Origin of the sequence: Tissierella sp. P1 (assembly GCF_002266425.1) — a bacterium.
GTDB lineage: Bacteria > Bacillota > Clostridia > Tissierellales > Tissierellaceae > Tissierella > Tissierella carlieri.
The window spans coordinates 1-82,270 of the sequence record NZ_NPMN01000021.1 but is presented as its reverse complement, the minus strand read 5'-3'; the positions used below and the strand labels follow the sequence as shown (position 1 = coordinate 82,270).

Genomic DNA, 82,270 nt, shown 5'->3' with positions numbered 1-82,270 from the left:
CCAAAGTCAATACTTATTTTAAAAAAGTTTTCAAGTTTTTCAAAATAAATGAATAAAGGCGAGCACAGCTCACCTTACATCCTTATATAAACTATTTATTTTCTTATTTAACGTTATACATTCCATGGGTATGCATATAATTGAAAAGCTCTTCACCATGTCTTTGTTCTTCCTTTTGAATATGCTGTAATGCTTCCCTTACCTCCTTATTTGCAGACTCAAACACTCCAATATCATAAAATCCAGATACATATTTTTCAGTGGCTAATAGGTCACTACAAAGTAAAGCATCTTCAGGATTGTTAAAAGACATATTATTAGCGGTAAATATAGCAGGGGTCTGGTCATTACTCATGCTTTGATCACTATGTGTTAAGTTTGGCTTCTTGCCTTGCAACAACTCATTAATAATATTATAGTGATGTTGCTCCTCTGAAGCTAATTTATTTAGTAATTGCTTTAGATTAGGATCTTTTGCTTGATTGGCAAAGCTTTGATATTTTTTAACACAGACATCTTCTTGATGTTTTCCATCCTCTAAAATCATTCTTTCTTTTTGACTCAAATTTATTTGCATAATATACCTCCCATTTGTTCTATTTAATGGTAGTTTTTACTTTGAGCCATGTTTTATTCATTGATTGGTGTTAGAAAATAAAAAAGCTTCTATCAAAGTGTTAATGAATTAAAGAAACCTTTTTTTGAACTACATTTGGGTTAAGTTCATATTAAAGCAAGTAATATTTTCTTATAAGTTATAATAAAGGCTTTATATAAATAAGGACTAAAAATATTTTTCTATTCTATCAAATATACTATCCCAAGACATTTTCTTTATCTCTTTTTCAATGCTATAATCTATAATATATCCTCTATATATCTTTTGAATTTGCTTTTCAATTGCAATTTGAAGTCTATGTTCAAATAATGGTAACTCTTCTTCTAATGGTTTATCCACTTGAATCATTCTAGGTAATCCAACATATTCTATTGCTCCACTATTATTAATAATATTCCCTAAGTTAGATATTAACCCCGGAATTTCCGTTACAACTATTAACAATCCACTAGCTAAAGCTTCTATTGTGACTAGAGATAGACCTTCATAGAAGGAAGGTAATACAAATATGTCCGCCTCTCTAAAAATTCTCCCTAAATCTTCTTGGCTCAATTCACCTAGAAAATTTATATTTCCCTTCAGCCTAAATCCTAACTCTTTAATATACCGCTCTTCTTCTCCTGTACCTGATCCCACTAACAAAAGTTTAATATTATATTTTTCACTTATATTCTTAAATACCTTAAGTAAGGATACTACACCTTTAGCGTAACTTAATTTACCTGCATATACTATTTTTATATTTTCATCATATACTTTATTTAATGGAGGGAAGAATATATCTCCTTTATACCCTCCTCCCATAACTATTATTTTGTCATTAGAAATACCATATACCTTGTTAATGAGCTGTCTTTGTTCTTCGCTTAAGGATAAGATCAAATCAAGCTTTCTACAACCATTTAATACTTCTTTTCTATATTGAGGGCATTTTTCAAGTTGTCTAATATCTGTACCATGGCATATACCTATTACCTTAATATCCTCAGCAATTTCCTTTACTAAAGAGGTAGATAGCCATAGATGATGAGATAATATAATATCAGGCTTTAAATTCTCTATAGCATTAGTTATTGCTTTTATAAAACCTTCTTTCCATCTATTTAACATATCCTCAGTTAAATCACAATACTTAGTACTTTCATAAGGCATGATATCACTCATGCCTACTATTGGGAATGGAATCTCTTTTGTATTAAAGGTTACGGGATAGAAGTTGTCTATATTTTTCAAATTAATAATATCTCCATTATGTATTCCTGAAACAAGGCCTTGAATATGTCCTTTTTTCTTTCCCTCAGATATTAATGCCTGTAAATATGTTCCACTTCCTGTCTTTCCAGGATATTGAGATATAATATGCAAAATCTTCTTCATTTGTATTCCTCCTTATTTAAGGCAAGAGATTCATATAATATGCTCAGATATAGTTAAAAAAATAAGGCAGGAATTTTTTATCCTGCCACATAGTTCAATGACTTATTATTCATCTAAAAATTTCATAGTTGTCCTACGACGCTCCTATCTTATGGACTATTCGTCCAAAGGCTTCATGGTTGGAAATAACAATATATCTCTAATGCTTGGTTGATCTGTAAGTAGTATTATCATTCTATCTATACCAATACCAAGCCCTCCTGTAGGTGGAAGCCCTACCTCTATTGCATTTAGGAAATCTGTATCCATAGGATGTGCTTCATCATCTCCTAGATCCTTTTGTTTAACTTGATCTTCAAATCTTTGTCTTTGATCAATTGGATCATTTAACTCTGAGAAAGCATTAGCTAGCTCCCAAGTATTGATAAATGCTTCAAACCTATTGGTCTTTCTCGGATCTTCTGGATTTCTCTTAGCAAGAGGTGATATCTCTACTGGATGTCCTGTAATAAACGTAGGCTGAATTAAATGTGCTTCACAAAATTCTTCAAACATCTCTGATATTATATGACCTCTAGTCATACCAGGTTTAACCTCAAGTCCCTTTGCCTTAGCAATAGCAATAGCTTCTTCATCAGTATTAATTGTAGAGAAGTCTACACCAGTAAATTCTTTTACTGCATCTTCCATATCTAATCTTCTCCATGGCGGAGATAATTCTATTTCAGTACCTTGGTAATTTATTTTAGTCGTTCCTAAAGCCTTCTCTGCTACATAAGCAAAAAGGTTTTCGGTTAATCTCATCATTTCTTCATAATCAACATATGCCTGATAAAGCTCTATATTCGTAAACTCAGGATTATGTTTTGGACTCATACCTTCATTTCTGAACATTCTACCCATTTCATAAACTTTTTCAAACCCACCAACTATAAGTCTTTTTAGGTATAGTTCATTTGCTATTCTTAAGTACATGTCGATATCTAATGCATTATGATGTGTAGCAAAAGGTCTTGCATTTGCTCCGCCTGCTATTGGACTTAAAATTGGAGTCTCTACTTCCAAAAATCCTTTTTCATCTAAATATTCTCTTACTGCCTTAATAATCTTTGTTCTAATAATAAAGGTTTCTTTAACCTCAGGATTTACTATTAAATCTACATATCTTTGTCTATATCTTAAGTCTTGATCTTTTAGTCCATGGAATTTTTCTGGTAGGATTTGTAAGGATTTGCTCATTATAATTATTTCTTCAGCCCTTATAGATATCTCACCAGCGTTTGTTTTAAATACTTCTCCATTTACTCCTATAATATCTCCAAGATCTAAAAGACTTAAATCTTTGTAAGCTTCTTCACCTAATACATCTTGTTTTGCAAAGATTTGAATACGTCCTTCGCTATCTTGTAAATCTATAAAACTAACCTTTCCATGTCCACGTCTAGACATAACTCTTCCTGCAACTGCTACCTTCTTCCCGTCTAACTCTTCGAATTTGTCCTTAATAGTAGAGCTATGATGTGTATAATCAAATTTTTCAACTAGGAAAGGATTCTTGCCCTTTTGAATTAATTCTTTAAGCTTTTCCCTTCTCATCATCAGCATTTCATTTAAGTTTAATTCCGTTTCTCCCATTACTCTACCTCCTTAGTTTGTTAATACTTTTTATCTAGTAATAGTTAGTATTTGATATTCTATTTTCCCGTCTGGAACTACTACTTCCACAATGTCATTAGACATATGTCCTAAAAGTGCAGACCCTACAGGAGACTCATTTGATATTTTACCATTATAGGGATCAGCCTCTGCGGACCCTACTATAATAAATTCCATTTCTTCATCATATTCTAAATCTTTTACTAAAACTTTAGAACCAATACCTACAACATCAGTTGTAATATCATCTTCATCTATTATTTTTGCATTTCTCAGCATCATCTCTAATTTTGCAATTCTTTCTTCCAATTGAGCTTGATCATTTTTCGCTTGGTCATATTCTGAATTTTCACTTATATCTCCAAAGCTTAAAGCTTGCTTTATCTTTTCAGCAATTTCCTTTCTTCTAACAGTCTTTAGATCATCTAATTCATCTTCTAGCCTTTTTAATCCATCTTCTGTTAAGAATACATCTCTTTCTGGCATTTCACTCTCTCCTTTAACTAATAAATATTAGTGCTTTTTAAACTTACTTATAATATTATTTATCTATACAAAACTATTAACATTAATAGAAATAAAGTACATTTCCTACTTGTATGCAAGATATTATAATCAAGTAGAACCATAATGTCAAGTACTTAGAACTTTCCTTTGACTTTTATAAACAAATTTACATAATCTTTTATTGAATAGTAGTTTCCTTCTGAATATAAATATTTTATATCTTTTTTTCTATCCTCTACTAAAGCCTCAAATAAATTAGAAAGAACCCTATTTTGCATCAATCTATTTTTATTAATGCCTAGATCATTTAAATTAAATGCAAAATCTTGGATAAAAGGAGGTCTTTTATTATTATGCAAGGAGTTACCCTGCCCAAAGTCAAAGACTATACAATTTCTCCTCACCTTAGAAAAATCTAGACTCAAATCATCCATTAAGTTAATTATCATACTATAATTTTCTAAGATTCTATCAATATTCACTGGATAAAATAGAGATAGTCCTGTTTCCTCCAAAATATATTCATAAATTTCATCATTATGTTCTTCACAGCCTATGGCAGTTACAAACCTAACATCCTTTGAAATTTCTTTGATTGTGCGTTTTGTTTTTTCTTTGTCATCACATATAACTAAAATCTCCTTTTCAGCTATATCCTCTTTCATTAAATTACATATATCTTTCATTACTAAAGAAAGATTATTTATTCTAGTTTCTTCTCCATCTAGTATTTTCATATTTGTAAATTCTTGAATATGATATATAGTTTCCTTATTTAACTTCTCATATCCTTCAATAAATAATTTTGTACAATCTTCATCCTTAAGTTTCATTATAGCATCTAAATATTCTTTAAGTTTATATTCATCATCAAAATCAATGGATTTTAAATTTATTCCAGCCATCCTACCTATTATATCATTTTCTCCCATAATATTATCTATTATTTTAGGCTTAATTCTAGGTAAAATAAACTCTGGAATATATTTTATAAATCCTTCTTTATAGTGCTCTAAATATTTCTCACTATCTAATATATATAAAAGTCCTATAATAACCCTCCTCTCTAATTTTAACTCTATTATATGAGAAAGGTATTATATTCATTACATATTGCTATGAATAAAGACCAATATACTCAAGCAATATCCTTTCCATCTCTTCTTTATTATCAATTGTATATATAAGATTTTTTACCTCATTTGAATTCCTCAACCCTTTTAAATACCAAGCAGTATGTTTTCTCATTTCTCTTACTCCAACTCCCTCGCCTTTTATAGAACAAACAAGATTTAAATGTTTTATACACATACGAACAATTTCTTCAGGGGAAGGTAATATATCTTCTTTTCCTGTCATCAAATTAATTATCCTTTTAAATATCCATGGATTTCCTTGAGAACCTCTGCCTATGGCTATAGCATCACAATTAGTAAACTCAAACATTCTAACTCCATCCTCTGGTTCAAAAATATCGCCATTTCCTATGACAGGTATAGTAACACTTTCTTTAACTTTCTTGATAAAATTCCAATCAGCTTCTCCAGAATAAAACATATCTCGAGTTCTTGCATGAACAGTTAATGCAGAAATTCCTTCTTCCTCTGCTATCTTTGCTAAATCTACCCCATTAATATTATCATGATCCCATCCCATTCGTATCTTTAGGGTGACGGCTTATTGGACACCTTCACCACCTCTCTTAATATTTTTCTAGCTAATATAATATCTTTCATTAAAGCACTACCATCGCCATTTTTAACTATCTTAGGTGCAGGACAGCCCATATTTATATCTATAATATCTATATCTTCTCTAGGATTTAAATATTCTTCTACAATATTTGCCATTATTTCTGGATCAGATCCAAATATTTGAATTGCTATCGGTCTTTCTTTAGGATTTACTTGTAATAAAGTCTTAGTTCCAGGATCCTTATAATATATACCCTTGCTACTAACCATCTCAGAAACTACTAATCCTGCTCCCATTTCCTTACATAGTATTCTAAAGGCTAAGTCTGTGACTCCTGCCATAGGAGCTAAGAATACATTATTCTCCAATTTTACATTTCCTATTCTCATACATTCACCTCGAATATTAGAAAAGTAAGTAGCTATTTAGCTACTTACTTATTTCTTTCAAATACTATCCTCAAGCCTTCTAAAGTCAGTAATTTATCTATCTTCTTAATATATTTACTTTCTGCTGCGATAAGGTTTGAAAATCCTCCAGTTGCTATGATATTTACTGTTCTTTCATTTTCTCCCATTTCCTTAATCATCTTTTCTATTATATAGTCAACCATTCCTATATATCCAAATACTAATCCTGACTGAATACTATTTATTGTATTCTTTGCTATTACTCTATCTGGCTTTGCGATTTCTACCTTAGGAAGTTTTGCTGTTCTCATAAATAATGCTTCAGAAGAAATTTTAATTCCTGGAGTAATAGCACCTCCTAGATAATCTCCTTCTTTAGATACTGCACAAAATGTAATCGCCGTACCAAAATCTACGATTATTAAAGGACCACCATATTTCTCATAAGCAGCTACGGCATTTACTATTCTATCAGCCTACTTCTCTTGGGTTATCATATTTTATATTCATTCCAGTTTTAACTCCAGGACCTACTACAATAGGATCTATACCAAAGTATTTTATACTCATAGCTGGTAAAGTATGCATCAATGGTGGTACTACAGAAGAAATAATAACATCTTTTACTTCTTTTGGGTCTAATCCATGATATCTAAAAATTTGCTCAAATAAAAGTCCATATTCATCAGATGTCCTATCCTTTTCTGTTGCAATCCTCCAATCGTATAATAATTGTTTATCTTTATATACTCCGAATACTACATTAGTGTTACCAACATCTATTACTAATAACAATAATTTCACACCCCGTTTCTTATCCCTTACTCTTTAAAGCTCCTACTACAGAAGTCACTATTATAATCCCTATAATAGCCTCAGGTATACCATTAGTTATACCTATCCCAAAAATAATTTTTCTTGCAGTGGAAACATCTCCCCCTATAGCTTCTACAAATCTTTCAGCATAAAACAAATATATCATGGAAAGAACTCCCATAGTATTGGTTAATGTTCCTATAGCAGAAGCTATTACAACATCTAATGCTTTATCCTTAAACTTAATCTGAGTAAAATAAGCTATTACTAAAGTCAATATTATAAGAACCATATTCATTAAAGTCATCCACATGCTCTGTGAATTTATAATATTTATATATATTCCATAAGATAAATATCCTATTATTCCTACCCACATCAAATATAATATTGCCATAGTCTTATTCTTACCTAAATTACTTAGAGCATTATATACATAGTATGACACTATTCCTATTAATACTCTTGGTAATACTGAAACCAATGGATTTAAAAATACAAATGATACTGGTGTTGGATTAGTTAGAGCTTGAAAAATACTAAATAATCCAAATATCAAACCTACAAATCCACCCACTATCGGACCTTCCATTACTGCCCCAATAATAACAGGTATATGCATTATTGTTGCCCTTGTAGGCCCTACAGGTATAAAGCCTAATGGAGTCATACCTAATACTGCCGAAATAGCACCTAACACTCCAATAATGGCCATCTTTCTTACATTAAATCCTTTTTCTTTTACCATTAAAATCCCTCCCGCTCTAGTTCCTTTTATTTTTGGATACCAGTCGATAAAATATTCAACTTTAAAATCCATTCAGTCCAACTCTAGTTGATGTTGGCCTTCTGACAAAAACATTATAATTCTATTTTTATATTAATGCAATATTATTTTTATGACCTAACCCGATTTATGGTGAATTTCCATAAATTGATGGTAGGTCAAACGGAGCGTAGGTCCTATCGGACACCACTGAATTATACCCTACGGGGTAGATAGAGGCAGCAAGTAAATAGATTGGAGTTGCGAGACTGCGAAATTGTTCATTATTGATTATCAATTCTCAACTTTTAATATCTCTATATGCATTTAATCCGTGACTACCTTCTGCAAACAATACTCCATTTATTATAGCCTTACTCATAACTTCAGCTGCTAATGTTCCTATAAGGCTAATGTCTGCCTTTATTTCATTAGTGGCCATAGTAAATATAGTATCGCCATCTAACATGGTATGTATTGGATCTATAGATCTTGCATAACCATTATGAGCCATTTCAGAAATTTTATTTGCTTCTGCCTTAGTTAGAATTGCATTTGTTCCTATTACACCTATAGTTGTATTCTGTACATTAAATCCTAAATCTTTATTCATATCTTTCATAATTTCTACAGTGTTTAATAGGCTATTATTTTTATAATCATATACTCCTGCAATTTGCCTATTCAATCTAAAATCATATATATCACCAAAACTATTTACAGAAACTATAGCTGATACCATCAAATCCCCTACTTTTACAGTTGCTGAACCTAGTCCCGATTTCATAGCCCCCTGTGGTCCTAGAATCTTTCCTATTGTAGCTCCCATGCCACATCCTATATTCCCTTGCCTATTTTCATAAGAGGTTGCAATTTCAGCAGCCTTATATCCCATATTAAAATCAGGTCTAATCTTATAATTTCCGATATTTAAATCAAATATAACAGCAGAAGCCACTATGGGAACTTTAGTCACTCCCACGTCAAGTCCAATATTTTGTTCTTCTAGATATTTCATAACACCAGATGCAGCCTCCAAACCAAATGCAGACCCACCGGATAAAACTATAGCATGAACCTTATCTACCATCTTTTCTGCCTTAAATAAATCTGTCTCTCTAGTCCCCGGAGCCGATCCCCTTACATCTACTCCACCTGTTGCCCCTTGCTCACATATAATCACAGTACATCCAGTCATGCCTTCCTCTGACTGTACATGGCCTACTTTAATACCTTGAACATCAGTTATATAACCTTGATACATAATTTCACCCCTTTATTCAATTAACAATTCACAGTTCACAATTCACAATTAAAAGATAAAACCTTAAATAATACACATATACAAAATATTGATAACAAATAATAAATAGGATTACAATAGATGTTTTTTCTATTGTAATCCATAATTTATCATCTTTTAATAATTGTGCACTATGCATTGTGCATTGTGAATTGTCTTTAGCCTCCGAAGAAATTCAATAGCAGACCTGCCGCTATAGCTGAACCTATTACTCCTGCTACGTTTGGTCCCATAGCATGCATCAACAAGAAGTTTCTTGGATTAGCTTCCTGCCCAACTTTTTGAGATACTCTAGCTGCCATTGGCACCGCTGATACTCCAGCAGATCCTATAAGTGGATTAACCTTACCACCTGAAACCTTATACATAATTTTACCAAATAATACTCCTGCTGCTGTACCTATACAAAACGCTATAAGTCCTAACCCTATTATTTTTAAAGTCTCCAATTTTAAGAATGTCTCAGCATTAGCTGTAGCTCCTACTGTTGTTCCTAAAAATATTGTAACTATGTTTATCAATTCATTTTGTGCTGTTTTTGACAATCTATCAGTTAGTAAAGATTCTCTAAATAAATTACCCAACATTAGCATACCTACTAAAGATGCTGCTGATGGCAATAGTAAAGAAACTATTATTGTAACCATAATAGGAAAAATTACCTTCTCCTTTTTTGATACTGGTCTTAGCTGATCCATTACTACTTCTCTTTCAGCTTTAGTAGTCAAAGCCTTCATAATTGGTGGCTGAATAATAGGAACTAAAGCCATATATGAATAAGCCGCAACTGCTATTGGCCCTAATAAATGTGGTGCTAGCTTAGATGTTAAATATAATGCTGTTGGTCCATCTGCACCACCAATGATACCAATACTAGCTGCTTCTGGGCCTGTAAACCCTAATAAAATTGCACCTACGAAAGTAACAAAAATACCAAATTGCGCTGCTGCTCCAAGTAATATACTTTTTGGGTTTGCAATAAGTGGTCCAAAATCTGTCATAGCTCCTACACCTAAGAATATAAGCGGTGGATATATACCTAGTTTAACACCTTGGTATAAGTAATATAAAAGTCCTCCATTTTCCACAGTTTTGGAGACTAACTCTCCAGTTACTGGGTCTGGAACTATTTGTACAACTGGCGGTGCCATTAGACCTGCTTCAGGTAGGTTAGCTAACAGCATACCAAATGCAATTGGAATAAGTAACAGTGGTTCAAATCCTTTAGCGATTGCTAAATATAGCAATACACAGGATACCAAGATCATTAAAGCCTGTCCCCAAGTTAAGGCAGCAATTCCTGTGCTCTGGAAAAAATCCAGCAATATATCTCCTAAGTTCATGAAATTTACCTTCCTTTCTTAGTGGAATTAGTCTAATACTACTAATCTATCACCTGTGTTAACAGTAGCCCCTTGTGTAGTATTGATACTAGCAACAACCCCATCTCTAGGAGCTAGTATTTCATTTTCCATCTTCATAGCTTCTAGGATTAATAAAATATCTCCAGCCTTAACCTTATCTCCTTCTTTTACTTCTATCTTCCAAATATTACCTGGCATCGGAGCTTCTACTACTTCTTGTCCATCTGATACTACTACTTCCTTTTTCTCTTCCTTCGGAGCTGGTGCTGGCGTAGCTTTTGGTGCTGGTGCCGCTACTGGTGCTGGCGCCACTGGAGCTGCTGGTCTTTTTGACTCTCCCCCTGCTATCTCTTCAACTTCTACTTCATAAGAATTACCGTTAACACTTATTATAAACTTTCTCATTGCTATGCCTCCTTAGAAATTTTTATTATAACGAATAGGAAAATTCTACTTTTTTATTTATATCTAGGAATTTTCCGTCAATGAGTTTTAAGCAGATTACCCAAATCTTTGATTTTGTGCAAGTCGCTTATGCAATAGCCAATAAAAGCTTCCTTAGTTATACTTCCAATGAAGCTTCTATTATAGTTTACCGTATATCTGTTCTTGTCTGCCAGCTGTTGCCCAAGCAGGAGAATTTTGAGGTATTCTTCTAATACTTTTTATATTTACCTCTGGTGCACTAACTCCTAAACTTGCCGCTATAGCCGCAGCAATAACCGCTACCAATTCCTCATCATTTGTAGTAGCTTCTTGTCTCTTCTCCTTCACTGGCTCTTTAGCTTTAATCGGTGTTTCTGGTTTCTTAGTATCTTCAGCTTTATTTTTCCCACCTATACTCTTCAGCACAGATATAAACATTGCCAGTACTATTAAACCTACAAACACTACTACCATACTAAATACCGTGATTATTAAACTATCTCCAAAACTAATAATATCACCCAATTATTTCACCTCTTTATACTGGCATATTGCCATGTTTTTTTGCAGGTCTATTTTCTCTCTTAGACTCTAACATATCAAAAGCAGAAATTAATCTAGGTCTTGTAATGCTTGGAACTAATATATCATCTACGAATCCCCTTTGAGCTGCAATATATGGATTAGCTACAGTATCTCTGTATTCGGCAATCTTTTCTTGTCTAGTTTCTATTGGATTATCAGAGTTCTCAATATCCTTTTTAAATATGATATTTGCAGCACCATCAGGTCCCATAACTGCTATCTCAGCATTTGGCCATGCAAATACTTGATCTGCTCCTAAATCCTTAGAACACATTGCAAGGTAAGCTCCGCCATAAGCTTTTCTAACTATTAAAGTAACCTTTGGTACAGTTGCTTCACTATAGGCATATAGCATTTTAGCACCATGTCTAATGATTCCACCATATTCTTGCTCAGTACCCGGTAAGAATCCTGGAACATCTACTAAATTAAGTAGTGGAATATTAAAAGCATCACAAGTCCTAATAAATCTTCCTGCCTTATCTGATGCGTTGATATCTAAACATCCAGCTAATATCTTAGGTTGATTAGCAATAACTCCTATGGTCTTGCCGTTTAATCTAATATATCCAGTTATTATATTTTGTGCATAATATGGCTGAATTTCAAAGAAATCTCCACTGTCAGCTAAAAGTTTTATAATTTCTTTCATATCATAGGGTTTATTAGGATTAACAGGAACTATTTCATTTAATTTTTCTTCTACTCTATTTATTTCATCTTCTATAGCATAGATTGGTGCTTGTTCTAAATTATTTGAAGGTAGGAAAGATAATAACTCTTTAATTCTTTCAATACATTCAGCTTCTGTTTTGTCCACAAAATGTGCAACTCCAGATATTTTGTTGTGAGTATTTGCACCGCCCAGTTCTTCCTGTGTAACCTCTTCACCTGTTACAGATTTAATTACTTGAGGTCCAGTAATAAACATCATACTAGTCTTATCTACCATAAATATAAAGTCTGTTAAAGCTGGCGAATAAACTGCACCACCTGCTGAAGGCCCCATTATAACTGAAATTTGAGGTATAACTCCAGATGCAATAGTATTTCTATAGAATATCTTTCCATATCCTGATAAAGCATCTACCCCCTCTTGGATTCTAGCTCCACCCGAATCATTAAATCCTACAATTGGTGCTCCCATTTTCAATGCCATATCTTGTACCTTACAAATCTTAGCAGCATGCATCTCACCTAAAGATCCACCTACTACCGTAAAGTCTTGGGCATAAGTAAATACAAGTCTTCCATCTACTGTACCATAACCAGTAACTACCCCATCTGCAGGAGCCTCTACCTTTGCCATATCAAAGTTTGTACATCTATGTTCTACAAACTTGTCAACTTCTACAAAACTACCTTCATCAAATAGAAGGTTAATTCTCTCTCTTGCAGTAAGCTTTCCTGACTTATGATGCTTTTCAATTCTTTGCTCCCCACCACCAAGCTCAATTTTCTTAGCAGTTTCTAGAAGCCTTTCAATTTTTTCCTTCATATTTACCCTCCTTTTTTTGTTAAGTACTTAATCCCTTTGACAAAGCTCTATAAGCACTCCAAATGTTGACTTTGGATGTAAAAAGGCAATTTTTGCACCGCCAGCACCATATCTTGGTTTCTCATCAATCATCTTAATTCCTTTTTCCTTTAGTTCTTCTATAGCCTTTTCAATATCATCTACTCTATAAGCAATATGTTGGATTCCTTCACCCTTTTTCTCGATAAACTTAGCTATGGGACCATCTTCTTCAGTAGATTCAAGTAATTCTACTTCCGTATCTCCTATAGGCAAAAAAGCCACCTTAACTTTTTGCTCTTCAACTACTTCCTTATCTACACATTTCATACCTAGGATATCTTCATAAAATTTTAATGTTTCATCTAAATTTTTTACAGCAATACCTATATGATCAACCTTACCAACCATTTGATTACCTCCCTTTCTTCAATTATCAATTAATAATTAACGATTAACAATGTTTAAGCAATAGTCAATTAACTGTTAATTGTTCTTTATTAATTGTTAATTAATTTTATTATCTCATCTCTGGCAGTATAAGGATCTGTTTCTCTTAAAGTAACTTCCCTTGCTAGGTTTTCAATTAGATCTTCCTTAACTGCCTTATCTAATATCAATTTCATTAAATCTTCTTCAACCATCTTCAAAATTTCTAATTTATTATTTCTTATTCTTATCTTTTCTAGCTCATTATTTTTTTCTAGATATTCTCTGTGCTCTAAAATCTTTTCTAGAAGAATATCTATATCTTTATTTTGTCCTGCTGATACTTTAATCACTGGTGGTCTATAATCACTATATTCATTTAAGTCTAAATTCATCTCTATTTCTACCTTAGTTTTATCTGCACCATCTAAGTCAGATTTATTAATTGCAAACACATCTGCTATCTCCATTATTCCTGCTTTTATAGCTTGAATATCATCACCTAAATTGGGAACCATAACCATAAGTACAGTATCTGCAGTCTTTACTATATCTACTTCTGATTGTCCAACTCCCACTGTTTCTATGAAAATGTAATCACAACCAAAAATATCTAGTACCTTTATAGCACCCCAAGTAGCTTTTGACATACCTCCTAAAGAACCACGGTACCCATGCTTCTTATAAATACATCTTTATCTAGGGCAAGATCACTCATTCTAATTCTATCCCCTAATATAGCCCCGCCGCTAAAGGGACTGGTAGGGTCCACAGCTATTATACCTACCTTTTTACCTTGTTTTCTAAGTTCCTTAGTCAACTTATCAGTTAAAGTAGATTTACCAGCTCCAGGAGGTCCTGTTATTCCGATCACATAGGCCTTACCTGATTCCTTATATAGTTTCTTTAATATATCTATTGCTTCCTTTTCATTGTTTTCCAACATAGTAATAAGTCTTCCACATGCTCTCTTACTACCTTGTAATAAACGTTCGCTTATATTCAAATAAGACACCACCTATTTTCTTTTAAGGTTATTTGTAATAAACTCTATTACATCCTTTGTTGGTGTACCTGGAGTAAAAATAGCCTCTATACCTGATTCTATTAGATAAGGAATATCATCTTCTGGGATAACTCCTCCTCCAATTACAAGCATATCATCTACTCCCTCTTCTCTTAATAAATTAACTACCTTTGGAAATAAGTGATTATGAGCTCCTGACAATATACTCATAGCTACTACATCAACATCCTCTTGAACAGCAGCAGCTACTATTTGTTCAGGTGTCTGTCTTAGCCCTGTGTATATAACTTCCATACCTGCATCTCTTAATGATCTTGCAATTACCTTTGCACCTCTATCATGTCCATCAAGTCCAGGCTTAGCTACTAAAACTCTGATTGGTCTATCCATATTTTTATATACCTCCCGATTTATTCAGTTCACAATTCACAATTGTTGTGGGTCTAGCTGTAGGTCCCTTCTCAGCAGCCTGTGGTCGTTGTTTTAATTGTGAATTGTGCATTACTCATTATTATAATATTACTGATTGCTGATATTCACCGAATACTTGGCGTAAAACATTACAAATTTCTCCAAGGGTTGCGTATGCTTTTACAGCATTCAATATAAATGGCATTAAGTTTTCTTCCGTATTAGCCTTTTCCTTTAGTGTACTTAATGCTCTTTCTACTTCTTCATTATTTCTTTCTGATCTTAAAGTTTTTAGTTTCTCTCTTTGATTTATTTCAACCGTCCTATCTACTTTTAACAATTCCTTCTTGTCCGTTTCTTCAATTTGGAATTTGTTTACTCCTACAACTATTCTATCAAGAGATTCTACTTCCATTTGATATCTATACGCCGCATTTTGAATCTCTTTTTGAATATATCCTTTTTCTATAGCCTTAGGTGCTCCACCTAATTCATCTATTGTTTCTATATATTTAGTTGCTTCTTCTTCAATCTTATTAGTTAAATTCTCTATATAGTAGGAGCCGGCTAATGGATCTATTGTCTCAGTTACTCCAGATTCATGAGCTACAATTTGCTGAGTTCTAAGTGCTATTCTAACGGAGTCCTCCGTAGGTAGTGCCAAAGCCTCATCCCTTGAATTTGTATGAAGTGATTGAGTTCCACCAAGAACTGCCGCTAATGTTTGAATAGTAACTCTTATTATGTTATTATCAGGTTGTTGAGCCGTTAGTGTAGATCCTGCTGTTTGAGTATGGAATTTAAGTTGCATTGATTTTGGATTTTTTGCGTTAAATCTTTCCTTCATTATTTTCGCCCAAAGTCTTCTAGCTGCCCTATATTTAGCTACTTCCTCTAGTAAATCATTGTGAGCATTAAAGAAGAAGGATAATCTTGGTGCAAAATCATCTACGTCAAGCCCAGCATCAATAGCTGCTTCAACATATGCTATACCATCTGCTAATGTAAATGCAACTTCTTGTGATGCAGTAGAACCTGCTTCTCTTATATGATATCCACTAATACTTATTGTGTTCCAAGCTGGAACTTCCTTTGAACAATATTCAAAAATATTAGTAATTAATCTCATAGATGGTTCTGGTGGGAATATATAAGTTCCTCTTGCTATGTATTCTTTCAAAATATCATTTTGTATTGTTCCTCTTAATTTCTCCTTTGAAACACCTTGCTTTTCTGCAACAGCAATATACATTGCTAACAAAACAGATGCTGGTGCATTTATAGTCATAGAAGTACTGACTTTGTCTAAAGGTATGCCATCAAACAATACCTCCATATCCTTTAATGAATCTATAGCTACCCCAACTTTACCAACTTCACCTTCAGATAATCCATCATCTGAATCATATCCTATTTGTGTAGGCAAATCGAAAGCAACACTTAATCCAGTTTGGCCTTGTTCTAGCAAATATTTATATCTCTGATTTGATTCTTCAGCAGATGCAAACCCTGCATATTGTCTCATAGTCCAAAGTCTACCTCTATACATCGTAGATTGAACGCCTCTTGTAAATGGGTATTCTCCCGGAAGTCCTAGATCCTCATTATAATCCATATCTTCTATGTCTATAGGAGTATATAGTCTATCTACTTCAATATTGGAACCTGTAGTAAACTTCTGTTTCCTTTCAGGAAATCTTGATAAAGACTTCTGAACTACCTCTTTATCCCATTGCTCAACTGATGCTTTAACTTCTTCAATCTTATTATCATCAAACAACTCATTTACCTCCTTATTATGGTGATTTTGTAAATTTCCTCAAAAGTTATCTTCATAGTCTATTATAGTAATAAGTAGTAGAATTTTGCAACATATATTTCAATATATTTTAAAAATGAATGGAATATTGCATTTTTATATATGAGTATGTATAGATTCCTTCAGAAATGCATAAAAGAAATGCATAGAAAATAATACTAATGATATTTATCTTTCATTAGTATTAAACTTCAAATCGTTAGCAAAATATTTTTTATTTAATAAACTTTTTTATTTGTTTGCTTCCATTGTAAATATCTAGCATGTACTCCTTTAACACATACCATAATTGCTTTTTGAGAATATCCAAAAAAACGTTTATCAATCTTGTCAACAATTTCATCTACACCATCTTTATCAATATTATGTCCAACTATTAAATATGCTAAAAATTCCTTACACAAGTCAGAAATTAATGTTACCATGATATCTTCTATAATTCCTGTTTCTGTGTTAATTAAAAACCCAACCCCTACTACTTTATGTACATAGGTGGCAGAAATATCATCTGGAAGTTTAGAATAATGAACAAAATATACAGTTTCTTGACCAAAATCTTTTACTTCTCTCATTAGATACATCCTTTCTATATATTTATTTAGAAGGCTGCACTAAAATGCGCAGCCTTCTCTTCATTATTGTATACCCAATGTTTTCCTTGCTTCATCTGGAGTTGCAATTTCTCTCCCTAGTTCCTTTGCTATTCGTACTACCCTCTCTACTAGCATTTGATTAGTTGCTAATAATCCTCTATCATATAATATTGTATCTTCAAGTCCTGTTCGTGTATGTCCTCCTAACAATATGGACATAGTCAGCATAGGTATTTGACTATATCCAATTCCTGATACTGTAAATGTGGAGCCTTCTGGTAGAGACTCAATCATATGCAAAAGATTCCTAGGGGTGCCCTTTACTGATCCTCTTACATTCATTACTAGGTTAAATTGCAATGGTTCCTTAAGTACTCCTTCCTTTAATAACAATGCTGCATTATCGATCATACCTAAATCAAAAGCTTCTATCTCTGGCTTTATATTATTAGCATACATTTTAGCCGCTAATTCTTTTATTAGCTCAAAGGAATTAGCATTTACTTGTGAAGCAAAATTAGATGATCCAGTAGATAAGCTTGCCATTTCAGCATTTAGATCCAACATTTGCCCACGCCACTCAGCAGTATTGCCTCCACCCCTTGCACCAGTAGATAATTGAGTTATAATATTACAATCTCTTTCCTTCAATTTATTTAATACTTCATTATATAAATTTTTATCACAAGTAGGTTCTCCTTTTTCATCTCTTACATGAATATGAGCTACAGATGCTCCCGCTTGTCTGCATTTAATAATATCTTCCACTATCTCATCTACAGTTATAGGCGTATATGGATTCATTTCTTTAGTTGGAACATTTCCTGTTAGTGCTATAGTTATTATTAACTTTTCCTTTCTATAGGTCATACTATTACCCCCTGCAATTCCTCAGATGTCTTTTTTATTGCATTTTCTAATTTTTCATATAGTAAATCTATTTCTTCCTTAGTTATATTTATTGGAGGAGCTAACAATATATGATCACCTCTTACTCCATCAACTGATCCTCCACCTGGATATGGAACTAAACCTTCCTTTAAACAATTATTAGTAATTTTACCTCTCACATTGCCGGATACATCAAATGGCTCTTTTGTTTCTTGGTCTTTAACAAACTCAACACCTATCATAAGACCTTTTCCTCTAATGTCTCCTACTATAGGATAATTATATAAATCTTCTAATTTCTTCATTAGATAATTTCCTTGTACAGCACAATTTTCAATAAAATTATCTCTTTCAATGATTTCCATTACCTTATCAGCAATTCCACAGGACAATGGATTACCTGCGTAAGTATGACCATGAATAAAATTACCTGAACCTCTAACCATAATTGTTTCAAAGACTTCAGAACTACATACTGCTGCACCTATTGGAGTATATCCACTACTTAAACCTTTGGCAACTACTATGATGTCTGGCTTAACATCGAAATGATTTGATGCCATTTTCTTTCCTGTTCTACCTGAGACTGCCATGACCTCATCCATTATAAATAGAATGTCATATTTATCACAGATTTCTCTTACCATATCAAAATAGATTTTTTCAGGATAGGAACCCGGTGCTGCCGATCCTACTACTGGCTCAGAAATAAATGCAGCAATATTATCTGATCCATGACGCTGAATTTCTATTTCCAATTCTTTGGCAGCAAGTATACTGGTTTCTTCTAAAGTTTTTGCTCCCCAAGGGTTTCTATAATGATAGAATTGGCTGATCTTAGGGAAATTAGTTAACAAAGGATCATAAATTTTTCTTCTTCCTATGGTTCCTGTCATTGATAGAGATCCTAATGTCGCACCATGATAAGAATTCCATTTGGATATAATCTTCCACTTACTCGATTTGTTCCCATCTCTTTCAACATAATATTGCCTTGCCATCTTCATTGCAGTTTCTGTTGCTTCAGAACCACCAGATACAAAATATACATGATTTAATCCCTTGGGACACCAAGACACAATTCTTTCTGCACATTTTTCAATTGAGTCAACTGTCCATCTAGATAAGTGAGTAAAAGCAATTCTTTCAATATGTTCCTTTGCAAACTCAGCAATCTCCTTATTGCCATGACCTATATTCGCTACTGCAGACCCAGAACATCCATCTATATATTTTTTTCCATCTTCCCCAATTAAATATATTCCTTCTCCCTTTTCAATCCTAGGATAAATCCAATTTTGATTTCTATAAAATACACAGTTCTTTGGTGCCTTGTTTGAACTCATTGTAATTCCCCCTTCTTAAGATATACAGTTAATATTTATTTCTAACTAACTTCTTTTGCCGTGAGAATGCCTCCATATTTAAATATTTCTCTATTCAAGTCTTTTTCTAGTGATGCTACAGAAACCGCCACTACTAAATCACCAACAGAGTTAGTAGAAGTATGAATTTGATCAACAATTCTATAAACTCCAGCTATTAATGCTATACCATCTAATGGAATTCCTAGATTGGTTAATAATGCTATTGAAATAATAAGCCCCGTCTGAGGTGCAGCAGCACACCCGATAGCCAGCATTGTGGCTGTTAAAACTAACATTATCTGTTGACTCAAAGAAATATCTATGCCATAAAGCTGAGCAGCAAACATTACAACAACTCCAAAATATATACCAGTTCCGTTCATATTTGCAGTCGCACCTAGAGGTAAAACAAAACTTGCAGTCTCCTTTGGAATTCCCATTTCATTAGTACCTATCTTCATGGCCACTGGCAGAGCAGCAGCACTACTACACGTACTAAATGCTATGGCCCAAGACTGAAATGCTTTTTTAAAGAACTTAATAGGATCTACCTTTCCTATAAAATATAGTATTAATGAATAATACACTGCAATTGTAAATATATTTGCACCATAATCAACTAATATAAACTTAAATACAGGGCCAAATATTCCTACACCAAATGCTGTAACTGCTTTTGCCATAAGTCCAAATACTCCAATTGGAGTAAACTCTATAACAATATCAACTACTTTATACATCATTTCAGAACATCTATCTACCAAATCAATAATAGGTCTTCCCCTTTCACCCATTAGTAATAACCCCGCACCACAGAAAATACCAAATGAAATTATATGAAGCATCTCACCTTGTGCTAATGATTCAAAAATGTTCGCAGGGAATAATCCTAATATTGATTCGAATACTGTTGGAAGTTCTCTAATAACAACTTCACCAGCATTCAACTCTGTAATATTTAGTCCAGCACCTGGTTTAAATATATTAGCCATTACAACATCAGTTCCTATGGATAAAAAACCTGTTAACATAAAGAAAAATAGTGTTTTTATACCAACTGATCTAAGTTTTCTAATTTCACTTAAATTTGCAACTCCGCTAATTATTGAGAAAAGCACTAAGGGAACAACTATCATACGAATAAGCCTCAAGAAAATATCTCCTAAAAGTCCCAGCCACGGTACCAAATAAGTGACAAAAGGCTCATCTTTACCTATTGCTGATAATATAGCTCCTGCCATAATACCTAAAAATAAACCGATGAAAATTTTATGAAACAATTTCAGTTTTTTTGGTTTTGACATTAATATACCTCCTCTTTTCTCCTATCAGTAATTAATCTACTACCCTCCTTTCACAAAAATAAAAAACCCAGTATTAATGGAAATGGCAAACCATTAATACTGGGTTTTATTTGCTTCGCAAACTGGGGATACCATTTTGCTACAAATAAAGCAGTATTGCTCTATTATTTAAAATTATCTAATAACATTATATAGCATTCTGTTAAAGGTGTAAAGTGTTTTTCAGAAAATTGTATAAATTTTGTCACAAATTAATATTTAGTAAATTTGTATATAAAAAATGGGCTCCTCCTAACTGAGGATTGCCCAATTTTTATGCCCCAACAAATAGCTCTTCGAATTCCTTACCATCTATGGTTTCTTTTTCTAGTAAAGTTTCTGCTACTTTATGAAGTTTATGAATATTATCTTTTAATAATTGTTCTGCTTTATTATATGCAGTATCAATTAGTTGTCTCATTTCTTTGTCTATGGCAGCTGCCACATCTTCACTATAATTTCTAGTTCTACCAAAGTCTCTCCCTACAAATACCTCTTCATCATCAGTACCGTAAGTCATAGGTCCAAGTTTATCACTCATACCATAATGAGTAACCATAGATCTAGCAATCTTAGTAGCTCTTTCAATATCATTTTGAGCACCTGTACTTATATCTCCTAGAACTAAAGCCTCTGCTACCCTACCGCCAAGAAGAGTTACAAGTCTTCCTTCCATTTGTTTTTTCGTTAAAAAGCTTCTGTCTTCTTCTGGTATATAGGCAGTAAACCCTCCAGCCATTCCTCTTGGTATAATCGTTACCATATGAACTGGGTCCGTATCAGGAGTAAGCCTAGAGGTAAGCGCATGACCTGCTTCATGATAAGCTGTAAGTTTTCTTTCTTTTTCACTAACAACTTTAGATTTCTTTTCAGGTCCTGCTTGAACTTTTATAGATGCTTCTTCTATCAAATGCATAGGTATAGTTCTTAGCCCAAACCTTGCTGTAAGTAATGCTGCCTCATTTACTAAGTTCTCTAAGTCTGCAGGAGTAAATCCTACTGTTCTCTTAGCAACTACTTGTAAGTCTACATCACTATCTAATGGTTTGTTCTTTGTATGAACCTTTAATATTTCCTCCCTACCTCTTACATCAGGTAATCCTACATAAATTGTTCTATCAAATCTACCTGGACGAAGAAGTGCTGGGTCAAGTATATCAGCTCTATTAGTTGCTGCCATTACAATTATTCCTTCATTAGTCGCAAATCCATCCATCTCAACTAATAGTTGGTTTAGTGTTTGCTCCCTTTCATCATGACCTCCACCAAGTCCTGCTCCTCTTCTTCTACCTACAGCATCAATCTCATCAATAAACACTATACAAGGAGCATTTTTCTTTGCCTGCTCAAATAAATCTCTAACACGACTGGCACCAACACCTACAAACATCTCTACAAAATCAGAACCTGATATAGTAAAGAAAGGCACTCCCGCTTCACCTGCTACAGCTTTAGATAAATAGGTCTTACCTGTTCCAGGAGGTCCAACTAATAATACTCCAGTTGGAATTCTAGCACCAATTTCAATATATTTTCTAGGCGTTCTTAAGAAATCTACTATTTCTTTTAGTTCTTCTTTTTCTTCTTCCAATCCTGCTACATCAGAAAATGTAATTATTTTTCCATCTTCTTCCTTGACCATCCTAGCTCTGGATTTTCCAAAGGACATTACTTTTCCTCCACCACCCTGAGACTGCCTGCATAAATACAAACCAAAATACTGCAAAAACAAGAAGCATTAATATAGTTGGAATCGCACTTACAAACCAAGGAGTTGTAGGTTCTAACTCAGAACTTAGGGTAATTTGTTTACTATCTACTAAGTCCTTTAAATAATCGGAATAAAACGTATATCTCATTTCATCAGGTAATATGGTGGTAAACTGGGTATTATCCTTTAGTTTACCTTGTACTTCTTTACCTATTATCTTGATACTTTCAACTCTACCATTATGCAAATGTCCTACCAATTCAGTTACGTCGATTTTCTTGACCTGTTCTACATCATTTCCAAACGTTGTTACTAGAAACATTATTACAATTACTATTAGTAGGTACACACTAATACCTTTGAAAAATCTTCTCAATACAAGTCCTCCCTCCTCTTATGAGTAGATAATATCTTTTTATTATACCATCATTATATAGTTTTTTCAACCTTGGCCTAACTATATACTTCTTCCTTAAGTGCTGCTACATAAGGTAGATTTCTCCCTATTTCAGAATAATCTAGTCCATATCCTACTACAAATTCATCTGGAATAGCAAAGCCTAAATAATCTACAGATACATCAACTTTTCTTCTCTCTGGTTTATCCAAAAGAGTACAAACTTTAACAGATGCAGCTCCTCTTTTCTTTAAATTGTCTGTTAAATAAGCTAATGTATAGCCAGTATCTATTATGTCCTCTACAATTAGTACATCCTTATTCTCTACACTAAAATCTAAATCCTTTATTATTCTAACTTCACCAGTAGAAGTTGATGATCTTCCATAGCTTGACACAGCCATAAAATCCATACCTATTGGCATCTTTATATTTCTAGCTAAATCTGACATGAAAATAACAGCACCCTTCAATATCCCTACCAAAATTAAATCTTTACCCTTATAGTCCTCCATAATTTGTTTTCCTAGTTCTTTTACCTTCTCTTCAATTTCATCTTCTGTTACTAATACGCTCTTGATTATATTTTCCATTATAATCCTCCTTCTTATGTATTGTTAATTAATTATTAAAAAGGCTTCTATCGAAACATTATAAGGTTGCCTTTTGGGAATCTATGTAGGTCAAGTTCATATTAACATAAATTATAGAGTAAGAACTTTCCTATAGATTATAAGATATAGATAAAATTCTTTTTGTTTTCTTAGTAATTTTATATAAATCATTAATCCTATATCCTACTACCCATAAAATATTTTCATCATCTACTATTAAAGGAATCTTATCTCTTATTTCCTTCGGAACTTTTTCGTCAATAAAATAATCTTTAAGCTTTTTTGTACCTCTCATACCAAATGGCATCAATCTGTCTCCATCTAATCTATTTCTTACAGCTAAGCTCCCTCTAATCATATCAAAATCAAAATATTTAATATTTGTACCCTTATTCATAGTAAAACCATCATTCATAGGAAGAATTTCAATATTAAATGAATACCCTATATCCTCAAGATCATTAAACCCTGGAAATTTTAACCTATATAGATATTTCTTTACCTCTTTTTCAATATCGTTTTTAATTATCAAATCCCCATAACTAATCTTACCAACTATATTATTTGACAAATGAACTTCTTTTCCTGTATCGGAGTTCATAAAAAGATTTATAACTGAAGATATTTGAGTTTCTGTAATTCCCTGTAAAGAACCATTGATTTTTAATATAGAATGCCTTATAACCCTTTGCTGAATACTTCTATGCTCCTGTAATAATTTCTCACCATCTAAAATTATACTATGTTTATCCTGACTTTTCACTATAATATTATATCTTCCCTCAGAAAATTCTTCTAAAAACCTACTATCCATAGAAGAAATTCTAGACATCCTCCAAAGAGTATTTACTATATTAGGATTGAAATTTTCTTCTATATAAGGCATCAACTCTAATCTAATCTTATTTCTACTATAAATAGGTTCTAAATTTGTTTTGTCCAATACGGTTTCTATCTTATTATTATCTATATATGCTTCAATTTCCTTTCTATCTATACCCAGTATTGGTCTAATTATATCTTGAGTTATAAAATCCATACCCTTTAATCCATCAATTCCTGTTCCTCTCAAAAACCTCATAAATAAAGTTTCTGCTTGATCATTCATATTATGAGCTACGGCTATCTTTCCACCGCCTGATTCGGAAAGGATTTCTCTGAAAAATCCATATCGTAATTCTCTTCCAGCTTCTTCAGCTGATATTCCTTCTTCTTTCCCATACTCAATCATATTTACATTCTTAGTATAATAAGGTAAATTAAGTTTTTTGGCAATCTTTTCAACAAATAGTTGATCTGATCTAGCATCCTCACCTCTTACACCATGATTTACATGAGCAACATGTATATTAAAGTTAATTAAACTTCTAATCTCCAGTAAAACATATAGCAGGGCCATAGAATCTGGTCCCCCAGAAACTCCCACCACTATATTATCATTTTCTTCAATCAAATTATACTCCCTAATAGTAAATAATACTTTATTTTTCAAAATAACCACCCTTAATTATAGAACTTAATATGAACTATACCTTTATTATAACCTAATTGTCAACAGAATTTAAGGTTGCATGAATAATATTTATTCTTTGCAACCTTATTTTATAAACCAAAGATATTACCTACTATTTTATATTTACTATTTTATACGTTTTTCCAAACTTTTGTTACTAAAACTGTCATATCATCTCTAGTGTTAGATGCCGTCAATTGAGCTCTTTTTAATATTTCATTGGCTATAGTCTGAGGATTGATACTATTTATATTTATTATGATATCTTTCATCCAAGCTTCTGCATTCTCTATATCTCTATTTGCATCTAATACTCCATCTGACATCATAATAATAATATCTCCATCTTCAACATACTCCTCATAAAGATTGAAATCAATATCTTTTAATATCCCTACAGGTAAAGTCCCAGAATTAATTATTTCAACTCTATCCTTCTTTTTTATAAAAGTTGCAGGTGCCCCTGTTTTTATCATCTGTAATTTACCTAGATACAAGTCTATAAAAGAAATATCTAAAGTGGCAAACATTTCTTCGTTAGATTTTGCTCTTAGAACAGAATTTATTGTCTTCAGTATTATATCTTTATCTACATTTGCTTCCATCAACCTTTCTAAAAGGGAAATCGCCACTTTACTTTCTTCATTGGCTCTTCTTCCAATACCCATTCCATCACTTAATGCTGAATAATGAGTGTTTTCAATTTCTCCAAAAGTAAAGCTATCTCCCGATATTTTATTCTCTGAATTAGACAAAACTGCCATTTTAGTCATAGCACTAAATCTATTAGATCTTAAAAGTTTAAACCTTTGCCTTCTGTTAGATATACTATTAAAACTAGAATCACTTATCACTGGAAAATCCAAGCTTTGAGATATCATCGCTTTTAATTTATTATCATTTCTTACTGGTGTATTTAAATCTATAAATATCTCGAAATCTTCTTCTCCTATTTGTACTACAGATACATCTTTAATATCTATCCTATTATTTTTTAAGTCTTTATATAAATTCTCTTCTATTTCTTTATTAAATGTAGGATTTGTATAAATATCTGTAGTTATATTTTGTATTACCTTACCAACCCCATCTAATTGCTCTGATAATAAAATCCTGTTTTCCCTTAATTTCAATTCCCAGTTATGGTTTAGTTTAAGTCTTTCTACAGCTCTATCTACAGCCTCTATTATTTCTCCATGTCTGATACAAAACTTCCTTGTTTCTGAATCAACAGCTTCATTGTCAGTACTTTTTATTTCTGCAAGGGCTACTAGGTTAAAAAAATTCTGATAAGTACTGTAATAATTTCTCTCCCAACAACTTTCATATTTGGAACAGCCTGTACATATACAATTCGCTATGCCGTCCACCATGCTATATACCTCTCCTGTAGAGTGAAACTCTCTTTCCTCTGCAGATTCTTTAAATGTAGCACTTAAGTTATTAAATAATTCAATCATTCTATTCAGCTTTTTAACTACAATTTCATCTCTCTTCTGAGCATAATCTTTCTTAAACTCTAAATCCATATTAAATATCTCTGATACTTTTATGCCTATTTTATCTACACTCATTAAAAAGAATAATGTTGCTATTATTATTTCCTTAAAATTAAGAAAAGACGTTCCTAATCCGTTTATATAAAAAGAAATAATTCCATTTCCAAGTAAAAATCCTAATGCTGACCCAAAACTTCCTAGGTCTTTAAATATGCCTGATAATAATCCTGCAATTCCAAATATTCCTATAATAAAAGGCATTTCTGGATGGGATATATAGGCTACCATACCCAGAATTATTCCTGTAGTTCCGCCAAAAAATGCTCCATAGCTATAGGATAAATATAATATTATGACTATACTAACTAAGTTTTTGATTGCAATGCCTAATATCATAGTATTTTTAATTCCTGCTAATGCTAGTGCCAATGTTATAAAGGAACAAATTGTTTTTTCATTATTTAAAATTGCTCCACCAGTTCTTTCTATAGGAAGACTAAAAGAAAAAATATAGGTCATAGTAAAGACAATTATTCCTTCAAACAAGGCTAAAAATAGATCATAAATAAAAATTGTATTCCCTAATACAACCCCAAGAACTCTGCAACTAGTAAATATTAAAGCTGCCACCAAGGATGCTTTTAATAAGGAATAGGATTTTTCTTCCTTTAACAGAGCAAAAAAGATATAAATCAAAAGGTAAGCCAATATATAACTTACTCCTTTTGCTCCCTGTATCGTTAAGGTTCCAACTAGCACTGATAGTAATATGTGAATATTCAAGCTCTTCATTATTATATAAGCAGATAAAAATGCAAATCCAAAAGGAGTAAGCTTATTAAGTATATTTGCTCGAGCTAGAAAAAATCCCATAATCATTGTTATGATTATACCTTTATCCATCCTAAGTCCTAAATCGTACCAAGATCTTTTAGCAGTTAAAGAATCAGTCCTCATCATAAAAATCACTCCCGTTATTTGTATTTAATTCAATACTAGCAAAATAAGTATTAATAATTTGTCAAATCACAGTATGTACTTTTAAGAAATTTCAGACATAAAACATGGCTATATCCTATAACCTTAAGTTTCCTAAGTAAATCTTAATATTATTTACTTTAACTCCTAAGTATTGTATTTTCAATGTTTATAACTGTAAGCACCTGCTTTTATATTAAATGTATAATTTTGTAGTTTTATTGTAGTAAAGAGCAAATCAAAAAATAAAAAAACCGGATTTAACCGGTTTTATGAATCTATTCCACTCATTTTCTTTTGTTTAATACTACTTCTTCTATTATCTCTTGTTTTTAATTGATCTTGTTTCTCATTACTATCTTTCAAAAATTTACTAATCTTGTCTTCGAAAGACATATACTTTTGTTTGTCATCTGGTTTATTCCACTCAATCTCAACTGGCTTTGTAGTTTTAGGCTTTGCTTGTCTTATGGAAAGGCTAATTTTGCCTTCATTTGAAATTGACAGAATCTTAACCTTAACTTTTTGATCTTTTTTTAAATGATCACTTACTTTTTCCACGTAATCTTGTGATATCTCTGAAATATGAACAAGTCCACTTTTCCCTTCTGGTAGTTGAATAAAGGCTCCAAAGTTTGTTATCCCTGTTACAGTGCCATCAACTACTTCTCCTACGGATACCGGCATAAATTAATGATTCCTCCTTAAAAATAATTTTCTTAGTTTAGTATATATTAGAAATCTTTCAATGTCAATTAGTTCTGGTTCTTTATAACACTTAAGAAAGGATTTTTCTTTTTATTTTTATCAATATAAATTATTTCCCTTGGTTTTACCATTCCTAAATCGTCTCTTGCTACCTTTTCCACAAATTGCAAGCTATCACTATTTTCAATTTCTTTATTTAAATTCTCTATATCTTTTTCTAAAGCTTGAACTTCAGATGCAATCTCTTGTTTTTTAAATTCTAAATTCTTCATCAAATTCCTTTGATTCCAAAATATAACTCCCACATATATAAATAAAAACCAAACTGCTATATGCATTAGTTTTATTTTTTTCTTCTTTCGATTTTTTTTCACACTATCACCACCTATATATACTATTCTACAAAAATTTAAAAAATCCTCTATTTTTTTGTAGAAATTATTTTTTTATATTTTTTTGTTTGTCTTATGATTTCTATCGGAACTTTTTTTATTTTTTTTAGAACTGGAGACGACTTACTTTTCAAAAATTTAAAAGGATATAAGATTAAAGATATAATTCCCATTGTAGTTTTTTTTATGACTCCTCCTATCTTAATACAAATTGTATAAATAAACTTACTAAATATCTTGTAATATACAAAAATACCTAAAATAAATCCAAGTATAATATATCCCCTAATCTCTCCCCAGTTAATTTTTATAAGAACATAAAAAGATACGGAAGCAATTACTGTCCAAAGTAAAAGATCACCTAGGTAAGTAATAAATTTACTAGGCTTAGAAAAATACCTGATTGTCCTATATATATCATAAATAAACCCAGCTATCAATCCTCCGTAAATAGCAGTAAAGAACATATGTATTTCTAATATTAATGAAGTATCCATTTTCTTCTCCTTAAATAGATTTATTTGAATATCTTACCCATTATATTCTTTGGTGTTGCATCCTTAGTCATATAGTTTACTCCATTAATTTTTCCCTCTATTTTCACACTGCCATCATCCAAATTTAGTTTAGATATATTTAGACCCTCTCCCTTTATGGTCATTCCTCCCTTTACAGTTGTTAATACGATCGTATTATCATTAAAACTTTCCACCTGCTCTACACCTGTTACTGTCATCCTATCCCTATCTTCAATTACTATATTTTGATTTCTAAATTTAATTTTGTTTTCAGTCATTCTTATCCCCTCCATTTTCTTGACTACTAATATTTATGAAAAAAAAAGACTTTTATTACAAAGTCTTTATCCTATCTTCTTATATAATTCTAATGCATTATCTTTTCTTACATTATCTGATATATCTAAAACTTGAATCTTCATAGATTCATTCCCAAAGGTAATATTAATTATATCACCAACCTTAACTTCATCTCCAGGTTTAGCCTGTTTTTCATTTATGGATACTCTACCTGTTCACATGCTTCCTTGGCTATAGTTCTTCTTTTTATAATTCTTGCATTCTTTAGAAATTTATCAATTCTCATATTAATCCTCCTGATAAAAAATCAGGTCAGAGACCTGATTTTATTATTTATTTACTATTTCTTTTAAAGCCTTTCCTGCTTTAAATACTGGTGCTTTTGAAGCTGCTATTTTAATTACTTCTTCTGGATTTCTAGGGTTTCTACCTTCTCTAGCTTTTCTTTCTCTTACTTCAAAAGTACCAAAACCAACAAGTTGTACTTTTTCTCCTTTTGCTAATGTTTCTTCTACTGCTTTCATAAATGCGTTTAATGCACCTTCTGCATCCTTTTTAGTTAAGTTACTTTTCTCTGCTATACTCGCCACTAATTCAGCTTTGTTCATAATAATTTCCTCCTCATAGTTTTATTGTTTAATTAGTAATTCTATATAAATTTAAAAAATCCTTCTTTTATTATATAATTGTTAGCATTTTAATGGATTTTATGTATTTTTGCTTGATTCCATAATTCATCCATTTCATCTAAGGTCATTTCTTCGAATTTTTTGCCAAGTTCTCCTAGTTTTTCCTCCATAAATTCAAATCGCTTAATAAACTTATTTATAGTTCTATTTAAAGCCACTTCTGGATTTACTTTTAAAAATCTAGAAAGATTAACTATTGCAAAAAGTAAATCTCCTAACTCCTCCTCTGTTCTTTCATCACCCCCTCCAAATTTTTCCATAGCTTCTAAGACCTCTTGATACTCTTCAATTACTTTATTTAATGGTCCATCTATATTGTCCCAATCAAATCCAATTTCTGCTGCCTTTTCTTGAATTTTAAAACTGGTCATGAGAGCTGGTAGCTTTGGTATATCTTTTAGTTTATCTGTGAAACTATGGATATCCCTTTTAGCATATTTTAGCATATTCCAATTATATACTACTTCTTCAGAGTTTTCCACACTTTTTTGAGAAAAAACGTGTGGATGTCTATAAATTAATTTATTTGCAAGTGATGATGTTACATCATATAGACTAAACTCCCCTTCTTCAAATGCAATTTGCGAATGAAATATAACTTGAAGCAGTAAATCACCTAATTCTTCCATAAGTCCATCAATATCATTTTTATCAATTGCATCAACTACTTCATAAGCTTCTTCAATTACCGATTGGCGTATAGATTCATGAGTTTGCTCCATATCCCAAGGGCAGCCATTTTCAGATCTCAATATTTTCATTATACCCAATAAATCATTGAAATCAAATACTTTCTTATGCTTTTTGTCTATTTTTGGGACGAATATACTAGTTAGAGGCCCAACTTCTTCAAATCTATCCAATTCATAGATAGGTACAAGATGCTTTTTCTCTTTTTCCTTCACTCCAGCACTATTGACTAAATAGACTTTATACTCATCACCATAAATCTCTGATAGTATAATCTTAACTTCAGATATTATTCTATAATTATACACTTGTGTGATTATCATGTCTACATTAATATCTACTATTAATCCATTAAATTCTGCACCATCTACTATTTTAAGACCATTGATTGGATCCCTTCCTACTAACTCAATCATAGGTTCAATAAAGCTCATGCCAGATATTACTTCTATATCTACCTCTCTCTCCATTAAAAGCTCTACAGTTTTCTCTGCAACTAAAGGATTCCCAGGTACCAAGTAATTTATACTTGAATTTTTCTTGGATTCTTCAATTAAATCTTCAGCTATCCTCTCATATACCTGTCCAAAACTATCTTTAGTATCATATAAAAAATCATATGATTGATAAGGAATATTTTTATCTACAAAATATTTAACAGTAGGATGTTTTTCTGTTCTTAAAAAATTTTTATCTCCTGCATTTATTCTATCTACTGCTCCTAACGTAAGAGAGTCAATGCTTCCAGGCCCTAAGCCTATTATATATATTTTACCCATAACTCTTCTCCTTTGTATATGCCTTAACTATTTAATTAATTTAAATTTTTCTAATTTTTTTCCTATTTTATCACCTTTAGGTAATAAACTCCAGTCCTCTTCAGTAATAGAACCTGTTAGAACTAAGAGTACCACATAAACTATAACACCAACTAAGACTGCACCTAGTGTAGAAAGTTTCTCTAGTCTGGTTATCATTTCATTTGCAACATTTATTTTAGCTACAATATTAATTAATCCCATATAAGAGATAAATGCTGCTATTGCCATTCCTAATGATGCAATAAATGGCTTAATGAATATATCCTTAATATTTAATCTTATCTTAGCATATTTTACTACACTAATTAAATCTAAAATAGCTGCAATCCCAAAAGCCACAACAGTAGAGATAGCTGCACCATAAATATTTATGCTCGGTATAACAGTTAAAGTATATGAAAGAAAGATTTTAACCACTGCTCCAACAAATAAATTAATTGCTGGTACACCAGGCCTGCCTAGACCTTGTAATATAGCAGATAGTGCTTGAACCATTGTCAGAAATATTACACTAAAAGCTAAAATAGATAAAGAATTACTAACATTAATTATAGTTGCCACATCATTCTTATAATATAACAATTCTATTATAGGTCTTGCTAGTACAAATAATCCTAATGTACATGGCAATCCTATTAATAGAGTAATCCTTATCCCTGAAGCAATGGTAGATTCCATCTCCTTCTTATTTTTTCTGGCATTTGCATCAGATACAGCAGGTACTAAGCTCATTGATATGGCTATAGAAAATACTTGAGGTAGATTGATTAATGTCTGTGCCATTCCCTTTAAGTTTCCATATAAACCATTTGCTTCTGCCTCTGTATATCCGATAATTTGAAGTCTTGTAAGTACTAGTTCTAAATCTATATAATCCATAATAGGCACAATAGAAGCACCTATTGTAATTGGAATAGCTATTATAAGAAGGTCCTTTATAATTTGATTTATCTCATACTCATCAGTATCTATGCTGCTCTTTAATTCTTTTTTAATTTCTTTTCTTCCATAAAAATAAATAAGTGCCATAGTAGCAGCTCCTGCTATAGCTCCTGCAGATCCTCCAAATGATGCTCCACCTGCTGCCATGGGAATTCCTTTATCTAATAACAAATATGTTAATGTTAATCCTGCCCCTACTCTAAATAACTGCTCAACTATTTGAGATAAGGCCGTTGGTACCATTAGTTGTCTTCCTTGAAAAAATCCTCTGAAAGCCGACATAATTGGTACGAAAAATAAAGCTGGTACTAGTGCAATTAAGGCATAATAGGCATTTTTATTTCCAAGTCTATCTACTATACTTTCTGCTCTAAAAAACAAGAATAAAGAAGTCAATAATCCTCCTATTGTTAATCCTAAGAGGGTTACCTTAAAAACCTTATATGCGGCCTTAAAATCTCCTACTGCTCTTTTCTCTGATACTAATTTAGCTATGGCTATAGGGAATCCTGCTGTAGATATAGTAAGCAATAGTGTGTACAAAGGATAGGCTGTTTGATAATATCCCATACCCTCTGACTTTATTATATTTGATAATGGTATTCTATAAACTGCACCTAAAATCTTTACAATTACTCCAGCTATACTTAAAATAGCCGCTCCCCTCAAGAAGTTATTTTTCTTAGTCATGAAATTTCCCCCTAAAACATAATCTTTTATATTATATCATTTAATTTAATAAAATAACACAAGTAAAAAAGGCTTCTATCAACTGTTATTAAGATAGCCTTTTTTGAAATTCATTTAAAGTAAAATTTTTCTATTCGATATAAAAAATAAACCTACCCCTATGGGTAGGTCTACTAATTTTCCATTTGCTTAGATAAAAATCCTGCTGCTGTTTCTGTCAACTTTATTTCTAGTTCACCCATAACTGCATTTGATTCTTTCGATATTAATATCACAGAGCCAATAGGATCACCTTGCATAATTATAGGTGCAATAACTTGTGATGTGTACTTATCCTGATTAGGGTCCTCATATGTTATTTTCATAGGTTTATTATCATCATTAGTTGAATAAGTACTTCTGTTTTCTGTTAACTTCTCTAACTCTGGGCTAATTCTTTTCTCTAAGTATTCTCTTTTAGAGCCTCCAGATATAGCTATTATAAAATCCCTATCTGATATCATAGCCGTATGATTTGTACTTTCATGAAGAGAATCACAATACTCTTGAGCAAACTCATTTAATTCTCCAATAGGAGAATATTTCTTAAGTATAACCTGACCTTCTCTATCGGTGAATATCTCTAGAGGATCTCCTTCTCTGATTCTCAAGGTTCTTCTTATTTCTTTCGGAATTACAACTCTACCTAATTCATCTATTCTTCTAACAATTCCTGTAGCCTTCATTAGTTAACCTCCTATAACAATAATTGTGTAGTGAGATTATTATTTAACTAAAAGGAAATTTTTATACATCTTTGTAAGATTAGGTTAAAGTATTTACATTAATTAACTTAAAGTTAAAAATATAGACCTGACATAATGTCAGGTCCTTTGATATTAATATCTCTTTTATTATTTAGTTTTAATATCTAAATAAATCTTAATCTTAGCATTATCTCTCAATTTTTGAATTTTTTCTAGATATTTATTATCTTTTAATAATCCAATTATATCATCCTTTAATGCTTCATAAGTATCCTTTTTATCTTCAACATGAATAATATGATAACCTACTTCAGTATGAACTAAATCACTGGTTTCTCCAGGATTTAAAGCAAAAGCAGCTTCTTCAAATTCAGCAATCATATCTCCCTTACCAAAGTAGTTTAGACTTCCACCTTCTAAAGCAGATGCCTTATCAATAGATACCTCTTCTGCGAGTTTCCCAAAATCTTCTCCTGCTTTAAGTTTCTCTAATACTTTCTTACCCTCATCTTCAGTCTTAACTAAAATATGAGATGCTTTTACTACAACTAAATTTTCTTTATTATCATCAAAATACTTTTTAGCTTCTTTTTCATCTATAGAAGTACTATCTATAAAAGCTTCTCTATGTTTATTAAATAGTAACTCTTTTCTTAGATTTTCTTCAAAAAATTCTTTTGATAACTGATTGCTTTTTAAAAATTCATCAAACTTTTCTTGTCCTTCCATAAGGGTAATATATTCTTCCATTTGCTTCTGAATTTCCTCTGAAGTAACTTCTATATCCATATCCTTGGCTTCTTTTGCCACAAGTCTTTCCATTATTAATTTTTCAATTATATTTTCTTTAAGGCTTTCCCCTAAGGTCCTACCATCTTCTCCAACCTGAGTCATAGCATCTTCACCAAGCTGTTGCTCATATATCCTTTTAAATACTTGAAAATCACTTTCAAATTCTTCTACTGTGATTCCTTCTCCATCTACTCTTGCAACAAGACCTTCTTCTTTACTATTACATCCACTTACAGTTAAAATAAGTGCTAATAATAATCCTATTATTAAAAATCTTTTACTTCTCGTTTTGTTCAATACTAACATCCTTTCTAAGTCTATTTATTAAATCTGCATCCATTATCTATTATATATTATTTTTTCCATGATTAAAACCATTAATTTTTTCAACCAAAGATTTTAGCTCATCTAAAATTTTATCCTTTGACCTGAATTTAAAGGATGGTTCAGTAGATAAATCAAATGATAATCTTCTTCCATATTCAGTAGATAAGAGGTGCAACAGCTCAACTGATATATTTTCTGTAGAACTAAACTCTAAGATAACCTCTTTATCTATTTGGATTATATTTCTAATATTATTTTTACTTCCTAAATATCTAATGTAAGAAATATCCATCAGATTTTCAACTTCCTTAGGTAAATCTCCAAATCTATCAATTAGCTCATCCAGTAATTCCCTATAGTCATCCATATTAGAAATAGAAGCAATTTTTTTGTACACTTCTATCTTCTGTTCTTCATCTTCAATATACCTAGACTTAATATACCCATCTACTTTTATATCAACTGTAGTATCTATATGTTCTTCGACTTTCTCACCCTTCAGTCTTCTAATAGCCTCATTTAAGAACTTTACATATAAATCATATCCTATGGCCTCAATATGACCATGCTGTTCTAAACCTAGAAGATTTCCTGCACCTCTTATTTCCAAGTCTCTCATAGCTATTTTGAAACCTGAACCAAATTCTGTAAATTCCTTTATAGCTCTAAGTCTTTTTTCTGCTACCTCTGATAACACTTTATTTTTCTCATAGGTAAAATATCCATAGGCTATCCTGTTAGACCTTCCTACCCTTCCTCTAAGTTGGTATAATTGAGATAGTCCCATCTTATCAGCATCATGGATTATTATAGTATTTACATTTGGAATATCTAATCCTGTTTCAATAATAGTAGTACATACTAGAACGTCCACTTCTTTTTCTAAAAAGTCGACCATTACCTTCTCTAATTCTCGCTCACTCATTTGACCATGCCCTATGGAGAATTTTGCTTCTGGTACTAATTTTCTAAGCATAGAAGTAATCTTATCTATAGTCTCAACCCTATTATACACAAAATAAACCTGTCCTCCACGACCAACTTCCTTTAGTATCGCATCTCTAATCATTTGTTCATTAAATTCAACAACATAGGTTTGTACGGGATACCTTTCCTCTGGAGGATCTTCAATAACAGACATATCTCTAATGCCTGACAAGGACATATGTAATGTCCTAGGTATAGGTGTAGCTGTAAGAGTAAGTACATCCACTGTTTCTTTAAATTTTTTAAGCGCCTCTTTATGCTTTACGCCAAATCTCTGTTCTTCATCTATTATTAATAAACCTAAATCACTAAAAGAAACATCTTTAGATAATAATCTATGAGTACCTACTACAATATCAACAACACCTCTTCTAATGCTATCAATTGCAAGTTTTTGTTCTGCTTTAGTCCTGAACCTGCTAAGGGTAGCTATTTTAACGGGAAAATTGGCAAATCTCTCCATTATTGTATTATAATGCTGTTGTGCAAGAATAGTAGTAGGTACTAGAAAAGCTACTTGTTTTCCATCCATGACAGCTTTAAATGCTGCTCTTAAAGCCACTTCCGTTTTCCCATATCCAACATCACCACAAAGAAGTCTATCCATTGGTTTTGGTCTTTCCATATCCTTCTTGATTTCTATAATACTCCTAGACTGTCCTTCTGTCTCTTCATAAGGGAATAAATCTTCAAATTGTCGTTGCCATTCACCATCTTTAGAAAAAACAAATCCCCTATAACTTTCTCTCTTTGCATATAACTCTAATAAATCATGAGCCATATCTTCTACAGCCTTCTTAGCTTTTTCCTTAGTCCTAGCCCATTCTGAACTAGATAATTTATTCACTTTTGGTTTTATGCTATCCGATCCGATATACTTCTGGATTAAATGCATTTGATCTATAGGTACATATAGCTTATCTTCGCCTTTATATCTTATAGTAAGATAATCTTTCTTTATTCCTTGTATATTTAACTGCTCTACACCTTCATATCTGCCTATCCCATGGTTTTCATGTACTACATAATCGCCAACATTCAAATCAGAAAAGCTAATAGATTTGCTAGGATCTTTTTTCCTCAATTTCCCTGTCTTTTTCTTTCCCGCACCAAATATTTCTTTATCACTAATAACAATAAGCTTTAAAGCTGGATATTGGAATCCTCCATGAATACTACCAGGTGTAATAAAAACTTGTGAGGACTTAATCTCAGCATTTTTATCTATCATAAAGTTTGATTCTATACCCAGTTCCAATAATGTTTTATAAAGCCTTCTACCTCTTTCTTCTGTTCCTGAAAGTATAATGATTTTATATCCTCTATATTTAAAATGATCTATATCCTCTTTTAAAATATCCATCTTATTATGATAAGATTGCATTCCTTTCACTGAGAAATTATGAATTACTTTAGGTTTAAAACTATTATCTCCACTTAAAAGTGCACTATTTGTGATACATGTTCTTTTCTTTATTTCTTCTAATAGTTCATTATAACTATAAAGAATATTGGCATGTGAAGGTAAGACCTCTCCAACTTCATAGAGGTCTGTAAACTTTAGATTAAAATCACTTCCAGCACTTTTTACACTTTCTTCTATTCTTTTAGGCTCGTCTATATAAATTATTGCGTCTTCTTTTAAATAACTAATTATAGATGACAGATATTCTTTTGGTATATAAGGAATTATCATATCCATATTAGATATAAATAACTTTTCAGTTAAATGCTCCTTATACTTATTAAACTTACTTTCTAAGTTTTCCTTTTCTATTACACTAATCTTTGACTTAGATAAAGATTTAATTAAATCTTTATCTAAATTGTTAATTATATTCTCCCTATATTCATCTAATATCAAAGTTTCTTTTACTGGAAATATGAAGGTATAATCGAGGACTTCAATAGATCTTTGATTAGTAATATCAAAGGTTCTTATAGAATCAATTTCCTCATCAAACAATTCAATTCTAATAGGGTTCCCGCTATATGGCGGAAAGAAATCCATAATTCCCCCCCTTAGGCTAAACTGTCCTATACCTTCCACCATATTTACTCTTTCATATCCACCATCTGTCAACAGCTTAATTAAATCATCTAAGTTTATTTCTTCTCCTAATCTCAGCTCCTGAGAATAGGACTTCAAAACATCTCTAGACATAAGCTTATGAAATATAGCTTCTATAGAGGTAACTAATAATAAATCTTCACCTTTTACAAGTCTAGATACAATCCCAAGCCTTTCATTGGTACTTTCATAGCTGAAGGCATCTACTTCATAGAAAACTAATTCCCTTTTTGGAAGCAGAAATACATTATTATTTCCTAAATTTCTTATATCTTCATAAATCTTTCTACTTCTTACCTCATTGTAAGTTACCAATAGTGTTTGCCTTTTAGTATGCTCCATTAGGGCATAGAGAATATGTCCTATACTTTCATCAATAATACCATAAGTAGCTATAGGACTATTCTTCTTTTCTATATCTGTCTTCAGCTTATTATAAACATCTAAGTTATTTAGCGGATCTACTAAAAAATTCAGCATACCTTCACTCCTTCGGAAAAGACCATAGCCCAGGTCTAATCCTGGGCTCTATTTCCTTTAGTATTGAATTCATTCATTGCTTGCTCTATACCATGTTTTATAATTGCTTCTACTGATTCGGCTCCAGTTAAAATAGATATTTCAATAACTTCCCTTTCTTCTTTTGGAAATCTACTTAAAACGAAATTTGCTAAATCTTGATTTTCATGTTTCTTCCCAATGCCTATTTTGACCCTAGGAAAATCATCTCTTTGAAGTAGGTATATTATAGATTTTAATCCATTATGAGATCCAGCACTTCCCCTTCTCTTTATTCTTACTGCAGCAAAATCAATATCAATATCATCAACTATAACTATAATATTATCAATAGGAACTTTATAAAAATTATATATATCTCTAACAGTAATTCCACTATTATTCATATAAGTTTGTGGCTTTACAAGAAGAACCTTTTCACTACCAATTATTCCTTCTCCATAAACTGATTTAAATTTTATTTTATTAATTTTAATATTATTCCTCTCTGCTAATAAATCTATTGTATCAAACCCTATGTTATGTCTTGTATTAGTATATTCCTTTCCAGGATTTCCTAAACCTACTACAACAAACAAAAAATCATCTCCTGTTTATTCTATTCAAATAATTTGCTTACAGATTCATTATCATGAATTCTTCTTATAGCTTCAGCAAATAATGGTGCAACAGATACCACTTCGATTTTTTCAATCCTCTTTTCTCCTGGAATAGGTATTGTATCTGTAATAATAAATTTCTCTAATTCAGAATCTCTTATTCTTTCTATAGCTGGACCTGATAATACACCATGAGTAGCACAACCATAAACCTTCTTTGCTCCAAAGTTTTTAAGTACACTGGCTGCCTTAGCTATAGTTCCTGCCGTATCAATAATATCATCAATTAATATAACATTCTTACCATTGATATCTCCTATAACATTCATAACCTCTGAAACATTTGCTTTAGGTCTTCTTTTTTCTATTATAGCTATTGGAAGATCTAATAAATTAGCAAAAGCCCTAGCTCTAGTTACACCACCTAAGTCAGGAGAAACTACAACTGTTTCTTCATCCACAATATCCTTAAAATATTCTGCTAGTATGGATACGCCTGAAAGGTGATCAACTGGAATATCAAAATATCCTTGAATCTGTGCAGCATGTAAATCCATGCTTATTACTCTGTCTGCACCAGCTGTAGTAAATAAATTTGCTACTAGCTTTGCTGTTATTGGTTCTCTAGCCTTAGTCTTTCTATCTTGTCTAGCATATCCATAATATGGAATTACAGCATTTACCCTACCTGCAGATGCTCTTTTTACCGCATCTATAAGTATTAAAGTTTCCATTAAGTTATCATTCACAGGAGTACAAGTTGGCTGTACTATAAAAACATCTATCCCTCTAACAGTCTCACTGATGTTTACATTTATTTCTCCATCACTAAATTGACTAACATCACATGTTCCAAGTGGTATGCCCAGTTCTTTACAGATTTTTTCTGCTAGCTCTCTGTTTGCATTACCTGAAAAAACTTTCATTCCGCCCATACATAAATTCATTTTTATATATTCCTCCTAAGTTTATTTATTATTTTTTATATCCTTTTTTTTCTTATCCAACCATCTATATTTTTTTGCTCTGCTCTAGCAATAGACAAAGCTCCTTCTGGCACTTCTTTAGTTATAGTAGATCCTGCTGCTACAAATCCCCATGGTTCTACATTAACTGGAGCAACTAAATTAGCATTACTACCTATAAAAGCATTATCTCCTACTGTTGTCCTAAACTTTTCCTTACCATTATAATTTACAAATACAACACCACATCCGATATTTACATTATAGCCAACATCTGCATCTCCTATATAAGATAAATGACTGGCTTTTGTATTATCCTTGAGAGTTGAATTTTTAACTTCAACGAAATTGCCAATTTTTACATTCTTACCAATATTGCTATTAGGTCTAAGATGAGCATGAGGCCCTATATGTGTATTTTCTCCAACAATACTATCCTCTATAGTTGAAGATTCAATACTAACTTCATTATTGATTATACTATTTATAATCCTGGAATTGTTCCTAATGATGCAGTCTTCACCTATTTCAGTATTTCCTTCTAAACTTACTCCAGGATAAATAACTGTGTCTCTTCCAATTTGAACTCCATCTTCAATATATGTGTTCTCAGGATTTATTATAGTGACCCCATTTACCATATGATATTCATTTATCCTTTTTCTCATTATTTCCTCAGTAAACGCCAATTGAATTCTTGAATTGACACCATGTATTTCAATGGAATCTTCAATAACATAAGCTCCAACCCTATATCCTTCTTTCTTTAATATACCTATAACATCTGTAGCATAGTATTCATTCTGAGCATTATTGTTATCAATTTTACTTAAAGCATCCTTTAACAGTTTACCATTAAAACAATATATACCAGAGTTGATCTCTTTTACTTTCTTTTCTTCATCTAAGGCATCTTTTTCTTCTACTATTTTAAGTATATCCCAGCATCCTCCCTAATGATTCTACCATATCCTGTAGGATTATCTAAAATAGCAGTAAGTACTGTTGCCTGAAACTCATTTTCTTTGTGATAGTTAATTAACTTATTTATAGTCAACTCCGTAATAAGTGGTGTGTCCCCATAAAGAATGATTACAGTACTATTATCTTCTATATGATCTACTGCTTGCATTAAAGCAAAACCAGTGCCATAGGGAACATCTTCGCCAATAGGCTGGTCCTTAAATACTATAGGATCATCCTTAAAATATTCTTTAACCATATCACCACCATGACCTACAACAACTACATTTTTTTCTGTACCTGCACCTCTACTAGCCTTTATTACATATTCTAATATAGGTTTTCCACAAACCTTATGTAATACCTTAGAAAGCTTTGATTTCATTCTTGTGCCTTCACCCGCTGCTAATATAATAGAAATATTCATTTTTTTACACCTCGATTTAAATTATCTATCAAGTAATATTTTAACCCATTTCTTATATAAGTCTACACTAAAATCTATAAAATTTATATAATTTCCTTGACATATATATAAAAGTTTCTCATTGAAGTATTAATAAGCTCAGTAAGTTTTTGTAAAACTTATTTATTTTTACCATTAAAGAGAGCTTTCATATGGTTATAAGAAAGGCTTCTATACGAAGCATTATAAGGAAGCCTTTTTTGGTCACTGCATAAGCGACTTGTACAAAATCAAAGATTTTAGAAATCTGCTTAAAAATCATTTAAGTCAGATTCTTAATACCAAAAATAAAAATAATCTTTCCTATTCGTTATAAAAAAGAGCCCTGCGGCTCTTTTTTATTCTGTAGCTAAACTCTTTTCATATTCTCTAAAAATTGCTTCCTGAATCTTTTGCCTAGTTTCAGCATTAATAGGATGAGCTATATCCCTGAACTCACCATCTGCCATTTTTCTACTTGGCATAGCAACAAATAATCCATTTTGACCTTCGATTATTTTGATATCATGGACTACAAATTCCTCATCAAAAGTAACGGATACTATTGCTTTCATTTTCCCCTCTTCTGATATTTTTCTTAATCTCACATCTGTAATCTTCATTACGTTTTAGCCCCCTTTATTTAAGTCACAAAAACTATTGAATATTCTCTATATTCTATAAAAGTTTTAAAAATCCTTCTTTTTTAAAAATTTTTTTTATTTTTTTATTAATTTATGGGAAAATTCTAATTTATTTTTCACTTTATAAAAGAACTTGAATTCAATTAGTTCCAAAAAACTACCTATAATATTTAAATAGGAACTTTTTTTACTTTTTTATACTAATATGTTATAAACTTTACATAATCTCAAGATTTATCTTTAATTTTTTTTTTATTATGATATAATCTATCAGTGACAATTTAATACTATTAGAATAAAATAATATTAATATATAAGATGGCAATAATAAATATAGAAAGTAATTTTTTTATTTAGGAGGAAAGCTTATGTTTGAATTTTGCATAACTGATAATAAATATCCTAGGGTTCACTTTATTGGAATTGGCGGCATATCTATGAGTGGTTTAGCTGAAATTTTATTGTCTGAAGGATATATTGTGACTGGTTCTGACGCAAAGGACAGTTTAATAATTGAAAGATTAAAAAATTTAGGAGCCAATATTTACATAAGTCATAAGGAAAGTAATGTAAATGGTGCCGATCTAATAATATACACAGATGCTATATCAAAAGATAATGAAGAACTTGTAAAAGCACATTCTCTTGGAGTACCTGTAATAGATAGGGCTACCTTCTTAGGTGCCTTAATGAAAAACTATAAAAACTCAATTGCAGTATCTGGCACTCATGGGAAAACTACTACTACTAGTATGTTATCTACTATATTAAATCGTTCCACACTAAACCCTACCATTCTTTTAGGTGGACAATTAGATGAAATAGGAGGCAATGTAAAATTAGGATCTAAAGAGTATATTCTTACTGAAGCCTGCGAATATAAAGGAAATATATTAAAGTATTTTCCTACAATGGCTATTATATTAAATGTTGATGCTGATCATTTAGACTTCTTTAAAAATATGGATCATGTTTTAAGTACCTTCGTTGAATATGGTAAGAATCTCAATGAAGATAGCTATTTATTAATTAACATAGATGATGCAAGCTATAAAAAAATAATGGATAATACAAAGGCTAAAGTAATTACCTTTGGAATAGATAAAGATGCAGATTATACTGCAGAGAATATTAGTTTTTCTGAGGAAGGTTTTCCTTCTTATACTCTAAAAGTTAAGGATGAAGGATTATATCCTATTAAGTTAAGTGTCATTGGTAAACATAATATATATAACTCCCTGGCTAGCATTGCTGCTGCTCATATTTATGGTATTCCAATGGAGGATATTCAGAAAAATATTTCCATCTATACAGGAGTTCATAGAAGACAGGAGTTAAAAGGATATTATAATGGTATTAAAATTATTGATGATTATGCACATCATCCTACTGAGATTAGAGTCACTTTAAATGCATTGAAAAACTCTGCTGTCGGTAATATTTACTGTGTATTTCAACCTCATACCTATACTAGAACAAAGATTTTATTAAATAGCTTTGCGGAGGCCTTCATTGATGCTGATAAAGTCATAATTACAGATATTTATGCCGCAAGGGAGAAAGATGATGGATCAATCCACTCAAGGGATTTAGCAAATGCCATATCTGACAAAGGTTCAGATACTGTTTATCTAGGGACTTTTGATGAGGTGGAAGCTTATCTATTAAGTCATGTTAAGGAAAATGATATTATTCTCACTATGGGTGCTGGAAATGTTTACCTCATAGGTGATTCAATAATAGCACAAGATAAAGATAAAGAAAAAGCAGCAGTATAGGCTAGTAGAAATTTCGGATTGCGATTGTTGATTTTTAGATTTGAAATATTAATGAAATATATAAAAAGCCCCTCCCTATAAATTTAAGGGTTCGGGCTTTTTACATTATATATTTTTTCAAGTAATTTTGTGGTTTCCTTTTTATCATAAATAAAATAAGATAATACTTTTTTCTGTATTTTTCTAAATTCTGCTTTACCCGGCAATGTAAGTGTTTCAAAATCTTCATTGGTAATTCCGATTGTTTTCCTGCCATAGGAAAGTGTATCCACTAAGTTAAGATCTGTTTTAACATGGCTAAATCCCTTTGTAAGGACTGTTAAAATATTATCTGATGCTTTTCCTATAAAAGATTGTATAAATCCTTGCTGTGCCTTTATTCTACCTAAATCACCATCAATATATCCTCCCTTATTATTGTTCCCTTTTCTATACCTTAGAAATTCTATCGATTTTTTTCCATCTAATGTCTGCTTCCCAGGCGAAATATCTATATGCAATGGAGGCTTGGCTGTAGGATCCTTATATTTCATATGAAATGGCACATCTACTTCAATCCCTCCCAATCCATCTACAATTTTTTCTACACCCTTATAGTCTAGCATAACATAATGATGAATTGGTATATCCTCTAATATATGAGATATAGTTTTTTTAACTCCTTCTACTCCGTGGTCTCCATATATACTGTTGATTTTTCTTTGCTCTGCTGTATTATATCCTTTTCTATGGATATAGGTGTCCCTTGGTATATTCACTAAACTAACCTTTTTTGTATCAGGCAAAAGGAGGCAAATATAATTGTATCCGTCCTTACATCCTCCATGCCTAACACTATAAAATTCACTCTATTACTCTTTTCTATAGCTTCCTTCAAGTTAGAATATATCTCTGGTTCCTTTGGTGCTATTTCCAGCTTTTTAACAATTGTCTTACCTATATCCATTTTTTCTGCTATAGGATAACTTTGCTCACTTTCAAGTTTTATATCCTTTTCTTTTACATAAGAATAAGAGCCAATAAATATTGCAATCAAAAAACAAATGAACGATACAATAAAAACCTTAGAAAAAGTTCTCATGGGAAACCACCCTTCTTGAGTAAAATCTTTCTAATATATTGTAACCAAAAAGATAATTTTTAATTGTTAATTTTAAATTTCAAATTTATATAAAAAAGGCTTCCATCAAATCATAAATAAATTAGAGAATCCTTTTTTGAAACCCATCTAAGCCAAATTTTACCTACTAATGAAATTAAACTTTCCTATTAATTATAGTGAAAGACCCTTCTGTATAATATTGAAGGGTCTTTCACTATAATTAATCTTAATATTCAAAGAATCCTTTTTTAGTCTTTCTACCTAATAAACCACCTCTAACCATCTTTCTTAGTAGAGGATGAGCTCTATATTTTGAATCACCAAATTCTTCATATAAAACATCCATAATAGCTAAGCAAACATCAAGACCTACTAAATCTCCTAATGCCAAAGGTCCCATTGGATGATTTGCACCTAATTTCATAGCTTCATCTATATCTGATGCACTAGCTACTCCATCTGCAAGAATTCCAACTGCTTCATTTATCATTGGTATAAGTATTCTATTTACTACAAATCCTGGAGCTTCTTCTACTTCTACTGGAGTTTTTCCTAACCCTTGTGATAATTCTACTATTGTATTTTTAGTTTCTTCTGAAGTAGCAATTCCCTTTATAACTTCTACTAATTTCATCATTGGTACTGGATTAAAGAAGTGCATTCCAATAACCTTATCTGGTCTATTAGTTGAATTAGCGATTTCAGTAATAGATAATGAAGAAGTATTTGTAGCAAGAATTGAATCTTCTTTGCATAATTTATCTAACTTACCAAATATCTCTTTCTTTAAATCCATGTCTTCAGCTATAGCTTCAATAACTAAATCACAGTCCTTTAAATCTTCATAGGATGTAGTTATGGAAATATTATTTAATGTATTATCCATAAGTTCTTTCGTAATCTTTTCTTTCTCAACAAGTCTACTTAAACCTTTTTCTATAGATTTAATGCTCCCCCTCGGATTAGCCTCGTCAATAGATCTAACCCACATAATTACATCATAATCCTTCTGTGCAAAAATCTGTACTATGCCACAAGCCATAGTTCCTCTACCTAGTATACCTATTTTTTCATGATGCACCTCCAAATTATTTTAATTTATAGTTAGGTGTACGTTTTTCTAAAAACGCTCCCATCCCTTCTTTTTGATCTTCCGTTGCAAAACATAAACCGAATAAATCTTTTTCAATAGCCATTCCAGTATCTAAATCCGTTTCTATGCCTCTATTTATAGCAGTATTCGCATATCTTATAGCTAACTGGCTCTTTGACAATATTTTATTTGCCATTTCAATAGCAGAAGTCATTAGTTCTTGGCCTGATACAACTTTATTAACTAAACCAATTCTATATGCTTCTTCCGCACTAATTATATCACAAGTAAAAATAAGTTCCTTTGCTCTACCTATTCCCACAAGCCTGGATAATCTTTGAGTACCTGCAAATCCTGGAGTTATACCAAGACCAACTTCTGGTTGTCCAAACTTAGCCTTTTCTGATGCTATCCTAATATCACAACTCATAGAAAGTTCACATCCACCACCTAAAGCAAAACCATTTACGGCAGCTATAACTGGCTTTTCTAAAAGTTCTATCTTTCTAAATAATGATAATCCCTTTTCAGCAAAAGCCCTAGCTTCTATAGGATTCATATTCTTCATTTCTCCTATATCTGCTCCAGCTACAAAAGCTCTTCCTTCTCCAGTTAATATAATTACATGGACATCTTCGTCATTATTAATTACATCCATAGCTTCATTTAATTCATCTAATACTATTGAATTTAGCGCATTCAGTGCATCTGGTCTGTTGATAGATAAAATTCCAATATTTCCCTCTTTCTTAAATAACAAATTGCTCCAGCTCAAAGCATCAGCCCCCTTTTGTTAATATTATATCAAACTCTTTATTGGGAATCAATTCCTATTTCAGATATATTATACCATAAAAATAGACTGAAGAATTCAGTCTATTTTATTTAATAACTTCCATTAATACTAAAGCGAAATCATCATGCTGCTCACCCCAGCTATGAGTTACAATATTGTTGTTTATCTCGTTTAAAATATTTTCTTCGTGATTGTTTATAATTTGCATTACACTTTCTATGCCAAACTCTTCTCCTGATTTATCCTTCGCTTCTGTAATTCCATCTGTATAAAATAATATCTTATCACCTTTACTTAATTTAATAACCTTTTCCTCATAGAATATTTCATCAAATAGCAAAGTCATAGGATATCCCTTTATCTCTAGCATCTCCATATTATCTTTATTATACTTAATAGGTATTGCATTGTGTCCAGCATTAGAATATTTAAATTCATACGTTGATTTATTAAAAACACCATAAAATATTGTAAAATACTTATCTACATCTAAATTTAATGTACTAAATCTTCGATATAATTCTGATAATGCAGCCGATGGGCCCGATATATCATCTTTTATAGATCTCATGGTCTGCCTAATAAACATAGTCATCATAGCTGCTGCCACACCATGACCTGAAACATCTGATATATATATTCCTATATTTTCATCATCAATATAAAAAACATCAAACATATCTCCGCTTAACATTTCAGAAGGTCTATAAATATAATCGATACTTATGTTTCCTAATATTTCTTTATTGGGTAGGATTCTCTCTTGAATCCTCTTAGCAAATCCGAGATCCTTACTCATTTTCTTATTTTTCTCAATTAATTCTAACTCCAATTTTCTTTCTCTCGTTACATCTCTAAAAACTTCTACAGCTGCAAATACTTTACCATCTGAATTAGTAACAGGAGAAGATTTCACAGAAAAATATCTTCCGTTTATTTTCTCCTCTTTCTGCACAATTTCACCAGTATTTATACTCCTATCTGTAATACAGAAGCTACATGGCATTTCCTTACCATGGGATTTATAGCATTTCATACCTACAATATTATGTCCTAAAGCTTCTTTCATCGTCTTATTTGCATATATAATAGTCCCCTCTTTATCCACAACACGAACCCAATCTGCCATCCCCTCAAGTACGTGGTAGTTTAGCATACCGTATTCTTCTATTTTCTTTTCTACATAATTCAAATCTTCTTTTCTTAGCATGCTTATCACCCATATAGAATATTTAATGATGTTAAATATTTTGTAAACTAATTCTTGTATTTATTTTATACCATTTAATAAATTAATTCTACATATTTTTGCAATTTAATACTTTAGTACCTAACAGTTACTTCTTTATCTTCGGAATACCTTGCCATTGCATATAACGCATCTGACAGCCTATTTACATATTTCATAACTAGTGGATCTATTTCTGCAATTTTCGATAAGGTAATAATTCTTCTTTCTGCTCTTCTACATATAGTCCTAGCCACATGAAGATGTGCTGATTTCTTACCAGAGCCTGGTATAATAAATCCTGTAGGATTATTGAGTCTGCCCATATAAAGGTCTATTATCTTCTCTAGATCGTCTATATCTTTCTCTACTATATGATATTTAACCTTTGTGCTATCCTCTGTAGCTAAATTTGTAGCTACAGTAAATAACTTGTTTTGTATGTTTTGAATTTTCTCATACATTTCCTCATCATCAACATAGTTCTTGGCTAATCCCATAAATGATCCTAGTTCATCAACTGTTCCATAGCTCTCCACTCTTATATCATCCTTTGAAACCCTCTTGTTATCAAAGAGGCTAGTCGTTCCCTTATCCCCTGTTTTAGTATAAATTGTCATTTTTATCCCTCCATTTGTTTAATGTTCAACTAACAATTAACAGTTACAATGTTTCAACAATGCACAATTTACAATTAACGATTGAAAAACACTAAAACATATAAAGTTGTTAAAATAATATATTAATTTTTGTTCTTTAATCCTTTATCTTTTCATTGTTCTTTACTAATTGTTCTTCGTTAATTATCGTGGGTTTTGGTCCAAAATATTGGTAATAATCTACTTTAATCCTTCCATTATATAGTTTTCTTTTTCTATCTGCTGTTTTTCCATAGTCTTTTTCAAAATTTTCGTTAGATGTAATTACATAAACTGACCAAGTATCTAGTTCTTTAAATTTAATACCCAAATCTTTATGAAGTCTTTCAACCTCTCTCTTTTCACTTATACGTTCACCATAAGGTGGATTAGTAATAACTACACCATATTCATTTTTCAATTCTGCATCTCTAAAATCCTTTATGAAAAATGCAATGTCATCTTCTAATCCAAAATTAGCAGCATTATCTCTTGCACGAAGAATTGATTTTCTATCTATATCGCATCCTAATATGTGTAATTTAGTTTTATTGTCTATAGCTTGAAAAGCTTCTTTTTTAGCATCACGCCAATATTCACTATTAACCCTAGGCCATTCTTCTGCTGCAAAACTCCTATCAAGACCAGGAGCCATATTTCTACCTATCATAGCCGCTTCTATTGGAATAGTACCTGATCCACAAAATGGGTCAAATAATACTCTGTCTTTATTCCAATAGCTAAGCAATATCATAGCTGCAGCCAAAGTTTCTTTTATAGGTGCATCACCTTGTCTATCCCTATATCCTCTCTTATGAAGTCCTTCTCCTGAAGTATCTATCGTCAAAGTCGCTATATCTTTTAATAGAGAAACCTCTATAGTATACTTTGGTCCAGTCTTCTCAAACCACTCTACATTATATTTAGTTTTTAGCTTTTCTACTACTGCTTTCTCCACTATTCTCTGGCAATCAGATATACTAAATAATTTCGAGTCTATACTTTTGCCTTCCACAACAAAATTTCCATCTTCTGTTATCCACTCTTCCCATGGAAGCTTTTTTGTTTGCTGGAATAACTCATCAAAGGTTAGAGCTTTAAATTCACCCATTTTTAAAAGAACTCTATCTGCTGTCCTAAGCCATAAATTAGTCTTTGGTATATCCTTTTCTGTCCCTGTAAATGTGACCTTACCGTTCTCCACTTTTAAATCATTATATCCTAAATTCATTAGTTCTCTCTTAACTACAGCCTCCAAACCAAAAGTTGCAGTGGCTATCAATTCAATGTTTCCCATATCATCTCTCCTTAAAGAATATCTAACTCTATTATACTCTATATCATAATTATTTAGTTAATAATATTGATTATTTTTTTCGATATTTGGGTATAACAACTATTGAATGTAAAACAATAATTAATATGGAGGGATTTATATATGAAAAATTTAAGTAGCTTATATCAAAGCGGAGATTGGAAAGGTGAAAAACACGTACCCGTAATTCATGTACCTGAAACAGTTAAAAAAGGTGACTTAGTAGATGTTAAAGTTCTTGTTGGAGAAGAAATAGCACATCCTAATACATTCGAGCATTACATATCTTGGATAAAGGTATATTTCCAACCAGAAGGACATAAATTCCCAATTGAAATTGGTTCTTGTAATTTTACTTCTCACGGAGAAAGTGGATTACTCACTGAGCCAAATGTTTCTCTTAGATTTAAAGCTGAAAAATCAGGTACATTATATGCGTCATCCTATTGTAATATTCATGGACTATGGGAAAATAGCGTAGAACTTAAAGTGGAAGAATAAAATCATCTAAATGATTAGCTAAAATTTAAGTCCAGAATCTTTCTGGACTCTTTTCACCTCTTGACATTATTCTTATATTATATTAATATATAGTAAAATTATATAATAAACTATGAAAGATTCTAGTAGCTAATTAAAGGTAAATCCACAGAGAATAGACTATTGGTGAGAAGTCTATATCCTTAAGTTAGTGAATTACAGTTCTGGAGTTTCAATATTTTATTGCGTTTCCCACACGTTACGTGGTTGAGGCTTTATGCGAATTAAGGTGGTACCACGGGTTTCCTCTCGTCCTTTAGATGAGATGAAGCCCTTTTTATGACCTAACACAACGAACGATAGTGAGTTGATGTAGGTCAAACGCAATGAGAACCAAATTCATATGAGCGTAGCGAGTAAATGAATTTGAGTTGCGAAACTGCGGGAAATGATAATTATTAATTTAGGAGGGATATTTATGCAAAATGTATTTGATGTCCTAAAAGAAAGAGGATATATAGATCAAGCTACTTATGAAGAAGATTTAAGAGAACTACTAGGCAAAGAATCTGTTCCATTCTATATTGGATTCGATGCTACCGCCGATAGCTTAACTTTAGGACATTTCCTACAAATCATGGTTATGATGCATATGCAGAAACATGGCCATAAACCTATAGCCCTACTTGGTGGAGGAACAACGATGATAGGTGATCCTTCAGGTAAAGCTGATATGAGAAAGGTAATGACTAAGGAAATCATCGACTACAACGCAAGCAGATTTAGAGAACAATTAGGTCATTTCCTTGATTTTAGTGAAGGAAAGGCTATAATAGTAAACAATGCAGATTGGTTATTAGATCTAAACTTTGTTAATTTTATGAGAGAAATAGGTGTTCACTTCTCAGTTAATAGAATGCTTACATTTGATTGTTATAAAAATAGAATGGAGCAGGGTCTAACTTTCTTTGAATTTGGATATATGCTTATGCAATCCTATGACTTTTTACATCTATACAGAAACTACAAATGCAAGCTGCAATTAGGCGGAAGTGACCAGTGGTCTAATATGCTTGGAGGATATGAATTAGTTAGGAAATTAGAGCAAGATAAAGTATATTCCATGACATTTAAGTTGTTAACTACAGCAGCTGGAATAAAAATGGGTAAAACTGAGGCTGGTACTATCTGGCTTGATCCAGAGAAAACACCACCATATGAGTTATATCAATACATGAGAAATGTAGATGATAGAGATGTGGAAAAATTCTTGGCACTTCTTACTTTCTTACCAATGGATGAAGTAAGAAGGCTGGGAGCTTTAGAAGGATCAGAGATCAATAAAGCTAAGGAAGTATTGGCATTTGAAGTAACTAAAATGATTCATGGAGAAGAAGAAGCTAGTAAAGCTCAACAAGCAGCTCGAGCATTATTTGCAGGAGGAATGGAAGAAGGATCCATTCCATTTACAGAAATGGATAAGGCTATATTTGAAAAAGGCATTGGAATACTTGACCTATTGAAGGAACTAGAACTTACTAAATCTAACGGTGAAGGAAGAAGGCTTGTAGAGCAAGGTGGTATCACCATTGATGATGTAAAAGTAGACTCCATAGACAAGCAAGTTACCTTACATGATTTCAAAGATGGAAAAATAATGATTAGAAAAGGTAAGAAAGTATACCATCAAGTAAGAATATAAATATCGACATTTTATAAAGAATAAGTAACAAAAACGGTGCCAGGCACCGTTTTTGTTACTTATTTATTAAGTCATTAGAATTCTTTTTTTCGCTGCTTTTTTCAATTCAATCATATCATATAGCTTAGAAAGCTGACTACAACTATAAGTTAGTTTTAGAGTATGAACATCTGTTGATTCTCTTCCCATGCTAATTATATTATTCCATGAAAAATCTATAATCCTATCTTTTTTGCTAATGAACGACAAATCATCTTGTGTTAACAAATGAGTAATGATACAAGTAGTTAGAATATCTAGGGCATTCTCAAAATCATCATAGTATTCTTTAAGTACTATTAGAGCATGTAAACCTGTTATACAATGTAATATAACTATGCTTCCAGATTTAATGAAGGATGGTAATAGTATATGAAGCAAACCTCTTACTTTTTCCTCTTCCTTCCCATCAATAATGAAGCCTAATTTTAGATACTCCTCATCATCGTAGAGTGCCCTTATCTTTTGCCCCATTGTGTTTTTAAATTCTAATAACTCTCTTATATGTGAATTATTCATTATGACATTCATTTCTTCCATAATTTTTAAACCGCTGATTTTCCTTCTAAATAAGTCTGCCTCTCTATAAGTAGTAATATAATAAGCTAGAGATCTGGCAACCTCATCAACTAAATCTTCTTCAATCTTTAACCCTTCTACTGCATAAGCTACTCTAATTAATGCATGAAAAAGACCAGATGACATACCTAAAGAATAGGTGTTAAGTACATATCTTATAACCTCATTTATGTTCTTCTCTTGTATTTCTTTCTTTACAAGTTCTAAACAGGATTCATATAGTTCTCTTTTCCCAAGACATTCTTCAAAGGAATTACACTGTGAATATTCTGTTTTGATTGGATCAATATTAACTATTTTCACATATGATTCAGTATAGGATTTTACCTTTTCTAAATCTTTAGTCATTTGATATAGAGCTAACTGTGCCATAGGTAAATGATTTACCAATCCTCTCATATATGGAGAAAATTCTTTTCCATATTCATTGATTAGTTTCCCAATACTCATACAAAGTCCCCCTTTTATATATTACAGTAATATAGTGATACCCTGTTTTTGGCATTATAAGCTAATTACTTTTTTGACAATCCTATCTTACTCATACTAGCAAAATTTTTATTTCTCAAATATATGAATTAAAAAATCTTCTTATGTTTCATAAGAAGATTTTTATATCAATTTTTCATAATTCTTATTTTTGATTGTGAACTTTTACAAGGGATTCTAATGCTAAAATAATCTCTCTTTTTTCTCCTTCTATTGGTCCTACACCTTCCATAGCATAATCTACGATTCCTTCTTTTATATTTGATTTATATTCCACTACATTATTTAATATACTAGCAGTTTTTACACCTCTAAGTTGTCCTACTACAAATAAAGATGCCGTTTCCATATCTGATGCCAATATATTTCTGCTACTCCACTTTTCCATTATTTCATCTTCTTCATCAATATAGAAGGAATCATGGGATCTAACTAGGCCATAATGATAATTATATTTTAATTCTTCACATGTATTTATAATTAAATTCGTAAGTTTAATATCTGACACCGCTGGATAGTTTGGCGAAATATACATGTTCGTAGTTCCATCTTCTCTCACTGCCGCGGAGCAAATAACCAAATCTCCTAGTTTGATATTTGATTGAACTGCTCCTGCTGAGCCAATTCTAATAAGATACTTTGCCCCACAAGATATTAGCTCTTCTATAGCGATTGCAGCAGATGGCCCACCTATTCCAGTAGAAGTAACAGTTATAGGTACACCCTTATAATATCCCCTTATAGTTCTAAATTCTCTATTATAGGCTATTTCCTCATATGAGTCTAAAAATTCCCCAACCTTCAGCACCCTCGCTGGATCTCCCGGCAGTATTACATATTCTGATATATCCTTATCTTCGCATAATATATGAGGTTGCTTCATTTTATCACCTTCTTATCTTTTGATTGGAGCAAAGCTTCTAATATGGATTCTGTCAAACTAGGATGAATGACTAAATTAGATAATATTTCCTCTGCTGTTTTTTCTTCTTTTATCAAATATCCCATTAATCCAATGTATTCAGATACATTTTCGCCTACCATCCATATGCCTAAAATTTTGTTATTTTCATCTAGTATGATTTTCACAAAGCCTTCTTCTATGTTTCTTGCCCAACCTCTCCAGCTATCTTTAAATGAGTAAGTTCCTAGTTTATATGGAATATTACCTCTTTTTAGTTCCCACTCCTGTCTGCCTACTCCAGCCATTTCTGGTAATGTGAATACTGCTCTAGGCAAAATTTCATATGATATATTTACTGGGATGTTTTTTAAAATATAATCTGCTACTTTTAAACCCTGTTGAATAGCTACATGAGCCATTCCTAAAATCCCATTAATATCACCTATAGCAAAAATATTTTTTTCATCAGTTAATAAATTCTCATTCACTATAATTCTATTTTCACTGATCTTAATATTGGTATTCTCTATCCCTCTCGGAAAATTTGCTTTTCTCATAAATGTGACTAATGCCTTTTCACTTGAAATTATTCTTCCATCATCAAGTAATACTTTTACACCTGTCTCATCTACTTCTGCATTTTTAGCACCTGTTCCTTTCAGTATCCTTACACCTCTTGACTTAAGATGTTCTTCTATGGGATACACCAAATCTACATCGTTCTCAAATAGAATATTGTTTTCTTTTTCTATGATGGTAACCTCTACTCCCATTTCAGCATATAAAGCTGCAAATTCTATGCCTTCCACATTTCCACCTAAGACAGTTATACTCTTAGGCATATTTCTTAAATCTATAGCCTCTCTGTGAGTTATTATATTTGTCCCATCAATTACAATATCTTTTATACTAGCAGGTTCACTTCCTGTAGCAATGATAAAATATTCAGTTTCTATTACATCCTCTTTCAATTTAAAGGTTTCTGAGTCTAGAAATTCACCGTCTCCATAGTATATGTCGATCTTATCTTCCAATAGATTATCTTTTATTTTACTCTCTAATCTCCTTAAATCTTCGTCCCATTTTCTTATAAGATATTCCCTAGTTTTCTTTACCTCAGTATGGTTATGTTTTTTTATACCTTTAAATGAGTCCAATACCTTTTTTACAGGTAATGCTCCCCATCTGAGAGCAGTACCTCCAAATGAATCCTTCTCTATTATAGCCACAGTCTTTCCTTCTCTTTTCAAAGCTCTAGCACTATAATATCCTCCTATTCCTCCACCTATAACAACTACGTCATATTTTTTAGCTTTCAATACTCTTTACCCCTTCACTATCTTTCTTCATTTTCGCCATTTGTCTCCTAGTTACAATAACTAATGCAAATATAGTTGCTAAATAAGGAATCATTTGAGTAAATTGAGAAGGAATTCCTATTACTTGTAATCTAGTACCTAAAGCATCAAAAAAACCAAATAATAAAGCTGCAAAAAAAGTGCCTATTGGATTAGCCTTACCAAATATTATTGCCGCTAAGGCGATAAACCCTCTATTCGCACTCATATTTTCTGTAAATAGGGTTAAATATCCTAAAGAAAGGTGAGCACCAGCTAAGCCACATAATATTCCACAAGCCATTGAGCTAATATATTTCATTTTTCTTGGACTAATTCCAGCTGTCTCCAGTGCTTTTGGATATTCTCCAGAGGCACGTAACCAGATACCTTGTGGAGTCTTATATAGATATATATAAGTCAGTATTACAAAAATCCAGCTAATATAAATAAATATAGTATGATTGTTAAATATAGTATTTAATAAGGGAATATTTGCTATAAATGGAAAGCTCAATCTTGGTAAAGGTATTATATCTGGTGAAGAAAAAGCTCCTTTAACTCCAAATATGCTTCTTAATAAAAATACTGTTAGTCCTCCTGCGAAAATATTGATAGCTATACCTATTACAAATTCATCTGATTTTAGATCTATAACAAATAATGCAAATATCAAGCCTATCAATAGACCTATAAAGGCTGCTAAAGCTACTCCAGCAAAGGCACTACCAAAGAAATAACTTCCTACTACACCAAAAAATGCTCCTAGGAGAATCATCCCCTCCATACCTATATTAAGTATTCCTGCTTGTTGAGTAAGTAATCCTCCTAATGCAGCTAGAATAAGTGGTGTAGCAGTTCTTATAGTATGTTGCACTAATGCTAGATTGAAAAGTTCCTTAAACATTTTCTTCACCTACCTTCCTCCGAGCAACTTTCTTCAATCTCCAATTTTTATAGATATTTTTGAATCCTGATTCTCCAGCAATAAATAGAATTATTATAGATTGAATCACTAGAACTAATTCTGATGGTATTCCTGTAGCATTCTCCATAGAAATGGAACCTGTTTTTAAACCGCCAAAGAATATGGACATTAATATTACTCCTATAGGATTGTTTCTTACTATTAGAGCTATTAGCATACCATCAAATGCATATCCTGGAGATATATGCTGTAAAAACCTATAGTGAACTCCAACAACCTCAAATACTCCAGCAATGCCACATAGCCCTCCTGATATTACCATGGCTATTACCATTTGTTTCTTATCTTTTATTCCTCCATATCTTCCAAATAAGCTGTTTTGTCCCACCATTTTGGAATCATATCCAAAGGAAGTTTTCTCCATTAAATAATAGATAACTATGGCGATGATACCCATATAAAATATACTGGTATTTAATTTAGATAGTTTCACTAATCGAGATAGTTGAAATTGCTCTGCTATGATTTCTGTCCCTCCCATTTTACCTTGGGATGCAGCAAATGGATAATTAACCAAATATGCAGTAAATAATGTAGCCACTGTATTTAACATTATTGTGGTAATAACCTCGTCCACCTTATACTTTACCTTTAATAGAGCAGGAAAAAATGCATAAATTCCTCCTACAACAGCTCCTGCAAGAATTGCTAAGATTATGCCAATAGGCCCTGGAAGCTTGGTAAAGGTTATACCCACATAAGCTGCAGCAAATGCACCTAAATAAAGTTGCCCCTCCCCACCAATGTTTGATATGCCCGACCTAAAGGATATGGCAGTTGCCAATCCAGTCAATATTAATGGAACCGTTTTAGCAAAGGTTGTGGCTATATTATACTTTGAACCAAATGCTCCTTGTAATAAAGCACTATAACCCACTAAGGGACTTCTTCCATTTGCTATCATAATTAAAGCACCTATTAATAATGAAGCAAATATAGATATAAAAAGTGAAGTTATATATTCTAAGTTTTCTTTTCCAAATATCTTTTTCATCCTATACACCTTCTCTCGAGCTACTCATATTTTTTCCCGTCATATAAAGGCCTATTTCTTGCTTTGATACCTCTCCCTCATTGAATTCACCAGTAATACTTCCCTCATAAATGGTCATAATCCTATCTGACAATCTAAATATTTCATCTAACTCTGCTGAAATCAATAAAATAGCACAACCTTCATTCCTCTTTTCAATTATCTGGCTATGAATAAATTCAATTGCTCCAATATCTACTCCTCTTGTAGGTTGGGATATAATTAATACAGGAGTATTAAAAGAAAATTCTCTAGCAATAATCATTTTTTGCATATTTCCCCCAGATAAATTCCCTGCAAAAATTTCCTCTGAAGGAGTTCTTATATCAAATTTCTTTATTAATTCTTTACTTTTTTCTCTAATCTTTGATTTATTTAAATGTAATCCTTTGACTGCATAAGGTTCTTTATACTGGTTCCCCATAAGTATGTTTTCTGAAATAGTTGCGTCCTTAGACATTCCCATAGCCAATCTATCTTCAGGTACATGAGCAATTCCTAGATTTCTTATATCTCTAGGAGATTTATCTGAATACTCTATTCCGTTGATAAAAATTTGTCCACAATCTTTCTCTCTAAGTCCAGTCAATACTTCCACTAGTTCAGATTGCCCATTTCCTTCTATTCCTGCTATTCCAAGTATTTCACCAGATTTCAAGCTAAGATTAATATCTTTTACAGCTAAAAGACCTCTGTTGTCTCTAGCTCTTAATCCCTCTGCTATCAATACTTCTTTCTTTTCAATATGTTTTTTATCTAATTTATCAAATAATATCTCTCTACCTACCATCATCTCTGCTAATATTTGTTCATTGGCATCTTTAGTATCTACAGTGCCTATCATCTTTCCTTGTCGCATAACACTTACCCTATTAGATATGGATAACACCTCTTGAAGTTTATGGGTAATTATTATTATTGTCTTGCCTAGTTCATCTACTAATTTTCTTATAACCTTAAATAATTCCTCTGTTTCTTGTGGGGTTAAAACTGCTGTAGGTTCATCTAAAATTAATATATCTGCTCCCTTATAAAGTGCTTTCAATATCTCAACCCTCTGCTGAATTCCAACAGATAAGGACTCTACCTTAAGCATGGGGTCAACCATTAGACCATAAGTCTTAGATAATTCTCTTGTAACTTCGATTGCTTTTTCCTTATTTACAAACACTTTACTCTTTCTAGCTCTATACCTAATACTATATTTTCTGCCACAGTGAATGAGGGTACCAACATAAAATGCTGATGTACCATACCAATTCCTAGTCCTATTGCATCTAAAGGACTAGTTAACTTTACAGCATTACCATTGAAATAAATTTCTCCTGTAGTTGGTTGATGAAGTCCATATAATATGTTCATCAATGTGGACTTTCCAGCACCATTTTCTCCAATAATAGCATGAATTTCCCCTTTTCTTATGTCAAGATTTATATTATCATTGGCTAATACTCCTGGAAATTGCTTCGATACATTTCTTAACCTTAAAAGTTTTTCATCCACTTAAATTGTCACCTCTCTATCTTATATAACTATTGTAAAATGGAGAAGTAGATAGCCACTTCTCCATTTTACATTATTTACCTGTCGGTACTTTAATTTCTCCACTGATGATTTTAGCTTTAATATCTTCAAGCTTTGCCTTCATATCCTCTGTTGCAAATTGAACCATATCGTCTGTACCATATCCCATTTCTACACCATCTTGGGATAAACCATAATAAACTACCTTACCTTTTTCTATCTTATCATTTTGTATATTTTCTATGGTTTCATAAATTGATTTTCCTACCTTTTTAACCATAGAAGCAACTATAACATCAGGATTTATATGGCGTTGATCAGTATCTACTCCTATGGCATATTTTCCCATTTCTTTAGCAGCTTCAAACACACCTTCACCAGTTTTTCCTGCTACTTGAAATACGATATCTGCTCCCATTGAATAAAGAGTTGTTGCATTTTCTTTACCTTTTGCTGGGTCTTCAAAGTCTTCAGCAAATAAAGTCTTAACTTCTACCTCTGGATCAATATACTTTACACCAGCTTCATAGCCAGCTTGGAAATTTCTGATTACAGGAATATCCCTTCCTCCAACCATACCTACTAATTTATTCTCATCTATACCTTCTATAGAAGTTTCTGTTGTAAGCATAGCTGCTAAAGCACCTGCTAAAAATGATCCTTCATTTTCTGCATAAGATACAGTGATTAGATTGTCAATTCCTTCAATTTCATTATCTACATATATATAAGAAACCTCTGGAAACTCCCCTGCAATTTCTTGCACAGCATCATAGAACTCATGTCCCACTACTGCTACGATGGAAGCATATTGTGAAGCTTGTACTAATTGATCATTTAATAATGATGCATCATTTCTACATTCATATACTTTGTATTCAATGCCTAAATCTTTTTTAGCTTGTTCTACACCTTCATGGGATGAATCATAGAATGAACGGTCACCTAAACCACCTGCTAATACTAATCCCACTTTTGTTGCATTATCAACAGCTGGCGTATCATTAGCAGCTGGTACATCCTTCGCACCTGAATCATCAGTTTTCTTGCATCCAATTAATGCTCCAGATACCATTAGCATTACTGCTAGTAGAATTATAAATTTCTTTTTCAAGGAAAACTCCCCCTCATTAATTTTATTATATAAAATCGACTTCCTTCGATTTTACTAACATAGTTATTCTTTTCTACTTAAAATTTCTTCTTTCTTTAGCCCTTCTATATCAATAATATTAATAGAATTACTTGATACATCTATAATCTTACTTTCTTTTAGCTGTTGAAGTACCCTATTTATACTCCTAGATGTAACTGCAAACCGTTCACTTAGCTGCTCTTTATCTACTTCAATTTCTATCCCAACACTAGATTTAACTCCTGAATCTAATCTATATAGCAGGTAATTACATATTCTATATTTTAAGGAGTACAACGTATTTTCTCCTGCTAATCTTGATAGCTTATAAAAGCTGTCACATAATGTTCTAGTTATATGCAGAGAAAAATGTCTATCTTTATCAATCCATTTTAAAAAATGTTCTCTGCTTATACAAATTACTTGAATATCAGTTAAAGCCTCAATAGAACAAATATAGGGTTTATTATCAAAAATTTCTAACTCTCCAAAATAATCTCCTTTTTTATAAATAGCTTGAGAATACTTCTTACCATTTTCTGCAGTTAGAGATATATTAGCATAACCTTTAACTATAATATAAAAGTATTCATATTGCATATCCTGATAACAGATTATCTGTCCCTTAGAATATTCCTTGAATTCCCATCTACTTAAGATTTCATATGGACAATCTCTTAACATCTTTTTTATAGCCCTATTAGACTCAATAATTTCAATTATATGCAAAAGTCCCACTCCTTAAAGTATATAATAAAGTTCATATTATAATGAAGGACATCTGTCCTAAAAAGATATAAATTTCTTATAAATTATATCATATTTAAAAAAAAGTAGGAATTGTGTCCTACTAATTATTGAAATAAAAAAGATCTGCCTAACTTTTCCTTTAGGCTGATCTTTTTTGAAGTATCATTATTATCTGAAAACTATCTCTCCATTATTTATTGATTCAACAATAGCTAAGGATTCTAGCTTTATTCCCTGCTTTCTTATCTTATCTCCACCTTTTTGAAATCCCTTTTCTATTACAATGCCTACACCTACAGTATTACATTTTGCTCTATCTATTATATCTATTAAACCTTCAGCAGCCTTTCCATTAGCGAGAAAATCATCTATTATCAATATATTTTCTCCTTCATTTAAATATCTTTTAGATACTCTTATAGTGTAAGTTTTATCTTTTGTATATGAATATACAGAACTTTCATATGTATTCTCATCTAAGTTCTTTGACTCTGTTTTCTTTGCAAAGACTACAGGTACTCTAAAATGTTGGGCTGCAATAACGGCTACTGCTATACCTGATGCTTCTATAGTAAGTATTTTATCTATTTTTTCCGATGCAAATCTGGCTTTAAATTCCTTGCCTATTTCATTTAATAAATCTATATCTATTTGATGATTGAGAAAGCTATCTACCTTTATAACATTACCCTCTCTAAGTGTGCCATCTTTAACTATTCTTTGTTTTAGTAATTCCATTTCTTCACCTCAAGGATTATTTTATATTATCCTATAATAATTACTGAATTTATGCAAGAAATTTTATATTATCATCATGCTCTTTTGTGATATAATATACGATAAAAAATATAAGGAGTGGGTATATTGGCTAGATTAATCGGTGAGAGAATTATGTTAAGAGAGTATAGAAAAGAAGATTTAACTTGTATAAGAAAATGGGTGAATGATATTGAAATCACAAAATATTTAAGTAATATATTTCTATATCCACACACTTTAAATGAAACTGAAAGTTTCTTAAATTCTATGTTACAAGGTAATTCTAATATCAAAGGTTTTATTATAGCAGAAAAAGAAACTGAAGAATATATTGGACAGATTGACTTAATAAAAATCGACTGGATTAATAGAATCGGTACTTTAGGTATTGTAATAGGTACTAAGGATAATTTAAGTAAAGGTTATGGAACTGAAGCTATTAAATTGATACAAGAATTTGCATTTAATAGGCTAAACCTTCATAAATTAGATTTAGAAGTAAGAGCTTATAATGAAAGAGCTATTCGCTGCTATGAGAAATGTGGGTTTAAGGAGGAAGGCAGAATAAGGGAAAATTTCTTTACAGATGGAAAGTATACAGATACTCTGTTTATGGGAATATTAAAAAGAGAATATAAAAATATTTAAATATATTAATTACTAGGAAATGGAGATAATATTAGATGAATAAACTTATTATGATTCTACTAGTATCCATGACAATGGGTGTTCTCTATAGCTATGTTGCTACAAAATTTACTATGAACAAATTAATATTATATTTGCCATCATATATTGGAATAATACTGATTGTATATATGTTTACCTTTTACAGTCCTGAAAACACTGGATTTGCAGACTTGGCTAGAATTATTTCAGCAATGCTTCTATTGTCAATGGTTATAGGTAATACCTTCTCTGGATTTATTATAGATAGAAAAAGAAATAGACAAAATTAAATGAGTCATTTTTCATGACTCATTCTTTATTTTTTCTATTTTTGATCTTTATATCCTTCCCTAATTAATCGATACTCCCCAGTATCTTCATTCAAATCATAAATGTTAAAGTTTGTTCTTATATCAAATCCTTCAAGATGAGTTGCTAAGTTTATGGAGGCTGATCCATCTTCTCCACTTATTATCCTATGAAATACATTTGTTGTCCAAGTAATTAATCCACCGCCTTCCACTATAAGTTCACCATTGTGTTCTATATAATCTGGAGTAATTATAAACTTTTCTATCCTTCCATGCTCTTTCGTATATAACTCTACATACCTTTTTCCATGAAGTACAAATAAGTTATCTTCTTGATGTGGATGCATATACCAAGGTCTTGCTACTTCTCCAACTGTTCCAGGTGAAATGGCTCCTCTCCTATGTAATACCCTATCTATGGCATCAACCTTTGGAACCATAGATTTTCCCATTACATCGAAAGCAACCCCCTCTGTCTTTCTAAATTCCTTTAGCTTAATAACTTTAAAAAAATTCTCTACCTCTTTTACAATATAACTCATAAAATCCCCCTTATAATAAAATCTATATTCTAGCCATACCTGTTTCTTTAGCTGCCTTAGAAACAGCTTTGGCAATTTTATCTACGACTGTTTTATCGAAAATATTTGGAAGAATATTTTCTTCATTTAACTCTTCTTCTTTAATGGCACTAGAAATAGCATAAGCTGCCGCTAACTTCATTTCTTCATTAATATCTCTTGCACGTACACTTAATGCACCTTTAAATATCCCAGGGAAAGCTAGAACATTGTTTACTTGATTTGGATAATCAGATCTCCCTGTACCTATGATTCTTGCACCAGCTATTTTTGCATCTTCTGGCATTATTTCAGGATTAGGATTTGCCATAGCAAGTATTATTGGGTCCTTATTCATATTTTCAATATCCTCTTTCACTAATATATTTGAGGTTGACACTCCAATGAAAATATCAGCATTCCTTAAAGCTTTTTTCAAGCCTCCTTTCACCTTTTTAGGATTAGTTATTTTAGCTATTTCTTTTTTATATCTGTCTAAAGAAGAATCATCATATTCCAATATACCTTTTCTATTACATATAATTATGTCTTTGAATCCATCCTCCATTAGCAGCTTAGCTATGCTAATCCCAGCAGCGCCAGCTCCATTTATTACGATGGATATATTATCCTTCTTTTTATCTACTATTTTTAAAGAATTTATTACAGCGGCTAAAACTACAACTGCCGTGCCATGTTGGTCATCATGAAATACTGGTATATCTAGTTCTTTTTTAAGCCTTTCTTCTATTTCGAAACATCTAGGAGCAGAGATATCTTCTAAATTTATTCCACCAAAGGTAGGAGATATATTTTTTACCGTAGAGATAATATCTTCAATCTCTTGGCTTTTCAAACATATAGGAATTGCATCTATATCTGCAAAGGTCTTAAACAAAATAGCCTTTCCTTCCATTACAGGTAATCCTGCTTGGGCCCCTATATTTCCTAACCCTAATACAGCAGAACCATCAGTCACTACTGCCACCATATTCCCTTTATTAGTATATTCATATACTAATTCTAAATTCCCCTTTATTTCAGTACATGGCGCTGCCACTCCCGGGGAATATGTAATACTTAAATCTCTATAATCTTTTATTTGAACTTTACTTTTGATTTCTAGTTTACCTCTATTATCCCTATGTAATGCTAAAGATTCTTTCTTTAAATCCATTTAATCTCTCCTCCCTACAAGATTATTCTATGATATTCCTATACCCAAAATTCTCATATATTAGTATTTTAGTAAATAAAAAGGATGGAATTAAATCCATCCTTTTTATACAATTATATTTTAGTTATAAATCTAATTTATTTAATATGTCTCTAAGCTTCTTTAGCTCTTCTGCGGAAAAAGTGACTCCCTTTCCCATCTTTAGATGATCAGGGTCCCATTCCCTTATATCATATTTTGCAGGATAATCGTTCCATGATACTAAATTGATTTCCTTTGTCCAGCCTTTTGCTGATTCTGATAATATTCCTAAGTTTTCTTTTATTTCATATTTTACTTCAGCCACTATATTCCTCCTTATTATTTTCTCAATATATTTTCATTGTATTTTTATCTAGTTTATCTCTATTATAGCAGCTACGTCAATATCAATTTTCTTTAATAGGCTACAATATATTCTTTTTCATTATATCCTTCTTTTATTCTATATCTTCATTAATTTTATGGGTATAATATAAGATAACATTATAAAATAGAAAAGTTAGGTGATGTTATGTGCGGTAGATTTTCTTTAGATGTTAGTATAGATGTATTAATAGAAAGATATAAAGCTATAAAAAGCATGGAGGAATTTAAATTACCAGATGAAATATTCCCCACAAATACAGTTCCTATTGTAATAAATAAAGATAATATTCAATTATCAATGATGAAATGGGGATTTATGCCTGAGTTTACTAAAAAACCTATAATAAATGCAAGAGCTGAAACAGCAGATATCAAACCATTGTTTAGAAATTCCTTTTATAACAAGAGATGCCTAGTCCCTGCAACTAGTTTCTTTGAATGGGAAAATTTAGATGGAAAGAAGATTAAAAGAAGAATCTCCGTTAAAGAAGAAAATATCTTTTCCTTAGCTGGCTTATATAATATTTTTAGAGATAAAAATGGTCAAGAACAAGAATCTTTTACAATAATAACTACAGATGCTAATGAGGATATGAAAAAAATCCACCATAGAATGCCTGTAATTTTACCTAAGGAAATGGAAGAATATTGGCTAGATATAAATTTTAGAAATTTAGATACTCTAAAATCTATGATGAAACCTTATGATGGAGAGATAATAATAGTCTAATAGTTTTGTATAATATACAACTATTAGACTATTATTCATTTATCTAATATATGTTCTTAAAACACAAATACCAATCAACACAATAATATCCTTCTTCGCCACTTACCCTTCTAAGAAGTTCTTCATAGGTTGTAGGTGCTGGTACTACTACTGGCTGTCCCGGAAGCCAATCTGCTGGAGTTGCTACTCCATACATATCAGTTGTCTGTAAAGCTATTAAAAGCCTTATTATCTCAGGTATATATCTTCCATTGGTCAATGGGTATACGAGTATTGCTCTGATAATCTGTTTATCATCTATTATAAATACATTTCTTACTGTAGTGTTTGTGCTTACACTTGGAGCAATCATTCCATACATTTTAGAGATACTCATATCTTTATCTGCTATTATTGGAAAAGGAATCTGAATTCCCGTATTTTGATAAATATTATAAACCCATGCAAGATGTGATGGATTTCCATCTAAGCTAATTCCTAGAAGCTGCGTATTTCTCTCCACGAAAGAATCATATTGCCTTGCAAAAGCAATAAATTCTGTGGTTCACACAGGAGTAAAATCTCCTGGATGAGAAAATAGCACTATCCATTTATCTGCATAGTTAGATAATTTTATAGGGCCAAAGGTTGACATTGCAGTAAAATCTGGAGCTTCATCCCTAGAGTTAAACATCCATTTTCACTCATCTTCTCACCACCATTTTTTTATTATTCCATATATAATATGAGTCCTGTACTATAGTGGTGAGTGAAGAGGTTCTTCGTTTTACTTATATATTTTCTTTATCTCCTATAGTTTAATATCAATCCCTTTAGTCTTTTCTTTATCTGTGCCCAATTTGGTAATATCATCATTGTCTTTTATATTCTTTTTACTATAATCTTCTTCAATCTTATTTACTGCTTCCATAAAGTATTCACCGTAGACTTTATCAATTTTGTCAAAGGCAATCTTTGCTTCTACCCTAGCCTGTAATATTATTTCCCTAGCTTCCTTTTTAGTTTTAGCAGTTTTTATTCTGCTCTCTATTTCTTTTCGCCTTTTACTTGCTTGCATCGCCTTTTCAAGCTTATCAGGTGCCATTTCCATAAGCATCGCTCTTTCTTCTGCTGTAATATTTTCACCTCTTGCAATCTTTTTAGCAATTTTATCTGCAATTATATCATCTCTAATCTTCTTACTCATCATATCTCCTATATTTCCACCATTATCTACTTTTTTATCCTTATTCTGTTTTATATTAAATCCAAATATATTTTGTCCCGATATAATTGTCTTACTATTCCAAGGTTTAAATCCTATATTTCGTTTGTTATCTTGCATAAAATTGTTAAATTTAAATTGACTCCCTGTTATTCTCATATGGTCAACCCCCTTCTCCTATCCTATAAATTATATATCGGCAGGAAAAGAATATAGGTTAAATTTGAACACTAGTTGATTTTAAGAAGTCTATAGAACTTTTATAGAAAATGAAATATTATGAAATCTATACTGTTTCTAAAGCAAATAAATAAAGCCTATCCCTTATTATAAAGAATAGACTTTATTACATCAATATTAGTTTTACATTCTTTTAGATATAATCTACATCTAAGTTAAACACTATAGCCTTTTGTCCTAATAATCCTTTATCTTGAGACTTTCCGACAAAATCATCACCAAACATTGAATATAGTTCACCTGATATAGTAAGTTCAGGAAGTCGTCCTAATAGTTTTTCCCCATCAGTTAAGAATGCTAATTGAACAGGTGTCCCAAATACTCCTTCTTGGGTAAAATCTCCACCGGAAGCTATTAGAACTGCTATCCCCTGCTGTCCATTTAGTAATTCCTTTAAAGTTTTATCGCTAGATTTTACAACAAGATTTCTAGGTGCCAAAGAGGGAACCTTATCATATTCTGCCGATGCACTTCCTGTAAGCGGTAAGTTAAATTGTGATGCAGTTTTTTTATCTGTATATGGGGTTATTATTCTTCCATTTTCAATTAAAGTATATTTATAGTCAGGATTTACTACACCCTCTGCATCAAAAAACTCAACTCCAGATAACTCTTCTTCCTCTGCACTTTGATATAATGTAAATTTATCGCTGAATTTTTTCTCTCCTATGAAATCCTTAAACAATGAAGCACCTGTGCCCACCTTATATCCGTTCATTTCCTCTACTATCTTCATCAAAGTAAGTCCATCATCTGCTATAAAGACTACAGGCTGTTTTCCTTTAGAAGGTAGCTCAATCTTGTTTTTATAAGCTGTTAGCATTTCCCTTATATTGTTTAAAATCTTATCTCTGCTATATTCCCTATCTATATAGGTTGAAAGAGCATCAAATACATTCACCGAATTCTTTTCTTTTATTACAATTGATGCCACAACTACTCTATCTACATGAGTTAAATCAATTCCCTTATTATTTATCAATTTAGTTTCAAAATCTTTGATATAGATATTATTTGAAAAAATGAAGTCTGGAAATTCTTTCTTTAATATTTCAAGTAACTCTTCTACTTCTTTTACAAATTCCTCATGGGACAATGTTTCTTTTCTATAGTCTACTTTTTTCACAAGATTAGTGGATGGCTCGTAAGGGTAAGGTATTTCAAGCCTTAAATTCTCAATTGCTCTTTTTTCCAGCTCAAGTTCATCTACCTTTCCCACAGCTCCTGCGATACCAACAAATCCATTTTCATATACTCTAAATCCTGTTTTAGTAATATCTTTTTTCCTTACAGATTTTATATTTGATTGAAGAATATTTATACTTATTTCCTTTAAATTCTTAATATATTTTTCTTTAATCATAGAAATCCCTCCTCACTGTACTGTAATATTTTTTACTCTAATATAAGGACCTCCCATACCTACTGGAAGTGGCCATTGTTCAAATTTTCCGCAACCTCCCAATGAGAAAGAAAGAATTTCTATTTCTTTTGAGATGCCATCTATTTCATATAAGGTCTCCATTACATTTCCACTAATAACTGCAACATTTACAGGCTCTGCAATCTTTCCGTCTCTTATCATATAAGCGATACTAGGTGCCATGGTAAATGTAGACATACCTGAACCATGTTTTATATCTTCAACTAATATACCTTCTTCTACCTCTGAGATAAGTTCTTCTTTAGTTTTATCTCCAGCTTCAATATAAGTGGTAGTCATTCTCACTATAGGTTCAAACTCAAAATTCAATGCTCTTGCATTACCTGTTGTATTCTCTTTAAGAGATTCAGCTGTTACACTGCTATGAAGCCTGCCTGAAAGAATTCCATCTTTAATTAAATAAGTTGTATTATGCTTAGTACCTTCATCATCAAAAGGAACAAATCCACTTCCTGGAATATCTCCCCTATCAACTATAGATAGATTATCTACTCCTACTTTTTTACCAATAGTCCATTCTTTCATCATGGTTTCATCTCCAACCATAAAATCTGCTTCAGATTTATGTCCAAAGCTTTCATGAGTGAATACTCCTGTTGCAATAGGTGAGAATATAACAGTGTATTTACCTGGATTAATAGGCTTAGCATCTTTAGTATAAATAATATCTTTATCTATCTTATCTTTAAGTTTCTCATGCAATGCTTTAAGTTCATTAAAATCTATAGTAGTCTTATCATAGCTACTATCTAGAGTCTTGCCATCTACATTTAGAGAATATCTGAATGCAACAGCACATGTCTGATAATCAAATTTTAAATCCGCACCTTTGCTTGAAAAAAACTGTTTTGTAGTCTTATGGTCAATATATATTGCCCTCCACATTTTTATTTCTTGTATATCCTTTATAATTGAAAAATATGACTTCAAAAGATTAAGTTTTTCCTCTTGGCTTATATTTAATATATCATTTTCTTTAAATTGTAGAAATTCTCCCGTATTAATCTCAAATTTTTCAACTACAGGATTTTCATTAATTTTTTTATTTTCCTTAGCCATAAGTGCAAGTTTATTTATTTCTTCCTGAATATTATCTGTATCTGTAGTTGAACTGTAGTACCACCTTTGTCCATCAAATATTCTAATGAATCCCCCTTTATGATTTCTTCTTAGATTTTGTCTTAGCTCCCCATTTTGGTAGGTAATTTCACTGATAGAAGTATCTTCTAATCTTACATCTGTATAAAGATTCTCTGGAAAAATATACATCTAATCCCTCCCTAAAGTCTATAGTTGATTAAATATTACCAATATTACAAAATATTGTCAATGTACATTCTCTATGATCCTAGTTGTTGATATCATACCTTGACGCCTTATAAATTATATATCAATAGAAAATAGAATATGCTATATCAATTATATATTATTGATACTCTTTCCCATAAGATATATAATAATCTTGAAAGGAGCGTGTTTCTTATGCTTACAATTAGTTGTGAAGAAATGAAGGCTATGGACTCCTACGCCATAGAGAAAATTGGAATTCCCAGCATAGTTCTAATGGAGAATGCTGCTCTCAGAGTAATAGATAATATTGATTTAGATAGGATGAACAGTATTACCCTAATATGCGGAGTTGGGAATAACGGTGGAGATGGTCTGGCTATAGCTCGTCATCTTATAATAAATAGAAAAAATGTGGATTTATTTATTGTTGGTAATTTAGACAAGGGAACCAAGGATTTTAACATTAATTTAAATATACTTAAAAACATGGAACTAAAATTTATTCATATAACTGGAGAAAAAGAGCTAGAAATTCTTAAAAAATCCTTAGTAAAAAATGATTTAACTATAGATTCAATATTCGGAATTGGACTAACTAGAGATATTGAAGGTATTTATAGAGAGGTAATTTCTTTAATCAATCATTATTCAAATAATATTCTTTCAGTTGATATTCCTTCAGGGCTAGATGGAGATACAGGAAAAATCCTTGGCATTTCTGTCAAATCAAATAAGACTATTACCTTCCACCTAATTAAAAAAGGATTATTAGAATCTAAAGAATATACTGGAGAAATAATAGTGGAACTTATTGGAATACCTGAAAAGGCTACTAAGGTTATATTAGAAAGGATGGAGTAATCCATCCTTTCAATCTGTAATCTCAATTTGACACATCTTCATTGCATTTAAGGCATTTTGGTGGCTTTCGGGAGTCACTCCTGCACAGCACTTTGCATCTACTGATATTTTCACCTCTGGTAGAAATGCCTTGATTAGAAGTGCATTGGAAATTACACAAATGTCAGTACAAAGACCTATTAGTTCTATTCCTTCTATTTTCTCTTTTTTATCTATTTCTATTAGTTCTTGGACTAGTTCCTTTGAACCAAAGGTATCTTTATTATAAATATTAGTCTGAGCATCTTCGATTAATTCTTGAATATTTTTATGTAATTCCCATCCAGGTGTACCCTCTATACAATGCTCTACAGGCAATTTTTTTCCTTCTTGAGTAGATAAATAATCCTTGTTGTGAGTATCCTTTGTATATATTACCTTACCTTTAAATTTCTTTATTTTTTGAATTACATTTGGGACAATATTAACTGCCTCTTTTGTACCTAATGCCCCATCTATAAAATCATTTTGCATATCGACAACAATTAATACCTTTTTCATTTTATTTTCCTTCCTTTCTATCTATTTTTATCTTTTAGATATATGAACATCCACCAATTAACATACCAAATGCAATTGTAATAGCAGCTATTATTAAAGTTGCCCTGCAAAAATTTTGTAAGTTTTTATTTGTTCCACTGCTAAATGCCCATAAAACATACATTAATATATTTAGGATGGGAACAGCAAGTATAATTAGTATCCCTATCCATTCTCCAATAGTCATTACATTATCATTATTCTTAGACTCTGGACTCTTCCAAGGTTTATTATAATCCTGAGACAAATTCTTCTCCCCCTTACCCCATTTTATTAAGCCTATTTAATCTATTCTATATAAATTTAAAAATTCCTTCTTTTTTCCTATATTTTTTGCATATAAAAAGGATGGAGTAATCCATCCTTCTATATACCTATCTTATCTAATTCATCTAATTTATATTGTTTTATTATATTCATTAACTTTATAGGATACCCAGAATCTGTTGCATATCCTGCCCTTCTCAATGCCCAAGCTCCTTGAGTACTATTATGCATCACTTCTCTAAAAATACCATATCTCTCAGCTTTGAGAAGCAACTCTTTATGGTTTGCCCAACTTTCATTGATATTGTTATAAGCTCTAAATTCAGCATCAATTCTAAATTTAGTTCCGTTATATTCTTCCCATGTATTGGATATAACAGATCCCGCTGTTCCTTTTCCTTTAATTCCAAAGAGATTATTAGAAGATTTACCAGTATACTTATCTACAGGTACAGATTGTCCCCATCCTGTTTCTAGTATAGCTTGTGCTGTTTGTAACGAAGCAGACATTCCTGTATTCTTCCAAGATTCTTTTGCTAAATTAGATGCCACTCCTAAAAACTTATCTTTAGCAATAATTGGTTTTGGTCCATAAACTTTTCCCAAGTAAATTTTGATTGGAATTTCTTCGCTCTCAATAGCTTTACCATTATACACACCTATGGCTTTAATATGACTATAACCTAGAATTTCTTTAGTAGGTACAAATTTATATTCTACAGAAGGATTTTGCCCAGATCCTAAGACCTTTTTTGTTCCTTTAGCTGGGTTTATTAAGATATAATCCACACTAGCTATTCCAACATTACTCAATGCTTTTAATTTTACTTCTGATGTAATTACTTGTTTTGGTCCCACGCCCTCTAGAATTAAATTAGGCTTTCCAGATAATTTAACCGTAATACCTTGTGTCTGATGAATTATTCCTAAAGTATCTTTTACTCTAACTAGAAGTTCCTTAGTACCTGAATACTCTGGACCTGGAAACCATTTATAACTTCCATAACCTTGCTTTTTAAGGACTTCTTCTACCCCAGTATTTGGATCTCTTAGGATATATTCTGTTTCAGTAACATTAAAATTCCTAGTGGCAGATAGATTAACTGGTTTATTTATGGTCATATCCTTTGTAACCCCTGAGAATCCTAATTTATATGGAACTTCGACTTTAACATTAATGTATTCGCTAGAATAACCTTTATTATTCTCATCATACGCAATGACTTTAATTGAATAATTTCCACTTTCATCTACCATAGGTGACCAATTATACGGTCCCCATGGATCTAACTCCGTTGTTAAATTGGTTTTATTTTTATTCAAATTAATTATTTCATATTTCACATAAGATGCTAAAAAATTAATACTAGCGGATAAAGATATATTGCCATCTATCACTTGTCCATTTTTTACTCCATTTAAGGATACACTAGGTAATGTATCAATATTTACAATTATAGAATCACCTGAAAGAAAATTCCCTTTATTATCATAAATAGCAGCTACAAGAATCTTCTTTCCATTATCATCTAAACTTGGTAACCATGTATATTTTCCTGTCAAATTACTTCCTCTAGCTATAACCTTTCCCTTAGCAGTTTTAGGATCTAATAGCAAATATTTTATTTCTACACCATTTTTAGGTATACTATTAGATGCTTTAATTTGTAAATCCATTTTTCCCTTGACAGCTTGTCTGAATTAACTGTCGAAATCTTTTCTTGAAAAAAAGTCTGAAAACTGGATTTGATTTTAGAATTTACTTTGACAGCACTGTTAGTACCATCCCATTCGATACCAACACCTAAGGCAGTACCTACCAAGCGTAGTGGTGCATAGGTGCTACCATTTATTATTATAGGGGGAGTATCCGATAAAAAATATCTTTCATCTCCATCCATATATTGTACTAAATAACTATCTATCCTCAAAACTATTGTTTTATTATCTTTTTCAATTTTAACAGTCTTATCATCATTGTTCCAAGTAACCTTTGCCCCTAATTCTTCTGATATAAAACGTACAGGCACTAAAGTTCTGCCGTTTCTCACTGCTGGAGCTGCTGAAGAAGATATATCTCTCCCGTCTATTATTAATTTAATAGTGCTTGCAGCTAATGACCTATTATCTACAGCTCCCAATATCAATAGTATCATTAGAATAACAACCATTTTTATATTAAATATGCCTTTTCTTATTTTCATTTTTTCTCCCTTCTTCCTTAATCATATATAGCCTATTTTATTTCTTCAAAAGCCATTTTAGGTTGATTGCAAGTAGGACATTTCCAATCCTCTGGCAAATCTTCAAAAGCAGTATTAGGCACTATATCATGTAACTTATCTCCTCTTTCAGATCTATAGGTATAACCACATACTGTACATTTATAATCATTCATATTATCATCTCCATTATTATTCTTATATCTATTATTACATATATTTAAGTATTACATATCCTATTCTAATAAGGTCATTCTATGAAGCCCTTTTCTTTCATCTTATGAGCATTATTAAACAGTGCCATTCCCGTCTTCATTTTCTTAAAATTGAATTTTTCGTAAAAAGATTCTTTCCCAGGTGAAGCATATAAAATACAATTGCAATTGGAAACTCCTTCTAAAATCTTATTCATAATAATTCTTCCTATACTTTTTCCTTGATATTCAAGGGATACTGCTATATCATAAATTGCAGCTTGATAGACTCCATCGGAAATTGTACGGCCAAATCCAATTAACTTCTCTTCATCAAAGACGAATACAACTCTATAGCTATTTTCAAAAGCCTTCTTATGAATATCTCTATCATAATTAGCCATTCCAACTGTTTTCAATATCTCAACTACATTTTCCCACTCTATATTTGAGCAATCATACTGAAATCTGAATTTCATTCACTTTGCCTCCTGGAAACCTTAAATTAATAATATTTTAATGATAAAATTAACATTTGGAATATTGCTCACACCATATCATATGATCATTAACCATACCTATGGCTTGCATGAAAGCATAGCAAATTGTTGATCCTACAAATTTAAATCCATGAGCATATAAATCTTTACTTATAGCATCAGAAAGCTCTGTTGTCGTAGGTACTTGGGATAATTCTGTCCATGTATTTGTTATTGGACGATTATTGATGAATCTCCAAATATAACTATCAAAGGAACCATACTCTTCTTGAATACGCAAAAATGCTTGTGCATTACTTACTAGGCATTTATCTTAGCCTTATTACGAATAATACCTGGGTTGAGCAATAGCTGCTCCTTTTTCTCTATACTATATTCAGCAATTATTTTAGGATTGAAACCATCGAAGGCTATACGCATTGATTCTCTTTTGTTCAGAACTGTAGTCCAACTTAATCCTGCTTGCATACCTTCTAAAATAATCATTTCAAACAATAGATTATCATCATGAACTGGTTTACCCCATTCTTTATCGTGATATTCAATGTCTGAATCTTTTGTTGCCCATAGGCATCTCTTGAACTCCATATAAATTCTCCTTATATTAAATTATTCTTAATCATTATCATACTAAGACGCTCTTCCATTCATCTTCCTTAAATCCAACCAAAACATCATCTTCGCATATAACAATAGGTCTTTTAACAAGCATGCCATCTGTTGCTAAAAGTATAATCTTTTCATCCTCGGACATATCCAACAGCTTATCCTTTAAGCCTAGTTCCTTATAGAGATTGCCACTTGTATTAAAAAATTTCTTAATAGGATATTTACTTTTAAATATCCACTCTCTTAACTCATTTTCAGTGGGACTGTTCTCCTTGATATTTCTTTCTTCATGCTCTATATTATTTTCATCTAACCATTTTTTAGCCTTTTTACAGGTACTGCATTTTGGATAACATATAAATAAATATTTCATAAGATCCTCCTTATTGCATACTTTTTCGTCCTTCAAATATTTCCTACTAATTAAACAATTTAATATTAATCTTATAATAACATATTTATATTTCTACATCAATTTGTACCTTAATTTATCAAAGAATGGACAAAAACCCCTTATCTTTTTAATCAGATATTTCTTATGTTCAGAATTTCCATTATCCTAGTCTTTTCCTATGAAAAATCATTTTGTACTAATTCATCTAAGTTTTTTTATTATAATATATAAATAATAAATACAGTTTTTATTTTGTTATAGAGATAATAGTTGGAAATTTAAAAAAAGATGGATTAATCCATCCTTTTCTAGATTTTCTTTTTTATCCCTTTGAAGGTACAAAGGGTATTATCCTTGCAGCTAGATTTGATATAGGCATAGATTGAAGAATTATTTTACCAGGACCTATCAATCTTACAAGGAATAAACCTTCACCGCCAAATAAGATATTTTTGGCTCCTTTAATCGTTTCTATTTCATATCTTACACTTTCCTCGAATAAAAATACATGTCCTTGGTCTACTAGCATTGTTTCTCCTGATCTTAAATTATATTCAATCAATGAACCATCAGCCTCTAAAAATAACTCCCCATGTCCAGAGAATTTTTGTAATATAAAACCTTCTCCACCTAATAATCCTGATGAAAATTTCTTGGTAAATACGGTTTGAAATTCAACACCTGTTTCTGATGCAAGATAGGCAGATTTCTGTCCAATTAAGGTTTGACCTTCCATCTTTATGTTTTTTATTGTTCCTGGTAATGATGAAGCAAATACAATTTCTTGATTATCAGTTTTCGCTGTATAAAAATTCAAAAACATACTTTCACCTGAAAACATTCTAGCTATACCTTTCATTATACACCTGATGTTACCTCTACATCAAAACCATCTGTCATCCATGACATTGATCCTGCACTGGTTTTAATAGTCTCTCCTCTATTTAATATACATCTAAGTATTGGATAATCTCCTTCTATTGAATACTTCATGTCTACACCTCCATTAATAATTTTTATTAATTTATACCCTCGATTGTAAATTAATTATAATAACTTAATCGACTTTTATTTTTTATCTAGTCACTATTCATTTTACTTCTACTCTATATTACCATTTTTAAATTCATCATGCTATAATATATTTATGAAAGCAAAAATAAGGAGGGCTATTATGTTAGATTTATTGATGAATAGAAGAAGCATTAGAAAATATAAGAATCAAGAACTAGAGAAAGAAATCTTAGATAAAATATTGCAAGGTGCTTTAACTTCTCCTTCCGGGAAAAATAAAAAACCTTGGGAATTAGTTGTCGTAAATAATAAAGAAATCCTTGATAAGTTAGGTGCTTCTAGGGGTGGAGCTTCGCACCCTATATCAAATGCAGAATTAGCAATTGTAGTTTTAGTAGATCCTAATATTACAGATACTTGGATAGAAGATGCTTCTATTATTGCTACTGTGATACAGCTAACATCAGAATCTTTAGGACTTGGCTCATGCTGGATACAAGTAAGAAATAGATTGACTGAAGATGATCAAAATGTAGAAGATTATGTAAAAAAACTTTTAAATATCCCCGAGAAATATAATGTAGAAACTATGATTGCACTAGGCTATCCAGATGAAGAAAAAAAGCCTCATGATACTGAGACTTTACCTTATGATAAAATTCATTATAATGGATTCAATAAAGCAAAATAAATTCCAAAAATCTCCTTATCCATAGGTAAGGAGATTTTTTAGTAAAATTAAAACTAAGTAATGATTTAACTTATTTATTACTTTTCTATTTCCATTTCCAGAAGGGCCATTCCAAGAGATTTTCCATGCTTATCTACAGCAAGACTTCTTGTAACCCCTCCACCCAAAGATTCTTCGAGTACAAAATTAAATGCACAAATATTATCAAGTTCATACCTTCTTACTCCACCAAAACAAATTTCAGAAAAAAATTCTTCTACTCTTTTTGCAGTTAAAAATTCTTTAAGCATAGGGTAATCTTTTTCGTCATATGGAATAACAGCAATATTTGACATATTGCCTTTATCTCCAGTTCTAGTGTGAGCTATTTCTTTAAGCTTCATGTCTATACCTCCCAATAGATAGTTTCAGTAATTATATCTTCTTTAGGAATAATAATTGCACCAACGGATAATACCTGCCTCACTCTAGATTCGACTCCTGAAGAACCTGCAGGTCCATTTGTATAAAGATAGTCTAACTCTTGGGCTATAAGCATTGCATCCTCAAAGGTCTTTGTTCTACCACTTATCCTAAGCCTTATTTCACTATGTTCCTTAGATCCGAAACTATCTGAAATATTTGTTTTATATAAGGAATTGTAGCCTATATAATCAGTTCTGTACTCATCTATATTAGCTCCCACAATTTTCAAGCGTTTTTCAATTATATCAGCACACATTTTTGCACGAGGAAGAGAATTTAATCCTCCGAAGCTTACCTCCCCCTCCCCAATATAACAATCACAATATCCAACATTTACCTTATAGGTATTAGGTACTCCCCTAGACATGGCTCCTGTTACAAGTACAACATCCTTTTCCATCTCCTTGAAGAAAACATTTGTGAAATCAACTATAGCATTAGGAGTAATATAGCAGGATGGATCTGTAATTTCGTATAATAGTTGTTCTTTACAAGTTCGAAGAGATACTTCCCCCCCTGAACCCTTTACCTTTGTAACGATAAAATCTCCATTTTCATCTATTTCAGCAATTGGATGACCCAAAATATGTAGATTCTCCACATCTTTATATCCAGGATCTGCAAAATATCCTCCTGTAATTTGTCCACCACATTCTAAGAGGTGTCCTAATAAAGTTGCTTGACCTATTTCATACAAATCATTTTCCGTCCAGCCAAATTCATGCATCATAGGTCCTACGAATAGTGCTACATCTGCAACCCGCCCTGTAACTACGATATCAGCTCCATTGTCAAGAGCTTCTTTTATCGACTCAGCTCCTAGATATACATTTGCTGATATTATCTTGGCATCAAGTTCACCTAATGTCTTGGTACTTTGCCACATAACTGCATCCTTATATTTGTCTAAATCATTAGTTATATTATCTCCAGAAACCATAGCTATTTTAATATTATTAATATTCAACTCTTCTGCGATTTTTATGATATGTTCAACTGCTGCATTAGGATTTGCTGCACCCATATTAGTTACTATTTTTACACCCTTTTCCTTTGCTTGCTTTAAAATACCCCTCATCCTTGATTCAAGCATAGGAGTATATCCTTTTGATGGGTCCTTTAGTTTTTGTTGTTGATTATTTGCAATTGTCCTTTCTGCAAGGCATTCAAATACAATGTAATCAATATTTCCTTTTTCCACCAGCTCTATTGCTGGTTCCAATCTATCATAGGAGCATCCTGCTCCACAGCCAATTCTGACTTTTTTCATACATAAGCTCCTTTCTTTAAAAGCAGCCACAGTAGAATAAATTAACTGTGGCTGTTTTCATATTTTTATTTATTTTCGTTAAGAGTCCAAAATAATATCTTCTTCTTTAATTTTTCAAAGGAAAGCATAACGATTACAATAAAACATCCCATAAATAATAGCCCAGCAATTACTCTAGCATAATCCGAAAAATCGGCATAATACTGAATAAAATATCCAAGTCCAGAATTTGTTGCAAACATTTCAGCTATGGCGAGTAAAATAAATGCAAAGTTTAGTGCTGTACCTGCACCAGCTAAAATAGATGGAGCAGCAGCAGGCAAAATTACATTTAGTAATTTTTTAAAACCTTTTAGTTCCAGAACCTTAGAATTATCCAAGTATTTTTGATCAATCAAAACAATTCCATTTATAGTGCCATTTAGAAAGGGCCAAAAGCATCCTATAAAGATAACTGCCACAGATGATAAATAAAAAGTAGGCATAATCGCAATAAGATAAGGCGTCATCATAGATGGTGGAATTGGATTAAGAGCAAATATAATCGGTCTCAAAGTTTTATTTAATCTCGGATTAGTACCTATTAAAATTCCTAGTAAGATACCAGAAAATGCAGCACCAAAATATCCTGGTATCAAAAGCTTTAAAGAGCTAATAAGACTTTTCCACAGCTTAGGCATTGAGTCATAGAATTTAGGTCCAATTTTTGAAAAGCCTGGAAACAGCACTGGATCAAGCACTTTAAAAACATCAGTAGCACATAAATAAACTAAAAATGCTACAATCAGAATTATGATAGTTCCTATATAATTTTTAATATTTTTATTGTCTTTTAACATTTATGCTCACCTACTATAGTAAATACATTTCTAAATCTCTCCGAAACTAATTTAATGCTTCTGAATTATAATTTATAAATTTTTCTTGAAGTTCTTTATAGAAAGAATCTCCTGGATTTTCAGCTGTAAGTTCATCTAAAGCTTCTTTGTATATTTTAATATTAATATGATCATTTACATCTATATCAGCTGGATCAATGTATTTCATATCAATCAAACGATCCCACATATAACGAACTCCATCACTCTTAGGATCTGTATCAAAAATTTGATTCGTTTCAAGAAGCATTGTTCTTGCATTTTCCTCGTCAAGTTCAAGGTATTTCATATTTAGCTGAACTGCGTACTCTGGATCTTCACTTAATACTTTTTCTGCACGTATATATGAACGTAAAAATGCTTTTACAGCATCTCTATTCTCATTGATCCATGTTGTATTTGCAACCGGTCGACAACAAACATGCACTGGATCCCAGAAATCATTACTCCAAGCAATTGTCTTAAGACCTGCCTCAAGTGATTGTAGATATGTTGAGTTCGTACCAATACCAATATCTGCATTACCTGATTTAACAGCTTCTAGAACTTCACTTGGCTTTTTAAATTCTAGTATTGTTACATCTTTTTCAAGGTCGTATCCTGCTTCCATCATGCACCACGCCATACGATATCAGGAGTATACATTCTTGCCGTAGCAACTTTTTTACCAACAAACGATTCTAATCCTTTATACTCTAAATCAGATACAGCGTAAACAGGCATACCACCAGACAAATATCCACCAAAGACGGTAAAATCTGCACCATTTGTAACATATGTAAGAGGTGCAGCAGTTCCAAAAGAAACAGCTACATCAATCTTTTTTGATTGTAGAGCTGTCAGTGCATCTGTTGAATTAGAAAATGGAACAAGCTCAATTTCAATACCTTCCTCTGTCGCAATACCTTTATCAATAGCAATAAATCCTAAAATATTTCCTGTTCCCGGATTATATGCAACATTTATTTTATGTAGCTCTTTTTTATCAGGTTTCTCAGGTGTTCCCGTTACTTGAACATCATCTTTTATTTCATCTGTTTCTTTACTGCTACAACCAACCATAACTCCCGCTAATATAAAAATAACAAGTGTCAATGTAATAAAACGTATTTTTTTCTGTCTCATCTTATTATCTCTCCTCAATTAATTTTTCTTCGATATCTCTATTTATAATATGGATAAGCTTATTTCGCAATTCTAAAGCTTCCTCATTTTTAAACAAAGAATCTCGGTCAACCTTTTCTTCGTCTTTAAAAGAATGTGTATAAATAATTTTGCTAGGACTTGAACCGAAAACAAATATTTTTGTAGATAAAAGCAAGGCCTCATCAACATCATGGGTAACAAATAAGATAGTCTTTCTGTTTTCTTTGTCCTTCCGCCAAAGATCTAATACCATGTCCTGCAATTTAGCACGCGTAACAGCATCTAATGCACCAAATGGCTCGTCCATAAGTAAAATAGGAGGATCTAAGGCAAAAGATCGGCATATAGCAGAACGTTGACGCATACCTCCAGAAAGTTCATTTGGATATTTATCAAATGTGGATTCCTCCAATCCTACCTTTTTTAGATAATATAGAGCACGTTTTTTTAAGTCCTTTTTACTCTCATTCTTAAATTTTTGCTGCAAAGAAAGTACAATATTCTTTCCTGTAGTTAACCATGGAAACAGACTATAATCCTGAAAAACCACACCTCTATCTAGACTTGCTCCTTGCAATGGATTGTCTCCAACAAAAATAGTACCTGAATCTGGTTCTGATAATCCTGCCATCAATCTAAGGAAGGTGCTTTTACCACAACCTGATTGACCTAACAGACAGACAAAATCTCCAGCCTCTATTTTCATATTTATATTTTCAAGGATAGGTTCCTTGTCATATGAAAACATAATATTTTCAACTTTAATGTCATGCATAATCAACTCTCCTCGTGCACCTATATAATACTACTCTTCTAAATCACCATATAATTTTATTGTATTTATGAGCTCAAATCAAATTGAGAATAATTATACCAATGGTTGTGGTTATAGATTATTTCTATAACGAGTAAATAAGTAAATAAGGATAATATTTCTGTATATCACTAATAATTATTCCATAAAAAAATCTCCTTATCTTTAGATAAGAAGATTTTTATCTTATTTCATTAAATGAGTTTCCAATATCTGCTCCATTC

General features: G+C 31.7%; 83 protein-coding genes and 6 pseudogenes. 8 read left to right on the top strand and 81 right to left on the bottom strand.

Annotation, left to right across the window (positions count from 1 at the left end; all coding sequences use genetic code 11):
* Window positions 1–103: 103 nt before the first annotated feature.
* The 41 genes and pseudogenes from CIW83_RS15075 to spoVG form a co-directional block, all read right to left on the bottom strand.
* Complete coding sequence (locus CIW83_RS15075) at window positions 104–577, bottom strand: spore coat protein (RefSeq protein ID WP_094902694.1); 474 nt, start codon at window positions 575–577, stop codon at window positions 104–106.
* Window positions 578–784: 207 nt separating this feature from the next.
* Window positions 785–1,996, bottom strand: coding sequence for a glycosyltransferase family 4 protein (locus CIW83_RS15070; protein ID WP_094902692.1), 1,212 nt, complete (start codon window positions 1,994–1,996; stop codon window positions 785–787).
* A 156-nt stretch (window positions 1,997–2,152) separates the two neighbouring features.
* Window positions 2,153–3,631: a lysine--tRNA ligase gene (lysS, locus tag CIW83_RS15065; RefSeq protein WP_094902690.1), complete on the bottom strand. Its 1,479-nt coding sequence runs from the start codon at window positions 3,629–3,631 to the stop codon at window positions 2,153–2,155.
* 30 nt (window positions 3,632–3,661) lie between these two features.
* A complete protein-coding gene (greA, locus tag CIW83_RS15060; RefSeq protein ID WP_094902688.1) occupies window positions 3,662–4,138 on the bottom strand; it encodes a transcription elongation factor GreA in 477 nt (158 codons plus the stop codon).
* 155 nt (window positions 4,139–4,293) lie between these two features.
* Complete coding sequence (locus CIW83_RS15055; protein ID WP_094902686.1) at window positions 4,294–5,091, bottom strand: hypothetical protein; 798 nt, start codon at window positions 5,089–5,091, stop codon at window positions 4,294–4,296.
* 184 nt (window positions 5,092–5,275) lie between these two features.
* Window positions 5,276–6,150: pseudogene (gene dusB, locus CIW83_RS15050) on the bottom strand (tRNA dihydrouridine synthase DusB).
* Between the two features lie 137 nt (window positions 6,151–6,287).
* Window positions 6,288–7,059: pseudogene (locus tag CIW83_RS15045) on the bottom strand (type III pantothenate kinase).
* 19 nt (window positions 7,060–7,078) lie between these two features.
* Complete coding sequence (locus tag CIW83_RS15040; protein ID WP_235601355.1) at window positions 7,079–7,900, bottom strand: ECF transporter S component; 822 nt, start codon at window positions 7,898–7,900, stop codon at window positions 7,079–7,081.
* A 247-nt stretch (window positions 7,901–8,147) separates the two neighbouring features.
* Entirely contained in the window at window positions 8,148–9,110 is a 963-nt protein-coding gene (locus tag CIW83_RS15035) for a P1 family peptidase (RefSeq protein WP_094902682.1), read from the bottom strand.
* Between the two features lie 197 nt (window positions 9,111–9,307).
* Window positions 9,308–10,492, bottom strand: coding sequence for a sodium ion-translocating decarboxylase subunit beta (locus CIW83_RS15030; RefSeq protein ID WP_094902680.1), 1,185 nt, complete (start codon window positions 10,490–10,492; stop codon window positions 9,308–9,310).
* A 27-nt stretch (window positions 10,493–10,519) separates the two neighbouring features.
* Complete coding sequence (locus tag CIW83_RS15025; RefSeq protein WP_094902678.1) at window positions 10,520–10,918, bottom strand: DUF2118 domain-containing protein; 399 nt, start codon at window positions 10,916–10,918, stop codon at window positions 10,520–10,522.
* A gap of 180 nt (window positions 10,919–11,098) precedes the next feature.
* Window positions 11,099–11,464: an OadG family protein gene (locus CIW83_RS15020; protein ID WP_094902676.1), complete on the bottom strand. Its 366-nt coding sequence runs from the start codon at window positions 11,462–11,464 to the stop codon at window positions 11,099–11,101.
* Between the two features lie 13 nt (window positions 11,465–11,477).
* On the bottom strand, window positions 11,478–13,022 hold the full coding sequence (locus tag CIW83_RS15015; RefSeq protein WP_094902674.1) for an acyl-CoA carboxylase subunit beta: 1,545 nt from the start codon (window positions 13,020–13,022) through the stop codon (window positions 11,478–11,480).
* A gap of 27 nt (window positions 13,023–13,049) precedes the next feature.
* Entirely contained in the window at window positions 13,050–13,451 is a 402-nt protein-coding gene (gene mce, locus CIW83_RS15010) for a methylmalonyl-CoA epimerase (protein ID WP_094902672.1), read from the bottom strand.
* A gap of 89 nt (window positions 13,452–13,540) precedes the next feature.
* Window positions 13,541–14,415: pseudogene (gene meaB, locus CIW83_RS23100) on the bottom strand (methylmalonyl Co-A mutase-associated GTPase MeaB).
* A gap of 72 nt (window positions 14,416–14,487) precedes the next feature.
* On the bottom strand, window positions 14,488–14,886 hold the full coding sequence (locus CIW83_RS15000; protein ID WP_094902670.1) for a cobalamin B12-binding domain-containing protein: 399 nt from the start codon (window positions 14,884–14,886) through the stop codon (window positions 14,488–14,490).
* Window positions 14,887–15,007: 121 nt separating this feature from the next.
* On the bottom strand, window positions 15,008–16,687 hold the full coding sequence (locus tag CIW83_RS14995; protein WP_094902668.1) for a methylmalonyl-CoA mutase: 1,680 nt from the start codon (window positions 16,685–16,687) through the stop codon (window positions 15,008–15,010).
* 257 nt (window positions 16,688–16,944) lie between these two features.
* Window positions 16,945–17,298, bottom strand: a complete 354-nt coding sequence (locus CIW83_RS14990; RefSeq protein WP_158220142.1) for a DUF3870 domain-containing protein — start codon at window positions 17,296–17,298, stop codon at window positions 16,945–16,947.
* A gap of 63 nt (window positions 17,299–17,361) precedes the next feature.
* The gene (locus CIW83_RS14985) at window positions 17,362–18,189 is read right to left on the bottom strand and encodes a 3-keto-5-aminohexanoate cleavage protein (protein WP_094902664.1); all 828 of its coding nucleotides are present in this window, start codon (window positions 18,187–18,189) and stop codon (window positions 17,362–17,364) included.
* Window positions 18,186–19,556 carry an aspartate aminotransferase family protein gene (locus CIW83_RS14980; protein ID WP_094902662.1) on the bottom strand — a complete coding sequence of 457 codons (1,371 nt, stop codon included), beginning with the start codon at window positions 19,554–19,556 and terminating at the stop codon, window positions 18,186–18,188. The genes CIW83_RS14985 and CIW83_RS14980 overlap by 4 nt, the downstream gene beginning before the upstream one ends.
* Window positions 19,557–19,597: 41 nt before the next feature.
* Window positions 19,598–20,881 (bottom strand): dicarboxylate/amino acid:cation symporter, encoded by a 1,284-nt coding sequence (locus tag CIW83_RS14975; RefSeq protein ID WP_094902660.1) that lies wholly within the window; start codon window positions 20,879–20,881, stop codon window positions 19,598–19,600.
* A 313-nt stretch (window positions 20,882–21,194) separates the two neighbouring features.
* Window positions 21,195–23,007: pseudogene (gene ftsH / locus CIW83_RS14970) on the bottom strand (ATP-dependent zinc metalloprotease FtsH).
* Window positions 23,008–23,084: 77 nt separating this feature from the next.
* The gene (gene hpt / locus CIW83_RS14965; protein WP_094902658.1) at window positions 23,085–23,621 is read right to left on the bottom strand and encodes a hypoxanthine phosphoribosyltransferase; all 537 of its coding nucleotides are present in this window, start codon (window positions 23,619–23,621) and stop codon (window positions 23,085–23,087) included.
* 130 nt (window positions 23,622–23,751) lie between these two features.
* A complete protein-coding gene (gene tilS / locus CIW83_RS14960) occupies window positions 23,752–25,134 on the bottom strand; it encodes a tRNA lysidine(34) synthetase TilS (RefSeq protein ID WP_094902656.1) in 1,383 nt (460 codons plus the stop codon).
* Between the two features lie 152 nt (window positions 25,135–25,286).
* Window positions 25,287–27,614 (bottom strand): stage II sporulation protein E, encoded by a 2,328-nt coding sequence (gene spoIIE, locus CIW83_RS14955; protein WP_094902654.1) that lies wholly within the window; start codon window positions 27,612–27,614, stop codon window positions 25,287–25,289.
* Window positions 27,615–27,902: 288 nt separating this feature from the next.
* Entirely contained in the window at window positions 27,903–28,319 is a 417-nt protein-coding gene (locus CIW83_RS14950; RefSeq protein WP_094902652.1) for a S1 RNA-binding domain-containing protein, read from the bottom strand.
* 68 nt (window positions 28,320–28,387) lie between these two features.
* Entirely contained in the window at window positions 28,388–28,714 is a 327-nt protein-coding gene (locus CIW83_RS14945; RefSeq protein WP_235601354.1) for a septum formation initiator family protein, read from the bottom strand.
* Window positions 28,715–28,761: 47 nt separating this feature from the next.
* Window positions 28,762–29,229, bottom strand: coding sequence for a spore cortex biosynthesis protein YabQ (yabQ, locus tag CIW83_RS14940; RefSeq protein WP_094902650.1), 468 nt, complete (start codon window positions 29,227–29,229; stop codon window positions 28,762–28,764).
* Between the two features lie 20 nt (window positions 29,230–29,249).
* On the bottom strand, window positions 29,250–29,528 hold the full coding sequence (gene yabP / locus CIW83_RS14935; protein ID WP_094902648.1) for a sporulation protein YabP: 279 nt from the start codon (window positions 29,526–29,528) through the stop codon (window positions 29,250–29,252).
* A 66-nt stretch (window positions 29,529–29,594) separates the two neighbouring features.
* Window positions 29,595–29,836 (bottom strand): annotated as a pseudogene (locus CIW83_RS14930) (RNA-binding S4 domain-containing protein).
* Window positions 29,837–29,879: 43 nt separating this feature from the next.
* Window positions 29,880–30,158 carry an HU family DNA-binding protein gene (locus tag CIW83_RS14925; protein WP_094902646.1) on the bottom strand — a complete coding sequence of 93 codons (279 nt, stop codon included), beginning with the start codon at window positions 30,156–30,158 and terminating at the stop codon, window positions 29,880–29,882.
* An 89-nt stretch (window positions 30,159–30,247) separates the two neighbouring features.
* Entirely contained in the window at window positions 30,248–31,708 is a 1,461-nt protein-coding gene (gene mazG, locus CIW83_RS14920) for a nucleoside triphosphate pyrophosphohydrolase (RefSeq protein WP_094902644.1), read from the bottom strand.
* A gap of 27 nt (window positions 31,709–31,735) precedes the next feature.
* Window positions 31,736–33,382, bottom strand: a complete 1,647-nt coding sequence (locus tag CIW83_RS14915; protein ID WP_094902642.1) for a polysaccharide biosynthesis protein — start codon at window positions 33,380–33,382, stop codon at window positions 31,736–31,738.
* A gap of 173 nt (window positions 33,383–33,555) precedes the next feature.
* Window positions 33,556–34,107, bottom strand: a complete 552-nt coding sequence (gene spoVT / locus CIW83_RS14910; protein ID WP_094902640.1) for a stage V sporulation protein T — start codon at window positions 34,105–34,107, stop codon at window positions 33,556–33,558.
* A 168-nt stretch (window positions 34,108–34,275) separates the two neighbouring features.
* Window positions 34,276–35,217 carry a peptidylprolyl isomerase gene (locus CIW83_RS14905; protein ID WP_158220141.1) on the bottom strand — a complete coding sequence of 314 codons (942 nt, stop codon included), beginning with the start codon at window positions 35,215–35,217 and terminating at the stop codon, window positions 34,276–34,278.
* A 49-nt stretch (window positions 35,218–35,266) separates the two neighbouring features.
* Window positions 35,267–38,785, bottom strand: coding sequence for a transcription-repair coupling factor (mfd, locus tag CIW83_RS14900; RefSeq protein WP_094902636.1), 3,519 nt, complete (start codon window positions 38,783–38,785; stop codon window positions 35,267–35,269).
* A 35-nt stretch (window positions 38,786–38,820) separates the two neighbouring features.
* A complete protein-coding gene (gene pth, locus CIW83_RS14895) occupies window positions 38,821–39,402 on the bottom strand; it encodes an aminoacyl-tRNA hydrolase (RefSeq protein ID WP_094902634.1) in 582 nt (193 codons plus the stop codon).
* Between the two features lie 20 nt (window positions 39,403–39,422).
* Window positions 39,423–40,370 (bottom strand): ribose-phosphate pyrophosphokinase, encoded by a 948-nt coding sequence (locus CIW83_RS14890; protein WP_094902531.1) that lies wholly within the window; start codon window positions 40,368–40,370, stop codon window positions 39,423–39,425.
* A 35-nt stretch (window positions 40,371–40,405) separates the two neighbouring features.
* Complete coding sequence (gene glmU, locus CIW83_RS24940; RefSeq protein WP_369819401.1) at window positions 40,406–41,269, bottom strand: bifunctional UDP-N-acetylglucosamine diphosphorylase/glucosamine-1-phosphate N-acetyltransferase GlmU; 864 nt, start codon at window positions 41,267–41,269, stop codon at window positions 40,406–40,408.
* 44 nt (window positions 41,270–41,313) lie between these two features.
* Complete coding sequence (locus tag CIW83_RS24935; RefSeq protein WP_369819400.1) at window positions 41,314–41,778, bottom strand: NTP transferase domain-containing protein; 465 nt, start codon at window positions 41,776–41,778, stop codon at window positions 41,314–41,316.
* 377 nt (window positions 41,779–42,155) lie between these two features.
* Window positions 42,156–42,419 (bottom strand): septation regulator SpoVG, encoded by a 264-nt coding sequence (gene spoVG / locus CIW83_RS14880; protein ID WP_094902529.1) that lies wholly within the window; start codon window positions 42,417–42,419, stop codon window positions 42,156–42,158.
* A gap of 389 nt (window positions 42,420–42,808) precedes the next feature.
* Here spoVG and murC point away from each other — a divergent pair, with 389 nt between their 5' ends.
* A complete protein-coding gene (gene murC / locus CIW83_RS14875; RefSeq protein ID WP_094902527.1) occupies window positions 42,809–44,218 on the top strand; it encodes a UDP-N-acetylmuramate--L-alanine ligase in 1,410 nt (469 codons plus the stop codon).
* 83 nt (window positions 44,219–44,301) lie between these two features.
* On the opposite strand, the gene CIW83_RS14870 is transcribed toward murC, so the two are convergent.
* The 7 genes from CIW83_RS14870 to CIW83_RS14840 form a co-directional block, all read right to left on the bottom strand.
* On the bottom strand, window positions 44,302–44,976 hold the full coding sequence (locus CIW83_RS14870; RefSeq protein ID WP_158220140.1) for an LCP family protein: 675 nt from the start codon (window positions 44,974–44,976) through the stop codon (window positions 44,302–44,304).
* Window positions 44,976–45,299, bottom strand: a complete 324-nt coding sequence (locus CIW83_RS14865) for a hypothetical protein (RefSeq protein WP_094902523.1) — start codon at window positions 45,297–45,299, stop codon at window positions 44,976–44,978. The genes CIW83_RS14870 and CIW83_RS14865 overlap by 1 nt, the downstream gene beginning before the upstream one ends.
* 247 nt (window positions 45,300–45,546) lie before the next feature.
* Complete coding sequence (locus CIW83_RS14860) at window positions 45,547–46,401, bottom strand: 3-hydroxybutyryl-CoA dehydrogenase (RefSeq protein ID WP_201259916.1); 855 nt, start codon at window positions 46,399–46,401, stop codon at window positions 45,547–45,549.
* Between the two features lie 7 nt (window positions 46,402–46,408).
* Window positions 46,409–47,188: a short-chain-enoyl-CoA hydratase gene (locus tag CIW83_RS14855; protein WP_094902519.1), complete on the bottom strand. Its 780-nt coding sequence runs from the start codon at window positions 47,186–47,188 to the stop codon at window positions 46,409–46,411.
* Window positions 47,189–47,294: 106 nt separating this feature from the next.
* Complete coding sequence (locus CIW83_RS14850; protein ID WP_094902517.1) at window positions 47,295–48,419, bottom strand: SpoIIE family protein phosphatase; 1,125 nt, start codon at window positions 48,417–48,419, stop codon at window positions 47,295–47,297.
* Window positions 48,420–48,532: 113 nt separating this feature from the next.
* Window positions 48,533–49,057 (bottom strand): cob(I)yrinic acid a,c-diamide adenosyltransferase, encoded by a 525-nt coding sequence (locus tag CIW83_RS14845; protein WP_094902515.1) that lies wholly within the window; start codon window positions 49,055–49,057, stop codon window positions 48,533–48,535.
* A gap of 136 nt (window positions 49,058–49,193) precedes the next feature.
* The gene (locus tag CIW83_RS14840; protein WP_094902513.1) at window positions 49,194–50,372 is read right to left on the bottom strand and encodes a class I SAM-dependent RNA methyltransferase; all 1,179 of its coding nucleotides are present in this window, start codon (window positions 50,370–50,372) and stop codon (window positions 49,194–49,196) included.
* 141 nt (window positions 50,373–50,513) lie between these two features.
* On the opposite strand from CIW83_RS14840, the gene CIW83_RS14835 reads away from it, so the two are divergent.
* Both CIW83_RS14835 and tyrS read left to right on the top strand, forming a co-directional pair.
* Window positions 50,514–50,891, top strand: a complete 378-nt coding sequence (locus CIW83_RS14835) for a class II SORL domain-containing protein (RefSeq protein WP_094902511.1) — start codon at window positions 50,514–50,516, stop codon at window positions 50,889–50,891.
* Window positions 50,892–51,348: 457 nt separating this feature from the next.
* Window positions 51,349–52,572 carry a tyrosine--tRNA ligase gene (gene tyrS, locus CIW83_RS14830; RefSeq protein WP_094902509.1) on the top strand — a complete coding sequence of 408 codons (1,224 nt, stop codon included), beginning with the start codon at window positions 51,349–51,351 and terminating at the stop codon, window positions 52,570–52,572.
* Between the two features lie 66 nt (window positions 52,573–52,638).
* On the opposite strand, the gene CIW83_RS14825 is transcribed toward tyrS, so the two are convergent.
* The 10 genes from CIW83_RS14825 to CIW83_RS14785 form a co-directional block, all read right to left on the bottom strand.
* Window positions 52,639–53,640, bottom strand: a complete 1,002-nt coding sequence (locus CIW83_RS14825) for a questin oxidase family protein (protein ID WP_094902507.1) — start codon at window positions 53,638–53,640, stop codon at window positions 52,639–52,641.
* Between the two features lie 184 nt (window positions 53,641–53,824).
* Window positions 53,825–54,562, bottom strand: coding sequence for a nucleoside phosphorylase (locus CIW83_RS14820; RefSeq protein ID WP_094902505.1), 738 nt, complete (start codon window positions 54,560–54,562; stop codon window positions 53,825–53,827).
* Window positions 54,559–55,902: an NAD(P)/FAD-dependent oxidoreductase gene (locus CIW83_RS14815; RefSeq protein WP_094902503.1), complete on the bottom strand. Its 1,344-nt coding sequence runs from the start codon at window positions 55,900–55,902 to the stop codon at window positions 54,559–54,561. The genes CIW83_RS14820 and CIW83_RS14815 overlap by 4 nt, the downstream gene beginning before the upstream one ends.
* Window positions 55,892–56,827: an ABC transporter permease gene (locus CIW83_RS14810; RefSeq protein WP_094902700.1), complete on the bottom strand. Its 936-nt coding sequence runs from the start codon at window positions 56,825–56,827 to the stop codon at window positions 55,892–55,894. Before CIW83_RS14810 ends, CIW83_RS14815 begins: the two co-directional genes overlap by 11 nt.
* Entirely contained in the window at window positions 56,820–57,902 is a 1,083-nt protein-coding gene (locus CIW83_RS14805; RefSeq protein WP_094902501.1) for an ABC transporter permease, read from the bottom strand. The genes CIW83_RS14810 and CIW83_RS14805 overlap by 8 nt, the downstream gene beginning before the upstream one ends.
* Window position 57,903: 1 nt before the next feature.
* On the bottom strand, window positions 57,904–59,112 hold the full coding sequence (locus tag CIW83_RS23840; protein ID WP_255374460.1) for an ABC transporter ATP-binding protein: 1,209 nt from the start codon (window positions 59,110–59,112) through the stop codon (window positions 57,904–57,906).
* The gene (locus CIW83_RS23835) at window positions 59,103–59,444 is read right to left on the bottom strand and encodes an ATP-binding cassette domain-containing protein (RefSeq protein ID WP_255374459.1); all 342 of its coding nucleotides are present in this window, start codon (window positions 59,442–59,444) and stop codon (window positions 59,103–59,105) included. Before CIW83_RS23835 ends, CIW83_RS23840 begins: the two co-directional genes overlap by 10 nt.
* A gap of 73 nt (window positions 59,445–59,517) precedes the next feature.
* A complete protein-coding gene (locus CIW83_RS14795; protein WP_201259914.1) occupies window positions 59,518–60,579 on the bottom strand; it encodes a BMP family protein in 1,062 nt (353 codons plus the stop codon).
* A gap of 63 nt (window positions 60,580–60,642) precedes the next feature.
* Window positions 60,643–61,329: a Crp/Fnr family transcriptional regulator gene (locus CIW83_RS14790; protein ID WP_201259913.1), complete on the bottom strand. Its 687-nt coding sequence runs from the start codon at window positions 61,327–61,329 to the stop codon at window positions 60,643–60,645.
* Window positions 61,330–61,518: 189 nt separating this feature from the next.
* Entirely contained in the window at window positions 61,519–62,088 is a 570-nt protein-coding gene (locus tag CIW83_RS14785; RefSeq protein ID WP_094902499.1) for a xanthine phosphoribosyltransferase, read from the bottom strand.
* 126 nt (window positions 62,089–62,214) lie between these two features.
* On the opposite strand from CIW83_RS14785, the gene CIW83_RS14780 reads away from it, so the two are divergent.
* Together CIW83_RS14780 and CIW83_RS14775 are read left to right on the top strand one after the other, a co-directional pair.
* Window positions 62,215–62,757: a GNAT family N-acetyltransferase gene (locus CIW83_RS14780; protein ID WP_094902497.1), complete on the top strand. Its 543-nt coding sequence runs from the start codon at window positions 62,215–62,217 to the stop codon at window positions 62,755–62,757.
* A 35-nt stretch (window positions 62,758–62,792) separates the two neighbouring features.
* A complete protein-coding gene (locus CIW83_RS14775; protein WP_094902495.1) occupies window positions 62,793–63,068 on the top strand; it encodes a hypothetical protein in 276 nt (91 codons plus the stop codon).
* Between the two features lie 35 nt (window positions 63,069–63,103).
* On the opposite strand, the gene CIW83_RS14770 is transcribed toward CIW83_RS14775, so the two are convergent.
* The 3 genes from CIW83_RS14770 to CIW83_RS14760 form a co-directional block, all read right to left on the bottom strand.
* Entirely contained in the window at window positions 63,104–63,631 is a 528-nt protein-coding gene (locus tag CIW83_RS14770; protein WP_094902493.1) for a hypothetical protein, read from the bottom strand.
* 22 nt (window positions 63,632–63,653) lie between these two features.
* Window positions 63,654–64,826, bottom strand: coding sequence for an NADP-dependent malic enzyme (locus tag CIW83_RS14765; RefSeq protein WP_094902491.1), 1,173 nt, complete (start codon window positions 64,824–64,826; stop codon window positions 63,654–63,656).
* Window positions 64,827–64,950: 124 nt separating this feature from the next.
* Window positions 64,951–65,172 carry a YdbC family protein gene (locus CIW83_RS14760; protein WP_094902489.1) on the bottom strand — a complete coding sequence of 74 codons (222 nt, stop codon included), beginning with the start codon at window positions 65,170–65,172 and terminating at the stop codon, window positions 64,951–64,953.
* A 207-nt stretch (window positions 65,173–65,379) separates the two neighbouring features.
* Here CIW83_RS14760 and CIW83_RS14755 point away from each other — a divergent pair, with 207 nt between their 5' ends.
* Window positions 65,380–65,964 carry an SOS response-associated peptidase gene (locus tag CIW83_RS14755; RefSeq protein ID WP_094902487.1) on the top strand — a complete coding sequence of 195 codons (585 nt, stop codon included), beginning with the start codon at window positions 65,380–65,382 and terminating at the stop codon, window positions 65,962–65,964.
* 43 nt (window positions 65,965–66,007) lie between these two features.
* On the opposite strand, the gene CIW83_RS14750 is transcribed toward CIW83_RS14755, so the two are convergent.
* From CIW83_RS14750 to CIW83_RS14735, 4 genes are all read right to left on the bottom strand, one after another.
* On the bottom strand, window positions 66,008–66,598 hold the full coding sequence (locus CIW83_RS14750; protein ID WP_235601356.1) for a peroxiredoxin: 591 nt from the start codon (window positions 66,596–66,598) through the stop codon (window positions 66,008–66,010).
* Window positions 66,599–66,754: 156 nt separating this feature from the next.
* Window positions 66,755–67,327 carry a hypothetical protein gene (locus CIW83_RS14745; protein ID WP_094902483.1) on the bottom strand — a complete coding sequence of 191 codons (573 nt, stop codon included), beginning with the start codon at window positions 67,325–67,327 and terminating at the stop codon, window positions 66,755–66,757.
* Between the two features lie 214 nt (window positions 67,328–67,541).
* Complete coding sequence (locus CIW83_RS14740; protein ID WP_094902481.1) at window positions 67,542–68,771, bottom strand: metallopeptidase TldD-related protein; 1,230 nt, start codon at window positions 68,769–68,771, stop codon at window positions 67,542–67,544.
* 12 nt (window positions 68,772–68,783) lie between these two features.
* A complete protein-coding gene (locus CIW83_RS14735) occupies window positions 68,784–70,121 on the bottom strand; it encodes a TldD/PmbA family protein (RefSeq protein WP_094902479.1) in 1,338 nt (445 codons plus the stop codon).
* 213 nt (window positions 70,122–70,334) lie between these two features.
* Between CIW83_RS14735 and CIW83_RS14730 the strand changes: the two genes are divergently transcribed.
* Window positions 70,335–71,003, top strand: coding sequence for an NAD(P)H-hydrate epimerase (locus CIW83_RS14730; protein WP_094902477.1), 669 nt, complete (start codon window positions 70,335–70,337; stop codon window positions 71,001–71,003).
* Window positions 71,004–71,012: 9 nt separating this feature from the next.
* Here the strand turns inward: CIW83_RS14730 and CIW83_RS14725 are convergent, their stop codons facing one another.
* The 10 genes and pseudogenes from CIW83_RS14725 to CIW83_RS23830 form a co-directional block, all read right to left on the bottom strand.
* Window positions 71,013–71,543 carry a cysteine hydrolase family protein gene (locus CIW83_RS14725; protein WP_094902475.1) on the bottom strand — a complete coding sequence of 177 codons (531 nt, stop codon included), beginning with the start codon at window positions 71,541–71,543 and terminating at the stop codon, window positions 71,013–71,015.
* Between the two features lie 34 nt (window positions 71,544–71,577).
* Window positions 71,578–71,829: a hypothetical protein gene (locus CIW83_RS14720; protein ID WP_094902473.1), complete on the bottom strand. Its 252-nt coding sequence runs from the start codon at window positions 71,827–71,829 to the stop codon at window positions 71,578–71,580.
* Window positions 71,830–71,948: 119 nt separating this feature from the next.
* Complete coding sequence (locus tag CIW83_RS14715; RefSeq protein ID WP_094902471.1) at window positions 71,949–73,526, bottom strand: glycoside hydrolase family 73 protein; 1,578 nt, start codon at window positions 73,524–73,526, stop codon at window positions 71,949–71,951.
* Window positions 73,478–74,053 carry a copper amine oxidase N-terminal domain-containing protein gene (locus CIW83_RS14710; RefSeq protein WP_094902469.1) on the bottom strand — a complete coding sequence of 192 codons (576 nt, stop codon included), beginning with the start codon at window positions 74,051–74,053 and terminating at the stop codon, window positions 73,478–73,480. The genes CIW83_RS14715 and CIW83_RS14710 overlap by 49 nt, the downstream gene beginning before the upstream one ends.
* A gap of 32 nt (window positions 74,054–74,085) precedes the next feature.
* On the bottom strand, window positions 74,086–74,247 hold the full coding sequence (locus tag CIW83_RS14705) for a rubredoxin (RefSeq protein ID WP_094902467.1): 162 nt from the start codon (window positions 74,245–74,247) through the stop codon (window positions 74,086–74,088).
* 74 nt (window positions 74,248–74,321) lie between these two features.
* A complete protein-coding gene (locus tag CIW83_RS14700) occupies window positions 74,322–74,744 on the bottom strand; it encodes a GNAT family N-acetyltransferase (protein WP_094902465.1) in 423 nt (140 codons plus the stop codon).
* Between the two features lie 49 nt (window positions 74,745–74,793).
* Window positions 74,794–75,353, bottom strand: a pseudogene (locus CIW83_RS14695) (DNA-3-methyladenine glycosylase I).
* Window positions 75,354–75,390: 37 nt separating this feature from the next.
* Entirely contained in the window at window positions 75,391–75,747 is a 357-nt protein-coding gene (locus tag CIW83_RS14690) for an arsenate reductase family protein (RefSeq protein WP_094902463.1), read from the bottom strand.
* Between the two features lie 343 nt (window positions 75,748–76,090).
* Entirely contained in the window at window positions 76,091–76,627 is a 537-nt protein-coding gene (locus tag CIW83_RS14685) for an AIM24 family protein (protein ID WP_235601353.1), read from the bottom strand.
* Window positions 76,627–76,761 (bottom strand): AIM24 family protein, encoded by a 135-nt coding sequence (locus tag CIW83_RS23830; RefSeq protein WP_235601352.1) that lies wholly within the window; start codon window positions 76,759–76,761, stop codon window positions 76,627–76,629. The genes CIW83_RS14685 and CIW83_RS23830 overlap by 1 nt, the downstream gene beginning before the upstream one ends.
* Before the next feature lie 181 nt (window positions 76,762–76,942).
* Between CIW83_RS23830 and CIW83_RS14680 the strand changes: the two genes are divergently transcribed.
* A complete protein-coding gene (locus CIW83_RS14680; RefSeq protein ID WP_094902461.1) occupies window positions 76,943–77,473 on the top strand; it encodes a nitroreductase family protein in 531 nt (176 codons plus the stop codon).
* 77 nt (window positions 77,474–77,550) lie between these two features.
* On the opposite strand, the gene CIW83_RS14675 is transcribed toward CIW83_RS14680, so the two are convergent.
* The 6 genes from CIW83_RS14675 to CIW83_RS14650 form a co-directional block, all read right to left on the bottom strand.
* The gene (locus tag CIW83_RS14675; protein WP_094902459.1) at window positions 77,551–77,856 is read right to left on the bottom strand and encodes a hypothetical protein; all 306 of its coding nucleotides are present in this window, start codon (window positions 77,854–77,856) and stop codon (window positions 77,551–77,553) included.
* Window positions 77,857–77,858: 2 nt separating this feature from the next.
* Window positions 77,859–79,208 (bottom strand): acyclic terpene utilization AtuA family protein, encoded by a 1,350-nt coding sequence (locus CIW83_RS14670; RefSeq protein ID WP_094902458.1) that lies wholly within the window; start codon window positions 79,206–79,208, stop codon window positions 77,859–77,861.
* 65 nt (window positions 79,209–79,273) lie between these two features.
* Window positions 79,274–80,047 (bottom strand): ABC transporter permease, encoded by a 774-nt coding sequence (locus tag CIW83_RS14665; RefSeq protein ID WP_094902457.1) that lies wholly within the window; start codon window positions 80,045–80,047, stop codon window positions 79,274–79,276.
* A gap of 46 nt (window positions 80,048–80,093) precedes the next feature.
* Window positions 80,094–80,696 carry an ABC transporter substrate-binding protein gene (locus CIW83_RS14660; RefSeq protein WP_094902455.1) on the bottom strand — a complete coding sequence of 201 codons (603 nt, stop codon included), beginning with the start codon at window positions 80,694–80,696 and terminating at the stop codon, window positions 80,094–80,096.
* A complete protein-coding gene (locus tag CIW83_RS14655; RefSeq protein WP_143598570.1) occupies window positions 80,696–81,229 on the bottom strand; it encodes an ABC transporter substrate-binding protein in 534 nt (177 codons plus the stop codon). Before CIW83_RS14655 ends, CIW83_RS14660 begins: the two co-directional genes overlap by 1 nt.
* Entirely contained in the window at window positions 81,216–82,007 is a 792-nt protein-coding gene (locus CIW83_RS14650) for an ABC transporter ATP-binding protein (RefSeq protein WP_094902451.1), read from the bottom strand. The genes CIW83_RS14655 and CIW83_RS14650 overlap by 14 nt, the downstream gene beginning before the upstream one ends.
* Window positions 82,008–82,270 lie beyond the last annotated feature (263 nt).

Excerpts from the sequence above, each read along its gene's own strand:
- CIW83_RS14675 (WP_094902459.1), bottom strand. The coding sequence starts at position 77,856 with ATGAAGCTTAAAGAAATAGCTCACACTAGAACTGGAGATAAAGGCAAT.
- CIW83_RS14775 (WP_094902495.1), top strand. The coding sequence starts at position 62,793 with ATGAATAAACTTATTATGATTCTACTAGTATCCATGACAATGGGTGTT.
- greA (WP_094902688.1), bottom strand. The coding sequence starts at position 4,138 with ATGCCAGAAAGAGATGTATTCTTAACAGAAGATGGATTAAAAAGGCTA.
- mfd (WP_094902636.1), bottom strand. The coding sequence starts at position 38,785 with ATGCTGAATTTTTTAGTAGATCCGCTAAATAACTTAGATGTTTATAAT.
- CIW83_RS14745 (WP_094902483.1), bottom strand. The coding sequence starts at position 67,327 with ATGAGAATAACAGGGAGTCAATTTAAATTTAACAATTTTATGCAAGAT.
- CIW83_RS14805 (WP_094902501.1), bottom strand. The coding sequence starts at position 57,902 with ATGAAAAAGATATTTGGAAAAGAAAACTTAGAATATATAACTTCACTT.
- CIW83_RS14785 (WP_094902499.1), bottom strand. The coding sequence starts at position 62,088 with ATGGAATTACTAAAACAAAGAATAGTTAAAGATGGCACACTTAGAGAG.
- CIW83_RS23830 (WP_235601352.1), bottom strand. The coding sequence starts at position 76,761 with ATGAAGTATTCAATAGAAGGAGATTATCCAATACTTAGATGTATATTA.
- CIW83_RS15030 (WP_094902680.1), bottom strand. The coding sequence starts at position 10,492 with ATGAACTTAGGAGATATATTGCTGGATTTTTTCCAGAGCACAGGAATT.
- CIW83_RS14975 (WP_094902660.1), bottom strand. The coding sequence starts at position 20,881 with ATGTCAAAACCAAAAAAACTGAAATTGTTTCATAAAATTTTCATCGGT.
- CIW83_RS14990 (WP_158220142.1), bottom strand. The coding sequence starts at position 17,298 with ATGAGAGAAGTAAAAGATTTTGGTCAAGAAACTGTATATTTTGTTCAT.
- murC (WP_094902527.1), top strand. The coding sequence starts at position 42,809 with ATGTTTGAATTTTGCATAACTGATAATAAATATCCTAGGGTTCACTTT.
- CIW83_RS14845 (WP_094902515.1), bottom strand. The coding sequence starts at position 49,057 with ATGACAATTTATACTAAAACAGGGGATAAGGGAACGACTAGCCTCTTT.
- CIW83_RS15075 (WP_094902694.1), bottom strand. The coding sequence starts at position 577 with ATGCAAATAAATTTGAGTCAAAAAGAAAGAATGATTTTAGAGGATGGA.
- hpt (WP_094902658.1), bottom strand. The coding sequence starts at position 23,621 with ATGGAAAATATAATCAAGAGCGTATTAGTAACAGAAGATGAAATTGAA.
- tyrS (WP_094902509.1), top strand. The coding sequence starts at position 51,349 with ATGCAAAATGTATTTGATGTCCTAAAAGAAAGAGGATATATAGATCAA.
- CIW83_RS14770 (WP_094902493.1), bottom strand. The coding sequence starts at position 63,631 with ATGAGTTATATTGTAAAAGAGGTAGAGAATTTTTTTAAAGTTATTAAG.
- CIW83_RS14685 (WP_235601353.1), bottom strand. The coding sequence starts at position 76,627 with ATGAAAGGTATAGCTAGAATGTTTTCAGGTGAAAGTATGTTTTTGAAT.
- spoVT (WP_094902640.1), bottom strand. The coding sequence starts at position 34,107 with ATGAAGGCTACAGGAATTGTTAGAAGAATAGATGAATTAGGTAGAGTT.
- CIW83_RS15055 (WP_094902686.1), bottom strand. The coding sequence starts at position 5,091 with ATGGGAGAAAATGATATAATAGGTAGGATGGCTGGAATAAATTTAAAA.
- CIW83_RS15070 (WP_094902692.1), bottom strand. The coding sequence starts at position 1,996 with ATGAAGAAGATTTTGCATATTATATCTCAATATCCTGGAAAGACAGGA.
- CIW83_RS14730 (WP_094902477.1), top strand. The coding sequence starts at position 70,335 with ATGCTTACAATTAGTTGTGAAGAAATGAAGGCTATGGACTCCTACGCC.
- CIW83_RS14660 (WP_094902455.1), bottom strand. The coding sequence starts at position 80,696 with ATGGAAGCAGGATACGACCTTGAAAAAGATGTAACAATACTAGAATTT.
- CIW83_RS14980 (WP_094902662.1), bottom strand. The coding sequence starts at position 19,556 with ATGAGTTCAAACAAGGCACCAAAGAACTGTGTATTTTATAGAAATCAA.
- mazG (WP_094902644.1), bottom strand. The coding sequence starts at position 31,708 with ATGGGTAAAATATATATAATAGGCTTAGGGCCTGGAAGCATTGACTCT.
- CIW83_RS14950 (WP_094902652.1), bottom strand. The coding sequence starts at position 28,319 with ATGCCGGTATCCGTAGGAGAAGTAGTTGATGGCACTGTAACAGGGATA.
- CIW83_RS14690 (WP_094902463.1), bottom strand. The coding sequence starts at position 75,747 with ATGAAATATTTATTTATATGTTATCCAAAATGCAGTACCTGTAAAAAG.
- CIW83_RS15015 (WP_094902674.1), bottom strand. The coding sequence starts at position 13,022 with ATGAAGGAAAAAATTGAAAGGCTTCTAGAAACTGCTAAGAAAATTGAG.
- CIW83_RS14925 (WP_094902646.1), bottom strand. The coding sequence starts at position 30,158 with ATGAACAAAGCTGAATTAGTGGCGAGTATAGCAGAGAAAAGTAACTTA.
- CIW83_RS24935 (WP_369819400.1), bottom strand. The coding sequence starts at position 41,778 with ATGAATATTTCTATTATATTAGCAGCGGGTGAAGGCACAAGAATGAAA.
- CIW83_RS14735 (WP_094902479.1), bottom strand. The coding sequence starts at position 70,121 with ATGTATATTTTTCCAGAGAATCTTTATACAGATGTAAGATTAGAAGAT.
- yabP (WP_094902648.1), bottom strand. The coding sequence starts at position 29,528 with ATGACTGAAAACAAAATTAAATTTAGAAATCAAAATATAGTAATTGAA.
- CIW83_RS14710 (WP_094902469.1), bottom strand. The coding sequence starts at position 74,053 with ATGAAAATAAGAAAAGGCATATTTAATATAAAAATGGTTGTTATTCTA.
- spoIIE (WP_094902654.1), bottom strand. The coding sequence starts at position 27,614 with ATGATGAGGACTGATTCTTTAACTGCTAAAAGATCTTGGTACGATTTA.
- CIW83_RS14810 (WP_094902700.1), bottom strand. The coding sequence starts at position 56,827 with ATGTTTAAGGAACTTTTCAATCTAGCATTAGTGCAACATACTATAAGA.
- CIW83_RS14705 (WP_094902467.1), bottom strand. The coding sequence starts at position 74,247 with ATGAATGATTATAAATGTACAGTATGTGGTTATACCTATAGATCTGAA.
- CIW83_RS14865 (WP_094902523.1), bottom strand. The coding sequence starts at position 45,299 with ATGAGAACTTTTTCTAAGGTTTTTATTGTATCGTTCATTTGTTTTTTG.
- CIW83_RS14765 (WP_094902491.1), bottom strand. The coding sequence starts at position 64,826 with ATGGATTTAAAGAAAGAATCTTTAGCATTACATAGGGATAATAGAGGT.
- CIW83_RS14985 (WP_094902664.1), bottom strand. The coding sequence starts at position 18,189 with ATGACCTATAGAAAGGAAAAGTTAATAATAACTATAGCACTAACAGGA.
- CIW83_RS14755 (WP_094902487.1), top strand. The coding sequence starts at position 65,380 with ATGTGCGGTAGATTTTCTTTAGATGTTAGTATAGATGTATTAATAGAA.
- CIW83_RS14725 (WP_094902475.1), bottom strand. The coding sequence starts at position 71,543 with ATGAAAAAGGTATTAATTGTTGTCGATATGCAAAATGATTTTATAGAT.
- CIW83_RS14835 (WP_094902511.1), top strand. The coding sequence starts at position 50,514 with ATGAAAAATTTAAGTAGCTTATATCAAAGCGGAGATTGGAAAGGTGAA.
- CIW83_RS14820 (WP_094902505.1), bottom strand. The coding sequence starts at position 54,562 with ATGAAGCAACCTCATATATTATGCGAAGATAAGGATATATCAGAATAT.
- CIW83_RS15000 (WP_094902670.1), bottom strand. The coding sequence starts at position 14,886 with ATGGATAGACCAATCAGAGTTTTAGTAGCTAAGCCTGGACTTGATGGA.
- CIW83_RS14700 (WP_094902465.1), bottom strand. The coding sequence starts at position 74,744 with ATGAAATTCAGATTTCAGTATGATTGCTCAAATATAGAGTGGGAAAAT.
- CIW83_RS14650 (WP_094902451.1), bottom strand. The coding sequence starts at position 82,007 with ATGCATGACATTAAAGTTGAAAATATTATGTTTTCATATGACAAGGAA.
- CIW83_RS14890 (WP_094902531.1), bottom strand. The coding sequence starts at position 40,370 with ATGAATTTATGTATGGGCGGAATGAAAGTTTTTTCAGGTAATGCAAAC.
- CIW83_RS14715 (WP_094902471.1), bottom strand. The coding sequence starts at position 73,526 with ATGGATTTACAAATTAAAGCATCTAATAGTATACCTAAAAATGGTGTA.
- CIW83_RS15040 (WP_235601355.1), bottom strand. The coding sequence starts at position 7,900 with ATGGATTTTAAAGTTGAATATTTTATCGACTGGTATCCAAAAATAAAA.
- mce (WP_094902672.1), bottom strand. The coding sequence starts at position 13,451 with ATGGTTGGTAAGGTTGATCATATAGGTATTGCTGTAAAAAATTTAGAT.
- CIW83_RS14915 (WP_094902642.1), bottom strand. The coding sequence starts at position 33,382 with ATGACTAAGAAAAATAACTTCTTGAGGGGAGCGGCTATTTTAAGTATA.
- CIW83_RS15035 (WP_094902682.1), bottom strand. The coding sequence starts at position 9,110 with ATGTATCAAGGTTATATAACTGATGTTCAAGGTATTAAAGTAGGCCAT.
- CIW83_RS14665 (WP_094902457.1), bottom strand. The coding sequence starts at position 80,047 with ATGTTAAAAGACAATAAAAATATTAAAAATTATATAGGAACTATCATA.
- spoVG (WP_094902529.1), bottom strand. The coding sequence starts at position 42,419 with ATGAAGATTACAGATGTGAGATTAAGAAAAATATCAGAAGAGGGGAAA.
- CIW83_RS15025 (WP_094902678.1), bottom strand. The coding sequence starts at position 10,918 with ATGAGAAAGTTTATAATAAGTGTTAACGGTAATTCTTATGAAGTAGAA.
- CIW83_RS14840 (WP_094902513.1), bottom strand. The coding sequence starts at position 50,372 with ATGGGAAACATTGAATTGATAGCCACTGCAACTTTTGGTTTGGAGGCT.
- CIW83_RS14825 (WP_094902507.1), bottom strand. The coding sequence starts at position 53,640 with ATGAGTATTGGGAAACTAATCAATGAATATGGAAAAGAATTTTCTCCA.
- CIW83_RS14740 (WP_094902481.1), bottom strand. The coding sequence starts at position 68,771 with ATGATTAAAGAAAAATATATTAAGAATTTAAAGGAAATAAGTATAAAT.
- CIW83_RS14680 (WP_094902461.1), top strand. The coding sequence starts at position 76,943 with ATGTTAGATTTATTGATGAATAGAAGAAGCATTAGAAAATATAAGAAT.
- CIW83_RS14670 (WP_094902458.1), bottom strand. The coding sequence starts at position 79,208 with ATGAAAAAAGTCAGAATTGGCTGTGGAGCAGGATGCTCCTATGATAGA.
- CIW83_RS14850 (WP_094902517.1), bottom strand. The coding sequence starts at position 48,419 with ATGCTAAGAAAAGAAGATTTGAATTATGTAGAAAAGAAAATAGAAGAA.
- lysS (WP_094902690.1), bottom strand. The coding sequence starts at position 3,631 with ATGGGAGAAACGGAATTAAACTTAAATGAAATGCTGATGATGAGAAGG.
- yabQ (WP_094902650.1), bottom strand. The coding sequence starts at position 29,229 with ATGGATACTTCATTAATATTAGAAATACATATGTTCTTTACTGCTATT.